Below are 104502 nucleotides of genomic sequence, written 5' to 3'. Positions count from 1 at the left end.
AACTTCTCGTCCTATCCCACAAAAAAAAAAGTCCGAAACTTTCATTTCGGACTTTCTGTGCGGGTAATAGGACTTCCCGATGAGTCGGGATAAACTTCTCGTCCTATCCCACAAAAAAAAAAGTCCGAAACTTTCATTTCGGACTTTCTGTGCGGGTAATAGGACTTCCCGATGAGTCGGGATAAACTTCTCGTCCTATCCCACAAAAAAAAAGTCCGAAACTTTCATTTCGGACTTTCTGTGCGGGTAATAGGACTCGAACCTACACGCCTTGCGGCACCAGATCCTAAGTCTGGCACGTCTACCAATTTCGCCATACCCGCAAAATTCGTGAGTGCAAATATAATCATAACTTCAAACTTTCAAAGGAAAATTATTAAAAAAAATTAAGGCCAATTTTGTACTTTTGAAGCACAACAAATGTAAACCCATGGACAACATCAAAAATTACGTTCAACAAAACAAAGAACGTTTTATAAATGAGTTAATTGAACTCCTGAAAATCCCTTCCGTAAGTGCCGATAGTGCTTATGCCCAAGATGTCATCAACACTGCCGATGCCGTAAAAGCCAGCTTGGAAAAAGCCGGTTGTAACTTTGTAGAAATTTGCGAAACACCGGGTTATCCTATTGTTTTCGGAGAACATATCATCGACAAAAATTTACCAACGGTTTTAGTATACGGACATTATGACGTGCAACCGCCGGATCCAATGGAATTATGGACATCACCACCATTCGAACCGGTAATCAAAACCACCGAAATCCATCCTGAAGGCGCCATTTTCGCCCGTGGTGCTTGTGATGACAAAGGTCAGATGTACATGCACGTGAAAGCTTTTGAATACATGATTCAAAGTAATTCGCTTCCATGCAACGTGAAATTCATGATTGAAGGCGAAGAAGAAGTCGGTTCCAAGAGTTTAGGCTGGTTTGTTGAACAAAACCAAGAAAAACTAAGCTGCGACGTGATTTTAATTTCCGACACCGGAATGATCTCTAACCAACAACCATCAATCACAACAGGTTTGCGTGGGTTAAGTTATGTAGAAGTAGAAGTTACCGGACCAAATCGTGACTTGCACTCAGGATTATATGGCGGCGCAGTAGCCAATCCGATTAACGTCTTGACTAAAATGATTGCTTCATTGCATGACGAAAATAATCATATTACCATTCCTGGTTTCTATGACAAAGTAGAAGAACTTTCCGCTGCCGAAAGAGCTGAAATGGCCAAAGCACCTTTCTCTTTAGACAAATACAAAAACGCCTTAGACATTGCCGATATTTATGGCGAAACGGGTTATGTTACCAATGAAAGAAACTCCATTCGCCCAACTTTAGACGTAAACGGCATTTGGGGCGGATACACCGGCGAAGGTGCTAAAACAGTTATCGCCAGTAAAGCTTACGCTAAAATTTCAATGCGTTTGGTACCGAACCAAGATTGGGAAGAAATCACCGAATTGTTCAAAAACCACTTCGAAAGCATTGCGCCAAAAGCGGTAAAGGTAAAAGTAACACCTCATCACGGCGGACAAGGTTATGTAACGCCAATCGACAGCATTGGTTACAAAGCAGCGAACAAAGCTTACACAGAAACTTTCGGTGTTCAAGCCATTCCGGTGCGTTCCGGCGGTAGTATTCCGATTGTGGCTTTGTTTGAGAAAGAGTTGAAATCAAAAACTATCTTGATGGGATTTGGTTTAGACAGTGATGCCATTCACTCGCCTAACGAGCATTTCGGTGTGTTTAATTACTTGAAAGGCATTGAAACGATCCCGTTGTTTTATAAGTATTTTGTGGAACTTTCTAAATAGTTAACCGCAGATTCGCAGATTATTAATCCGTTTATTCAATTGAGTGAACGGATTTTTTATTTGTTGGGCGTTACCTTGTTGCACAACATTCTACTTTAAAAGAAATCTACAAAGCAACAAGGTCAGGCTTTCCATTACAATCTTTTTCTCTTCAAGAAAAAGGATTTTCATTTCAATCCTTAACGCAAATCGCTCTAAATTAGACCTAAATGTTAAATTTCACTTCTACAGTTGTAGAATTGAATTATTATTCTACATTTGTAGAGTTAATGCTAAAAAACGTAGAACAATGCAGTTGACCAATTCAGAAGAACAAGTAATGGAACATTTGTGGAAACTAGAAAAAGCTTTCATGAAAGATTTACTCGAAGCCTTTCCCGAACCAAAACCGGCAACGACAACAGTAGCCACACTTTTGAAAAGAATGATCGACAAAAATTTTGTCGCCTATAATGAATTCGGAAACTCACGACAATATTATCCGTTAGTCAAAAAATCGGATTATTTCTCCAAACACGTGAACGGATTGATTAAAAACTTCTTTAACGATTCGGCTTCGCAATTTGCTTCGTTCTTTACGACTTCGACTAATTTATCCGAAAAAGAACTGGAAGACTTAAAGAAAATCATCGATGTTGAACTTCAAAAAAAGAAAAAATGACCGACTTCCTAATCCAATCAACCATCAGTTTAGTGATTTTTCTTAGCTTCTATCATTTGGTTTTAGAAAACGAAAAAATGCACCGGTTCAATCGGTTTTACTTGTTGTTTTCGATAGTGATTTCGCTTGCAATTCCGTTTTTAACTTTTGAAATCATCAAAGAAATTCCGGTGGCCGCAATCATGGAACCAACTTATTTGCCTATTCCAATGTCGAATGAAATCATTCCGGTCATTGAGACTATTGATTACACGCCCATTATTGTATGGAGTTTGTACGGAGTGATAACACTTTTATTAAGCATTCGTTTCGGAAAAAATATTTGGAAATTAATTTCAAAATCGAGCACCAATCCAATTGTAAGACACAAAAATGCTAAGTTAGTTTTAATCGATGAAGAAACACTCCCGCATACGTTCTTGAATTATATTTTCATCAATTTTGACGACTACAACCAAAGAAACATTGAAGACGAATTATACACACACGAATTAGTTCACGTAACCCAAAAACACACCTTAGACATCTTATTTATTGAGTTTTTGAAAACCGTTTTTTGGTTCAATCCCTTGTTTTATTGCTACAAAAAAGCCATCCAACTCAACCACGAATTTCTTGCTGATGAAAAAGTAGTCGAATCCTATAATGATGTTCCGTTTTACCAAAGTCTGCTATTGCAAAAAGGAAACGGCAACCCAACGATTTACTTGGCCAGTAATTTGAATTATTTAGTAACCAAAAAACGATTAATTATGATGACCAAAAACACCTCGAAAAGCATAGCCTTTTTGAAGAAAATAGCCATTACGCCAATTCTTGCCGGTTTAATTTACTTTTTCTGTATTGAAATTGTAGCACAGGAAAAGGTAGTAACTAAAACAAATAAAACAGAAAAAAGTATTAGCAGTGAAGATAAAATCAGAGACCGTTACTATTCAAATGTAAGAGTCATTTTGAAAGACTTAAGAAACGGCACAACGATTGACAAAATGTATGAAGAACTCACGCTTGACCAAAAAAGAAGCTATTTGAGTTGGGTTCCGGACATGCTTGTTGAAAAAGAAATTCCCGAACCATTGTTTGAGAAAATGAAAACCAAAAATATGGCAGTTTGGATCAATGGAAAAATAAGCAGTAAAGAAGAAATTCAAAAATACAAACGAACCGATTTTTCGCATTACACTTATAGTTTTGTACATAAAAATGCGAGATCAAAACGTTTCCCACAAGAATATCAATATACTTTGTATACCAAAAAATATTTTGAAGAAAACTTAAAAAATAGCCATTTGCATTTCAGCAATGACACTTTAAAAATGGTCATCTCTGACTACAAAAAAAATAAAGTGGATGAAATCCTAAACAAAGGAAAATCGGATACCATTGTTTGGCATTCCAAAAACAAAGAAGTGTATAATTTATACCTAAAAGACACGGTTAAAAAGAAAGCGGATTTACCCAAAAAACCATTAGAAAAAGTGACTATCAATGGCGAAGTCTATGAAAAAGTTGGCGAGAAATACTTTAACGAAAAAGGGTCATTTGATGCAACCGGAAAAAACAAATTCAAAGACGGCTATATCAAAATAAACAACCAAACTTGTTTCTATGTAACAAATGAAAAAGGAGAAATCAAATATTTTGATCCCACAGGAAACAGAATTGACATTTATGGTATAAGAACAGAAACAAAAGTTAACACCATCACCGAAGTTCCCAAGAAGCAAGAAACTGATGTTTATAATTTATCCGATCTAACCGAAAAACCGGAGTTTGAATTGGGGTTAGAAGCTTTCTATAAATACATCGGCGCCAACTACAAAATTCCGGAAGAAGTAACCAAAAACAAATTGAAAGGAAGAGTTTTTGCCAGTTTCATTGTGGAAAAAGACGGCAGTTTATCCAACATAAAAATCCTTAGAGACATGGGTTACGGCACCGGAGAAGAAGCAGAAAGGGTTTTAAAAGAATCCCCAAAATGGAAACCCGGTAAAGTCGATGGAAATCCCGTAAGAACCATGTACAGCTTACCGATTTCAATAAAATCTGAGTAAATGAATTGGAAGTTTCTATCCTTTTTGATGCTGATGGTATTGTTTAGCAGTTGCAAAATCAATAAAACAATAAACCATGACCGCGTTGGCAAATGGGTTTACAAAGACACCGTAAATGGCATTCTCTACAAGTCTAAAGGAAGATACAAAAAGAGTATAGAAATCAAAACTTGGAAACATTACGAAAACCGTAAATTGGTTAAAACGGAGAAATACATCGATGGTATTTGTCACATCAAAACTTTCGACCACAAAGGCAGGATTACTTCAACCGGTCAATCAATGATGGTAGAAGAACAAGACGGAACACATTGGTACATCATTGGAGAATGGACTTTTTTTGATAAAAACGGTAATGTTATTGGCATCAAAAAATACGAAAAAGGCGAATTAATTTCGGAACAAGCAATGTAAATTATTCTTTTAAAAACTGTTTCGAATAAATGGAATCATTTGTTTTGATTTTCAAATAATAACTTCCCTTTACCAGTTTTGAAACATCAATGATTTGTTTGTTTCCAATTTCTCTTTGAACAATTTGACCTAAGTGGTTATAAATTTCAATTGCGATGATTTCTGTAGTATCGATTGACTCAATGTGCAAAACATTTTTGGTCGGAACCGGATGAATGGTAAATAAATCAACTGCCTCAAAATCATTTTGACCCAAAACGGCAATTACAGAGCTTGCAGTATTGGTAACAATCGGGAAGTTATAATCAAAGAATATACTCGCTTGATTGCTAAACGTCACGCCTTGAATTACGTTTGGCAACAGTTTTATTTTGAAAACTACATAGCCATCATTCGTGGCATCATCAAAAGGCAGATTGATGTTTTCAAAAACAAATTCGACTGTATTGCCAATGATTCTTGTGTAAAAATTATGGCTTCCGGTGATTGGCGCCAAAGATGAAATATCAAATTTGGTTACATCAATAACATCTTTAACTACTATGTTTTGCGCCGGAAATGTTCCTGTGTTTTCAAATCTGATCCTATAAGAAACATAATTTCCAATAAAATCATTACCCAACGATTCTCCTTCCAAACAAATTTTGTCATTTGGGTCAAAAGAATTCACGACAATCTGATTCAATGAATGAGTATTAACAGATGGCATTGCCGCATCGGTTTCGCTTATAAACGTTGTATAATTCAACACATCATCTCCATTTAACGGAGGTATTTCCATCGGACTGTTAAGATTAAAGGTTAGGTTTATCGTTCTGGTTTCAAAGGGCATTAAATTCGAAAATGACCAACTTAAAGTTCCGCCTGAATTGGTTGCAGGACTGATTGATGCGGAAACAAAATCTAGAGTTGTATCAGGAAAATTAAGCAGTATCGTTCCGCTGTCAATAGTGTTTCCGGTATTCTTGTATACTATTTTATAATTTGAATCAAATCCAGGAACCGCCGGACTAAGCGGAATTAAGGTAATATCAAAATCATGTATTGGTACGCCTGCTGACAAACAAAAATTTTGATTAAGCGGACTGCTTTGGGTTGGGAAATTGACACTAACATTGGCTGGCGAAATGGTAAAACCGGAAACATTCTCAATAACTGGTGTTATGGTGTGTGTTCCCTGGCCAACATTAATTGTATAATTTCCGGATGCATCCGAAATTATAGTGCTTGTTTCACTACCATTGGCAATGGTAAACTCTTGAAAAGGAATTGGGAAATCATTGATATCACATCCATTGGCATTAACATCAAATTTTGTTACTCCGCTTACCGTATAATAATTGCCTCCTGGGGTAAATGTGCAATAAGAATTGACCTGAACCTGATTTTGCAACCCCAATTGGTTGATTCTTGACTGAATATTAGCCCTTTCACCTTCGTCCACACAGATAAAGGATAAATTAGGGCAACTCCAAATACTCAAACTTAATGCTGGATTTTGAAAAATAGTTCCTCCTTCGTTACAAGTCACTTCCGTATGATTAAACCCGTTTTTCAAAATAACATATTCCAAATTTGGACTATTAGATATATTAAGATGTCCTTGATCCTCCGGATCACAAGAAGTAGTCATCCTAAAATTTCCTAAATCAAAAAAAGTATTGTTAGAGTTATAATGAATATTTCCGGGCTGCACAAAACCTTCTGAAAACAAAACGCTATCGACAGTATTATTCCCTAAAAAAACATCACACTCATTGTTAAAACTAAAAAGAGAAAGATCTAAAAGTGAAAATTGATTGTTCCTAAAATCGGCACTAAAATATGCATAAGCAGTTCCATTAACTTGAATGGTCGTTAAATTATTATGACTAACACTGAAATACTCAAAATTAGCATTATCAATGACCAAACTCGTAAGTTGATTGTGACTTAAATTAACGGTTTCGAAATATGTGCCCGGCTGAATCGCAAATGAAGTAAGGTGATTATAACTCAAATCCATACCGCCTTCTATAAAGGAATCCCAATTAATACTGACGGAAGTTAAGGCATTATGATTGGCCTGTAAGGATGATAAAGCTGTCGGTGACGCAATAACGAGAGTAGTTAGTAAGTTATTATTACAATTGAAATATTTTAAGGCGGTGAAATGCTCTATTCCTGTTAAATCCGATATATTGGCATTAGACACATCCAGTTGCCACACATTGGCTACTTCACTCACTTCGAGCTCGCCGTCACTATTAGCATCAAGAAAAATTTGATCCATATCATTGGTAACAGCCACGTACGGTTGCATCAATTTGGCTTTAAAATTAGCATCAGGAAAATTAATGATTTGTCCGTTAACAAAGCCACAGATGAGTAAACCAAAGAATAAGTAGAAATATTTCATAACCAATTAATTACTATTTAAAAGTAATCTTTTATTTTAATTTATTGATATAAAACAAAATTTTTACTTCACCATCAAATTGTTCTTAAGTAATAATTAAACTAATTATCAACGCCTTACAATAAACTAAACCTTTTGGCGTTATATTTGTATAATCATCAATCATCAAAATCTTCCGAACCCGTTTCGGAGTAAAATCAATCATCATGTTAAAACGTTTCTTTCTCCTTTGTTCCGGTGTCGATAGTGACATTGTGAACTCTTGTTCCAATGGCGAACAAAACAAATATGCAGGCATTGGCGCCACTGTATTTTTTACCGCAGTTATGGCTTTTATAGCCGGTAGTTATGCCCTTTTTACGGTTTTCGATAACATTTATACTGCAATTTTCTTCGGATTGATTTGGGGATTTTTAATCTTCAATCTCGATAGATTCATCGTTTCTACTATCAAAAAAAGAGATCGTTTTTTGGATGAATTTATTCAAGCTTCACCTCGAATCTTGTTGGCCATTATAATCGCCATCGTGATTTCGAAACCTTTGGAAATCAAAATTTTTGAAAAAGAAATCAATACCGTTTTATTAAAAGAAAAAAATGAAATGGCCATCGCCAATAAAAATCAGGTAACCAATTATTTCAAAGGCGATGTCGATAAAAACAAAGCCGAAATGGAGAGCTTAAAATCATCGATTGCCAAAAAAGAAAAAGAAGTTTCGACCTTATACGATTCTTATATCACCGAAGCCGAAGGTTCAGCCGGAACCAAAAAAATGGGGAAAGGACCAATTTACAAGGAGAAACGCGCCGCTCATGATTTGGCTACGAAACAATTAGATTCCCTAAAAAAATCAAGCGCGACTATCATTGCCGAAAAAGAGGTTCGAAGCAAAACACTACAAGCGGATTTAGACAAAAAAGTTTCAGAATCTCAACCTATCATTGACAGTTTTGATGGTTTGATGGCGCGAATTAACGCTTTAGGAAAGTTACCTTGGTTGCCTTCGTTCTTCATTATGCTGTTATTTTTAGCGATAGAAACTTCTCCTATTTTCGCCAAATTATTATCACCCAAAGGCGAATACGATTTGAAACAAGAAGACCAAGAAATGGGCATCAAAAATGTAATTTCACAAAATCGTTACCAAAGCGAATTACAAAAGAAAACCGACGCGGAGATTTACGATAAGGTTTATGCTGATATCAGAGAAGACAAAGAATTATACAACTACAAGAAAAAAGGCGCCATTGAATTGCTTAAACTACAAGCAGATGGCTTTGTGGATAAGCAGAAGAAGTCGATGTAGCATTAGGCATTAGGCAAAAGTAAAAAGGCAATAGTTAAATAATTACTTAACTATTGCCTTTTAGCTTCGCTCAATTCGGCTTCGCCTCGGGTGCCTTATCGCTATTGCCTTACATTACATATGACTTAGAATTTCTTTCTTCAATGCATCATATTCGCCTTGTAAAATCAATCCGTTGTCTAACAGTTTTTTGTAGTTCTGTAATTTTTCGAACAATTCGTCTTGCGATAATTCGGCCAAACCGGAACGATCATCCGGAAATTGTTTTTCGTCACGATAACCTGAATGTTCTACCGGAATAATTTCAGCATAATTGGTCACTTCTTCCGTAATTACCTCTTCAACAACTTCTGCTTCTGCTATGACTTGTGGTTCTTCAATGACCGCATCGGCTTTTGGTTGTTCCTGAACCGGACTTTCCACTTTGGGATGTTTTAACAAGTCCAATTGCTCTTTAGCAAAAGTGTATAGTTTTCGCGCTTGATTTTTGGGTAAATAATCTACCGTATGCGTTAAATCTGATTTGGTAGAAAACGTAAAATCGGCCCCTAAAATGCCTTCTTTTACAAAACTCGCCCCAATATCATCCCAATCATAATCGATGAATTCCATTGATAAGCCTAAGTTTTTAGGTTTGCAAAGAATAATTCTTTTATTGGTTACCACAATACTATCGGGAAACATATTTACTGCCGGTTTCTTTTGCACCGCAATGTAACCTACTTCTTCATTTGACATCAATAAATTATCCAACTTAGCGGTGATTTTCTCAATCGCTTTTGGATCTTGGTCTTCGTTTAATATCTTTTTTAAATTATCTAACATGGTTTGGTATTTTAAATTGACGCAAAATTTTTAGCAAAAGTAATGCCTAATTCTCATTTTCAAGGATTTCGTTTTGACTTTTTTTAGTCAAACTTTTGAAAACCAATTCATAGGAATGATTAATCAATTCGCACATCATTTTATCCGAAACATCACTATTAAAATCAACCGTATTCCAATGTATTTTGCTCATGTGATAACCCGGATTAATGGCATCGTATTCGGCGCGTAATTCTTCGGCGCGTTCCGGATCGCATTTTAAATTGAGTGAAGGCGTATTTTTTTCCCATTCTTTAAGCGATGTTAGGCAAAACATTTTACCGCCGACTTTAAACACCAAAGTATCTTCATCAAACGGAAAGTGTTCGGTGACGCCTTTTTTGGAAAGACAGAATTCGTAGAGTTGTTGGATGTTCATGTTTAGTTGGGAGTTTGGAGTAATGAGTTTGGAGTTAGATTTTGCTTGAACCGAATTTATCAGGATTGTTCATCATATAATAAATCAGTTTACCTACTTCATTATTTGAAGTAGTTAGTTCTTGATATTCAAATTCTTGTAAATAACCACAAGCTAATGAAAAATCTAACCAGACTTGTGTTTCAGAATTTTCAGCTTCTGCATCAGTGAGTTTACTAAAGAAGTTTTTTGGATAAATTCTTTTTCTATAAGATTCTGCAATGGTGACCGTAACGCTTCGTGAACTTCTCCTTAATTGATCTGTTAAAGAATACTTTTCTTCTTTTGGAAAATGTTTTGAAACTTCAAATATCTTCATAGCTAATTCAAATGATTTCTTATAAGCCAATAAATCTCTATAATCCATAGTAATATTTTAAATCCCTAACTAATAACTCCAAACTACAATCTCCTTACTCCAAACTGTACAAAATCGGTTTAGAAGGAGAAGCGTCATTTTCAAACGAAGCGATTTGAAGATTGAGTATGTAACTTCCGTCCTTAACCTCATCTTCTACATAAATCATTTCGGTAATCGTGCAATGTAAACGTGCATCAGCATTGAGATTATTGACATTTTTTACGTTCCAAAAAGCTTTGTGTGCTAATAATTTGCCTTCATCTTCTTCCCTATCTACACTTGGCAAATCAATCAACAAATGTTGGATGCCGCTTTCGCGAATGAAAATTGCAGCATCTTCAGAAAGATATGGCGGATTGTTATGCGAATAATTTTTATGTTTTTTGTCGGTTTCGTTGGGTAAAGTCCGAATGACAATGGCTTCCGGTGTTTTACCGGCCAATGCGGAAGCTATTTGAAATTTAGTGATAATTAAATCATCGACTATCCTTTCGGGTTCAATCGAAATCAATTCGGCCGTGAAAAAAAACTGTTTCAAACATTGGTTGATGCTGTAAAATTCCTTGGTGATATGGCCAAGACATTCGGTATGCGTTCCGTGTCCGTGCGGATTGAAGAAAATATTATTGAAATTGGTCGAACTGCCTTCGGATACTTTTCCAACCCAATCGCCGAATTTCACGGGTTTGATTTCAGGCTTTTCAATATACCAAGCAATCGGATTAGCATCAGTATTGGATAATGGCAAGGAAATATCAATGGGTATTGATAAGTTGATATGGAAATTATTTATTGTTGCTTTCATGTTATTTAACCGCAAAGAGCGCAAAGAATTACGCGACGTTCGCAAGGGATTAAAGATTATTTACAATTCTTTTTATTCCGTTTTTTATTAATGTTACATTGAAATTGATTAGTAATCCAAGTTTACAATTTGTCAATTTCAAATAGGTCAACAATTGTGCAAAATGAACATCATTCAATGCTTCAACAGATTTAATTTCTACAATCAATTTGTTTTCTACAATTATATCGATTCTGTAACCAACATCAAGTTTTACTTCTTCATAAACAAGTGGAAGGGCTTTCTGTTTCTGTACATCTAAACCTATTTTCTTTAATTCATAAAACAAACACTCTTCATAAGCGCTCTCTAAAAGCCCTGGGCCTAATGTTTGATGAACTTTCAGAGCACAATCAAAAACAACTTTAGACAATTCATTTTCTGTCATAATCTTCTTTGCGCTTTTTGCGTAATTCTTTGCGCTCTTTTCGGTTAAATCATTCCAAATTTAGCAAAAATAAGTCGGACGCAATTCCGTCGCTCAAAAACTTCCCGCTTTTGGTGGTGCGCAAAACATTGTCGTCTATAAAAAGCAAATGGTCTTCAATGTATTTGGCGGATTGTTGGTTTAAATAATCTAAATATTTGGCGCCGAATTCGTTTTCGATTCTGTCCAAAGAAACACCCCAAATGGTGCGCAAACCGGTCATGATGTATTCGTTATACCGATCGGTTTTGGTTAAGGTTTCGGTTTCTGTCGGAAGGATATTTTCGGCTAATGATTTTAGATAAACGGAATTATTGGACACATTCCAGCCTCGTTTTTCACCATCATAACTGTGTGCTGACGGACCGATTCCGATATATTTTTTGCCCAACCAATAACTCGAATTGTTTTTAGAAAAATAGTTTTCTTTTCCAAAATTGGACAATTCATAATGAATGAAACCGTTTTCTTCGAGTTTGTCGACTAAAAGATTGAAATGCTCTTGCGCTAAGTCGTCATCGAGTTGCGGAATGACACCTTGCTTTATAAACTTGTGCAAAGCGGTTTTTGGCTCGACTGTGAGCGCATAACTGGAAATATGCGGAATGTTATAAGACAAAGCCGTTTCGATGTTCTGCAGCCATTTTTCGTTGCTCATATTGGGCATGCCATAAATCAAATCGATGGTAATGTTGTCGAAATACTTGGTGGCGATTTCCAGGCATTTTTGTGCTTCAGCCACATTGTGTGCACGATTCATCAGTTTTAAATCGTCTTCAAAAAAAGATTGGATGCCGATAGACAAACGGTTGATTCGGTTATTGGACAATTCGACAATTCGCTCTTCGGTCAAATCATCGGGATTGGCTTCAACTGTGATTTCGGGATTGCTGATTACGTTGTAATTTCGAAATACTTCCTCAATCAAAAATCTTAAATCTGCTGTCTGCAGTATTGAAGGTGTTCCACCACCAAAGTAAATGGTTTCTATAACCTCATCTTTAAATTCGTCTTTTCGCAAAGCGATTTCTTTGGCCAAAGCCAAAACCATATCGTCTTTTTTCTTTAAGGAAGTCGAAAAATGAAAGTCACAGTAATGACAGGCTTGTTTGCAGAAAGGAATATGGATGTAGATGCCGCTCATTTTAATTTGAAAATTTTTTAATTTGAAAATTTGAAAATGAATAACACCAATTCAAAACCATATTTTCAAATTGACACATCTTCAAATTTTCAAATTATTTAATTCTGTCTTCGTTTTGTTTCACAAAAGCATCCCAACCGGTATAACTTTTACTTCCGGTTACTTTTCCTGAATTGAAAAAATGACAAACCGCTGCCGCTAATCCATCGGTTGAATCGAGATTTTTGGGCAATCCTTTTAACCCTAAAAGTTGTTGGAGCATTTTGGCCACTTGTTCTTTGCTGGCATTTCCGTTTCCGGTGATGGCCATTTTAATTTTTTTAGGTTCGTATTCGGTGATAGGAATTTGACGCGATAAACCGGCCGCCATCGCCACGCCTTGTGCTCTTCCGAGTTTCAACATCGACTGTACATTCTTTCCGAAAAATGGTGCTTCTATCGCAATTTCATCAGGATGATGGGTTTCGATGAGTTCGATGGTGCGTTCGAAAATGACTTTCAACTTGGTATAATGGTCATCATATTTACTCAAAATGAGTTCGTTCAACTGAATGAATTCCATTTTTTTGTTGACTACTTTGATCAATCCAAAACCCATAATGGTGGTTCCCGGGTCAATGCCTAATATGATGCGTTCGTTTGTCAAAAGATTTTTGTTTCAGGTTTCAAGTTTCAAGTTCAAAGTTTTACTTTCTTTGTACTAATGATAACAATTCCTCACAAAGCTAAGCAATTCGTCGTTTTTCTAATCAAACTTTTGATTGTAACTGCTGCTTTTTATTTTATCTATGATCAATTAGCGGAAAATTCCAAATTAGAGTGGAACAAATTCCAAAATTTAGTACTGCATAAAATGTCGGTTTTGAGTATGCTATTCCTATTTTCTTTTAGTGTTGCTAATCGGTATTTAGAAATCCTGAAATGGCAAAACTTGGTTTCTTTTATCAAACCGATTTCTGTTGGCGAATCGACTAAGCAAGTGCTTGGTGCTTTAACCGCTGGCATTTTTACACCGAATAATTTGGGTGAATACGCCGGTAAAGCTTTGTATTTCGACAAAAAGAAAACAAAAAAAATTATTTTTCTGAACTTGATTTGCAACGGCATTCAAATGATCTTGTCGATTGTTTTCGGAACGATTGGGTTGTACGTTTTGGGTTATACGTTCTATGTTTTAGGCATTATCGGAATTGTCATTGTGTTTTTAGGCGTTTCTTTTTTGTCAAAGTCGATAAAAATTAAAGGCTATTCGATTGAAAAAATTTTTGCTAAAATCAATGAAATTCCGAAAACCATTCACCGCAAAAATATAGTCTTGGCTGTTTGTCGCTACTTGGTTTTTTCGCACCAATATTATTTTTTATTTCTGGCATTTGATGTAGATTTACCTTATCTAACGATGATGGCTTCGATTGCGGCGGTTTATTTTTTGGCTTCTTCATTGCCGAGTTTTCAGTTTTTGGACTTTGCCGTAAAAGGAAGTGTCGCGATTTTTTTCTTCGGAAAATTGGGTGTTAACGAATGGATCGTCATTTTTATTTCGACGCTGATGTGGTTTTTGAATGTCGTTTTGCCGGTAGTTATCGGAAGTTATTTTGTTTTAAAATTTAAACCGAAATGGAATTAATTACAATAGTTATTTGCCTGATTTTATTGGTGTATGTCGTACTGATTGTCCAATTGATTTTGGGCTATGACAAAGTAAAATCCTTTAAAAGAACGAGTATTGAACCTAAAACTGCGTTCTCTATTATTGTTCCGTTTCGCAATGAAGAAAAGAATTTACCGAAATTATTGGAATCTTTTTCAAAGCTAAATTACCCATATAAGTTAATCGAAATTGTGATGGTCGATGATTTTTCGACAGACCTTTCGGAGCGTGTTTGTATCAAATGGCGATTAGACCATGAATTTTTAGACACCACACTTTTGGAGAATTTGCGGTTATCGAATTCACCCAAAAAAGACGCTATCGGACGAGCGGTTCCGATTATCAAGCACGATTGGATTATCACTACGGATGCCGATTGTATTGTCCCTCAAAATTGGTTGCTGACTTTAGACGATTACATCCAAAAAAAACAACCCGAAATGATTGTTGGTGCTGTAAAATACAAAACCAAAAACAACTGGTTTCACCAATTCCAGCAATTGGATTTGTTGAGTTTACAAGGCACAACGATTGGTAGTTTTGGGATTGGGAAACCGTTTATGTGTAATGGTGCCAATTTTGCTTACACTAAAAAACTCTTCAAAGAATTGGATGGTTTTAACAGCAATGATACAATGGCAAGTGGCGATGATGTTTTCTTGTTGCAAAAAGCGACCAAAAATCATTTGGACAAGATTCACTACCTAAAAAACACTGAAAGCATCGTTAAAACCAAACCCGAAAACGATTTGTTTGATTTCTTTATGCAACGCGTTCGCTGGGCGAGTAAAACTACCGGCTACCAAAGCGGTTATGCGAAGTTCTTAGCGGTTATCGTGTTATTGATGAATGTGAGTTTGGTTGCCAGTTTTGTATTGTCTGTTATCGGAAAATTTGATTGGAGTATGTTGCTTGGTGTGTTTTCGGCTAAATATTTGGTGGATTACTGGTTGCTTTATAAAACCAACAAATACTTATTGAAAGGGAAATGGATTTTACCTTTATCGACTAGCATTATTTATCCTTTTTACTCGAGTTTGGTTGGCATTTATTCTTTGTTTGGAAGTTTTTCTTGGAAAGGCAGACAGTTTTCTAAATAGCCCGGATGGGAACGGCATCCTTTTGTTTCGTTCTCAAAACGAGACAAAAGATATAGTGGACAGCCGGATTAAGCTCCTAAAATTACTCCTGCTTAATAATGACCGGAAGCACAAACTGAGTTTTGACCGGAATACCTCTTTTGAGTGCCGGATTTACTTTGGGAAAATCAATTAAACGAGCTCGGAGAATGCTGTCGATTTTTATGGTGTCGTAGGCTACGGAATCTTTTGGGAATTCGGGATTGAATTCTAAAGTTGCATTCGGCATAACGGTTACCCTGACTTCTATCGTGTCTAATTTTGGGAATAGGGTTGCCAGAGTGTCAATGGCTAATTTTTGTTCAATGGCGGCGGTTAAAAAGTCGAAAAAGCATTGTTTACGCTGGTTGGAATCGGTTAGTTTTTCACAATCGCCTATGGATGGATATTCATCGACCTCTTTCCAATTGATTTCTTGCAACTGTTTGTCGAGCAATTCTTGTTCGGAAGGCACTTTCTTCTCCAAGTATTGGCAGGAAAAACAAAAAGTTAGTAATAGTAAAGCGAGCGCTTTTTTCATGTAAGGTTTCCATCGGATTAACAATTTCAAAAATAAGAAATTATATTCACGAAGCTAGGGTTTACTTAAAAAAGAAAAGCCTTCTCGAAAGAAGGCTTTGTTATTTGAAATTCTGATTTTATTCGACTATTAATTTTTTAACTACTTTCAAGTTGGTATCGGTGGTTACTTCTAACAAATACATTCCTTTGGAAACGGACGACATATCAAGCGTTTGCGTTGATAAAGAATTCGAAGGTTTTTGAGTGATTATCATTTTACCTAAAACATCGTAAACGGCAATGTTGTTTATCGTTCCATTGTTTTTAACGGTAATGGTCACGATATCTGAAACCGGATTCGGGTAGAAAACGAAGTCTGCATTTTCAAATTCGCCTACACCTAATTGTGCTACAAATTCAGTATTGAAGGTGTTGGTCACAATCGCCGGATTGAAATCGAAGTAAATCGATGCGGTATTCGGAATGATATCGCCTACGGCATAACCAGGCATTGGTTGAACCATGAAAGTGATATAACCTTTTCCAATGTTTGTATCAGCTACTGATGGTGGCAATAGTATATTGTCAAAATACCAATTGATGTTATTGCCAACTCTGTCCATGATATAAGGATGACTGGCGCTGATCATTCTTACGCTATTCACATTCAATTGCGAATTTAATACATCGTTCACTCTGACGTTTATAGCGCTTGCGTTTCCGGTATTTTCAAAACGAATGGTATAAGTTAAGAAATCGTTTGGTGAAAAAGTTGAATGCAAGATTCTTTCACCATGGGCTTCCATTTTGTCATTCGGATCATACGCTCCAATGATGATTTGGGTATTGCTAGCCGAATTATTGGCCGGAACTACATCTCCGGTAAGCGGAACAATTGAGACTGTATTGGTTAATAAACCCCCAATAGTAACCGTTGGAATTGTCGGCACTTGCATAGTCACCGTCATTTCTCTTGATTCGAAAGGCAACAAGTTGGTGAAATTATAAGTGAATCCGTTTGTAATTGCTGTTGTTCCCGATTGTGAGTTTGCAATGATAGCAACTAAAGCATCATGATTGAAAGTTACAGTTCCGGTAGCTATGGCTTGATTACCGTTATTGGTGTAAACAATTTTGTTCATGTAAGTGAAGCCCGGTCTTGGTGCATTTACGGGAACAATTGTTACTGCCAAATCGTTGTAGGTTTGCGTTACCGTGATTGGGAAATTATAGGTTTGCATTCCGGCACCGATAACCACGTTTACATTGCTGTAGGAGGAAGTTGTAATTCCGTACGACGAAGTATAATTTGGATCAATTGCGAAACTCAAATCGTAAGAGTTTGAACCGTTAGTATCATAGATATTATAGATTCCTGTTGGAGAAACAATATTGTGAACGTTTCCGTTATCATTAACTTCATATGTAAATTGTCCTAGAGGAAAGTTTTGTTCCCCATCGTCTTGAGCTCCGTTGTTGTTGGAGTCTAAAAAGGCATTCAATTTTAATCCGGAACAATCAATAGCACCCACAGAATTGCCAAGCTCGGTAATTGTTATTAAACCCGGTTGATTACTGAAATTGGTCACCATCATTAAATAATACTGTCCCGGTTGTGCATTTGGAATGAAAGGATATTCAATAGCCGCTGAAGAATAACTACAACTTACGATATAGTTAGGAGTTATTTGACTACAAGCATTGGACAGTGTAGAAAATGGTCCGTAAACTATATAATCGACATCAGATTGAAATCCGTTTATTGAGGTTTGTGTTATTTGTAAATTAATGGTTCCTGCACTACTAATTGGTAAATAAAACCAAGTTTGATTTGGCGTTGTGCCTAAACATCCGGCTGCTCCGCCTGAAGGTGCATTTATAGTATTTTGAAAAGGAACACCTAAGGAATTACACAAAGAATTAGCACCAATACAAGTAGAAGCTAAATTACAATTGGCATAGGCTTGCAATTGGAAGGTGTAAATATTATCACAATCATTGGGTACAATTTCTCTAACAAAAACATTGGTGATTGGACTCTGAATTCCAATATTTAGGGCTGATGGATTAGTAAATGGCACCACTTGATTTTGGGCATTGGCCAAACTCGGATAATATTCAAAAGTATTGGTGGAATTGATTTGCGCTTGAACTGAAGTCAAATCGAAGGTGACAATACCATCATTATTATCATCACACTGTTGCATGTTAGATAGCAAAAGGACATTGTTTGAAAAACTTTCTACCACCAAAGCAAAACCGAAAATTTGATGCTCAGAAGTACCATTACTTTCTAATCGGGCATAAATTACTTGACCGTTTTGGGCACAAAAGTTTACCGGATTTAAGATAGTTCCAGTGTTACTATCAGCGTTGGCTTGTGATAAATGATAAGAGATAGTGTATTGCGCAGGATTTAAATTGCCAATGATGTAAGCATCATTTATGGTTAAATCAAAACAAGCTTGAGATGTATCACTACAAACTGTTAAGTTGATGGGTTGTCCGGCTTCAGGTGCACAAGGTTCGGTAGTAAAAGCGATCCATTCAGAATTAGCGCTAGTTCCTTCATTGTCACAATTGGCGCTTACTGAAAAAACATAGGTAGAGCCACAAACTAAATCGGTCAAAACAAATGGATTTACTTGGGTAAAAATAGGTGTCGTTGTTTGTCCATTTGTTGAAACCATGATGCTCCATGAAGTTTCCGTTCCATTAGCTGTCCAACCTAAGACTGCTGAAGTGGGTGTACTATTACTTACGGTTAACTGTGTTGGTGCGGGACAGTTTGTGTTTTCACAGTTAATAGTAATCAATTCAATCATTCCTATAGAAAAACATCCGTTTCCGGCAAAACCTGCGCTATAATATACTGGTGGTTGGTTTGGAGCCATAGTCGGACTAAGATAGCAACTTGGATTTGCAATAGCATTCACTCCGGTTTGAGCATCTGCAAGAGTCTGATAATAAGTTACAAAAACAGAAACTTGCCCTTGCACAATTTGTCCTTCAACACTGGTCAAATCCCAACAAGGAAAGCTGGTAATTACGCTGGCACAATTGGTAACGGTTACCGTTGGCGCCGATGGTGCTGAATTAACATTCAGATTATAAGTCAAAATAGTAACTTCATTCGTGGCAACCGTTACGACTCTGACAAAAACAGTTTGTGTAAAAGAATAAATATTGTTGTACGGACTTGTTAAAGCATTAAATCCGGTTGCGGCATCTGTTTGGGTTTCGTGGTGGGTAATCACATAATCTTCAGGATTCAAATTTCCTAAAATTTCAAACGTAATTTCCCCCAGCCAAAATGAAGCATAACCATCATTATTATCATCACAAACGTTGTTGAATTGAGTGGGTTGATTGAAATTTTGAGCTAGTAAAATTGAGGTTGAAAAAAATAAAGCGAGAATGAGTAATAGTTTTTTCATTTCTGTTGTTCTTTTATTGGTTGGTTTAATTGGAGAATAAATATAATTATTTAATCAATTTAAAATTCATTTTGTCATTAATAAAGATATACAAACCTTTTGACAACTCTAAGTCGACAATATTATTCCCGTTGATAATTTTTTGTTTGCCCAGTTTTTGTCCGTGAATCGAATAAACATCAAGTGTCATTTCTTCATTCAAACCTGAAACATAAAATTCATTTGAATTGATTTGGAACACTTTGATTTGGCTTTCACTTATTGCTGAAGTGTCTAAAGTTTCTTCTTGAAAAAGCCATTGATAAAGAGCTGAAAACTCGCCTCTCCAATAAGCTTCTGTGTGTGTTCCGTAACTGTCAAACTTTGTCAAGGTGTTAGAAGATAAAACGCCTTTGGTCACCAAATTGTTTTTAATGGTAGTGGCATCTGTAACCATGGAAGCCGATTCATTTTGGCCACAAACAAAATAAATTCTCAGGCCCGACAAGGCATTTGTAGTTGTCAAAATATAGTTATTCATATTCATCATCGAAAACCAATAGGCCGGACTCAAACTTCCCACTTTTGAAAAATATTGTGGGTATTTGACCGCTCCATAAGTTGAGATTAAAGCGCCCATTGAACTCCCAATTAAAGCATTATATTGTGCTTCGGGTTTGGTTCTGAAATTAGCGTCAACATAAGGTTTTAAAGTTTCCGCTATAAATTGCATGTATTGATCGCCTTCTCCGCCACCATAACTTGGGTTGTTCCATGGAGAATATTCATTCAATCTGAGCGCACCTCCATTTTCTATCCCAACGACTATTGCTCCATAATTCCCTTGTGCGTGAAGTGTATTTAAAGTTTCGTCCACTTGCCATTCACCAGAAAAAGAAGTTGCGTTGTCAAACAAATTTTGCCCGTCTTGCATGTACAAAACCGGATATGTCTTGGTTGTTGTAAAATAATCCGGTGGAAGGTATAACCAAATTTTTCTGTTTCGGTTCAATTGCGGCATAGTAAAGGCATTACTCAAAATCTGAACATTAGCAGCTGCCGTACTTCCGGTTCCGGAACCCGCAATATCTTCCCATGACTGAACGGTTATATTGATGGTTTGCGGTGAACCCGTAAAAGTAAAAGTTCTGTTGGGCAAATAACCGCCTGAAGCATTTCCTTCTACCGTTGGCCAACTGCCGCGAGTGATTTTGTATTCAGCCGTTCCGGTTCCTTCGGGAATAGTAATTAAATAAGCCCCCAATCCATCCGGTTGAAGAATATGAGCTGCGCTTCCGGGATTCCAAGTATTAAAAGTGCCGGCGGCATAAAGTGAAGCATTTGCTGGCGTATTTCCAGGAACAGCCGTTACTCTTATGGTAACTTGAGCGAAACTAAGTGTTTCGAAAAAAAGAAAACTGAATAGTAAAATTCTTTTCATAAAACTTTATTTATAACAAATGTAATAAAATAAAAGTTTTATGAAATATTTTGATTATGAATTGATTATGAAGTTGAATTACTTGGTGATTCTCGATTAAAACATTTAAGAACCTCTATAAAGCAAAAAAGCCATCCCGATTTATCGGGAAAGCTTTTCATTGGTCTAACTACTAAACCTGCTACGAGTTACAAAGTCGTAGCGAAACAACACAACTAATCTTAGATACTTTATTGGAACCTAAACAGATTTTTAAAAAACCTATTTTGGGCAAAAAAGGTTTTCGTTTCCGAAAACCTTTCCCAATTTTAGCGGTCTGGACGGGACTCGAACCCGCGACCCCATGCGTGACAGGCATGTATTCTAACCAACTGAACTACCAAACCATCGCTTAATTGCGGTTGCAAATATACAACTGATTTTGATTTCTGCAACTTTTTTTTACTAAAAAATCAACTCTTTTTTTTATTCCTAACCAAACATTTGTTTTTCAGCTAAGTAAGTCGTTAAAATTTTTTCGAAATTTTCTTCCACAGCCACCGGAACGTACTTAATTTTGTTTTGCGCACAGGTCATCGCAAGCGACTTAAAATAGTCATTTACTTTTTCTTCGTAGGCTTCTTTTACTGTATCGGCAAAAATATTAATGGTTTCACCGGTTTCTAAATCGATGAATTTTCTCGGAGCATTGTCAAAATTGAAGTTGATTTCAGTTTTTTTATCGATGACATGAAATACAACTACCTTGTGTTTGTTGTGTTTCAAATGTTGTAACGCATTAAAAAGGGCTTCATTATTCCCGGTTTGAAACATATCCGTAAATAAGATGATCATTGAACGGCGGTGAATTTTTTCAGCTATTTGATGTAAGAAAGTAACCGTATCGGTGTTTTTAGACTCTTTGGGGTTTTCTAAAAGATTTTCCAACTTGTTTAAAATCATCCGATGGTGGCGATCGCTGCCTTTTTCGGGTGCGTAATATTCATAAACATCTGAATAAACGCTTAAGCCAACAGCATCGCGTTGTTTTTTTAGCAAATTCATTAAAACTGCCGAAGCTAAAACGGAAAAACCAATCTTATTGTGGTAAAAAAGTTCGTCATTTTTCAACTTCGGATAATGCATTGACGAGGAATTATCTATGATTAAATGACAACGAAGGTTGGTTTCTTCTTCGAATTTTTTGGTGTACAAGCGGTCGGTTTTGGCGAATAATTTCCAATCGATGTGTTTAGTACTTTCTCCGGCGTTATAGACTTTATGCTCAGCAAATTCGGCTGAAAATCCGTGAAAAGGCGATTTGTGCATCCCAGAGATAAAGCCTTCAACTACTTGATTGGCCAATAACTCTAAATGCTTAAATCCGGAAACGAGCTCTTTTTGTTCTTCAATCTTCATAATCCAAATATAGCGAAAATTGAAAGAACTAAAAAGGTTAAAAAAAGTTATCCTATAAATTGAAAAACGTGAACTCTAGCCCCGATGGGAGCGAGCTACCGCGTAGCGCGGACAGCGGGACAACATTTCCTAAAACAGCCAATCGTTTGCTTCTAATGATAAAAAAAGGCCTAACTCTCGTTAGACCTTACTTTCTTTTTCATTGTATATTATAATAATGCATCGATTGCATCGGTATAAGTCTTTTTTGGAGCAACGCCTACTTGACGACCTACTACTTCTCCGTTTTGGAAAACCAGCACTGTTGGAATGTTACGAACGCCATATTTGGCGGCGAACTCTTGGTTTGCATCAACGTCTACTTTACCTACTACTGCTTTTCCTTCGTATTCTGAGGATATTTCGTCGATAACCGGGCCAACCATACGACATGGTCCACACCAAGCTGCCCAAAAATCTACTACTACCGGTTTATCTGATTTTAATACTACTTCGTCAAAAGTAGCATCTGTAATTGCTAAAGCCATATTTTATATTTTTAAATTACTTTAATTATTTGACCACAAAATTAGACATTTTATTTGGGTTCTGTATGTTAAAAAAATCAGTTTTGATTATCAAATCATTATCAGAACTGATACTTAATTCAAATTGAATTTCACGCTCATTTTTTCTAACTCCAATAATAATTCGTTGGATATTTTGATTTTCAATCTTCTGCTTGGCATTTCTAAAGTGGTTATCCTTCTTATTTCCTCAGTGATGATTGGTGTTGTTTCGGCTATTCCTTCTTCAATAATTTCATTACTGTCTAGGTTTTCAATATCAATTTCACCATCGGGTTCAGTGATTAAAATCGGCTCTATTGGCTTCACAATTTCTACAGGCTTGGCAACAATCTCCGTTTCAATCACTTCAAAATTTACTGATTTATCCCCTTCATTGGCTTTGAAAATTTCGTTCAATTGTTGGATTAAGTTTTTATGTAAATCGTTAATATCCATTTGGATACTCAATTTTTTTGCAAAATGAGGCAACACGTCCTGCAATTGTTTGACATCCAAAAACTGTATTCTCGGTTCCGATTTTTTTCCGGTTTCTCTGTTCACCCAACCGTCTTTAACGGTGATTTTGAAATACACAAATTGGTTGTTGACCAAGAAATGTCTGAACTTTAAATATTCTTCATCAAAAATCCTGAATTCGTAACTTTCATCATAACCTTCTAAGGTAAACATCGCCCAGTCTTTACCATTTTTGGCAGTTTTATATTGGACATTGGTGACAATTCCGGCGAAGGTTAAATTTTTGCCAATATAATTTCCAAGGCTCTTTAAATACTCTAATTTGCTGTTGCAAAAATACTTCATTTCAAATTTAAAATCGTCCAAAGGATGACCTGAAATGTAAATTCCAACGACTTCTTTTTCTTTAGCCAACTTCTCCATCGTGCTCCAATCTTCGCAGGGCGGAACGGTTGGTTCGGCTATTTGAACATCACTAGCGTCACCAAACAAACTCACTTGTGAAGAGTTTTCATTTTCCTGAAACTTTGCGCCATAGCGAATCGCCTTTTCGTAAAAAGTAATGTTATCGCCATCGGTGTGAAAATATTGCGCTCTGTGAGTATCCGAAAAACAATCGAAACCTCCGGCCAAGGCTAAGTTTTCAAAAGCTTTTTTATTGGCAGCACGTAAATCAATTCTTTTAGCTAAATCAAAAATCGATTTGTAATTTCCATCTTTTCTGTGATTTACGATGGTTTCAACAGCGCCCATTCCAACACCTTTAATGGCGCCCATTCCGAAACGAACCGCATAATTTTCGTTTACCGTAAACTTGTAATAACTCTCATTCACATCCGGTCCTAAAACTTGCAATCCCATACGCTTACATTCTTCCATAAAGAACGAAACCTGTTTGATATCATTCATATTATTGGAAAGCACTGCCGCCATATATTCCGCCGGATAATGTGCTTTTAAATAGGCTGTTTGGTAAGCAATCCAGGCGTAGCAGGTAGAGTGCGATTTATTGAACGCATATTGCGCAAAGGCTTCCCAATCTTTCCAGATTTTCTCTAATTTATCTTCGGCATGACCGTTGCCAACCGCTTGTTCAATGAACTTAGATTTCATTTTATCCAGAACATCTTTTTGCTTTTTCCCCATGGCTTTACGCAGAACGTCGGCATCACCTTTTGAAAAATTGGCCAGTTTTTGTGACAAAAGCATTACTTGCTCTTGGTAAACCGTAATGCCGTAAGTTTCTTTCAGGTATTCTTCATTGGCTTCCAAGTCATAAGTGATGGGTTCTTCTCCATTTTTTCTTCGGACGAAAGACGGAATATATTCCAATGGTCCGGGACGATAAAGCGCATTCATTGCGATTAAATCTCCGAAAACGGTGGGTTTTAAATCCTTTAAATATTTTTGCATTCCGGGCGACTCGTATTGGAAAATCCCGACGGTTTCTCCTCTTTGGAATAACTCGTAAGTCTTGACATCATCAATTGGAAACGCATCCGGATCGAGTTCAACTCCGGTTCTGTATTTGACTAATTTAACCGTATCTTTTATCAACGTTAGGGTTTTCAAACCCAAGAAGTCCATTTTCAACAAACCGGCACTTTCTACCACGGAGTTGTCAAATTGAGTAACATATAACTCAGAATCTTTGGCCGTAGCCACCGGAACGAAATTGGTAATATCGCTTGGCGTAATAATCACACCGCAAGCATGAATTCCGGTATTTCTTAAATTTCCTTCTAATATTTTGGCTTGTTGAATGGTTTCACTTCCTAAATCATTTCCGTTTGCCAATTCTATTAATTCTTTAACTTTATCATACTCTTCCGAACGCAGTGCCGCTTTTAGCTTGTCATTCTCCAAAGAGAAAATCTTGGCTAAATTCATTGTCATCGGAATCAGTTTGGCAATTTTATCCGCTTCGAATAATGGCAAATCCAATACACGAGCAGTATCGCGAACCGAAGATTTTGCAGCCATGGTTCCATAAGTGATAATCTGCGCTACTTGTTTGGAACCGTACTTATTGATTACATAATCCATGACACGACTTCTTCCTTCGTCATCAAAATCGATATCAATATCGGGCATCGACACACGATCCGGATTCAGAAAACGCTCAAAAAGCAAATCGTACAACAACGGATCAATATTGGTAATTCCGAGGCAATAGGCAACTACTGAACCGGCTGCAGAACCACGTCCCGGACCAACGGAAACATCCATTCTTCGGGCAGCGGCAATAAAATCTTGCACTATCAAAAAGTAACCGGGATAACCTGTGTTTTCAATGGTTTTTAATTCGAAATCAAGACGCTCCTGGATTTCCGGTGTAATTTCTCCATAACGCCTTTTGGCACCTTCAAAAGTTAAATGGGCTAAGTATTTATTTTCTCCTCTTTTTCCTCCGTCAGCTTCATCTTCGGGAACTAAAAACTCATCGGGAATGTCAAATTTAGGCAACAAAACCTCTCGAGACAGATCATAAATCTCGATTTTATTTACAATTTCTTCTGTAGTTGTAATCGCTTCCGGTAAATCGTGAAAGAGTTTTTTCATCTCTTCTCCCGATTTGAAATAGTATTCTTTATTATTCAATCCATATCGATAACCGCGACCGCGTCCGATAGGTGTTGATTGTTTTTCACCATCACGTACACACAATAAAATATCGTGAGCGTTAGCATCTTCTTTATTGACATAGAAGACATTATTAGTGGCAACCGTTTTGACTTGGTGCTTCTTTGCCATAGCAATCAGCGATACATTTACCCGATTTTCGTCTTCTTGATTGTGGCGCATTAACTCGATGTAGAAATCATCCCCAAATTCTTGCTTCCACCAAATCAAAGCTTCTTCAGCTTGGTTTTCACCAATATTTAAAACCTTGCTCGGAATTTCTCCATAGAGATTTCCGGATAGCACAATGATATCTTCTTTGTATTTTTGGATGGCTTTACGATCGATTCTTGGCACATAATAAAAGCCTTCTGTATAAGCGATAGAAGATAGTTTGGCCAAATTGTGATAGCCTTTTTTTGTTTTGGCCAAAAAAACGATTTGGTAACCGTTGTCCTTTCTCGACTTATCGGTTAAATCATCACACACATAAAACTCGCAACCTACAATCGGTTTAACAATAGTTTCCGTCGGGGTTTCACCGTTTTCCTCGGCTTGTTTGTTCTTGGCTTGTGCAGATTTATTATGGTATAAAATATCACGGACAAAGTGAAAAGCACCCATCAAATTCGCATGATCGGTCATGGCTACGGCTGGCATTTTATTTTTAACCGCAGCGGCCACTAAATCTTTAACACTTATGGTCGATTGTAATACGGAAAACTGTGTATGGTTGTGTAAATGAACAAAATCGACATCAGCTACATCATGGTGAATTTGCTTCTCTTCATCGTTTGCAACAACAACTTCTTCTTTCTTTTGAAATTGTTTTCGAATTTCCTCGGAAGCTTGTTTCAGATTGATGTGTTTTAACCCTATAAGTTGAATTTCCTTTGGATTATTTTCTCCAAACTCTCTGAAATAATCCGCCGGAACATCGAGTTCTTCTTTGGTAAAAATTTCCCTTCTAATCAATTCTAAAAAACAACGAGTTGTGGCTTCAACGTCGGCAGTAGCATTATGTGCTTCTGCAAACGGAACATTGAAAAGATAACTGTGTAGTTCCGTTAGGGTTGGTAATTTAAACTTTCCGCCACGACCTCCGGGTAATTTTAAAAGTGACGCGGTAACTTCTGTACAAGTATCCAAAACCGGCATGGAAGCCATTGGAGAATTCACTCCCAATCTGTAAAATTCACAGCCCATGATATTGACATCAAAACCAACGTTTTGTCCGACTATGAATTTGGCTTTCGCCAAAGTGGTGTTGAATTTTTCTAAAACTTCTGCTAAAGGTATTCCTTGCGCTTCTGCCAATTCAGTTGAAATTCCATGAATTCGTTCGGCATCATACGGAATATTGAATCCATCGGGTTTGACCAAATAATCCTGATGCTCAATCAAATTTCCCATTGCATCATGTAACTGCCAGGCGATTTGAATACATCTTGGCCAGTTGTCGGTGTCAGAAATAGGCGCACCCCAACGTTTTGGTAATCCGGTGGTTTCGGTATCGAAGATTAAATACATAAGTGACAATTCGAAATTTTAAAATTCTAAATCCAAACAATTTTTAAGTTGATTGGTAAGAATTGGAATAACTTCAAAAATACATTTTCATCTGCAGGAAATCAATTTTAGTTATCAACAAAAAACAAAAAAGCCAACTCGTTTGAGTTGGCTTTTAAATATCTATAAAGTGTATAAACTAGTATCTTCCTCTATTTCCACCACCGCTGTTTCCACCACTGTAGCTTCCGCCACCACGTGAGTTTCCACCGCCGTTATAACCTCCACCACTACCGCCTGAACGGTTGTTGTTAAAAGTTCTTCTTTCGCCTTCCGGTTTTGGTTCAGATTTATTTACTACAATAGTACGACCTTCAACAGTTGCGCCGTTTAATTCCTGAATAGCTTTTTCAGCTTCTGTGTCATTTTCCATTTCCACAAAACCGAAACCTTTACTTCTTCCAGTAAATTTATCAGTAATAATTTTAACGGAATTAACCGTACCATAAACCCCGAAGGATTCTTTTAAATCTGCTTCGTCAATACTAAACGGAAGACTTCCAACAAAAATGTTCATATTTTAATTTTAAAATTCAGCCACAAAGGTAACTTAAATAAAACGTAAACCGCTATAAATTTGGACTTTATTGCAAATAAATAAAAAAGCCATCCGAAGATGGCTTGTATAATTCAAATGAATTGATTCTTAAAGAGATGGGAAAATTGGAATCTTATAGAATTCCCCATATTGGAAATTTAAAATTGGATTGGCAAAAGGACTACTGTTAGTATTCGTTGCGTTAAATTTAAACTTTCCGGAAACCGTCATGTTTTCATTGTCATATTCAGTGATTTGAATTTCACCATTGCTGTTTAGCGTACTTAGAATTCTCAACTGACAATTTACATTTCCCTGCGCAACGGTAACAATATCTCCCGGTAAATAGCCATTCCCTCTAGCTGTTACTCTAACAACAGAAGTGACAGCGCCAGCAGTATTAGCCACTATCGCAACTCTAAGTCCGGATCCTGATCCTCCGGTTGTTTCATGTGAAGAACTACAATTATAACCACCTCCCGATTGAATAGTACAATCCGAAGTGTAACCCGAACCAATATTAACTATTTGCACATTAGAAACCGGCCCAGATACCGGTACAGTAGCATACTCTAGGTCAACATCATTAAAAGTAGAAGAATAAGTAGCTAAGTTATTACTATTGGTTGTGCCTAAAATATAAGTTCCAACATTGGCACTATTGGTATTTAAAGTTATAAGTTCAAATTGCGTGTACGCTTCAATAGAAAGCTGACCGGAACCTGAAAGGTAAGCTCTGGTGTCATTGGCGATCCAAAGCACATCATCTTTCAATCCCTGAAAACCGGGATTATTAAATTTAACATCTTCCTGACATGAGGTCATTGCCATAGCAATAAGAATAAGGGACAAAAATCTTTTCATTTTTTCAATGTATTTCTCCACAAAAATAACTTTTTAATATAAAAATGCTAATTAAATTTTAAAAAAATAACGTTAAAGTTGAAGGAAACAAGAACTTAGCTTTAAAAATATAATCTTCAATTAGTTTGTTTACAAAAAAAAACTATCTTTGCACCCTTAAAATAATCGAGGTCGAGTACCTCAAATTAATCAAAAAGATTATGTCAGTAAAAATTAGATTACAAAGACACGGTAAAAAACAAAAGCCTTTTTACTGGATCGTAGCAGCTGATGCTCGTTCAAAAAGAGATGGTAAATTCTTAGAAAAATTAGGAACTTACAATCCAAACACCAATCCTGCCACTATTGATTTAAACATTGACCAAGCGGTACAATGGTTACACAATGGAGCTCAACCAACTGATACTGCAAGAGCTATCCTTTCTTACAAAGGTGCCTTAATGAAACACCACCTTGATGGCGGCGTTCGTAAAGGAGCTTTAACACAAGAACAAGCTGATGCTAAATTGGCTAAATGGTTAGAAGACAAAGCAGGTAAAGTAACCGCTAAAAAAGAAGGCTTATCAAAAGCACAAGAAGCTGCTAGAGTTAAGGCTTTAAAAGCAGAAAAAGAAGCCAATGACAAACGTGCTGCTGCCGCTGTTGAAGCTGCAAAAGTAGAAGAAGAAGTGGCTGAAGAAGTTGCAGTGGAAGAAACTGTAGCGGAAGAAACTCCTGAAGTTGTAGCTGAAGTTGCAGTAGAGGAAACTCCTGCTGCTGAAGTGGTTGCTGAAGAAACTCCAGCTGTGGAAGAAACTCCTGCTGTAGAAGAAGCTCCAGCTGCTGAAGAAGCTAGCGAAGAAAAAGAAGCTTAATATTACTGGCAATTATGCGTAAAGAAGATTGTTTCTATTTAGGTAAAATTGCCAAAAAGTTTAGTTTCAAAGGGGAAGTTCTTATCTATTTAGATACCGACGAACCCGAATTATATGAAAATATGGAATCAGTATTTGTTGAGTTCAACAAAAATCTGGTTCCATTTTTTATTGAAAACAGTTCGCTCCACAAAAACGATTTTCTTCGCGTGCAATTTGAGGATGTCGACTCCGAAGAAGAAGCTGACAAACTTATTGGTTGCGAAATTTATCTTCCGCTTTCTATGTTGCCCAAATTGGAAGGCAATAAATTCTACTTCCACGAAGTGATTGGTTTTGAAATCGAAGACAAACGTCTGGGTGTTTTTGGCATTATCCAATCTATCAATGACACAACAGCCCAACCCCTTTTTGAAGTATTAAATGGCGAAGTCGAAATGCTGATTCCGATGATTGACCATTTCTTAGTCGAAATTGACCGCAAAAACAAAAAAGTCGTGATGGATTTACCGGAAGGCTTGGTGGAAATGTACCTTTAGATTTCTAGAATCGCTGTGCTTTTAGATTGTTAGAAACGCCTGCGGCTTTGGATTTTTTAGAAGCTAATCCTGCTATCCGCTACAATCTTTTTGTTTTTAAAGAAAAAACAAAAAGGATTTTCACTACTATCAGGGCTAGGGCATTATTTTTCAATCAGCAAAATACAAATCTAAGAGCGAAGCGATTCTAAAAATCCAATAATCTAACATGTCCGCATTCCAATTCAAAAAATTCACAGTAAACCAAGACCGTTGCGCGATGAAAGTTGGCACCGATGGCGTTTTACTTGGTGCGTGGACTCCTATTGATAACCGACCGTTTTCAGTTTTAGACATTGGTGCCGGAACCGGAATTTTGGCTTTAATGCTGGCCCAAAGATGTCATGCCGAACACTCGAGCCTGAAAGGCGAACTGGCGCAGCAAATTGACGCTATCGAAATTGATGAAGATGCTTTTGAACAATGCGTAGAAAACTTTGAAAATTCTCCTTGGTCTGACCGTTTGTATTGTTATCATGCGGGTTTGGACGAATTTATGGAAGAACCCGAAGACGAATACGATTTAATTGTTTCCAATCCGCCGTTTTATAGTGAAGATTACAAAACCGAAAGCGAACAAAGAGATTTGGCTCGTTTTCAAGACGCTTTGCCTTTTGAGGATTTGATTGAAGCGGCTTCGGTCTTACTTTCCGAAAACGGAATCTTCTCTGTGATTATTCCCCATAAAGAAGAAGCCAAATTTATCGGCTTAGCCAAAGAATACAATTTATTTCCTTTCAAAATTACCCGCGTAAAAGGAACACCAACTACCGAAATCAAAAGAAGTTTACTCGCTTTTTCCTTTTCCGAAAAAACAAATTTTCCAATCGATGAGCTTATCATCGAAACCGCACGTCATCAATATACGGAAGACTACATTGCGTTGACTAAAGAATTTTATTTGAAGATGTAATTAATCGGTGAGAAGTAATTCCATATTGACGGAATACCTTTCTTGTTTATGCCAATCACCATCTTTAAAATACCAAGAATCTTGGTATTCATTGATATGATTAATAGCAATTAACGGTTCGTAAAAAAACGCATTGGGATTTATACTGTTCTCTGCATACACTTTGTTTTGTTCCAATAAAGGATGTTGAATGATAATGAAAATCCCGTTGGCCGGAAATTCAATGTTCAACCTATTCAAATCGGCTTCTACGATATGGGTTCCTTTTTTGAGTTTGTAAATAAGGGTTTCGGTATTTACTATTTCACTAGGCTTTCCATCATCACCAACGGAATAAACCAAAACACTTATCAGTCGGTTTTTATTGGTGGCTGTAGCGAAGAATTTCGCTTTACTTAGATATTTCCCTTTGTTGCTGTTGTTGGGAAAATATTTCGCTGTCATGGCTATTTTAGTATCCCATTGCACACCATAATGATTGTCGCCTCTTTTGGCTTTGCCCAATTTTATAGGGTTTTCGAATTTGCGCTTGACCACCTTTACTTCTTCCAAGGAAATCCTGTTTGGTCTAAGAAATATCTCGTCTGTGATTTTTGCAATCGTATCGTGGTAACCAATACAAGTGATTTTGAAATAACTTGTTGTCTCTTTAGCATCGATACTAAAAATACCGGTGGAATCTGCGGTTCGATAAAGGGATTCCGCTTTCCATACATTGGCATATGGTACTGGCATTTTTGACTCTTTATCTTTAACATGTACTTTCGTTTGTGCTTGACACAAAGTACTCATGAAACAAAACAACAACACTATTACTTTTCTCATACAATCAATAAAAGGAACCCGAAGATACCTATTTTAACTTTAACTTTTTGTACTATAATATTTAACAAATTCTTCGGAGTTTACCACAAGCTGTTTGACTAATTTAGTTTCAGAAGTAATTCACACTGATGCTTATGCCAAAAATTACCTGTTTTCTTTTTTTGTTGTTCTCCATTGTTGGCTTTTCGCAAAGTGAAAAACAAATTCACGGCAAAGTTTTATTTGGCCAAACACCGCTTACCACTATTGATGTTGTTAATCTCAATTCGAGAGAAATTACCACAACTGACATGAATGGTCATTTTAGTATTTCCGCTAAAGTCAAGGATACCCTTTTCATTATTTCTAAAGCTTATGCTGACCGAAGAATAGCCTTAACGCAGGAATTATTAAACCAAAACAACCTCATCATTTACTTGGAAAAAAAACCGATTGAACTTGATGATGTAGAAATTACCACAACGCAAAGCGTTAAAATTAAAATCAGCCAAGCCGATATTGACGCTATAAAAATAGCCAAAGATGCCAACAAACTGAAAGTATTAAATGTTAATGACGGTACTATTGAAAACGGCATTGATTTTGTCAGAATGGGCAAAGGTTTACTCAATTTATTTAAGAATAAAGACAAAGAAAAACCCGAAAAGCCATTGCCACCCATTCCTTTTAAAGACTATCTGGCTTTGAATTTTGATCCTATTTTTTATACTGAAAAACTTAAGTTGAAACCTGAAGAAATCGATTTGTTTATTGCCTTTTGCGAAACCGATCCAAAAGCCAAAACCATTTCGGAACGTCAAGATGTTTTAGAAACGCTGGGTTTTCTGCTGGATAAAAATGAAGAGTTTAACAAACTCGAGCGTTAATAGTCAGCAGTTATGAATCTAGCCCGGATAGAAGTGAAAATCCTTTTTGCAAAAAAAGATTGTAACGTATAGCCGGAAAAAGCTCCAAAAATTATAACAATTGTTAATGGCGTTTTTGATTAAGATTATGTAGCTTTGCAAACGTTTTCGTAAACCAAATTAAAGACTATGCGACCAGATTTATTTCAAGCTCCTGATTACTATAATTTAGATGATTTATTAACGGAAGAACACAAATTAGTGCGTGATTCTGCCCGTGCTTGGGTGAAGCGTGAAGTTTCGCCTATCATTGAAGACTATGCACAGCGTGCGGAATTCCCAAAACAAATCATCAAAGGTTTGGGTGAAATTGGTGGCTTTGGCCCATACATTCCAGAAGAATACGGCGGTGCCGGTTTAGACCAAATTTCGTATGGCTTAATCATGCAGGAAATTGAAAGAGGTGACTCGGGTGTACGTTCTACGTCATCGGTACAATCGTCTTTGGTGATGTATCCTATTTGGAAATTCGGAACCGAAGCACAACGTCAAAAATATTTACCCAAATTAGCCACCGGAGAATTCATGGGTTGTTTCGGATTGACCGAGCCTGATCATGGTTCGAATCCAAGCGGCATGACCACCAACTTCAAAGACATGGGCGACCATTATTTGTTGAACGGTGCCAAAATGTGGATTTCAAACGCACCATTTGCAGACGTAGCCGTAGTTTGGGCGAAAAATGAAGAAGGTAGAATCCACGGTTTAATCGTAGAACGCGGGATGGAAGGCTTTACTACTCCGGAAACGCACAACAAATGGTCACTTCGTGCTTCGGCAACGGGCGAATTGATTTTTGACAACGTAAAAGTGCCCAAAGAAAATTTAATGCCCGGTAAATCCGGATTGGGAGCGCCAATGATGTGTTTGGATTCGGCTCGTTACGGAATCGCTTGGGGCGCTATCGGTGCCGCGATGGATTGTTACGACACGGCTTTGCGTTATGCTAAAGAAAGAATACAATTTGACAAACCGATTGCTTCATTCCAATTACAACAAAAGAAATTGGCCGAAATGATTACCGAAATTACCAAAGCACAATTGTTAACTTGGCGTTTAGGAGTTTTGAGAAACGAAGGCAAAGCCACAACGGCTCAAATTTCGATGGCGAAAAGAAATAATGTTGACATGGCGATTAACATTGCCCGTGAAGCCCGTCAAATGTTAGGCGGAATGGGAATCACCGGTGATTATTCCATCATGCGTCACAGTATGAACTTAGAATCCGTGATTACTTATGAAGGCACACACGATATTCACTTGTTGATTACCGGTGCCGATATTACTGGTATTCCAGCTTTTAAATAAGATTAAACAATAAATAAAATTTATACAAAATGCTTCTCTGTTTCGGGAAGCATTTTTACTTTTGTGTTGTATTGAAAACTCAACGGTTTTGCAATACGTAAATACTAAAAAAAGCTATGACCATATCTATCATCAACGAGAAAATCCAACCACAGAAAGACATTTTACTACAACATCCTTTATACGAAAAAGTAAAAACTATTGACGATTTACAAAAATTCCTCGAAAGTCATGTGTATGCCGTTTGGGATTTTATGTCGCTGTTAAAAGCGTTACAAAGCAAATTAACTTGCACAACTACACCTTGGTTTGCCTCGGCTAATCCGGAAACTAGATACTTAATTAACGAGATTGTTTTAGCAGAAGAAAGCGATTTAACTTTAGACGGCAAACGATTAAGTCATTTCGAAATGTATGTTGAAGCCATGCAAAGTTGCGGCGCTTGTACCAAAGAGTTAGAAGTGTTTTTACAAAACGTAATCGATACCAAAAATGTATTTATTGCTATCAAACAAAGTGATTTACATCCTGAAGTAAAAGCCTTTTTAGACTTTACTTTCCGCGTAATTGAAGAAGGTAAAGTGCATAAAATTGCCGCTGCGTTTACGTTTGGCAGAGAAGATTTGATTCCGAACATGTTTACCGAAATCTTAAAAAGTTTCCAACAAAATTTCCCGGATGTCGATTTGGCCAAATTGATTTATTATTTTGAAAGACACATTGAATTAGATGCTGACGAACACGGACCAATGGCGATGCAAATGATTAGCGAACTTTGTCAGGATGACACCCAAAAGTGGAAAGAAGTCGAAGAAGTTTCAATTTTAGCTTTGGAAAAAAGAATCGGACTTTGGAATGCCATCGAAGAAAAAATTGAAGCGAGTTTGGAATTGGCTTAAATCCAAAGCAATTTGCTTGTATTACAATATAATTCATGAGATACATAGCTAAAATACTGTTCTCTTGCTGTTTGGTTTTATCATTTGTCGGATGTAGTTCGGACGTTGATGATGGCAATATAGCACCTGTAAATTATAAATATTTAGCCCTAGGCGACAGTTATACTTTTGGTCAAAACGTTTGTTTCGATTGCAAATTTCCCGAGCAACTTAGAGACAGTATTCTGGAGTATGTCAATTTTAGTGACACTTTTACCATCAAACTTATTGCGCAAACCGGCTGGACAACAACGAATTTAAAATCGGCAATCGCGGCTGAAAACTTAGCTAATGATTACGATTTGGTTACGCTTTTAATTGGGGTAAATAATCAGTATCAAAACAGACCTTTTAGTTTATTTGAACAAGAATTCCCTGAATTGGTTAATACGGCTATTGCTAAAGCCAAAGGCGATAAAAATAATGTAGTAGTAATCTCCATTCCGGATTATGCTTATACGCCTTTTGGACAAGGCACCTTAAATCCTTCTAACATTTCGGCTCAATTAAATGCTTATAATGCGTTCGCTGAAAACTATTGTCTTGCCAATGACATTACTTTTATCAATATTACCGACATCACCAGATTGGGTTTGCAACAGCCTGATTTGGTAGCCAATGACGGTTTGCATCCCTCGACAGTTGCTTATACAAAATTTGTAGAAAGAATTTTGCCTGCAGCGAAGGTAAAATTAGGATTGTAGTTAAGCTTCAGGCGCCAATTCGATTTCCAATCCTTCAAGGTCTTCAGTGATGTGAATTTGACAACCTAAGCGACTGTTGTCTTTGACATTGAAAGCTTCCCAAAGCATGGCTTGTTCATCGTCACTTTTCTCAGGCAATGGAAAATCGTTTAAAACATAGCACTGACAAGAAGCACACATGGCCATACCGCCACAAATCCCAATCGTTCCTTCGGGAGCCAATTCATAAGCACGAACCAATTCCATGATGTTCATGTTCATATCAGTTGGTGCTTGTACTTCGTGACTGATGCCTTCGCGATCAGTTATGGTTATTGTAACATCTTGCGGCATTAATCTTTATTTTTCTTTTTTAATTGTTCAATATCAGCTAAATCTTTTAATCTTCCTGTGGCTTTCTTGTTTTTCATTAAATCTTCAAGATCAATATATGGAACTTTGATTTTTTCTAATTCGAGCCAATTACATTTTTTTACACTTTCTACAAACTGTAAACCTGTAACTTTAGTTAGTATTTCAATTTTTCTTGGCTCAACTCCTATACTCCAAACATCTATTTTTTCGTTTTCAAAATCTTCTATTGAAAATATTGGAGCGCCAAAATCTCTATAAACCTTTTGTAATTTATTATAGTTCTCTGGTGTTTGGTCAACCCATAAATCTAAATCACCTGTACTTCTTCCGTACCCATGAAGAATAACAGCATAACCGCCTACCAGTAGGTAATCTACACTGTATTTGTCTAAAAGTTCTAAAAACTCTAAAAAATCAATATTAAATAAGTTCGGCATGTTTTCTTGAAGAAAAAACTGTTCTATCCACTTTTTTTTCTGGACTCGAATCAAAAATTGAATTAATGATATCACAAACATAATTCAATCTTTCTAATGGGGTTTTATCAATATAAAAAGTTACATGATCATCCGCTTCCTCAAATGAAGATTTTGAGACAACATTCCTATCCATCTTTATATTTTCCATAATCCAAAAGTATTAAAATTAAATTTAAACCGATACGATTTTAAAAACCTTATCAACGTTTGTTATTTAGTCTATCGATTTTACTACAGCTTTCTCAGCCTCTTTTCTTGTCCCATCAAAACCGTCAATACCGGAAACTGTAGTGTATTTTAACACATATTTCTTACCAGGATTTAATCGTTGGTAAACACTTTGGCACATCAATGTCGCTTCGTGGAAGCCACAAAGAATCAACTTCAACTTGCCCGGATAAATATTGACATCGCCTATGGCGTAGATACCTTCGATATTGGTTTGATAATCTAAAGCATTGTTGACTTTAATCGCATTCTTTTCGATTTCTAATCCCCAATTGGCAATAGGACCTAATTTAGGCGTTAATCCGAAAAGCGGAATAAAATAATCGGTTACTACATTCATGCGAGCACCATTGACTTCAATATCTACCGATTCGATTCTTTCAGAACCTTTGAAACCGATGACTTCGCCGGGTGTAATTAATTTTATCTTTCCTGCTGACTTCAATTCCTGTACTTTTTCAACAGAATCTAAAGCACCGCGGAATTCATTTCTTCGGTGTACCAAAGTTACGGAAGCGGCCACATCGGAAAGGAAAATACTCCAATCCAAGGCAGAATCACCGCCACCGGAAATTACTATGTTTTTTCCTCTGTATTTTTCCGGGTCTTTCACGAAATAATCAACGCCTCGGTCTTCTTTTTCGTAAAACTCTATATCTTTCAGTATTGGTTTTCTAGGTTCAAATGTTCCCAATCCACCGGCAATGGCAATGGCTTTGGCCAAATGTTTCGTGCCTTCATTAGTGGTTACGATGAAACTGCCATCTTCCAATTTTTCAATGGTTTCAGCGGTTTCTCCTAAGGTAAATCCGGGTTGGAATTGTTTGATTTGTTCCATTAAATTCGTAACCAAATCACCAGCCAACACTTCCGGATAACCAGGAATATCGTAGATGGGTTTTTTGGGATACAATTCTGCTAATTGACCACCAGGTTGTGGTAAAGCGTCAATAATGTGGCATTTGAGTTTTAATAATCCGGCTTCAAAAACGGCGAACAATCCGGTTGGTCCGGCACCGATTATTAGTATATCTGTTTCAATCATTTTTTGAGGTTCTGAGGTTCTAAGGTTTTAAGGCGCTAAGGTCTTTAAACCGGAACTTATATTTTATGATTTTTGTCATGTTCAGCACAGATGCGTTAGGGATAGCAGTGGAAATCCTTTTTAGGATTGTCAAATCCTGAAAAGATTGCAACGGATAGCCCGACCCTTGGGTAACGCCCAATTAAGCTACGTTCTCTACCGTTTCAATTTGTGGCGCGTATTTTTTAATCGTGGTTTCCACACCGGCTTTCATGGTGCTGATGCTCAAACTACAAGAAGTACAAGCGCCTTGAAGACGTACTTTTACGTGCTTTTCGTCTTCAATGGAAACCAAACTGATATCGCCGCCATCGGAATTCAGAAAAGGTCTGATTTCGTCGAGTGCTTTTTCAATATTTAAAATCAATTCTTCGTTTGTCATAATATTTAATTTGAAAATTTGAGAATTTGGAAATTTGAAAATGATTTTGGCATCTTCAAATCTTCAAATCTTCAAATCAATTTTATTTTTTATTTACTGCCGAACATCCGGCCATGGTTGTTATTTTGATAGCTTCGGTTGGTGGTAAACTTTCATTTCTGTTTACGGTTTCCTGAACCACATTTCTGGTGATTTCTTCAAAAACTTTTTCGATTACCGAAGCGGTTTGCAACGCAGCCGGACGACCGTAATCGCCAGCTTCGCGTATGCTTTGCACCAATGGTACTTCGCCTAAAAATGGTACTTGCAAATCTTCCGCTAGGTTTTTAGCACCTTCTTTTCCGAAGATGTAATATTTGTTGTTTGGCAATTCTTCCGGGGTAAAATAAGCCATGTTTTCGATGATTCCCAATACCGGAACGTTGATGCTGTCAGACAAAAACATCGAAACTCCTTTTTTGGCATCGGCCAAAGCTACGGCTTGTGGCGTACTTACGACAACAGCGCCAGTAATCGGTAACGATTGCATGATAGACAAATGAATATCGCCGGTTCCCGGTGGCAAATCGATTAACATAAAGTCTAATTCGCCCCAAGCTGCATCGAATATCATTTGGTTCAACGCTTTAGAAGCCATTGGCCCACGCCAAATTACGGCCTGACTTGGTGACGTAAAGAATCCGATAGAAAGCAATTTGATTTCGTAGCTTTCGATAGGTTTCATTTTAGATTTGCCGTCTACTTCGATGGAAATTGGTTTTTCGTTTTCTACGTCGAACATAATCGGCATTGATGGTCCGTAAATATCGGCGTCAAGAACTCCGACTTTGAAACCCATTTTGGCTAAAGTCACCGCTAAATTTGCGGTTACGGTAGATTTTCCAACGCCGCCTTTTCCGGAAGCAACGGCAATAATATTACTGATACCCGGAATGGCTTTGCCTTTGATTTCGTTCGGATTTTGTGTTGGAGTTTCTACTTTGATATTAACTTTAACCTCAGCATCCGGAGAAAATTTTTCGTGGATTAATTTTTTGATGTCATCTTCGGCGCGTTTCTTAATGTGCATGGCCGGCGTAGTAATTACTAAATCGACTACGACTTCGTTACCAAAAGTCAGTACGTTTTTTACCGCACCGCTTTCTACCATATTTTTCCCTTCGCCGGCGATAGTAATAGTTTCTAAAGCTGCTAAGATTTCTTTTCTATCTAGTTTCATTCGAATTGTAATTAAGCTTTTCAGTTGTGTTTATTTAAACTGAATTTAGATTGCAAAGATAATACGAAATGTTTGGAAACAATCGTTAAGGGATTGAAAATGTTTATGGAGAAATAGTTGGATTAAGATACTGAATACAGGAAGATTTACAATTATTTGTAAATTTTTCAAAAATTAGGAAATAATTACAAAAACTGCCTACTGCCACTGCCTATTGCTAACTGATCTCAGGTTGCCAAAAATGCTTTTCAAAATCCACAATCTGGTTATCAATCACTTCAATGCCTTCATTTTCGAGTAATTGTTGCATTAAATTGGTGCCTTCAAAATGGTGTTTCCCTGAAAGTACGCCTATTCTATTGACAACTCTGTGCGCCGGAACATCATCTCTGCCGTGGCAAGCATTCATGGCCCAACCTACCATTCTGGCGGAACGCGCCGTACCTAATGCTCGGGCAATAGCGCCATAAGATGTGACTTTTCCTTCGGGAATTTGGCGTGCAATGTTGTAAACTCTTTCGAAAAAATTATCTTCCATATTAGTGATACAACAATTTAATCAACGTAACCACGGCCATAAAAGTCGTTACCGAACCGATAACGATATTGATATTTTGCATTAGAAATTCGGTCTTTTTTTCAATTTTTTTGAAGGCAACGATGTAAAGATAAAAAACGCTAAACGAACCCAGAACTACACCAATTACAAAAGAAGAAACTGGGATTTTATCGAAACTGAAATAACCCGCGGCGGCTAAACCCATACTGGCAAATACGTAGAAAGGAATGGGAAGTAAATTCAGCATTGACAACAACATCCCAAAAAAGAAGCGATTGGATTTTCCTTTGATGGTTTTATGGGTTTTGATTTTTTTGGGTTTTTTGGCAATCCAGAAAAAATAAATACTCAAACCTGAGAAGATAAAGATACCGATTTCTTGTAAAGTCGCAACAATTTCTTGGTGAACACTTATAAACCTAGCAAACATTACGGCAATAAAAGTTTGAAAAAAAACTATGGTAGAAGCTCCGGCTGCAAAGCTAATCGCTTCATTTTTACTCTCTTGCAAACTGATTTTTGCCACTGTCATATTGATTAAACCCGGAAGTATAACCGCCAAAAACGAAATGCAAAAACCCAAAACAAGAGGCAAAATATAAGTCATCTATTTGATTTTGAAACGAATATACGTAATTGCTTTATTGATTTCCAAATATTGTTTTTCGTAAAACGTCTGGATTCCGGTCACTTCCTCAGGTGCACCTTCGTTTTTATAAACATTATGGTTGGCATATAAAACTTCGTGACCTTCGCCGTGTAATAATCCCAAAGTGTAGCCGTGCATAAATTCGCTGTCGGTTTTCAAGTTGACCACGCCATCGGGTTTTAAGATTCTTTTGTATAATTTTAAAAACTCGCTATTGGTCATACGGTGCTTGGTGCGTTTGTATTTGATTTGCGGATCGGGAAACGTGATCCAAATTTCAGAAACTTCATGGGTCGCAAAAATGTCTTCGATTAATTCGATTTGGGTTCGAACAAAAGCCACATTGTGCATGCCGTTCTCTACGGCAGTTTTGGCTCCACGCCAAAATCTTGCTCCTTTGATATCGATTCCAACAAAGTTTTTGTCCGGATATTTTTCGGCTAGACCAACGGAATATTCTCCTTTTCCGCAACCTAACTCGATAATGATTGGATTATCGTTTTTGAAGAAATCACTGTTCCATTTGCCTTTCAACGGAAATTCACCTCCTACTACTTCTTCTCTGGTTGGTTGGAAAACATTTTGAAAAGTTTCGTTTTCCTTAAATCGTTTTAATTTATTCTTACTGCCCACAAACTTTAAATTTTTCGGTAAAATTAAGGAAATTAAAGTCAGTACAAATAAAGTTTTGATAATGTTTAAGTAACCTAATTGTTTACCAAAAATCCTTTCTTTGAAAAACTGATTTATTTTGAAAAAAAGAAAAGTAGAAGTTGTTGTTATTTCCGATGTTCATCTCGGAACTTATGGCTGTCATGCTAAGGAATTATTGGATTATCTATCATCCGTCAAACCCAAAATTCTGATTCTAAATGGCGACATCATCGACATTTGGCAATTCAGAAAATCTTACTTTCCGGCTTCGCATTTGAAGGTGATCAAGAAAATTATTTCGCTAAGTTCCAAAGGCACCAAAATTTATTACCTAACCGGAAACCATGATGAATTCCTTAGAAAATTTACCGATTTGCATCTTGGCAATTTGAGTTTACTCAATAAACTGGTTTTGGATTTAGATGGCAAAAAAGCTTGGTTTTTCCATGGTGATGTTTTTGATGCTTCGATAAATCATGCTAAATGGTTGGCTAAATTGGGCGGTTGGGGTTATGATATGCTGATTGTAATCAATCGTTTTTTGAATTGGATTTTGGCGAAATTCAATAAAGAACCTTATTCGTTATCCAAAAAAATAAAGGACAATGTCAAATCCGCGGTGAAGTTTATCACTAATTTTGAGAATGTTTGTACCGAATTGGCCATAGAAAACCATTATGATTATGTAATTTGCGGTCACATTCACGAACCGAAAATCACTTTAGTAGAAACTGAAAAAGGCAAAACAACCTATCTGAATTCGGGCGATTGGATTGAAAATTTGACCGCTTTGGAATACAATAATAAAAAGTGGAAATTGTATAAACACAATCCGAATGATGCTTTCTTAGAAGAAGAACATCATTTTGAATATGAAGATAAATTGGCGGAACAGTTTATCAGCATTTTGAATAAATAATTAAAAGTATAATGCCAAGAAACATACTCATTGCGCCTTTAAATTGGGGTTTAGGTCACGCCACTCGTTGCATTCCAATCATACGCGAATTGGAACAACATGGCTTTACACCAATTATCGCTTCAGATGGTATCGCCTTGAAAATTTTGCAAAAAGAATTTCCACATTTAGAGTCATTGGCTTTGCCTTCTTACGAAATTGAATACGCTAAAGACGGTGCGGATTTCAAATGGAAACTGATTAAAAACAGTCCGAAAATGATACAGGCAATTTTTGAAGAGAAGAAAGTGGTCAAAGCTTTGGTTAAACAATATGACTTAAAAGGCATTATTTCTGACAACCGATTAGGGGTTTACAGCAAAAAGGTACCGAGTATTTTCATGACACATCAATTGAATGTTTTGTCCGGAAAAACCACTTGGATTTCGAGCAAATTGCATCAATATTTCATGGGTAAATTTACCGAATGTTGGATTCCGGATATGGAAGAACAACCGAATCTAACCGGAAAATTAGGGCATTTAAAAGACAGTGACTTGTCATTGAAATATCTTGGCCCGTTGAGTCGTTTGGAGAAAAAGGAATTGGAGTCTAAATACGAATTAATGGTGATTCTATCCGGTCCGGAACCTCAGCGAACTATGTTGGAGGAAAAACTAACTTTCGAACTTCAAAACTATAAAGGACAAATCATTTTTATCAAAGGAAAAGTTGAAGAGGAACAAAAAATCGACACCATCAAAAACATCACCTATTATAACTTCATGACTTCTTCTGAGATTGAAACTGCTTTTAACGAAAGTGAAATAGTCTTATGTCGTTCGGGTTACACAACTGTAATGGATTTAGCCAAACTCGAAAAGAAAGCCTTTTTTATTCCAACTCCGGGACAATTTGAGCAAGAATATTTGGCCAAAAGATTCAAAAGAAACGGGATTGCACCTTATGCCAGACAAAACGAATTTAGGATAGAAAATTTATTGGAAATTCCGTTATACAAAGGTTTACCGCAACTGAATGAACCGGTTAATTGGAAGCAATTATTTATACTTTTCAAGGGTGAATGAGAATTCAGAACCTTTTCCGAATTCGCTTTCTACATATATTTTTTCGCCATGAGCTTCAATAATATGTTTTACAATTGACAAACCTAAACCGGATCCGCCTTCACTTCTGGCGCCGCTTTTATCGACTCTAAAAAAGCGCTCAAACAAACGCGGAATGTATTGACTTTCAATTCCTTCGCCATTGTCTCTGAAACGGACTATGATTTTATCATTGACTAAATCTTCTATCGTTACCTCTGTCGTTCCGTTTTCTTTACCGTATTTGATGGAGTTCATGACCAAATTGGTCAATACTTGCTGTATTTTTTCTTTATCGGCAAAGACTTTGATAGGTTTATTGTATTTTCGATCGAACATGAGAATGATGTTCTTTTTGTCGGCTTTCATTTCGAGTAAATCAAAGACATTTTGAATTAATTCTACGATGTTGAACTTAGACAATTCGAGGTTCAAATCGCCGGTTTCTAGTTTGGATATCATGTCTAAGTCTTCAACGATGTAGATTAGTCTTTCTACCCCTTTTTCGGCTCTTTCCAGATATTTTTTGCGGATATTTTTATCATTCATGGCGCCATCCAACAATGTAGCCAAATAACCCTGAACCGTAAATAGTGGGGTTTTTAACTCATGAGAAACGTTTCCCAAAAACTCGCGACGGTATTCTTCACGGACTTTAAGTGTCTCGATTTCCATTTTTTTGTCGGTGGCAAACTTTTTCACTTGCTTGGTTAAAGTCGCCATGTCGGTTGTAATGGGTTGATTTCTGAAAGAGGTCGATTCTAAAAGAGAAACATCATCGTAGATTTTTTTTACTCTTCGGTAAATAAAGTGTTCTACGCGGTATTGGATTACGAAGAATGAAAAAGTAAAAATACAAAAACCAAAAACCAAAGAAATTAACCAGTCAAATTTGTGAAAAAAAAACCACAACAATAATCCAAGAAAACCAGTAGCAAAAACCGTAATATAGGAAGATGAAACTACTGCAAAACGGTAGGTTTTCTTGAAATTGACTTTCATTTACACTTCTAATTTGTAACCAACACCTTTGATGGTTTTGAATAATTCTTCGCCTATTTTTTCGCGTAGTTTTCTAATGTGAACATCTATGGTTCTTCCGCCAACAATGACTTCATTGCCCCAAACTTTATCTAAAATTTCTTCGCGTTTGAAAACTTTTCCGGGTTTGGATGCCAAAAGGTAGAACAATTCAAATTCTTTTCTTGGAAGAACAATTTCTTTACCTTCCTTGATGATTTTATATTCTTCTCGATTGATTTCTATACCACCAACGTTAAGGGTTTCGGTATTTTGTTCTTCATTTTTCAATCGGCGCAACAAAGCTTTTACTTTGCTGACCAATAGTTTAGGTTTGATAGGTTTGGTGATATAATCATCGGCACCGGCATCAAAACCGGCCACTTGAGAATAATCTTCGCTTCGAGCGGTTAAAAAAGTAATTATAACATTGCTTAATTCAGGTAGTTTTCGAATGTTTTCACAAGCTTCCATACCGTCCATTTCGGGCATCATCACATCCATAATGATGAGTTGTGGTAATTCTTTTTTAGCTTTGGTAATCGCTTCTTTTCCATTGGTAGCGGTTACGATTTGATATCCTTCTTGGGAAAGATTGTAGCCTACAATTTCCAGGATATCCTGTTCATCATCTACTAATAAAATCTTGATGTCTTTTTTTTTCATGTGGACACGATTGTTTTTTGTCGATGTAAATGTAAAGATAATACAAAATGATTATATACAATATAATTTGAGTTAACCGTAATTTAATCTGTTAACAATTTCGTAATACATAGTCAACACAATGGTAATAATGAAGTAACACGCTCTTTACACTACGGTAGTTTCTTTGCACCAAAATTAAACAAGACAACATGAAACTTAAATTAATTGTTACTTTTTTATTGATCAATGTTATCGGATTAGCCCAAACAAAAGGAACGATCACAGGTACATTAACAGATAAAGATTTAAACAACGAACCTTTGCCTTTTGCTAATGTAATTATAAAAGGAACAGCCATTGGAGTTACTACAGATGAAAACGGAAAATATACAATAGCCGTTGAAGCCGGAACTTATACCATTCAATTTACCTTTGTAGGTTATGAAACTATTGAGGAAAAAATTGAAGTAAAAGCAGGAGAAACACTTACTATTAATAAAGCATTAGGCTCCGGCAGTTATCAATTACAAGATGTTGTGATTCAAAAAACTGTAAGTCGTGAAAAAGAATCTGCTTTGTTATTGGAACAAAAAAACGCAGTCGAAATCAAGCAAAGTATTGGTGCTCAGGAAATGCAAAGAAAAGGAGTGTCAACGGTTGAACAAGGTGTGGCGAAAATCTCCGGTGTTTCTAAAGTAGCAGATAGAGGAATTTTTATACGTGGTTTGGATGATCGCTACAATTATCTTCAAATTAACGGGTTGAATTTTATCCCATCTGATCCAAACTTAAAAACGATACCTCTGAGTTTTATCCCAACAGACATCGTAAGAAATATTGATGTTTTCAAGACTTTTAACTCAAGCTTATACCAAGATTTCGCTGGAGCTTCGTTGAATATTTGGACTAAAGACATCAGTTCTAAACCTTTTACCAAAATAAGTATTACAACGGGTTTAAACACCATAACTAGTTTTAAGGATTTTAAATCAGGAGAAGAAGGCGGTGCTGATTTCTTTGGATACTCAGGTAATAATCGCAGTATTCCGAATGTTTTTGATGAATCAAATCCAATTGGATATGAAGCCAGTTCATCTGAATCAAAAGATTTATTCAATTCTTCTTGGAGTCCTAACAAAACAAAGGCACCATTAAGCATTGGAACAAGTATTACCAATTCTGACTCTTTTGATTTAGAAAATGACAGAAAGATTGGTTACATCTTCAACGTGAATTTCAGCAACAATTATTTATCTCAAACCGGTGAAAGACGTTTTCTAAACTCAAGCGGTGATGCTTTTAAAGATTTTGAAGTGGGCAGTTGGAAATACAACACCCAAAAATCATTCTTGGGAAGTATTCAATTGAAAAAAGCACAAAAGTATAACTTCATGTTCAATTTGATATACTTACAAAATTCTGAAAGTGAGATTGGAGAAATTCAAGGTGAAAATACCGATTTCATAACCATAGACAGGCCTTTCTTTTTGAGAGACACCAAGTATGTAGAAAACACTTCATTTGGTGTTCAACAATTGGGAACGTTATATTTTAAAGATAAAAAACACACTCTTGAATATGGTATTGCGGCTACACTTGGAAAAAACGATACTCCTGACAGAAGAATTTTAATTGCTGAAGGGGTTGGTGAAGATGCCGATTTTGTAACATTTAACGGTGCGAATCCTTTCCGATTTTATTCACTATTAGACAATATCAACATCAATGGTAAAGTAGAATACGAAATTCAATTTGGTGGTGAAGTAGATAACCGAGCTAAAAACATCATCAAGTTTGGATACAATGGAGATTACACAGCTTATGACTTTTTTAACAGAACAATCAGAGTAAATGGTGGTGGTAATCTGACCGATACCAACATGGATACGGAAAACCCTCAAGCGTTTTTTGATGCTAATTTTGACAATGGCAATTTATTTTACGCCAGTACACCAGACCCAACATACAAAGTAAAAGCATTGCAATACATCAATGCCGGTTATGTAAATTATTCCAGAAATTGGGAAAAATTATCAGTTGATTTAGGCCTCAGAGTTGAATACATGTTCAGAGAAACTAAATACCGTTTAGAAACTGATCCTGTTAACAGCAAATTTAGAAAATCAGAATATGATCCTTTTGATTTCAATCCGGTAGTTAATGCTAAATATGAGTTAAACGAAAAAACTAATTTACGTTTTACAGCTTCTAAAACTTCTACGAAACCAAGATTTAGAGAAATTCTTCCATTTCGATACCAAGATGGTGACGGTAGTTTTACACAGGGTAACATTGATATAAAAAATACCATTAATTACAATGCTGATTTGAAATATGAATATTTCCCAAATCAATCGTCATTGTTTGCTGTTGCGCTTTTTGGAAAGTACATTCAAGATCCTATAACCCGATTGTTCATTTCAACTTCTACAGGACCATTGACTTATTTTGCTAACTTCAAGGAAGCTAGTCTTTATGGGATTGAATTAGAAAGCAACTTCGGAATGGATTTAATCTTTGAAGACAGTCCACTTGCGGAAAGATTTTCAATTGGGGTTAACGCCATCTTTATGAAATCAAATGAAAAAGCTCCCGATACCGGATTCGAGTTTATCACATCAAAAAGCAGATCATTACAAGGTGCTTCTGACTTCATTTTGAATACAGATATAGTATATGATTTAATTAAAAACGATAAAGTAGAATCAAAAGTTTCTTTCATCTACAACACATTTAGTGAAAGAATTTATGCCGTTGGGAATTCCTCTGCCGATGATTTTAAAGAACAAACCATAGACATGTTAGACTTTACTTGGAGAAATACTTTTGCTAAAAAATACCAATTAAACTTTACAGCAAAAAATTTATTAAATTCTAATATTTCGGTTACTCAAGATCCAACACAGCCCATTGCAAATCCGAGTCAGTTTAGCAACATTCACAGAAGACTTAATCAAGGTATAACACTTGGTTTAGAGTTTTCGTATACCTTCTAAATATTTAAATTTTTGTTAGTTAGTTAAGAAAGAGAGAGACAACATGTTCTCTCTTTTTTATTGATAACATTTAGTTTACAAATACTTCATTAACACGTAACTGTTATATAACTTTTGATTAACCTCTTTTGGAAATGCTAAAATTACTTTTGTCAAAACAATATAACAATTAAATAATGAAAACAAATTTCTTAAAAATCGCTGCTTTAGTAGTATTATGTTTTACTATCGGATGTTCCTCTGATGATTCTGATGGGCCAACAATTCCTAATTTAGAAGGTTCTGTTCTTCAAGGCAACATTACAACTGACTTAAACGTTCCTGCAGGAAATTATAACTTAAAAGGCGTTGTTGTAGTAAAATCTGGAGCAACTTTAACCATTGAAGCAGGAACAACTTTTACTGTTTCTACTGCTGATCAAGCTACCGGAACAAATTATTTGCAAGTTGAACAAGGAGCAAAATTAATTGCTAATGGAACTTCAACTTCTCCAATTGTATTTACTGCTCAATCAAACCAAATTGGAGCTTGGGGAGGAATTATTTTGAACGGAAAAGCAAGAATTAACGTTGCCGGCGGGACTGAAATCGCTGAAGCTGGTGGCTTAATTTATGGTGGAACTGATGATGCAGACAGCTCTGGTTCATTGAAATATGTTAGAGTTGAATATGCTGGTGCTGCTATTACAGGTGGAACTGCAGAATACAATGCTTTTTCATTCTTTGGTGTTGGTTCAGGAACAGTTTTAGAAAACCTACAAGCTTACAAAGGAGCTGATGATGCTTTTGAATTTTTCGGTGGATCAGTTAATGGAACAAATTTAGCGGCTTTCGGTTGTGAGGATGACAATATCGACTGGGACAGAGGTTACAGAGGAACACTAAGCAACATTTGGATTATCCAACCAGCTAATGGAGATTTTGGTTTTGAATGTTCAAATTTACCGGTTGAATTTAACAGTTCTCCAAGAGCAAACCCAACGGTATCTAATGTAACTATTGTTGGCTCAGGGAATGTCACTAAAGCTGCTTTCAACTTTAAAGAAGGAACGGCTGGTATTATCTCTAACGTAAAAGTAACAAATGTTGGATATGGCGTAGATTTAAGAAACCAATTAGGGCAATTCCAAGATGGTTCATTAAAAATAAACAATGCAAGTATTACTTACCTTACAGCTTTAACTAGAAACGGTATTTCTGGTGACACCACCAATATTGATTCTATGGTAACTGTTAATGCTGGTGCTGTTGGTGCAAACCAAGCGCCTTTCACAAGCGGAAGTTGGTTGAGAAACTTATAAAAATAAAAGATTATTGATAAAAACTCCTTCCTAAAACGAAGGAGTTTTTTTTGGTACAATATTTGAAATAATTTTTATATCTTTGTAATAACCAAATTAGAGTCATGAAAAGAAACTACTTTTTAACCGCTTCCTTCTTCTTATTGTTTTCGCTGGTGTCAATGGCACAAGACGTAAAGCAACAAGGCGAAACGCTTGGCTTCTACCCAAATCCTGTTAGTAACGGAAAAATCTACATCACTTCAAAAACATCACTTGACAAAGAGATACTTATCTTTGATGTCTTAGGAAAAAAAGTGTTACAGACTACCATTTCTTCTAAAGAATTAAACATTACCTCTATTCCTCCCGGAGTTTATATTATCAAAATTACCGAAGGAGAAACCACTACCACTAGAAAACTAATTGTCAGATAGTTAATCTTTGGTCTTTTTAACTTTTATTTAATCATTTTTTTACAATCTTATTTTTGGCTAACAAATATTGTCATTATATTTGTAAGCTAATTAAATTTAAAAAAATGAAAAAAATCTACTCTTTATTACTTTTGGTAATGACTTCTGTTTCTTTCGGACAGACGTTTTACACTGAAAACATGGGAACCACAGCCAGCGGAAACCCGTTAATTACTGCTTATACTGGATTTCAAGCTACGTCACCAATTGTCTACACAGGAACAGGCGACATGAGAACAACAACTCCGTCAACAGGTTATGTTGGTGCTTCAGGAAGTGTAAATGTTTTTTTATCAAACACTACTACAGCTGAGTTTTTTCAAATAGATGGTATAAACTCATCAGCTTACAGTTCGGCTAACTTGCAATTGAAATTTGGTTATTTAGCGAACAGTGTTGCCAATGCCGGTTTAATTGTTGAAGTTAGTACTGATGCTACTAACTGGACTCCTTTGACCTATACTACTAATACCAACACAAGTTGGAACTTAGTAACTATTGGCGGAGGTGTAATTCCATCATCTACTACTTTAAGCATAAGATTTACACAGCCAAATTTAGCTGCACAAATCAGAATTGATGATGTGAGTTTGAGCAATGTTAATGCTTCTTGTACTTTAGCTTTGGGAATCCCAACAACGGCTTGTGATGCTTCTACTTTAAACTTAGATACTTATACAGCAACTATCTCTTACACCGGTGGTGGTTCAGGAAGTTATACCATAACGCCTTCTTCAGGTACTGTTGGCGGAGACAATCCTGGTAGTGTGGCTGCCGGAAACATTGTTATTTCTGGAGTTACAGAAAACACAGCACTTACAGTTACTATCACAAGCGGATCTTGTTCTTACGAATCAAACGTTGCTTCGCCAGAATGTAAACCGGTAAACACATTACCATACTTAGAGTCTTTCCCTTATACTGTTGGCGGATCTTTAAATGCTGAACAAAAATGGTCTATCGTTAATACAGGAGATAACATTACTATTGCGGCAGGAAGTTTAGCTTATCCTGGAATTACTGCTTCAGGAAATTCTATCACCTTCGTTGGAACCGGAGCCGAATCAAGAAGTTTATTTACAAGTACTAACACCGGATATATTTATGCTTCATTTATAGTAACAGCCAGTGATTTATCAAATGTTACTACAGACTTAGCCAACACTTACTTTGCTTTGTTTACAGATGCAAACGGAGGTTCTACTAATGCTAGAGTATGGATTAGAAAAAATGGAACACAATACCAATACGGTTTAGGTTCTACTGCAGCTCCAAGCGACTGGGATCCGACTTTATACAATGCCGGAGACGTTCAATACGTTGTATTAAGCTATGATTTCACAGGAAATACTTTGTCTTTATTTGTTAACCCGACTATCGGTGGTAGTGCTGCACCAACAGTAAGCGTTACTCCTGCCTCAGCTTTTGCTAATTTAGGTGGATTCATGTTCAGACAAGATACTGCGACAAATACACCAACTATCATCGCCGATGAGTTGAGAATTGATACAACGCCTAACTTTACTTTAGGAACAAGACAAAATGAAATTTCAGGTTTAAAAGTATACCCTAACCCGGTTTCTAACGGAACTTTATTTATCGAAACTGCTGCTAACGCTGAAAAAACAGTTACTGTTTATGACATCTTAGGCAAACAAGTTTTAAATACAATTACTTCTAATAATGCAATCAACGTAAGCAACCTTAGAGGTGGCGTTTATGTAGTTAAAATTACTGAAGAAGGTAAAACGGCTACCAGAAAATTAGTAATCAACTAATTGCTAATCGCGATATCAAAAAGCCCTTTCGTAAGTTAGGGCTTTTTTATTTTCCTTACTTTTGCCACTCGAGACCTTTAGGTCAAACTGTACGAAGTAAAAAATTTATCCCTTGATTGATCCACAAGACCTATTCACGATTTCTTCCCAAAAGCAATTTGAAAAAATAGCGCTAAAGGTTTTTCGTTACCAATACGAAAACAACTTGGTCTATCGTGAATTCTGTGATTTTCTAAATACTGATGTCCAAAAAGTAAAATCATTACCCCAAATTCCGTTTCTCCCGATTCAGTTTTTTAAAAGTCATAATGTCATCTCTAATACTAATGAAATTCAAGAAACCTTCACCAGCAGCGGAACCACCGGAATGATTACAAGCCAACATTTGGTCACTGATATTTCACTTTACGAACAAAGTTACCGCCTAGCTTTCTCCGAATTCTATGGCAATATCGAAGACTACGCCGTTTTAGCCTTACTTCCATCCTATTTGGAACGCAGCGGTTCGTCATTAATTTATATGGTGAAAGATTTAATCGAATTGTCTAACAATGAGCACAGCGGGTTTTATCTACACAATTATGAAGAGTTAATTTCAAAATTGATAGAACTCGATAATTCAGGGCAAAATGTAATCCTGATTGGCGTAACTTATGCTTTATTGGATTTAATTGAGCAACAAAATTTCCAACTCAAAAACACCATCATCATGGAAACCGGCGGCATGAAAGGCAAACGCAAAGAAATCATCCGAGAAGAATTGCATGAAATACTGTGTAAAGGTTTCGGTGTTCCAAGCATTCATTCAGAATATGGAATGACCGAATTATTGTCTCAAGCGTATTCTCTAGGCAACGGTATTTTCGAATGTCCGGCTTGGATGCAAATTCTGATTCGCGACACTGAAGATGCTTTGACGTATGTAGATTACGGGAAAACCGGCGGTGTAAACGTCATTGACTTAGCCAATATCAATTCCTGCTCGTTTATCGCTACGCAAGATCTGGGTAAAAAATACACCAACAATTCCTTTGAAGTATTAGGTCGTTTTGACAATTCTGATATTCGCGGTTGTAACTTAATGGTTTTATAATAAAATCCATTTTCTTGCGTTTATATAAAAAAATTAGCCTTGAAATACCTAATCCTTTTACTTTTCTCTATTACCGTTTTTGCCCAATCAAAACCAATTGCAATAAAAATCGATTCTGTTGCAACATCTATCACCGAGGAAGGCAGAAGGAAATTCAACATCTACTACCAAATCACCAATACAAGTAACAAAAACATTTCTTTTGTTCTAAACCTAAAAAATATTATCCCAATAGGCTCCGGTTCTTTGAGGCCAATACCTTACTATAAACTCTATGAAAACGAAACGGCTATTGATGTCAGCAGTATCTTTACCGGAGAAAAACAAATGCTTTATTTTAAAGATGAAGCAGAAATGTACCGATACACCGATTCCATTACAGCTCTTATAAAAAACAAGACTCCCGAACAAAGACAATCAGAGAAAAAAGAAGACTTCCTGAACAACATCCAAAAAATGTCTCCTAAAGAAGTCAAAAACCTTGAAGCCATAATCGTTTGGGACAAAAATCGTTACCACCGCAATGGAGATATTGAGTATTATTTGGAGGAAAAAGAAAAACATTATCTCGAACTCCACATCAACTTAATGGCGGAAGAACTGCTCTTCAATTTTTCAGAAGAAGAAAAAAAAGAGCTGCTAAAAGATAAATCACTCACCAAAGGCTGGTTTACATCCAACAAAGTCGAAATCGATTTAAGCGAATAAAAAAAAGGAACCGAGTGGGTTCCTTTTCAATTTATATAACTTTAATCAAGTAGTAATTCTTCTTTCCCTTTTGCAACATCAAAAACTGATTGTTAATCAAATCCTTTTCAGTTACTAAGTAATCCGCTGCTACTTTTTCTTTGTTCAGCGAAATCGAGTTCTGTTGCAACTCTCTTCGCGCATCACTATTCGAAGCCAAAAATCCTGTCTTAGCCGAAAGCGCCGCAATCATATCCAAACCATTTTCTAAATCAGCCTTCACAACTTCCGCTTGCGGAACGCCTTCAAAAACCTCCAAGAAAGTCTTGGTGTCTAGTTGCTTCAAATCATCCATAGTCGGACTAAAAAATGCGCCCGAAGCAAAAACCGCTTTTTCAAACGCTTCTTTTCCGTGTACAAACGTCGTTACTTCTTCTGCCAAACGTTTCTGTAACAAACGCAAATGAGGCGCTGTTTGATGCTCAGCAATCAAAGTATCAATCGTTTCTTTCTCTAAAAAAGTAAAAATCTTAATGTATTTCTCGGCATCAACATCAGTAGTATTCAACCAAAACTGGTAAAACTTGTAAACCGAAGTCTTATCAGCAGTCAGCCAAACGTTTCCACCTTCAGACTTTCCGAACTTAGAACCATCAGCCTTAGTAATTAACGGACAAGTCATCGCAAAAGCTTTCGCACCTTCGCCGTTCATTCTGCGAACCAGTTCTGTTCCCGTAGTGATATTTCCCCATTGGTCGCTTCCACCCATTTGCAACAAACAATTATGGGTTTTATACAAATGATGAAAATCGTATCCTTGAATCAATTGGTAAGTAAACTCCGTGAAACTCATGCCTTCGCCTTCAGCGCTCAAACGTTTCTTCACCGAATCTTTCGCCATCATATAGTTCACGGTAATTCTTTTACCCACATCACGCGCAAAATTGATAAACGAAAAGTCCTTCATCCAATCGTAGTTGTTCACCAAAATCGGTGCATTAGCCGCTGTCGAATTAAAGTCTAAAAAACGAGACAAAACCGCTTTGATTCCCGCCACATTTTTTTCCAAAGTAACTTCATCCAACAAGTTTCGCTCATCCGATTTCCCTGAAGGATCACCAATCATACCAGTCGCGCCGCCAACTAAAGCAATCGGTTTGTGCCCAAATTTCTCCAAGTGAACCAACAAAATAATCGGCACCAAACTCCCAATATGCAACGAATCACTCGTTGGGTCAAACCCAATATAAGTCGTGGTCATTTCCTTTAAAAGTTGCTCTTCAGTTCCGGGCATCATATCGTGAACCAAGCCACGCCATTGCAATTCTGCTACTAAATTCTTCATCTTACAATTATTCTAATGAGCGCAAAGATAAGTTAATTACCCAATTTGAAAATTTGAAAATTTGAAAATTTTAAGGAGCACTACTTTTTCTTTTTTTTAGAACTCTTGCTCCCGCTTTCCGCGCTACACGGTAGCTAGCTCCAATCGGGGCTATTATTCAGGTTATGCTATTCTTAGTCAAAATATTTCATAATTCGTAATTCATAATTCGTAATTTTACCAAATGATATTAGTCACAGGCGGAACAGGTTTAGTCGGAGCCCATTTGCTACTACATTTGGCAGAAAATGAAGTAGGCATACGCGCCATTTATCGCAGTCAAAAAGGCCTCAAAAAAACAGAATCGCTTTTCCAACTTTACCAAAAAGATTCCCTATTCGCCAAAATAGAATGGATTGAAGCAGATATCATCGACATTCCGTCTTTGGAAATCGCCTTTCAAAACATAGCGTACGTTTACCATTGCGCCGGCTTAATTTCCTATGACCCAAAGGATGAAGACCAACTGCGAAAAGTAAACATCGAAGGCACAGCCAATATTGTGAATTTCTGTTTGGCTTACGACATCAAAAAACTTTGTCATGTGAGTTCAATTGCCGCTTTGGGCGACTTAAAACCGCACGAAAAAGAAATCACAGAAACAACCGAATGGAATCCGGAGGCCTTGCACAGCGATTATGCCATCTCAAAATATGGTGCCGAAATGGAAATTTGGCGCGGTCAACAAGAAGGTTTAAATGTTGTAATTGTCAATCCGGGAGTAATTTTTGGTGCCGGCTTTTGGCATCAAGGCAGTGGTATTTTCTTTTCAGCTATTAAAAAAGGCTTTCCATTTTACGCCAATGGTTCAACCGGCTATGTCGGCGTTACCGATGTGGTTAAAATTATGGTTCAATTGATGAAAAGTGACATTGTCGGTGAACGCTTTTCTGTCATAGCGGAAAACCTGACTTTCAAAGAAGTAATTTTCAATATTGCTGAAAAATTAAACGTCAAAAAACCAAAAACAGAAGCCAAACCTTGGATGCTCGCCTTGGCCTGGCGATTGGATTGGTTTTCAGCCACTTTCTTCAAAACTAAAAGAAGCCTAACAAAATATGGCGCCAATTCCTTACTCACTTCCGAATTCATTTCGAATGAGAAAATAAAAAATGCTTTGAATTTTGAGTTCCAAAGCATTAAATCAGTTATTCAAGAAGCGGTTGATTTAGATAAAAGATGATTATTGCACTTGAGGTACATCAGGATTTATCGGCGTATTTCCTTCAATTGGATTACCACCGGCTTTTTTGGTCTGCTCTTCTAATCTGCTTTTGACTTCTTCAAACATTTTTTTGTATTCTTCAACATCAGCAGCATAATATTTGTTGCTTTGAGCAAACTGAATACTGTCGATTTTATATTTTTTATACAAATACGCATTCGCATTTTTGTTGCTGATTCCGCCATTAATATTTTGAGACTTGATAGCTTCTAACAATGAGATGTCATACAAAATGTCAATCATCTTGTCCTTCGCAATCAAGTTTTTAGGCTTCTCAACAGCATCATTACAACTGAATAACAGCAACAATAAACCAACTAAAATGCTTTTTTTCATTTTTATCTTTTTATCTGTCAAACAATAATCGTTTTCCAACCGGTTTTTCAATCACTTTAAAGTTCTTATAAACCAATTCTCCATTGACAAAAGTATGGGTAATTCTCGATTTAAAATTATAGCCTTCAAAAGGCGACCAACCACATTTGGCCAAAATATTTTCTTTTTTCACGTTCCATGGTAAACCGGTATTGACAATCACTAAGTCAGCATAATAGCCTTCTTTAATAAAACCTCGTTTTTCAATTTTGAAAATCTTTGCCGGATTGTGACACATTTTCTCTACAATTTTCTCAATCGAAATTTTGCCTTGATGAGCCGCTTCAAACATGGCTACTACAGCGTGTTGCACTAATGGTCCGCCGGATGGTGCTTTCAAATAAGACTGCTTTTTCTCTTCTAAAGTATGTGGCGCATGATCAGTGGCAATGACGTCAATTCTGTCATCCAACAACGCTTTCCACAATGCCTCTCGGTCATCAGCCGTTTTTACCGCCGGATTCCATTTGATTAAATTGCCTTTGGTTTTATAATCCGCATCCGAAAACCACAAATGGTGAATACAAACTTCAGCTGTGATTTGTTTTTCTTCTAACGGAATTTTGTTGGTAAACAAATCCATTTCTTTAGCCGTTGACAAATGAAAAACGTGCAATCTCGCACCGGTTTTCTTGGCCAATTCAATCGCTTTAGAAGACGACAAATAACAAGCTTCTTCGCTTCGGATTAAATGGTGAAATTCGACCGGAATATCTTCTCCGAATTGCAATTTGTATCGTTCTAAATTGGCTTTAATTGTCGCTTCATCTTCACAATGCACTGCAATCAGCATTTTGGTAGACGAAAATATTTTCTCTAATGTTTCTTGATTATCGACCAACATGTTTCCGGTTGACGAACCCAGAAATAATTTGATTCCGGCCACATTTTTCGGATTGGTTTTTAAAACCTCTTCCAAATTATCATTGGTTCCGCCCATCATAAACGAATAATTCGCATAGGAAGTTTTAGCGGCAATTTGGTATTTATCTTCCAAAAGTTCTTGGGTAACCGCATTCGGAACCGTATTGGGTTGTTCAATGAAGGATGTGATTCCGCCGGCAACCGCAGCTCTACTTTCTGAAGCGATATCGCCTTTGTGTGTTAATCCGGGTTCGCGAAAATGCACTTGGTCATCAATGGCACCGGGAATTAGATAACTTCCTTCGGCATCGATGATTTTACAACTGGCAGATTTTGGACTGATGCTATCGGCTATTTCGACAATAAATTCGTTTTCAATCAAAACATCGCCTTCAAAAACCTTTCCTTCATTTACTATTTTGGCATTCTTAATTAAAACGGTATTCATTTTTGGTACTTTATAATCGGTTTAAAAACTTCCTAAATCTCAGCGAAATTACGCCGAAGATGGCCTCTTTGATAATGGCGCCACTCATTTTAGATTGCCCTTTGGTTCTATCGGTAAAGATAACCGGGACTTCTTGTATGTTGAAATTTTTGGCAAAAGCTCGGTATTTCATTTCTATTTGGAACGCATAACCAATAAACTTGATGGCATCCAAATTTATTTTTTCTAACACTTCTCTTCGGTAACAAATAAATCCGGCGGTCGCATCCATAATTTTCATTCCGGTTATCATTCGGACATAAACTGAAGCAAAATAAGACAACAACACTCTGCTCAACGGCCAATTCACCACATTTACTCCGGTAACATAACGCGACCCAATAGCTAAATCAGCACCGTTATGACAAGCATCGTACAATTTTTCTAAATCATTCGGATTGTGTGAAAAATCAGCGTCCATTTCGAAAATGTACTTATAGTCATTTTTCAAAGCCCATTTGAAACCGTGAACATAAGCTGTTCCCAATCCTGATTTTTTCTTCCTTAAAGCTAAAAATAATTGGTCGCTAAACTCCTTTTGCAACTCCATTACCTTATCTGCTGTTTTGTCGGGAGAATTATCATCAACGATTAGAACGTGAAATGGTTTAGGTAAAGCAAAAACGGCTCGAATAATACTTTCGATGTTTTCAATTTCGTTATAGGTTGGAATAATTACAATGCCGTCGCTCATAAAGATGTAGTCATACTTCGTTGCAAAAATAAACTTTTTATTAGCGCAGAATCTTAATAATTATATAATAATTTAACAAATAAAAAATTAGTAATTTTGTCGGGATTATGATAGAAAATGTTTTAGTGCCGAGAGTTTTAGAAGCGAAAGATTGGGCAACCTATCTTTTTATATTTTCGTTTGCTTTGATTGCCATTACCCGAACTGCATTTGAAACCAGATTCAATGATTTCCTAAGGATTTTAGTTTCGGATAAATACATTAAGGTTTACAAAGACACTTCTCATTTAATGAGCGGATTTACCATACTTTTATTCATCGTTCAAATTATTTCCTTTTCGTTTTTTATTCAAATTGCTCTTAGTCATTTTGGCTATGTTTCTAAAACCGATTGGATTCTTTTTATTAGGATATTTACTTTCTTTGGTGTTTTTGTGCTTTCAAAATTCTTAGTTGAAAAGATAATCGCTACTACATTCAATATAGAAGAATTCACAGAACAACTCAATTTACAAAAAGTAAGCTATCGAACTTTTATAGGATTGCTCTTATTACCGGTAAACATTTACCTGTTCTATAACAATACTTCATCAAATGTTTTGATTTTTTGCGTTATTGGTGTGATTTTAATAATAAACTTGTATTCTTATTTGGTTTCATTGAAGATTTATCAAAACTTAATCATCAGCAAGTTGTTTTATTTTATTTTGTATCTTTGCGCACTCGAAATAGCACCGTACTATTTTATATATTATTTGATTACAAAAAATTAGCACATTAAGAATGTCAAATTTGAAAGTGAAAACAATTTTGGTGTCACAACCAGAACCAAAGGTAGAGAATTCTCCTTATTTTGAACTACAACAAAAGCACAAGGTAAAAGTTGATTTCCGCTCGTTTATTCATGTTGAAGGAGTTAGTGCTAAAGACGTTAGGGCTCAAAAAATTGACCTCAATAACTATTCTGCAATAATTTTAACCAGTAGAAATTCAGTAGATCACTTCTTTAGAGTGGCCGAAGAAATGCGTTATAAAGTTCCGGAAGATTTAAAATATTTTTGCCAATCGGAAGCGATTGCTTTTTACCTACAGAAATATGTGGTGTACAGAAAGCGTAAAATATATGTGGGTCAAAAAGACTTTGTTGATTTATCGCCATTAATCAAAAAGTACAAAGAAGAAAAGTTCTTGTTGCCTGCTTCAGACCAATTGAATTTTGACGTGCCACAAACCCTAAACAATTTAAAGGTTGATTGGACACAAGCCACTTTCTACAAAACAGTAATGAGTGATTTGTCTGATTTGGCCGATGTTTATTATGACGTTTTGGCTTTCTTCAGTCCAACCGGAATCAAATCTCTATTCAAAAACTTTCCTGACTTCCAACAAAACAATACCCGTATTGCCGTTTTTGGAAGTACTACCCAAAAAGAAGCTTTAGAACACGGACTGCGAATTGATATCTTAGCACCAACACCGGAAACTCCGTCGATGACTATGGCTTTAGAAAAATATATTGCTGACGCCAATAAAGGAAAATAAAAAGCATACCCGATAAAATCAAAAAAGCCATTCTTTCGAATGGCTTTTTCTTTGGTTAGGTTGTTTGTTATACCTGCGGCCCGGCTTTTACTAAGCTTTGCCCTTGCTCATTATCGGTATATTGAGCGAAATTTTTAATGAATCTTGAGGCCAAATCGGTTGCCTTAGCATTCCAATCTGAAACATCAGTATACGTATCTCTAGGATCTAAAATCGCAGGATTGACATCGTGTAAAGAAGTTGGCACTTCCAAATTGAAAACCGGAATTGTTTTAGTTTCCGCTTTTTCAATTGAACCATCTAAAATAGCATCAATAATCGCACGAGTATCTTTGATGGAAATTCGTTTTCCTGTTCCGTTCCAGCCGGTATTTACCATGTAAGCAGTAGCATTGTTTTCTTCCATTTTCTTAACCAATTCTGCTCCGTATTTTGTTGGATGCAAAGTCAAAAAAGCTTTACCAAAACAGGCTGAAAATGTTGGTTCCGGTTGCGTCACGCCTCTTTCTGTTCCCGCTAATTTAGCCGTAAAACCTGAAAGGAAATAGTATTGTGTTTGTTCCGGAGTTAATTTAGAAACCGGCGGCATAACACCGAAAGCATCTGCTGTTAAGAAGATTACTTTAGTCGCATGACCTGCTTTAGAAACGGGTTTTACAATATTGTGAATATGATGAATAGGATAAGAGACACGTGTATTTTGTGTAACCGAACCATCTTTAAAATCGATAGTTCCATCAGCATCTACCGTAACATTCTCTAATAAGGCATCACGTTTAATCGCACCATAAATATCCGGTTCGTTTTCTTTGCTTAAATCAATCGTTTTAGCATAACAACCGCCTTCAAAATTGAAAACACCTTCATTGTCCCAACCGTGTTCATCGTCACCGATTAATTCGCGTTTTGGATCTGTAGATAAAGTTGTTTTTCCGGTTCCCGATAATCCGAAGAAAACGGCAACATCGCCATCTTTTCCTTTGTTGGCCGAACAGTGCATAGACGCAATTCCTTGTAATGGCAAATAGTAATTCATCATCGCGAACATGCCTTTTTTCATTTCGCCACCATACCAAGTACCGCCTATAAGTTGCATTTTTTCGGTTAAATTGAAAGCCACGTAAACTTCTGAATTCAATCCGTGGGCTGCGTAATCTTTGAATGACGTTTTAGAACCATTCATCACGATAAAATCAGGCTCGCCGAAATTGGCCAATTCTTCTTCCGTCGGACGGATAAACATATTGGTTACAAAATGCGCTTGCCAAGCCACTTCCATGATGAAGCGTACTTTTAATCTCGTATTTTCATTGGCACCGCAAAAAGCATCTACCACATATAATTTTTTCCCTGAAAGTTGGTCAACTGTAGTGTCTTTTAAAGCTTCCCAAGTGTTTTGATTGATCGGTTTATTGTCGTTTACCGCTTTGTCTGAAGTCCACCAAATCGTATTTTCGGTGATATTGTCTTTAACTATGTATTTGTCTTTTGGAGACCTTCCGGTAAAAACACCGGTCATAACATTTACGGCTCCAAGTTCTGTAAGTTGCCCTTTTTCGTAACCTTCTAAGTTTGGATTTAACTCGTCATTGTATAATTTTTCAAAGGAAGGATTGTGGATAATTTCTTGAACGTTTTTGATTCCGTATTGTTCTAACGAAATCGATTTCGTAATTTGAGCGTAGTTCTCCATAAAATTTAGTTTGTGTTGTATTATGAATCAGACGACAAAGGTAAAAATTAAATTATAGAAACTATTTTTTTTATTAAAATATTATCTTTTATCTTTTAGTATGTGCCACAATAAAACTGCCCAGCCCAATATTAACAAGGTTCCGCCGATAGGTGTTATGATTCCCAATGGTTTAAAATCAATTCCACTGATGGTTTTGGTAGCCAATAAATAAATCGAACCCGAGAAGAAAATTACGCCAAAAAGAACCAATTGAAAGATGGTTTTTTTGCCTTTTTCAGTCACCAAAGTTGTCAACCCAACAAACAACAAAAATAGCGCATGATACAGCTGATATTTGACACCGGTTTCAAAAGTAACTAGCTCATCAACCGTCAACTGTTTTTTTAAAGCATGAGCACCAAACGCCCCTAAAATAATTGCTGTCATTCCCATTACAACAGCAACACTTGTGATTTTTCTTTCCATTGGTTTTGATTTGAATACTAATTGGCAAATTTATCCGTTATCTTCTTAGAAATAAAGAAATTTCACTTTTCTTTTGTCACGAAGTTTCGGGATTACCTTTTTTAAAATTTTATATTTGCATCTTATTTTTTTAACATGAAGAAATTACTTTATATAGTTACTGCCATTTTTGTTTTAAGCTTTGCCCACGCCATTTATGGTCAAACCATCAAATCAGGTGAAAAACTGGTTTTTGCAGGCTCTTATAATATGAGCGGTTTAATGACACAATTGGCTCAGGTAACCATGAGTACCGAGACTGTTACTACGACTAAAAATTCCTATTTGCATTTAAACTGTGAGTTGTCAACCTACAGTAAATGGGATTCATTTTTTAAGATTCGAGACATTTACGAATCTTACGTCAATCCGGCGAATTTAAAACCAAGCTTGTACAAAAGAAGCATAGACGAAGGCGGTTATACCAAAAAAGAAAAATATGCTTTCAAAGGCAATACGGTAAACAGCACAGTTAAAAAAAGAAACAAGCCCGAAACACAAAAAACCTTTATCATTGGTGGTTCAACGCAAGATGTGATTTCGCTTTTGTATAAAGTCAGAACGATGGATTTCAGCAAATTCAAAATAGGACAAACCCAATCATTGATGATTGTTTTCGACGAAAAACAAATTCCGGTCACTTTAAAATATATGGGTAAAGAAACCGTTAACGCCGGGAATTTAGGCAAAAAAGAGTGTTACAAACTCTCTATTGGCGCCAAAACTGATGCCTTACGCGGCAAAGACAAAAACTTAATTTGGCTAACCGCCGATGAGAAAAAAGTACCGGCCTTATTGAAATTCAGTATTCCTGTCGGCACCGGACAATTGGTTTTAACTTCCGCTACGGGAATTTAATTATCGTAATCATGAGAAAACTGTTTATAATTTTAGCGTGTGTTTTTGGAGTAATTGGAATCGCTTTTACAATCTTACCTATGGATACGCTTGCTTTTCTTCCTATAGGTTTAGCCTTAATTTTTGGCTTACTGACTTTGAAAAAATCTGAAGAAAGCCAAAAAAAATTTCCAAAAATTATACTGACGATTGCTGCATTTTGTTCCATAGTGGTTCTCGGCAAAACTTTACTAATAAAAGATGAAGTAGCAACCGACACCCAATTCGAACAACAAAAAACAGCAACCAAACAAGAAGCCCAAAAAGAACTCGAAGAATTAGAAGGTTTAGAATAAATTAAAAGCTCATCCGAAACGATGGGCTTTTTTATTTCAAATTCATACCTTTGTGAATAACAAACAAACGCATGAAACCGCAGATTCATGAACACCAAAAAAACAATTTTTAACCGTGAGTAGAAACATACTAATCATAGGCGCCGGTCGCTCGGCATCGTCCCTAATAAAATATCTTTTAAGAAAATCTCCTCAAGAAAACTTAAATGTAACACTCGCTGATTTGTCTATAGAATTAGCCCGAAGAAAAACATACAATCACCCGAATGCCACGCCAATTGCCTTAGACATCAACAACGTAGAACAACGCCGAACCGAAATTCAAAAAGCCGACATTGTAATTTCAATGCTACCGGCACACATGCATATCGAAGTAGCGAAAGACTGCGTAACCTTCCAAAAAAATATGGTGACCGCTTCTTACATTTCAGAAGAAATGCAAAGTTTGGATGAGGCCGTAAAAGCCAATAACTTAATTTTTATGAATGAAGTTGGGCTCGATCCCGGAATCGACCACATGAGCGCCATGAAAGTCATAGACGAAATCAAAGCCAAAGGCGGAAAAATGATTTTATTCGAATCCTTCTGTGGCGGTTTAGTCGCTCCCGAAAGTGATACCAATTTGTGGAATTACAAATTCACTTGGGCACCAAGAAACGTAGTGTTAGCCGGTCAAGGCGGCGCAGCAAAGTTCATCCAAGAAGGCAAATACAAATATATCCCGTACCACAAATTGTTCCGCAGAACCGAATTCTTTCATGTAGAAGGTTACGGAAAATTCGAAGGCTATGCCAATCGAGATTCCCTAAAATACAGAAGCATTTACGGACTTGATGACATCTTAACTTTATACCGAGGCACCATCCGGAGAGTTGGTTTTTCCAAAGCTTGGAATATGTTTGTCCAACTCGGAATGACCGATGATGCTTATGTAATGGAAAATTCGGAAACCATGAGTTACCGCGATTTTATCAATTCGTTTTTACCATTTCACGCCTCTGACTCAGTCGAATTAAAAACCCGAATGGCGCTTGGTATCGAACAAGACGACATCATGTGGGACAAACTAATGGAACTCGATATTTTTAATCCAAAGAAAATTGTTGGCCTCAAAAATGCGACTCCGGCCCAAATTTTAGAACGCATCTTAAACGACAGTTGGACATTACAACCCGAAGACAAAGACATGATTGTGATGTACCACAAATTTGGGTATGAATTGGATGGCGAACGCAAGCAAATCGACTCCAAAATGGTTTGCATAGGCGATGACCAAATTTATACTGCCATGGCCAAAACTGTAGGCTTACCGGTTGCTATGGCGACTTTACAAATCCTAAACGGCAACATCAAAACGCCGGGCGTACAATTGCCCATAAAAAAAGAAGTGTACGAACCAATTTTGAAAGAGCTGGCGGTTCATGGCATCGTTTTCCACGAAACTGAAATGCCTTATGTAGGTTACAATCCGGATAAGTTATTGGGAAATTAAAAAAAAATCACCGCAGATTCGCAGATTATATTTTTATTTTTTAATCTGCGAATTTGCGGTAAACTTAAAACAATAGTTTTGGTTGAAAATTTAAGGTAAATAACTATTTTTACTTTAAATATATTAACCATGAAGATAAATCAACTACAAATAGAAATTGATGATTTGATATTAAGAGGAGCAAGTCCGGTGGACTTGAGGTATACAAGCTTTAGCTTGTTTTATTAGTTCTAAAAACACAAATTCCATGAAAATAAATCAACTACAAATAGAAATAGACGGCATCGATAAAGAAATCCTCCGCGACTTAATGGAAGATGCCCGAAAACCCATTTTACAAATTGCCAACAAAATCGGAATTTCCGGCGCGGCGATTCACCAACGCTTGCGCAAACTCGAAGATGCGGGCGTGATTTCGGGATCTAAATTTATTATAGACAACAAAGTTTTGGGTTATAAAACTATGGCATTTATCGGGATTTATTTAGATAAAGCTTCGAGTAATTCGGATGCGGTTCGGGAACTCAAAAAAATCCCGGAAGTATTGGAATGTCATTACACTACCGGAAACTGGTCTATCTTAATCAAAATGATTTGCCGCGATAACGAACATTTGATGCAACTGCTCAACAAAAAAGTGCAACCCATTGAAGGCGTTTCCAGAACGGAAACCTTTATTTCTTTAGAACAGCAAATTGAACGACAGATTCAGTTGTAGTTAGGCGTTTGCAAAAACTCAAATGGATTGTTCCTTAGCCCCGACAGTAGTGGCGCCGTGCAGAACGGATGGCGGGAAATGCCATTCCAAAAATGCCCAAGCCATTCGCTCCTCATAAAAAACCCGCTACTTTCGCAGCGGGTTGTTTTTTTATAATTAAACCTTGATATGTCCCCAATTTTCACCGCTTTTGATGCGATACACCTGCATTTCGCTGATGCCAAATTGCTTGGCTAGCATTTTGATGCGGTTCTTTTGATTGGGATTATTCAGTAACTTTTTTAGATGAATCACTTTGGTCGTTGTTAATTTTCTCCCATCGGATTTGAGGTTGTGTTCCAAGAGTTTCTGCATTGATTTGATGACATGCGGACTTTTCTTCCGGTGTTCCATCATTTCCTCATGGGTAGCCCATTTTAGATTATTGACAGAATCATTATCGCGCACATAGTCTAAATGCAACACGTGTTGTTGGTCTTCTGATGTTTTCGGAATAAATAATTCGGCGACTAACTTGTAAATAAAAAATCCTTTTAACACCTTTTTTCCATCTACTCTTTTAACGTAGCGAAACATGGTGTAACCGTCGGCTTTCGATCCTTTCAAAACATTGCCGTCGCGAAAATCATTTGTAAAACTAATCAGCCTGCCTCTGTTGGAAACGGCGTATCTGAATTTCAATACATCGGGTATTTCGATTTCTCGAAAAACTTCATTTGGGTATAGTCTAAGCATTGTAGTGGTATTTGCTTCTCAAACTTAATAAAAAATATTTTGCTATTACTCAAATTAAGCAATAAACACCATATTTTTCAAGGGATGAGAGAAAGGTATTATAAAAAATCCGCTACTCTCGTAACGGATTTTGTTTTTAGTCTCTTGAACCGAACACTTGCAACGCCCAATACAACAGCGAGGCTAAAGCACCAATCGCTGCAACTACATAAGTTCGGGCCGCCCATTTTAAGGCATCTTCGGCACCGGCGTATTCTTGTTGGCCCAACATGTTTTTGTTTTTCAGCCAAGCCAAAGCTCGGTTACTGGCGTCGTATTCTACCGGCAAAGTGATAAAACTAAAAGCGGTAGCAATGGCCATTAAGACCAAACCAAGTACGGCTATGTAAAACCCGAAACCTAGTCCGGCTGCAGCGCCAAGAATTAAACCTCCGAAGATTAAATATTGGGATAACGTTGAGGAAACATTTACAATCGGTACTAACTGCGAACGCAATTGCAACATACTGTAAGCGGTTGCGTGTTGCACGGCGTGACCGCATTCGTGTGCAGCAACGGCAGCGGCAGCAGCGTTTCTTTGGTTGTAAACGGCTTCACTAAGATTGACCGTTTTGTCGGTCGGATTGTAATGATCCGTTAATTGACCGGGAGTTGAGATGACTTTTACATCATAAATTCCGTGGTCTTGTAGCATTTGGGTAGCAATTTCAGCACCGCTCATGCCGTTGCGCAAATTAATTTTGGAATATTCTGCGAATTTGCTCTTGAGTTTGGAGCTTACGGCAAAACTGACTAGGGCAATCAAGCCGATTAAAATATAATATCCTATCATGATTTCTAAATTTTAGTTTCTACAAGGTCATCAAATTGTACGCCAAAGGAAAATCAATGACAGCTTGTCATTTATTTGCAAATGGTTATGAAAGCAATGAGTTCGGCGCCTTCGTAATAGGTAAAGGAAACGCTGATAATTTCGTAACCGGCATTGGCTTTTTCATTAAGAAAGTGTTCTACTTTTTCGGTTAGTCTTTCTTTCATGCTGGCAAAGCCTGCCTTTTCAACAATGGTGTGGATTTCGTGTTTTTTCATGATTTTGGTTTTTGCAGTTATACGGCGATGTTGACTTTTGGTTACAAAAAAACCCAAACTGTAAAAAAGTTTGGGTTTCTTTTATTTTATTCGTCGGTTCGAAAGTTATCCTACTAAGTTAATCACTTTTCCGGGAACGATAATGACTTTATTGGGTGTTCTTCCTTCTAATTGTTTGATGGTTCTTTCATCTGCCATTACGATTTCCTGTATTTGTGGCACAGTTAAATCCAAAGGCAATTTGATGGTGAAACGCATTTTTCCGTTAAAAGAAACCGGGTATTCTTTTTCCGATTCTACCAAGTATTTCTCGTTCACGATTGGGAAATCTACCGTTGCGATTGATCCTTCGTGTCCTAATTGGCTCCATAATTCCTCAGCAATATGCGGTGCATAAGGCGAAATGACGATAGCTAATGGTTCTAAAATCGCTCTGTGGTGGCATTTTAGTTGCGCCAATTCGTTTACACAAATCATAAACTGCGACACTGAAGTATTAAAGGAGAAGTTCTCGATATCTTCCGTTACTTTCTTGATGGTTTTGTGGAGCGATTTGTACATTTCCGGTGTTGGTTCGTCGTTAGTGACAGTCAAACCGGTGTTTTCATCAAAGTACAAACGCCATAGTTTTTTTAAGAAACCGGAAACTCCGGTAATTCCGGCTGTATTCCAAGGTTTGGCTTGTTCTAGCGGCCCAAGGAACATTTCGTATAAACGCAACGTATCAGCGCCGTAATCGTTGCAAATATCATCCGGGTTTACGACGTTGATAAAAGATTTCGACATTTTTTCGACTTCCCTACCAGTTTTGTATATATCTCCTTTATCATTTACAATTGAATCAAATTGTTCTTGATAATTTTTTAATTCTGTAATAGAAATTTCATCGGAAAGATTAACCAAATTAACCGGAACTCTTATATGTGCTAGAGTTGTTGAATAAGCTAATCCACTTGCTATTTGAGATGCTTTTTTATATTTTGGGTAATTATTTTCTAACCAAATATTGATTTCTGAATAATCATTTTCTTTAGCGATAACATCATATTCCTCTTTCGTTAAAAGATAGAAAAATGGTCTATCAACGGGTTGTGCTATTTTGTTAGAGTTTAGAGTGCTTGCATCATTCTTAAAAGAAAAACTAATCCAAACACCATAAATATATGCACTCATCCCCAAAATCATTCCCTGATTAATCAGTTTTTTGAACGGTTCTTCTGTTGGGGCGAAACCTTTGTCTTTTAGGAATTTGTTCCAAAAACGCGAGTACAACAAATGGCCGGTGGCGTGCTCACTTCCGCCTATGTATAAATCAACGTTTTCCCAGTATTCCAAAGCGTCTTGGCTGGCAAATTCAGTGTCATTGTGGGCATCCATATAACGCATCCAATACCATGAACTGCCTGCCCAACCCGGCATGGTGTTGAGTTCTAGAGGAAATACTGTTTTGTCATCAATCAACTGGTTACTGACCACTGAACACTGAACACTGTCCCAAGCCCAATGAGTTGCATTGCCTAATGGCGGTTGCCCGTCTTCAGTAGGTAAATATTTTTCTACTTCCGGCAACACGATAGGCAAGTATTTTGCATCAATCATTTGCGGTAAGCCGTTTACATAATACACCGGGAATGGTTCGCCCCAATATCTTTGGCGAGAGAACACGGCATCGCGCAAACGGTAATTGGTTTTGCCTTTTCCTTGTCCGATGGCTTCTAATTCTTCGATGACTTTTTTCGTGCCGGCTTTGTAATCCAAACCGTTTAGGAAATCGGAGTTGACTAATTCAAAACCATCTTTGGAAGCAAAAGCTTCTTGTGAAATATCTTGGTTGAAAATGTTTTTAATTTCAGGCATGCCTTTTTGACCTTTGAAGAAATTGGCAAACGCATAATCTCTTTCGTCGCCACAAGGCACGGCCATTACGGCACCGGTTCCGTAGCCTGCCAACACATAATCGCCAATCCAAACCGGAATCGGTTCTTTGGTGAATGGATGTTCAGCATATGCACCTGTGAATACTCCGGAAATGGTTTTGACATCGGCCATTCTTTCTCTTTCGGAACGTTTGGCAGTGGCTTCTACATAAGCTTCGACAGCTGCTTTTTGTTCGGGTGTTGTGATTTGGGAAACCAATTCGTGTTCCGGTGCTAAGGTCATGAAAGTTACTCCGAAGATGGTATCAGGTCTGGTCGTAAATACTGAAATTACGAATTGCGAATTAGGAATTACGAAGTCTACGCTTGCTCCGACAGATTTTCCAATCCAGTTGCGTTGTGATTCTTTAATCGATTCGCTCCAATCAATGGTTTCCAGTCCTTGTAATAATCTTTCGGCATAAGCGGAAATGCGCATCGACCATTGGGTCATTTTTTTGCGGATGACCGGATGACCGCCGCGTTCGGAAACACCGTTTACGATTTCATCATTGGCGAGAACAGTTCCTAAAGCCGGACACCAGTTAACTTCGGTCTCAGCCAAGTAAGTTAATCGGTATTGGAGTAATATTTTTTGTTGTTCTTCATTTGAAAAGCTTTTCCATTCTGCCGCTGAAAAAACAGGAATATTATCGTCACAAACCGCCTCTACAGTTGTATTTCCTTGATTTTCAAAAATTTCTGTCAATGCAGAAATATCATATGCTTTTCCATGTTTAGTACAATACCAAGAATTATACAATTGGATAAAAATCCATTGGGTGTATTTATAATAATCTGGATCTGAGGTACGCACTTCTCGACTCCAATCGAATGAAAAACCGATTTTGTCTAATTGCTCACGGTAACGGGCAATGTTTTCACGTGTGGTTTTCTCCGGATGTTGACCGGTTTGGATAGCATATTGTTCTGCCGGAAGTCCAAAAGAATCATAGCCTTGCGGATGCAATACATTGAACCCTTTATGACGTTTGAAACGCGCCACGATATCGGAAGCGATATAACCCAGCGGATGCCCAACGTGCAAACCGGCTCCGGATGGATAAGGAAACATGTCGAGGACGTAATACTTGGGTTTATCGGAATTGTTACTAGCAGCAAACGTTTGGTTTTGTGCCCAATACTGTTGCCATTTGGCTTCGATTTTTTCGTGGAAGTATTTCATTCGTCTTTTATATTGTTTTTTATTGGTCTCATGCTGTCGCTCTTCGAGCTCGAGTCATCTTTAAAGTTGCTAAGTCGCTGAGTGACTGAGTTGCTGAGTTTTTTATTGCGTTTAATTTTTTAGCCCCGATTGTAGCAAGTATACTTTTTTAAAATAAGGCGTCTCGACTACGCTCGACGTGACAAAAAAGATACTGCGGAAAGCGGGAAAATGGTTGGCTGAAACCGCCCGAACCAATCGCTTCCCAAACTAAATTTGGGACAAGCCTAAAAATTTTTAAGCGACAAATTTACATTTAATATAATTAAGTTAAAAGTTTGTACGTTAAACAATTTTCTTTACTATTTTTACGGCTAAAATTACTGTTTATGTCAGATTCATTTGAAAAGTTTCAGAAACGCAGGGTGATTACCTCCTATTTTTCGGTAGTGTTGAGTATCTTTTTGGTGTTGTTTTTACTAGGAACTTTGGGGCTTTTTGTTATCAATTCCAAGCGTTTATCTGACAATTTCAAGGAAGAAATTGCGATGACGGTTTTCTTCAAAAACGAAGCTAATGACTCGGTGATGAAAGCTTTTACTGAAGAAATGAAAATGGCGAAATTTGCCAAATCTTTTGAATATGTTTCCAAAGAACAAGCGGCAATGCAACACAAAAAAGTAATTGGCGAAGATTTTATGCAGTTTTTGGGTGTGAATCCGTTGCAGAATTCGTTTGACATTCATCTGAAAGCCGATTTTGTAAACAATGTGGAAATCGCCAAAATTGAAAGCCGTTTGCGTAAAAATGAAATGGTAGCCGATATTGTTTACGACAAGCAATTGGTGACTTTGGTCAACGATAATATCAAAAATATCAGTATGTGGATTTTGATTGTAACAGGCGTCTTTGCGTTTGTCTCGGTGTTGTTGATTAACAGTTCGTTACGACTATCGATTTATGCTAACCGATTTATTATTAAAACGATGCAAATGGTTGGCGCGACCAAATCCTTTATTAGAAAACCATTTATCAAAACTAGCGTGATTCTTGGCTTTATTGGCGCTGTTCTGGCGATTTTGGCTTTGATTGGTTTGTTAGTTTATATCCAATTTAACTTCCCGAATTTAGGCATTATGGAAGACCAATTGTCGATTGGCATAGTGTTGTTGGGCGTTTTGCTCATGGGCATAGTGATTACTTGGATTAGTACTTATTTTGCAACGCAACGCTTTTTGAATTTAAGAACAGACGATTTGTATTAAAGAATAGACAATAGACGGATAGATAATAGACATAAAAAAGACCCTTATGAAAAACAACGAGCAACAGCCGGATTTTCTTTTTGAAAAAGTAAACTACAAAATATTATTAATTGGCATGGCCGTGATTGCCCTTGGATTTATTCTGATGAGCGGTGGCGGAAGCGACGACCCAAAAGTTTGGAACGATGCCGTGTTCAATTTTCAAAGAATTCGCTTAGCACCAACGGTTGTTTTGATTGGTTTCGGGATTACGATTTATTCGATATTTAAGAAAAGTAAATAACTTCTCGGATTGTTGGATTATTAGATTTTTGGATAATTGGCCCTTTACAATCAACCAAAGCAAAAATCTAACAATCTAATAATCTAATCATCTAACAATCTAACCAATGGATTACATTCAAGCGATACTTATCGCCATTGTGGAAGGCTTAACCGAATACTTGCCGGTTTCTTCGACAGCTCACATGATTTTTACCAGCTCATTTTTTGGCATTCAGGAAGATGATTTTGTTAAATTGTTTCAGGTTTCTATACAATTTGGGGCGATTTTGGCCGTAGTGGTTTTGTATTGGAGAAAGTTTTTTGACTTCCGCAAAATCAACTTTTATGTTAAATTGGCTTGTGCAGTTATCCCGGCTTTGGTTTTGGGAAAATTATTTGATGATAAAATTGACGCCGTGCTTGGCAATCCGATTCCCATTGCGATTGTCCTAATTATCGGTGGAATCGTTTTGCTTTTCATAGATGGTCGTTTTCATACTCCAACAGTGGCCAATGAGGAAGACATTACCATCAAGAAAGCAGTAACCATAGGTTTTTGGCAATGTTTGGCCATGATGCCCGGCACAAGTCGTTCAGCAGCTTCCATCATTGGCGGTATGCAACAAGGATTGACCAGAGAAACGGCGGCGGAATTCTCTTTCTTTTTAGCGGTTCCTACGATGTTGGCGGTTACAACTTATTCTTTGTTTCTAAAAACTTATGAAACGTCTCAATTGAAAGGATATGAATTGCTAACGCAATCTCCGGATAACTTGAAAATGTTTTTGGTTGGGAATATTGTGGCTTTTGTTGTAGCTATAATTGCGATTAAATTCTTTATCGGAATCATCAAAAAATACGGTTTCAAACCTTGGGGTTATTACCGAATTGTAGCAGGCGTAATTTTGCTGGCTTATTTCTCTTTAAACAAATAGACATTGAAAACGGCTGAAGATTTTTTAGAAGGTCAAATACTTTTGATTGACAAACCTTTGACTTGGTCTTCGTTTCAAGCGGTGAACAAATTGAAATACATTCTCAAAAGAAAATACAATCTTCCTAAGAAATTTAAAATTGGTCATGCCGGAACTTTAGATCCGCTGGCAACCGGTTTATTAATTGTTTGCACCGGAAAGTTTACCAAAAAAATTACTGAGATTCAAGGGCAAGCCAAAGAATATACCGGAACGATAACTGTTGGCGCGACTACGCCTTCTTATGATTTGGAAACCGAAGTCGATGCAACTTTTCCAACCGAACATATAACCGCTGGATTAATCCAGACGGCAATTCAACAATTCATTGGAGAAATCGATCAAAAACCACCAGTGTTTTCGGCCATCAAAAAAGATGGTATTCGTTTATATGAACACGCTCGTGCCGGTGAAGAAGTTGAAATTCAAGCCCGAAAAACCACCATACATGAATTTGAAATCACCCGAATCGCTTTGCCTGAAATTGATTTCAGAGTAATTTGCAGTAAAGGCACTTACATTCGTTCTTTAGCTTATGACTTTGGAAAAGCCTTGAATTCAGGCGGTTATTTATCCGTTTTACGCCGAACTAAAATTGGCGATTATAATGTGATAAATGGTGTTAGTCCTGCGGAATTTGAACAGCAGTTAACTCAAGAGTAGTCATTAAATCCATAACTTCTTTTTGAGTCGATAATCCTTTATCATGTAAATACCACAATTGCAAATTGGTTTTCGCGGTTTCATCTACTACGCCGTGTTCAGCTTTGTAATCTAAAATCAATTGTTTAGCACCTTGCGGTCTTGGTCCGAAATCGCCTAAAACTTCTAAAGTGTTTTTGTCCAGAATAAGCAGCTTTGGAATGCTTCTCGCGCCATTGGTTAGAAACAAATTCATCAAATCATTGTTATCATCACGAAGCACAATTTTGAAATCGATTCTTGGGGAAAGTTCCGCCATTTTGTGGAAAATTGGAACGAGTTGCGCTGCATCGCCACACCAACCTTCGGAAATTACCAGCCAAAGGTATTCTCCTTTTAATGCTTTTAATTTTTCCGTGAACTCATCAGTAATTTTGATGGTTTTCTCTAAACGGTTCATACGCGTTTCATTCAGTTCAGAATAATGCGTTAACGCTTCTGATTGTTCGTTTCCGGTTGACTTTCCTTCTTTTAAAAGTGATGAAACTATATTTCTGTATTCTGTGTAAGTATAACTTTTAACCAAACTGGCTTGGATAATGGCTTCCATAAAAATTGTATTTGATGCCGCAAAGCTACAAAACCAAAGAGGATAAAAAAGTGATAAATGTTACCAAACATTATTTTTAACGAATACGATACAAAAACAGAATATGTTTATATTTGCATCACTTTTGATATTAAGAGGAGAATGTCCGTTGGACATTCGGTTTTTATAATCGAAGTTTCATTTTTTAAAACACACTAAAACATTATAATGAAATACAAAAGGATTCTTCTAAAACTAAGTGGTGAAGCGCTGATGGGCGACCGACAATATGGAATTGACCCAAAACGCTTAGCTGAATATGCCGATGAAATTAAAGAAATACATTCTAAAGGCGTAGAGATTGCCATCGTTATTGGTGGTGGAAATATTTTTAGAGGAGTTGCCGGAGCCAGTAATGGCATGGACAGAGTACAAGGCGATTATATGGGTATGTTGGCTACCGTGATTAACGGAATGGCTTTGCAAGGCGCCCTAGAAGACAAAGGCATGCTAACCCGTTTGCAAACCGCTTTGAAAATTGAAGCCATCGCTGAACCTTATATCAAAAGAAGAGCCGTTCGTCACCTTGAAAAAGGCAGAATTGTAATCTTTGGTGCCGGAACCGGAAATCCGTATTTCACTACTGATACTGCTGCCGTTTTACGCGGTGTGGAAGTCCATGCTGATGTGATTTTAAAAGGAACTCGCGTTGATGGAATTTATGATGCTGATCCTGAAAAAAATGCCAATGCTGTGAAGTTTGAAAGCATCACTTTTGATGACGTCATCAAAAAAGGATTGAACGTAATGGATTCAACCGCTTTTACTTTGAGTCAAGAAAACGAATTGCCAATTGTGGTATTTGATATGAATAAAAAAGGAAATCTATTAAAAATTTGCCAAGGCGAAAATATAGGAACTGTAGTAAAAATATAGTTAGCAGTCGCAGTTTACAGTCGCAGTAATCTGTGCTGAAAACTGAGACTGAGACTGACCCGAAGCGTAGCCGAACTGTATGGAGCGCAGCGGAATAAAAACTTTTTAAAAAAAATGGAAGAAATTGAATTTATTTTAGACAGCACGAAAGAATCAATGGAAGGTTCTATTGCGCATTTAGAAAAAGAATTTTTAAACATCCGTGCCGGAAAAGCTACGCCTCAAATGTTAGGTGGTGTTTTTGTAGATTATTACGGTTCGCAAACGCCGCTATCTCAAGTGGCTAACATCAATGTTCCTGATGCCAGAACGATTACGGTTACACCTTGGGAAAAAAACATGTTGCATCCTATTGAAAAAGCCATCATGGTTGCCAATCTTGGGTTTAACCCAATGAACAATGGTGATAACATCATCATCAGCGTTCCGGCTTTGACCGAAGAAAGAAGACGCGACTTGGTAAAACAAGCCAAAGCAGAAGCAGAAGATGCCAAAATCGGAATCAGAAATGCGCGTAAGGATGCCAATACTGACATCAAAAAATTAGAAAAAGAAGGTGCTTCGGAAGATATTTGTAAAACCGCTGAAGATGATGTTCAAAAACTAACCGATGCCTATATCCGAAAAATTGACGAACATTTGGCTGTCAAAGAAGCCGAAATCATGAAAGTGTAACTTTTGTTAATTCGATATTAAAATCCGTCTCGTACGGATTTTTTTATTCCTATTTTTGTAGGCAATTCGAGCCAATCCGTTTCAAATGAAGCCACTGCTAATTATATTTTTATTCTTCACCTTGTCGCTTCAGGCTCAATTTCAAGTCAATGGTATTGTCAAAGATGCTGAAACTAAAAAAGCACTGCCTTTTGCTACAATTTCTACAGAAAACGGAAAAGCAACCTTATCTGATGTCGATGGAAAATTCAGTCTGACATTGTCTTTTCAGCCCGAAATTATAAAAGTTTCCTATGTAGGTTATACAACCCAAACAATTTCCATTTTCGAAAACAAAACCTTTTTCTCTATTTCACTTTTACCCGAAATTGACACGCTTAAGGAAGTGGTATTGTCGAATGAAAATCCGGCCAATACTATTATCAAGCAAGTCATCCGACGAAGAGATGCCAACAATCCGGAGAAAAAGCTCAAAACTTTTCAATACAAAACCTATAATAAATTATTAGTAAGCGCCAATCCTGATTCGATTTCGGGTAAAATTGACACGCTTTTTGTTGATGTGGTTACTAAAGATAAAATTGCTAAAATAGATTCAGCTGAGTACAAGTTCAAAAAAATAATCGACAAGCAACATTTATTTCTGACCGAAAAAGTATCTCAGTTTCAATTTGAAAAACCCATTCTCAAAGAAACAATCATTGGTACCAAAATGGCCGGTTTTAAAGAACCGATATATGAATTGTTAGGCTTTAGTTTGCAATCTTCTTCAGTGTATGACGACAAATATGAACTCTTTGAAACCAAATACATCAGCCCAATTTCAAACAAAGCACTCAAAGAATACCGTTACAAAATTTTGGACACCACACACATCAGTAATCGTGAAGTGATTGTCATTTATTTCAAAAATAAAATCACCCGAAAAGGTTTGGAAGGTTTGCTGTATGTAGACAAAGAAAACTTAGCCATTGCCAAAGCCGTGATGCGCATTCGCAGTGTTTTGAATATTACCGGCCAACATGAATTTGACTTTTTACCCGAAGAAAATCTTTGGTTTCCAATGCATAAAAATTTTAAAATCGTTAAAGGAAAAAGCAAAGAACCTACGGCTATTTTGAATGGCCGAATTGAATTTGCCGCAGAAAATGACGAATCCGATTCGAAAAAGAATGTCTCCGATTTCACTTATCTTACTTCGGAAATGGAAGTGTACGATTTGAAAATCAATAACGATTTAAAAATCAGAAAATCTAGTATCGCGATTGAGGTCAAACCCAACGCTAACAATAGAGATGACGTTTTTTGGAATGAAAACCGGAAAGACAGTTTGGACCTTCGGAGTCAACGGACTTATGTAGTTTTAGACAGCGTAGTGACCAAAGAAAAGATTGAAAAGAAAATCAAATTCGGTCGAAAAATTATCAATGGTTATCTTCCTTTTGGTCCGTTTGACTTTGACTTACGCTATTTGTTAAGTTACAACAATTATGAAGGTTTTCGTTTGGGAATTGGCGGGGTAACCAACGAACAATTCTCCAGAAGATTTCGTTTAGAAGGTTATAGCGCTTATGGCTTAAAAGATGAAGACACTAAATACCATTTAGGCGGCGCGATTCGCGTGGGGAACTTTTCTAACTCATGGATTGGTGGTACATTTACCGATGATGTGCGTGAGATTGCGAGTACTAATTTTGCCATTGACAAACGGGTTTTCAAGTTGTATGATCCTCGTCCGATCAATATTAGTACGTTTTACAACCACCAAACTTGGCGTGCTTATATCCAAACTAAAATCATCCCGAAAACCGAAAGCATCTGGCAAATCACCCAAAGCGACATTACGCCTTTGTTCGACTATACTTTTATTTACGAAGACAAAATATACCGCAGATTCACCATGACTTCGGCGATGGTTTCGATACAATGGAATCCGTTTAGCGATTATATGCAAACGCCGAATGGCAAAATTGAGTTTGAAAAACGTTACCCGAAATTCACCTTTCAATTCACTAAATCGCTGTCAAACTTTTTCAATAACGACTTTGAATTTAGTAAAATTGACGCCCGAATTGACTATGAAAAAAAATACCTCAACGGACAAAAATCGGCTGTTTTAGTCCAAGGAGGTTATGTTTTTGGTTCCTTACCCTTAACCCATTTGTACAATACTTCGCCGAATAATTTGACCAAAGACAATTTGTTGCAAAGAATCACCATTGCCGGAAAAAACAGTTTTGAAACGATGTATTTCAATGAGTTTTTCTCGAGCGAATTTGTAATGCTGCAGTTCAAACACGGCTTCAAACGCGTAGAATTGTTCAAAAAAGTAAAACCTTCTTTGGTTTTGGTCACGCGAATGGCTTGGGGAAATATGAAAAATCCGGAAAATCACATCGGTATCGAATACAAAACGTTAAACGAAGGGTTCTTTGAATCAGGCATCGAGTTGAACCAAATTTACAAAGGCTTCGGACTGACCGGATTTTACCGTTACGGACCAAACCAATTGAGCCGATTGGAAGACAATATTGCGATTAAGTTGAGCTTTGTGTTGGATTTAGGGTTTTAATTACGGCTTAATAATCAACACCGAAGGAATATCCTGTAACCACGAAACTTCTTCTTCTACTAATTTTTTCCAAGTTTCCAGGCTGAAAATCAACAAATCCTGTTCTGCTAAAAATGGCTTCGTCACTTGTTTAGGTTGGAATACCTCAAATTTATCGCCGTGTTTTTGTTCTAAAGCTTCTAGGGAATTTTGAATAAGGAAATTGTTTTTGGTATGATCATTATTGTCTAAAATAGTAACTTGAGCATTATTATTCTGCATCAATCTTTGCACATAATCTACCAGAAAAACATCACCTACGCTGTAAATCCCAACAAAAACTTTATCGACTTGCTGTAAATCTTTATCGATTAAAATACCCAGAGGTGTTTTGGTTTTAGAAATAATTAAACGCGTTCTTTCATCAAAAGGTGAATTTTCAAACAAGCCTTCTTTTCCGGTGAATTTATCTAATAATCGGTCCGGATTAATGATTCGAGAAGTAAATCCAAGTACTTTCCCTAAAATGGTGCCTTCAAAAATCGACTTTCCTAAACCTACTAAAACCAAATCATATTTCCCTTCTAAAGCCACATCGGCTATATCTGTTTCAATATCTCCGGTGGCTTTGAAAATGGTCGTGATTTCTTGGTTGAGCTTTTTAGACTCTTTTACAATGGGTTCGAAGGTTTCTTTTTCATATTCTTCAATGTTAAACGCGTGCATTTCATCACTCATGGTTAAGTGCATGGCCGTAACGTTTGCAGCTTCCGGTTGGCCTTTTACCAAACTGTTGGCTAGTCTTAAAAGTGATTTCCCTTTTTCGTTGTTGCCAAAAGAAATCAGAATTTTAAACTTCGAATTCTTTTTCACTTCTGACGGAATTATGATGTCTTTTGTTTTGAAAAGATAATTGATAATATCCAGTGCCGGTCCGGTCATAAAAGTGGTCACCAAAGCCATAATTACCATCATCGTAAACACTTTTGGCGAAAGCACGCCCAATTCGTAACCAATATTCAACACCACTAATTCCATCAAACCTCGAGTGTTCATCAAAGCACCGATGGTTAAACTATCGCGCCAACTTTGACCGACAAATCTGGCAGCCAAAGCGCTTCCAAAGAATTTTCCAACCACGGCAACCGCTATAATACAACCCGTAACTTTCCATAAATAAGGTTCATTAATCAGCCCGATTTCCGTACGCAAACCGGTAAAAACAAAGAACAACGGCAAGAGTAAAATTACCGCAACATCTTCTACTTTTTCGATAAAAACATTTCTGAATCTGGAAATATCCGGCATAATCGCACCCATCATAAAGGCTCCGAACAAAGCATGAATCCCAATTACTTCAGTCACATAAGCCGAAACAATCAAGGTCAGCAGAAAAATAGCTACAACCGATTTTTTGATGTTGTCTTTTTTAGCGTATAAATCACCAACGCGTTTCAAGAAAGGTTTCACCACGAAAAGCATCGCCAAAACATAAAGCAAGGCCAATGCGATTATGTAGAGCGAACTCACAAAACTTCCGGCTTTTACGATAGCAATAACCACTGCTAAAATACACCAAGCAGTGATATCATCGGCAGCAGCACAAGTGATGACAATAGTTCCTAATCGGGTTTTGTGAATGCCTCGCTCTTGTACAATTCGGGCCAAAACAGGAAAAGCCGTAATACTCATGGCAATTCCCATGAACAAACTGAAAGCCAAAAATTCAACACCGGCCGGCGCAAATTGGTGGTAAATAAAATAAGACAATCCAATTCCCAACGCAAACGGAATCACAATACTGGCATGACTAATTACCACGGCGTCATTGGCTTTGTTTTTTAGGACTTTCAAATCCAATTCCATCCCAATTACAAACATGAAAAGGATTAAACCTACTTGACTCAGCATTTGCAAATTTCCAAGCGAAGCTACCGGAAAAAGCGCTTCTTTCATCTCCGGAAAATAGAGCCCGAATAAAGATGGTCCGAGTGCAATTCCGGCAATGATTTCACCAATAACGGAAGGCTGACCAATCTTTCTGAAAATCCAGCCAAAAATTCTGGCGACTAAAACAATGGTGATGATTTGGAAAAGCAACAAAGCTAAAGGATGTTGCAAATTGTGAAATAGAGAAGATAAAAACTGAATCCACTGACTGTCGGTCGAAGAAGGCGAAATGATATTTCTGCCTATTTCCAACAATTTTCCTTGCTCAATAATCCAATACATTAAGTAGCCAAAACCACCGGTTACCAATAAATAAAATAAAGTGTTCTTTAGATTTCTCATTCCAAAAAGTTGTGCTTATGCTTACAAAGATGCTAAAAAGTCATCAATTTTTTTCATTTTTTTCAGCTAATAACAATTATTTAAAATGTATTCCTAAATCGACATTAAATTAGAGAAATCTTTGCCTCAATCAGCCTAAAAATTTTACGGTTTTAATTACCTTTGCAACCGTTTTAAAATTGGCATGAAAAAGAAAATAACAGTTGGATTTTGGGAATTTATCGCAGGTATTGTACTTCGAAACAGAATTGCGATAATAAGTGGCATCGGTCTTTTTACGCTCTTTTTAGCCTTGCAATGGAAAAACATCCATTTCACTTACACGGAAGCCAACTTATTACCCGATGATCACATTGTCAACCAAGAATACAATACTTTTCTTAAAGAATTTGGCGAAGAAGGAAATGTAATGGTTATTGGTTCTAACGATCCGAGATTATTTACCCCGAAAATTTTCAAAGAATGGACTAAATTAACCGATGAACTCAAAAATCAACCCGAAATCGAGTTGGTTGTTTCCATTGATAACATTAAAAAAATTCAGAAAAACGACAGTACGGAAACCTTTGAAATCAAACCCTTCATCAATTCGAATAAAACCGCTGATGCTAACTATTTAAAGGAAATCAGGACTGAACTCTTTTCAAAAACTCCATTTTACGAAGGATTATTATACAATAAAAACAACACCATTCGCTCGGTGATTTACATGGACAAGAAAATTGTCAATACACCCAAACGAAAAGATTTTATAGTCCAAAATTTTATTCCGAAAATTGAAGCTTTTGAAAAGTCAACCGGTATTGATTTAAAAGTTTCGGGTATGCCATACATCAGAACTTTGAACGCCAAAAGCATTTTGGGAGAAATCAGCTTGTTTATTGGCGCAGCACTTTTCATCACTTCGCTGATCTTTTTCTTGTTTTTCCGTTCGCATCGCGCTACTTTGATTTCGGTACTGATTGTTATTATCGGGGTCATGTGGACTTTTGGTTTTATCGGCTTATTCAATTTTGAAATTACGATACTTACCGGATTGATTCCTTCTTTGGTGATTGTTATTGGTATTCCCAACTGTATTTTCCTCACCAACAAATACCAACAAGAATTTCAAAATCACGGTAACAAAGCCCGCGCATTGCAAAGGGTAATTACCCGAGTTGGAACTGCAACTTTGATGACGAACCTTACTACTGCGGCCGGATTTGCGACTTTTATGATTACCAATAGTGAGCTGCTCAAAGAATTTGGTTTGATTGCCGCCATTAACATTGTAGCATTGTTCTTTTTGTGTTTGATCATCATCCCTATTTACTACAGCTATCAGCCGGTTCCAAAAGCCAAACACCTAGAACATTTAAACCGTGATTACACTCAGAAATTTATTAATTGGATTGAAAAAACAGTAAAATACAACCGTCGTTATGTTTATACTGTAGCGATTTTGCTTTTTTTCTGCAGCATTTTTGGAGCCTTGCAAATTAAAACTTCAGGTAGTTTAACTGAAGACATGCCTAAAAATACCGATTTTTTTAGAGACATCACTTTTTTTGAAAAAGAGTTTGACGGCGTGATGCCTTTGGAGATTACCATTGACACCAAACGAAAAAAAGGCGTAATGAAATTGTCCACGCTAAGACGAATGGACGAACTTCAACAAACTATTGAAAGCATTCCCGAACTTTCGAAACCAATTTCTATGGTGAATTTGGTCAAGTATTCCAAACAAGCTTTTTATAACGGAAACCCGGAATATTATGCTTTGCCAACTTCACAAGAACAAGCTTTTATTTTAACCTATGCTAAAAATTCGACTAAAAACTCAGATGCCGATTTGATGAAAAGTTACGTCAGCAAAGATGGTCAAGTAGCTCGAATTACCACTTTCATGAAAGACATTGGCACCGGAAACATGGAAAAAGTGGAAAACAAATTGTTAGACAAAATCAAAACTATTTTCCCGGAAGAGCAATACAAAGTGACCTTAACCGGAAAAGCATTGGTCTTTGAAAAAGGAACGAAATACTTGCTTGACAACTTAGTTACTTCATTGCTGTTCGCTGTTTTATTGATTTCGTTATTGATGATTTTCATGTTCCGATCTTTCAAAATGGTAGTAGTTTCTCTGATTCCTAACTTATTGCCTCTGATTATCACAGCAGGTTTAATGGGTTATTTTGGCATTCCGTTGAAACCGTCAACTATCTTGATTTTCAGCATCGCCTTTGGACTTTCGGTTGATGACACCATTCATTTTTTGGCACAATACCGACAAGAATTGGGCAAGCACAATTGGAAAATTAAAAAATCGGTTTTCGCCACTATCAAAGAATCCGGTGTTAGTATGTTTTATACTTCAGTTGTATTATTCTCCGGATTTTCTATTTTTCTGCTCTCTAGTTTTGGCGGAACTGTAGCACTTGGTGGATTAATTGCCATAACTTTGCTTTTTGGTATGTTATCTAATTTAATGTTACTACCTTGTTTGGTCTTAACCTTAAATAAATCGTTAGCTAACGAACAAGAGTTTATAGAGCCTAAAATTGATGTTTTAGAACAAAAAGACGACGACGAAACAACTGAAATGGAAAAGAACAATAAATAATTTATATTTGCGTTTAGATTATAAAATCTAAATATTTAAAATTTAATCTCTGATATTTAAATGAAACATTCAAAAGTTAAAGACCTACTAGGTAGCGAGAAAACGAACTATGAAGTAACCGTAAAAGGCTGGGTAAGAACTTTTAGAAATAATCAATTTATCGCATTGAACGACGGTTCAACCATTCATAACTTACAGTGTGTTGTCGATTTCGAAAACACACCGGAAGAAACTTTGAAAAGAATCAACACCGGAACGGCAGTGGCTTTGACTGGGAAATTGGTAGAAAGCCAAGGCGCGGGACAGAAATACGAAATTCAAGTGGCTCAATTGGAAATCTTAGGCGATTGTGATGCGGAAAAATTCCCAATGCAACCTAAGAAACACTCTTTGGAATTCCTGAGAGAGAATGCCCATTTACGTGTGCGTACCAATGCTTTCGGGGCCATTATGCGAGTGCGTTCGGTATTAGCGCATGCGGTTCATACTTATTTTCAAGAAAGAGGATTTGTTTATGTGAACACGCCTGTAATTACAGGAGCTGATGCAGAAGGTGCAGGCGAAATGTTCCAAGTGACTTCTTTGCCGCTCGACAGTTTGCCAAGAACAGAAGACGGACAAATTGATTACAAAAAAGATTTCTTCGGAAAACATACTAACCTTACCGTTTCCGGACAATTAGAAGGCGAAACTTTTGCGATGGCTTTAGGTCAGATTTATACTTTCGGGCCAACTTTCCGTGCGGAAAATTCGAATACTTCGCGTCACTTGGCGGAGTTTTGGATGATTGAGCCTGAAGTAGCTTTCAATGATTTGGTTGACAATATGGATTTGGCGGAAGATTTCATCAAGTTTGTAATTAAATATGCTGTAGAAAGATGTGCCGATGATTTGAAATTCTTAGAAGGCCGATTACTAGACGAAGAAAAACAAAAACCACAAGCGGAAAGAAGCGAAATGGCTTTGTTAGAAAAATTAAACTTTGTATTGAATAATGATTTCAAACGCGTTTCCTATACAGAAGCGATTGACATTTTAAGAGATTCAACGCCGAATAAAAAGAAGAAATTCCAATACCTTATAGAAGAATGGGGTGCCGATTTACAATCTGAACATGAACGTTTCTTAGTAGAAAAACACTTTAAATGTCCGGTGATTTTATTCGATTATCCGGCAAAAATCAAAGCGTTTTACATGCGTCTGAATGACAATACCGAACCCGGAAAAGAAACCGTTCGCGCCATGGATATTTTATTCCCTGGAATCGGTGAAATCGTTGGCGGTTCGCAAAGAGAAGAGCGTTATGATGTTTTGGTCGAAAAAATGAAAGCCATTGGCATCGATGAAGAAGAATTATGGTGGTATTTAGACACGCGTCGATTTGGTTCGGCTGTGCATTCAGGCTTCGGATTAGGTTTTGAAAGATTGGTGCTTTTCGTAACGGGAATGACTAATATCAGAGATGTAATTCCTTTTCCGAGAACGCCACAAAATGCAGAGTTCTAAATGAGTTTCAAGTTTCAAGTTCAAAGTTTCAGGTTACAAACTTGAAACCTAAAACCTGAAACAAAAACAACAAAATAAATTATGTTAAAACAATTCCTAAATCTAAAACTCTCCCAAAAATTATCTCCACAGCAAATCCAGCTGATGAAGTTAATTCAATTGCCTACGCAAGCTTTTGAACAAAGGCTCAAAGAGGAATTGGTCGAAAATCCGGCTTTGGAAAGCGGCAAAGACGAGGAGGAATTGTATGAGAAAGATGAGTTTGACAACAATGATGAATACGATGATTATGAAGGAAGCGAGAACATTGAAGCAGACGAAATCAACATCGACGAATATTTAAGCAACGACGAAACACCGGATTATAAATTACAATCCAACAATTACAGCGATGATGACGATGACCGCGAAATGCCTTTTGCTGCGCCGGTGAGTTTTCATCAAGATTTAATCAATCAGTTAAATACTTTTATCTTAACGGATGAACAACGAGAAATTGCCGAGTTCTTGGTGGGAAGCATCGATGACGACGGTTATTTGCGCAGAAGCATTCCGGATATGGTTGATGATATGGCATTCACCCAAGGGATTTATACTGAGGAGAAAGTCGTTGAAAAAATACTCCATATCATTCACGAATTGGAACCATCGGGTGTTGGTGCTCGTGATTTACAAGAATGTTTATTGTTGCAATTAAAACACAAAACACCTACGGAATATGTAGAATTGGCCATTGATATACTCGAAAACCAATTTGACGCCTTTACTAAAAAACACTACGAAAAGTTACTTCAGAAATACGAGATTACCCAAGAACGGTTGAAAAAAGCCATTGAGGAAATCGAAAAACTCAACCCAAAACCGGGTGGTTCTTTTGACAGTAGCAGTCGGGTTGTTGAGCAAATTGTGCCCGATTTTGCCATTCGTATTGTAGACGGCGAATTGGAACTGACCTTAAACGGCAGAAATGCGCCAACGTTGCACGTTTCCAAAGATTATCAGGAAATGTTGCAGACCTATAAAGATTCTCGTGACAAATCGCATTCACAGAAAGATGCGGTGCAATTTATCAAACAGAAATTGGATTCGGCCAAATGGTTTATCGATGCGATTCGCCAACGCCAAGAAACGCTTTTTGTGACGATGAATGCCATTATGCATTTCCAACAAGAATACTTCTTAGACGGTGAAGAAACCAAATTGAAACCGATGATTTTGAAAGATATCGCCGATATGGTTGGGTTAGATATTTCTACCGTTTCTCGTGTGGCGAACAGCAAATATGTTGACACGCCTTATGGAACGAAATTAATTAAAGAATTCTTTTCGGAAGCGATGAAAAATGACCAAGGTGAAGATGTTTCTACGCTTGAAATCAAAAAAATTCTAAAAACTATAATCGAAGAAGAAGACAAATCTAAACCACTTCCGGATGATCAATTGGCTGAAATTCTCAAAGAAAAAGGCTATCCGATTGCCCGAAGAACCATTGCGAAATACCGAGAATTGTTGGATATTCCTGTGGCTAGGATGAGGAAGAAGATTTAATACTTATCATTTGGTTTGTATCCAATTTCTTTTCTCGGAACTGCATTTTCTTTCTTGTCAATTAACTCGTCTAAATAATTAAAAACGAGTTCTATATTTTTATTATGATTGGTAAGTTTCTTTTTAATTTCTTCAATTTCTAACTTCAGACTTAAAGAATCGGTTAACACTTCTCTGATTTTAGTAAATACCCGAATAATTTGAATATTTACTTTTATGGCTGTTGGGCTATTTAAAACACTTGATAACATGGCTACCCCTTGTTCAGTAAAAGCCATTGGTCGATATTTAGAATGGTTTCCCCTTTTTAAGGTGCCAAATTGGCTCCTTAAAATCTCGTGCTCTTTTTGAGTTAACTCAAACATAAAATCTTCAGGAAATCTTTCAATATTCCTGCGGACTTGCCTTTTCAGTTGCTTTGTTTCTACATTATAAAGTGCAGCTAAATCTTTGTCTAACATCACTTTTTGTTGTCTTATTACATAAATTTTACTGCTTATAATTTCATCAGTTACAATGATATCTTCTTTCATGCTTTCAAACTTAAATCTTTATCAAATATAGTTAAATTCTTTCAAAAAATTTCTTCTTCAATTCCTATATTTGCCTTAGCAACAAAATCACTTTGAAAAAAATCCTGCCCTTTTTTTCGTATGCCTTCCATCCCATTTTTATTCCTTTATTAGGAACTGTTTTTTTTGTGCTACTCGATGCTCGTTACTTTACGCTGGCGCAATATCTGATTTTATTTTTGCAGATTGTTATCATCACTTTTTTGTTGCCAATGGCTTTTTTCTATTTACTGAGAACCTTTGGAAAGATCGATAATATTATGCTCTCTGATATTTCACATCGCAAAATTCCTTTGCTTCTGCATATCGTCTTGCTTTCTATATTGATCCAAAAAAGCATTACCGTAGACCGTTTTCCTTCTTTATACTTTTTCTTTTTGGGCGGAATTATGAGTGCTATCTTTGCTTTTCTGTTACTTTACGCCAAAATAAAAGCCAGCATTCACATGATTGGCATTAGCGCTTTGACCATTTTTATTATTGGCTTAAGCCTGAAAAATGAGATAAATACAATAAATTTAGTGGCCTTTTTTATTATTCTAAACGGATTGGTAGCTTCCTCAAGATTAGTGATGAAAGCGCACACCAATAAAGAATTGCTGATAGGATTTTTGTGTGGCGTCTTACCACAAATAGGTTTGCTTTACGTTTGGCTATAGAATGTAAAACATCAAACCAAAGTTGGCCGAGTTCATATCAATAGACTGACCTTCGATTTTAGCCGAGGACTTAAACAAGGGATTCAAACCGTAATAAGCATAAAGATTCCATGTATTCCAACCGGTTGTCAAATAAATACCGTAATGAAAATCGTTTAAATCCTTAAGGTTAGTTTGTCCAACATTGCCTTGGGAAGATTCTAATTTGTATTGGTCATGAAAAAGATAACTCAACTTAATTCCTAAATGAACTCGCCAAAACTTATGACTATCGGGCGTTGAATTCCTCCATCTGAATTCGATAGGTAAATCAACGTAATGCAAAGACAATTTGTTTTTAGAAAAAGTGATATTATCGGTATTTAAAATCTGGTAAGTGGTTTCATTGTTGACATCAATAATCCCCATATTTTGATTAAAAATAGACAACGAATAACCCAAACCAACTGCCAAAGAAACAGTTCTCTTTTCATTCAAAGGCATGTCTCTTAAAAAACCCAAAGCAATTCCCGTAGAAAACTTGTTTTGTTTTAAACCATCGGGACGTTTTAGTAACGTATTGTAGGTGACATTAAGGTAAAACTGGTCTTCGCGATAAAGCGAATCCGGCGCATCAAAGTCTTTTTCAACGTCTTGAGCGAAAGAGCTCAACGTGATAAAAAAAAATGAAATAATGAGTTTGATTCGCATGTTTATTGGACTTAATCCGATAGCGAATGTACATTATTTCGTTTGATTATACAATTATTTACCTTAAAACGGGATTTTCGTTTTTTATCCAAGGATTACCTGCGGTGAGCCCTTTTGGGGAATCTTGGTCGATAAAAACCTTGCCTTTTTTAAAGGCTGTTTTCTTTTGTATGAAAAAAAATTAGAAAGTGAACTTATAACAGGATTACCTGCGGTGTTCCCTTTGAGGAATCTTGGTCGATAGAAACCTTGCCTTTTTCAAAGGCTGTTTTCTTTTGTATGAAAAAAAATTAGAAAGTGAACTTATATTGGGATTACCTAAGGTGAGCCCTTTTGGGGAATCTTGGACGATAAAAACCTTGCCTTTTTCAAAGGCTGTATTCTTTTGTATGAAAAAAATTAGAAAGTGAACTTATATTGGGATTACCTAAGGTGAGCCCTTTTGGGGAATCTTGGACGATAGAAACCTTGCCTTTTTCAAAGGCTGTTTTCTTTTTTTGAAAAAAATTAGAAAGTGAACTTTCTATTTTTTTCAGAAAAAGAAAACCGAAGCAAACGCTTCGGTTTTTATCGCAGAGAGGATGGGATTCGAACCCACGATGCAGTTGCCCACATACAAACTTTCCAGGCTTGCTCCTTCAACCACTCGGACACCTCTCTTTTTTGGAGTTGCAAAGAACAACAAATTTTTTCAGTAAAAAAAGTTAGTTTGGGAATTTATTACTGCATTTCGCCACGCAAAGAAGTCTCAAAAATGGTTTTGAAAACAGTTGGCGCCACATTTTGTCCAAGCAGATACATTAATTTGGTAATCGCGGCTTCTGTCGTGATGTCTTTACCTGAAATTACGCCTATTTTCTTGAGCTGTGTACTCGTTTCATATTGACCCATATTCACACTTCCTCCTGAACATTGGGTTACATTCACAACGTGCAAACCGCTTTTGATGGCTTTCTTTAAAATTTGGATGAACCATTCTTCGGTTGGTGCGTTACCTGAACCGTAAGTTTCTAAAACTATTCCTTTTAGGTTTGGAATGGCCACAATAGCCGATAAAACCGATTCACTGATTCCGGGAAACATTTTTACAATAACCACATTGTCATCAAGTTCTTTATGAACAGATAATTTTTTGGCCGTTTGTTTTTGTAAAACTGCATTCGGATTAATATTTAAATGCACACCGGATTCGGCTAAAGGCGGATAATTGGGCGATGTGAAAGCGTTAAAATGTTCCGCGTTGATTTTGGTAGTGCGATTACCACGGTATAATTTGTATTCAAAATAAAGACCAACTTCTTGAATAACAGATTTTCCTTTTTGTTGTAAAGAGGCTATTTGTATGGCAGTAATTAAATTCTCTTTAGCATCCGTTCTCAAATCTCCTATAGGCAATTGTGAACCGGTAAAAACAACCGGCTTGCTCAGATTCTCCAACATAAAACTTAAAGCGGAAGCGGTATACGACATAGTATCCGAACCGTGAAGCACCACAAAACCATCAAAAGCATGGTAATTTTCTTCGATAATTGAGGCAATCTTGACCCACTTTTGAGGATTCATATTTGAAGAATCAATGGGTTTATCGAAAGAAACCGTTTCGATATTGCACTCCAATTGTTTCAATTCCGGGATTTTTTGCAACAACTTTTTAAAGTTAAAAGCTTTTAACGCGCCGGTTTCAAAATCTTTCATCATACCAATGGTTCCACCGGTATAAATAAGCAATATATTGGGTTTAGATTGCATTCTGATATTTGGATTTATTCACCACCGGATTGGCATACATCGCCAAGAAACTTTCCAACATTTGCGGATTATTTTCGTCGATTTTCATCTCCAATCTTCTTTCAAAAAGTGACTTCTCATTTTCAGTGTAAAAGGCAGCGTATTGGTCTGTTTTGTGCAACAAATCGTAAGCGATATAATTCGTCGGCCACAACATATAACTCTGCAAAATTGAATCGTCTATGGTTTGAGCCAAAGCTTGAATTTGCTTGTTGTTGTTGTCGAATTCAGAGGCTATTGCATCCAATTCGCTATCCAAAACATCTCCAATATGAATATGAATGCGTTTCTTTTGGCCTATGATGCCGCTTAAAAGTGTAACGAAATCTTCGTTTTTTTCTTTGATATAAATTTCGTTTTTGGCTTCCGCGATTAATTGTGGCATTTTCAACGCATCCGTAGGATCATATTCATAAGAAATAGAAACCGGTACGATTTTTAACTTTTTGAAATAATCCATCAAATTTTTTTCATCCGAACCCATTCCGAGCATTTTCAATACGCCTGAATGTGTGGCATCGTTACCGTCTTTGGTTCTACCTTCGCGTTGAGCGATCCAAACCGAACGATTTTCGCGCAACAATAATTGACCTATGTATTCCGACATTAACTTAGAACTTTCCAAAAGTTCTCTTGGTGGTAAACCTCTTTGGACCAAAAAGTTTCTGTTGAGTTTGGATAACGTTTTTAAAAACGATTTTTGCACCAAATTATCGCCAATCGCCGAAGCCGTCATAACCAAACCATGGTCAAATAATGCGACATTCAACAAAGAAGTATCTAAAATAATATCGCGATGATTGGAAATAAAAAGATAAGATGTATTCTTTTCAAGCTTTTCAAAACCTGAGGTTGTAAGTCCTTCTGAGCTTTTTTTAAGCACTTTTTGTACCGCTTGGTAAATAAAATTGCATTGGAAATCGCGAATAGAATGCGTTTTTTTGAGTTGGCTTTTCCAAACTTCTTCGTCCACATCCGGAAACGTGAAACCCATTAAAGCCTTCATCATCGGATGATTGACTGCAGATTGAATGGCCTCATTCACTTCAGTATCATAAAACGGACGAATGGAATCGAATTTCTGCATTAATCTTTCAATTTTGATGAACAAAAGAACAAAAAAAAAGTCAATTTATCACGTTTTCTTCGTTAAATCCCAAAAATGGTTTTTGAATTTTCGGTAGTAATTCGGGCGATTTCTTCTAGTGGAACTTGGTATATCTGGGCTAATTTTTCGGCTACCAATTTAGTGTAGCTACTTTCATTTCGCTTGCCACGGAAAGGCACCGGCGCCAAATAAGGTGAATCGGTTTCGAGTACAATGTGTTGCAAATCAATTTCGTGCAAAAATTGGTCAATCTTTCCGTTTTTAAAAGTCGCCACGCCGCCAATTCCAAGCTTCATATTCAAGTCGATTGCCCTTTTGGCTTGACCGAAATCACCGGTAAAACAATGAAATATTCCGAATAAATCGGTTGCCTTTTCACCGTCTAAAACTTCAAAAACTTCATCAAACGCATCGCGACAGTGAATATTGATGGCTAAATTATGTTTTTTTGCCAATTGTATTTGGCGTTGGAAAGCTTCTTGCTGAATGGTCAAAGTAGTTTTGTCCCAATACAAATCGATTCCTATTTCACCAACGGTATAAAAAATCCGCTTTGACAATTCCTTTTCCACATGTTCCAATTCCTCCAAATACGTTTCAGGTTTTACATAACACGGATGCAAACCCATCATCAGAAATACATTGTCGGGAAATTGGGTTTCCAAATCATACATTTTTTGGGTATACGTCGAATCAATAGAAGGCACAAAAAAGCGAGAAACACCTGCATCGATGGCTCTCAGAATCATTTCTGTTCTGTCATTTTGGAATTCTTCGGAATAAAGATGCGTATGTGTATCGGTTAAAATCATTAGTAAAAGTGGCTGAGTTTCTGAGTGGCTAAGTTACTAAGTTTATATAGATTTTTGAATTACATTTGAGAACCAATTCAACGCTATGAAAAATCTGCAGGATTTACTAAAAAAAGAAAAGTACAAGAAAATCAACTTTAAAGTTTCGAAAACACAACATTTGTTAATTAAAGCAACAATCAACGGTATTTCGGGGAATTTTATATTGGATACCGGTGCTTCAAATAGTTGTGTTGGTTTTGAGGGTATTGAAAAATTTAGCTTAAAAGCCCGAAAATCCAAAACCAAAGCATCGGGCGCAGGCGGAACTGGTATGATGACTCAGATTGCTAAAAATAACTTTTTAAAGATCGGCCGTTGGAAAACCTCAGAACTTCATTTAGTCATTTTTGACATGACTCATGTAAACCAAGCCCTGCAACAATACAAAGCTAAACCCGTTGACGGAATTATTGGTGCCGATGTTTTATTGGAAGGAAAGGCGATTATTGATTATTATAACCATTGCCTTTACCTGAAATAAAGTGCTTTTTCATAGAATAGTACGCCAAAATTGTACTAATCAACATCAAGAAACTTCCCAAAATAAAAGGCGCGCCCGGCAATTTGAATGGCGCTTCATCATGGGTGAAAAAGTAAAACGTGTTGGTCATCATTAACGGGCCGATAATCGCCGAGGCACTCATCAAACTCGCCAAAGTGCCCTGAATTTCTCCTTGTTCATTAGCCGGAACTTTACCCGAAACTTCTGATTGCAAAGCCGGACCGGCAATTCCGCCGAGACAATACGGAATCAAAAAAACGAACATCATCCAACTTTCAGTAGCGAAAGCGAAAAGTAACATTCCGATGGTATATAAAGACAACCCAACATAAATACTTTTTTGATTTCCCAATCTCGGACTGGTCCAACGAATTAATCCGCCTTGTACGATTCCAACTAACAATCCTACGGCTCCAAGCGAAAGACCAACCATTTTTTCATCCCAATTGAAGCGATACATGGTGAAGAAACTCCAATTGCTGTGAACGGCATGTGAACCAACATACAAAAGAAAAATGGCTATAACCAGTCCGATAATAGACGGATATTTTCTCAAGTTGATTAAAGCATTTATAGGATTAGCACGCTTCCATTCAAATTCACGGCGGTTCTTTTTGGCCAAAGATTCTGGCAGAATAAAATAGCCGTATAAGAAGTTCAACATACACAAAACAGCGGCGGCATAAAATGGCACTCTCGAACCAAATTGTCCTAACAAGCCACCAATCACCGGACCAATAATAAAGCCTAAACCAAAAGCAGCACCTATCATTCCGAAGTTTTTAGCACGGTTCTCTGGCGTACTGACATCGGCTATATAAGCGGAAGCTGTGGTAATACTGGCGCCGGTCAATCCGGCAATAATCCTTCCAACAAAAAGCCAAGTTATCGTTGGTGCAAAAGCCAACAACAAATAATCCATGGAAAAGGCAAAAAGTGAGATTAAAATAATAGGTCTTCTCCCAAATTTATCACTCAGATTCCCAATCAAAGGCGCGCAAACAAACTGCGTTATCGCATAGGCAAAAGTCAGCCAACCACCGTATTTTGCTGCTTCACTGATATCAGCCTGAATGAGTTCGGAAATTAATTTGGGTATTACCGGTATGATAATTCCCCAACCAGTAATATCAATCAGCATCGTGATGAAAATAAATCCTATCGCAGCTTCTTTTTTGTTTTGCTTCATAGATTAGTTTTTGGGCGTTACCCTTCGGGTCGGGCTTTCCGCAGTACACGGTACTTGCTCCAATCCCTAACGCAGTATGCAAATAAACAAAAAATCCTGCTCAGAAAACCAAGCGGGATTTAATATACAGGTTCGCCTCATCAAAAGAAGGTAAAAACTCTATAGTTCAAAGGTCTTTTCAGCCAATGAAAAAAAGCAAAACCCGACATTTTCAGTCGGGCTGCTAACCACAATTATTATAAATACTCAACAAGTCTTATGATTTTTTCAACTGAAATCATCATTAGTCCTAGTAAAACTGGTTGTTTCTTTTACGCTGTAGACTACTTTTCCAGTTTCAACCAAAAATAGTCATTCCATCCTTCAATTAAACGGGTTGGATCGGTATTCTTAGTTCGGTCTTGCTCCGGAATTAAAACTATTTTTTTATCCTTAACTGTGAATTTGTAAAGTCTTGGATTGGCTTCTCCTTCAATGGTCAATTCAATTCTGTAAGCACCATCGGTTAAATCGGCAAATTTAATTTCACCCGGTTTGTTTACTAATTTGAACGCACACTGCGTTTCATTCCATTTGGCTTGTTCTACTTGTGCTGTATTTGGGCCGTTACCGTAATGTTGCGCATACAATTTGTTGTCTTTGAACATATTCACCGACCATTTTACGCTCTTGTTTGTCTTTCTGCTGTTTGATGGATTCGGCATAAATTCTTCGTGGGTGATATAAAACCCGAAAAGAAGATTTCCGCTATCGGCATGATTCAAATAGGCGAAGTTATTCCATGGACCACGAACCACATACATTTCATTCATTGCCGCATACGGATCATTATTAGTCAATTTCACCAATTCAAAATCAAACGAATAAAACATTTTGTCTCCGGCATAAAAATCCAATCTGTAATTGCCCGGTCCCCAATCTGTAATAAATGATTCCGAATGGCCTACCCATTCGCCATCACGTTGGTAGCGACTAGTTGGTTCATTGAATTTTGTTTTCTTTCCGTCATCAAAAACTTGGTTTCCCGAATATTCAAAGTAGTTCATGTATTGGTTGTCTTTGAACACCTTGATTCTTAAATATTCCGACTGATCTGAAGAGGCATTAACGGTTCTTCCGTCAACTGTTTTATTGGGAATAAAAGTGGCTGTATAACTATTAATTAATCCCGGACTAGAACCTGTTCCGTAAAGTAATGAGTTAAACGTTACCGCCGGTGTTTGTTTGAACGTGGTCCAATCCAATTTAAAACCTGTAGGGAAACCTCCGCCGCCTTTTTTCTTTTTACCTCCTTTGGTTTCACTGGCTTTTTCAACCACTTCCGATGCCTGACTGGCTGTGTTTTTTGCTTTGTTTAATTTGTTTAATAATTGAGCATTAGTAGTTCCAAAAGAAAACAATACTAATCCTAAAAGGATAACATTTTTTTTCATCTTATTTAATTTCCAAAAATTTTAATTTTGAGTTGATTTAAGTCCAAAACTATTGGAAATGAACTGCCGAAACAATATATGTATCGGACTATTTATAAATAATCAGTCGATTAAATCAGTGCTATTTTATTGATTTTAAAACACTTAATTTGTATTTTCTAACTTTTCGATATAATAATTCGGAGAGAGTCCGGTTTGCTTTTTAAAAACGCGAACCAGTGTATTAGCATCTTTATAACCCACTTCTTCGGCTATGGCCTGCAAGGTATATTTTCGAAAATGTGGTGTGTCAACTAACTTTTGGAGAACATAATGGATGCGCAATTCTTGGGTATATTCCGAAAAAGATTTTTGCATCACTTGATTGAAGTATTGCGACAAATAGGCCGTATTGGTATTTAATTTTTTAGCCACATAAGCCAATTTGAAATTCGGGTCTAAAAAAGCTTCTTTCTGCTCTAATTTTTTTAACCCTAACGATATTTTTTCGATAAGTTCCTCATCAATTGTTTGCTTGGGTTGTGCTTCAGTGGTATTGATTCGTATTTTATTAATACTGGAGGTTTTGTATTCTTTTAGGTCTTGAATGATTTTTTTAAATCGATAATGCTTTTCTTTCTGATTCTTATGATAATAATAAAAACTGAAAACAACTATTCCTAAAACAATCAAAATACCGAAAAGAGACATTTTAAAATAATTCTTGGCCGCAATGATTTTATTGGATTCCTCTTTAATGATATTTAAATCATAGTTGTGGAGAAAATTTAGAGATTTATTTTTAATGCTTTCAATAGACTGAATTAAGGCTAAACTTTTTTGGGCGTAGCGATAAGCATTCTTGCTGTCTTTTTTTTCATTATAACATTGTGTCATAATGTTATAGGCCATTAACAAGTTTTCTTTAGAAACTTTAGTCAAGGGATAACTTTTTATGTATTTTTTACTGTAGAAAAAGGCAGAATCCACTTGCTTTGTATGATAAAAACAGTCGGCCATTCCTAAATCAAATACCTGCACTGTTCTTAAATTATCTTGAAGAACCGGATACTTTTTCCCTTTTCTGTATAAAGACAATGATTTGTGATAATCTCCTGCCAAAGCTGCACTCTTAGCTTCCCGCATGTACAACAATACTTTGGTATAGTCAGGGTAAAAATTATCTTCTAGCAACATTCTAGCTGCTGCATTGAAGTAATAATTAGCGGAATCTAAATAAACTGCTTTTTTTGATTGGAGGTAATACTGTTGGTAGGCTTCGCCTATGAAATTGTACTTGTCTGCAAACAATTTTTTATTCATTACCTTTTTCTCACCAACTCCCAACTTTAGGTGCGGCGAGGTCTTTAATTCTCGCTTTAACATTGCAATCCCGGTAACATAATCACCCATGGCCACTTTTATTAAGCCATATTGTTCGTTAAAAGGAGTATTAGGTAAACGTTTTTTATATTTATCCAAATAAAAAAGAGCCAAGTCGTATTCTCCTAAATTTTTATGGATATAGAAAAGTTTGTTAACACACATCGCCAATAAATCCTGATATACTTTGCTTGACGTGGCATTATCTTTTTTTTCAATATTTTCAATAAGTGCTAGGAGAAGTTGCTTGGAATGAATAAACTCAGATTTATTGTAGAAATAATTGGCCACATAATAGTTGCCAAAAAAACGGAATAACTCTTTATCCGAATTACTGATTTCCAAAGCTTCAGCATAAGCTTGCTCCGGATTGGCAATAAGATGCTCTTGTATGCTTCGGGTTTTTTTGATTTCGAGCTCACTTAACTCCTGAGAAAATACCGAAGAAAAGGACAATAATATTATAAAATGACAGATAATTTTAGACATGGGGAAAACTGAAAAATACTGCTGATAAACTTTAAGGCGCTAAAATAAATAATAACCTATAGCTTTTATTCTTGAAGGTTATTTTTTTTAAATTTAACTAATCCTTTGGGCTAAAAAAATCCCGTCTCGTTTAAAACAAGACGGGATTTACATATATAGGCGCCTCATCCGAGGCAGGTAGAAACCCTAAAGCTCTAAAGCTTTCTTAGGGTTGTTATTCATCAAAATTTCTACCGGATTTTCCAACGCTTCTTTTACCGCTACTAAGAATCCAACCGACTCGCGTCCGTCAATGATTCTGTGGTCATACGATAAGGCTACGTACATTACCGGAGCAATTACGATTTGTCCGTTTCTTACGATAGCTCTTTCCACTACGTTGTGCATTCCTAAAATTCCTGATTGTGGCGGGTTGATGATTGGTGTGCTCAACATACTTCCGAAAACTCCACCGTTAGAAATGGTAAAGGTTCCGCCGGTCATTTCATCTACCGTGATTTGTCCGTCACGAGCGCGTAATGCTAATCTTTTGATTTCTGCTTCTACGCCTCTGAAAGATAGTGTTTCTGCATTTCTCATTACCGGAACCATCAAACCTTTTGGTCCTGAAACGGCAACAGAGATATCACAGAAGTCATAAGAAATCTTCTCTTGACCGTCGATCATTGAGTTTACATCCGGATATAATTGTAAAGCGCGAGTTACGGCTTTAGTAAAGAAAGACATAAAGCCTAATCCTAACCCGTGTTTGGCTTTGAATTCTTCTTTGTATTGATCACGCAACGCGTAAATATTGGTCATGTCAACCTCGTTGAAAGTAGTCAACATAGCGGTTTCGTTTTTGGCAGACACTAATCTTTCCGCTACTTTACGACGCAACATCGACAATTTTGTTCTTTCAGATCCACGACTTCCACCGGTTGGTGTTCCCATAGAAGGCACAGCATTTACCGCATCTTCTTTAGTGATTCTGCCGTCTTTTCCGGTTCCAACGATGTCAGATGGTTGGATGTTTTTTTCGTCTAATATTTTTCTTGCTGCAGGTGATGGTGTTTGCGCTGCGTATGTTGTAGCGGCTACCGGAGCAACTTTTACTTCTTCTTTTTTAGGAGCTTCAGCTTTTGGTACTTCAACAGCGGCTGGCTTAGCTTCTGCTGCAGGAGCAGAACCGCTTGGTTTTGCTGCATCAGTGTCGATTAAACAAACTACAGCGCCAACGGCTACTGCGTCACCTTCTTCGGCTTTTAGCGTGATAATTCCGCTGGCTTCTGCCGGTAACTCTAGGGTTGCTTTATCTGAATCAACCTCAGCAATGGCTTGGTCTTTTTCAACGTAATCGCCGTCTTTTACCAACCACGTGGCTATTTCTACTTCTTTAATCGATTCTCCCGGTGATGGGACTTTCATTTCTAAAATCATGGTTTATAATTTTATGTGTTGTTCTTGTTTTGTTTTTATTTTCTAGCCCCGATTGTAGTGGAAATCCTCGAAGAGATTGCAACGGAAAGCGGGAAATAGCTCCTAACAATTATCTGAATAAATTCTTGTCAAATACCATTCTGATGGCATCGGCATGACGTCTTCTATCTCTTGTGTGACTTCCGGCGGCCGGAGCGGCATAAGCTTTTAACGAAGCCAAACGCCATGGCACTAAGTCGAAATTCATTAGCATATAGCTGTAAGCTCCCATGTTTTTTGGTTCTTCTTGAGCCCAAACGAAATCGTCGGCATTCGGATAACTTGCAATCACCGCTTTCAATTGCTCAACCGGTAACGGGAACAACTGCTCGATGCGTACCAAAGCTACGTCATTTCTGTTTAAATTTTCTCTTTCAGCTAAAATATCGTAATAGAACTTTCCGGTACAGAACACTAGTGTTTTTACTTTTTTCTTATCGATTGAAGCATCATCGATTACTTCTTGGAATTGACCGTTGTACAATTCTTCACGAGTGGAAACGCACAATGGGTGACGCAACAAACTTTTTGGCGAGAATACCACCAAAGGTTTGCGGAATTTAGTCTTCATTTGGCGACGCAACAAGTGGAAGAAATTCGCCGGAGTCGTACAATCGGCTACGAACATATTGTGTCTGGCACACAACTGTAAATAACGCTCCATACGTGCTGACGAGTGCTCAGCACCTTGTCCTTCGTATCCGTGAGGCAACAATAATACGATTCCGTTTTGGTTGTTCCATTTGTCTTCTCCACAGGAAATGTACTGGTCGATCATGATTTGCGCACCGTTTGAGAAATCTCCGAACTGGGCTTCCCAAATGGTTAAGGCGTTTGGATTGGCTAAGGCATAACCGTAATCAAACCCTAAAACGCCATATTCTGAAAGGAAAGAATTGAATACATTGAACTTTCCTTTTTTATCTTTTACTGCATTCAACAGAATTACTTCTTCTTCACTATCTTCTACTTTTACTACGGCATGACGGTGCGAGAAGGTTCCTCTTTCAACGTCTTGTCCGGAGATACGAACATCGTAGCCTTCGGTTAATAACGAACCGTAAGCCAATGTTTCTGCCGTTCCCCAATCGATAGTATTGTTGTCATACATCGTTTTTCTATCGGTCACGATTTTGGAAATCTTGCTGATGAATTTTTTGTCCGATGGTAAAGTCGAAATGGTTTCCAAGATGGCATTCAATTTCTTTTGGTCGAATTTGGTGTCTACTTTTTTCAACATTTCGTCATCTGAAACCTGCACAAAACCTTCCCATTCGTCTTGCATAAAAGGTTTGATGATGGTCAAATCTTTTTTACGAGAAGCTTGAAGATTTTCATCTAGCTTGGCTTTGTAATCGTTCTCTATTTTGGTAACATAAGCGGCGTCAACAATTCCGGCTGTGATTAATTTCTCTGAGTAAATGTCTCTCGGGTTTTTGTGACGGGCAATCAATTTGTATAATAATGGTTGGGTAAAACGAGGTTCATCGCCTTCGTTGTGACCATATTTTCTGTAGCCCAATAAATCGATGAAAACATCTCTACCAAATTCCATTCTGAAATCCAAGGCAAATAGCATGGCATGAACAACCGCTTCTGCATTATCCGAATTTACGTGAAGGATTGGCGATAAAGTTACTTTAGCCACATCGGTACAATAGGTTGACGAACGCGCATCTAAATAATTGGTCGTAAATCCGACTTGATTATTAATCACAATATGAATGGTTCCTCCGGTTTTGTAACCGTCTAATTGCGCCATTTGCACAATTTCGTAAACGATTCCTTGTCCGGCCACCGCTGCATCACCGTGAACAGCGATTGGCAATACTTTGGAGAAATCATCCGGGAAATATTTATCTTGTTTAGCACGAGTAATTCCTTCAATCACGGCACCAACGGTTTCCAAGTGAGATGGATTCGGAGCCAAATTGATATTGATTTTTTTACCCGATTGGGTTTTTCTTTCCGAGGTTAATCCTAAGTGGTACTTTACATCACCGTCGAAATATTCTTTATCGTAATCTTTTCCGTCAAATTCGGAGAAAATATCTTGTGTTGCTTTGCCGAAGATATTGGCTAGTGTATTCAAACGACCTCTGTGCGCCATTCCCATGACGAAATGCTCTACGCCTTTTTCGGCGGCTGTTTCAATCAACGCATCTAGCGCCGGAATGATACTTTCACCACCTTCCAAAGAGAAACGTTTTTGCCCAACATATTTGGTGTGCAAAAAGTTTTCGAAAGAAACCGCTTCGTTGAGTTTTCCTAAAATGTGTTTCTTTTGCTCGGCATTAAAATCAGGCTGGTTGTCGTTTTTATTTAATCTTTCTTGAACCCAATTGACAAAAATCGGATTTTCCATGTGCATGTATTCGATACCAATGTGTTGGCAATACATACGCTGTAAAACAGCAAGAATCTCTTTTAAGGTTGATGGTTGTTTTCCTAAAATTTTGGCAGCATCAAAAACCGTCTCTAAATCGGCTGAAGACAAACCGAAATTTTGCAAGTCTAAATTCGGCTCATAAACTCTTCTGTCTCTAACCGGATTGGTTTGGGTAAATAAGTGACCTCGGGTTCTGTAGCCATCGATTAATCTTAATACGTTAAATTCTTTTTGCAATTTATCGGAAACGATACTACAATCTTGATTACCGGTAAATGCTCCGGCTATTTGTGCTACAGCATTTTCCTCATTATAGGTCGTCATTCCAAAGTCGAAACCTTGTAAAAAGGCTCTCCAACTTGGTTCTACGCTATCGGGATTTTGAAGGTATTGTTCGTATAAATCGGCAAAAAATTCGGTGTGTGCTGCGTTTAAAAAGGAAAACCTATCCATGATTTTATCAGTAAATAATCTTAGTGTTAGAAAATCAGTTGCAAAAGTATGACATTTGTGATAATCTTTCAATGTTTTTAGTACATTTATAACGCTATTTTAACTCGCTACTTTAGATGAAAAAGAATACGATTCAAAATTCGATGCGATTTTTACTTTTACTTGCCTTTTTAGGAATTTCGCAAACTGTTTTATCGCAAGAAAATACATTACCTAAAGCCAAAACTAGTGGTTTTTGGGACCATGTGCAATTTGGCGGCGGATTTGGTTTGGCCATCGGGAACGGCTTTACTGACATAACAATTGCTCCGAGTGCGATTTACAACTTCAATGAGTTTTTTGCCTTAGGAACAGGATTGCAATACAGCCGATTGAAACAAAAGAATTTTTACTCTTCTAATGTAGTTGGCGGAAGTGTGATTGGTTTATTTAATCCGCTGGAGGAAATTCAACTTTCCTTAGAAGTAGAGCAAGTACATGTGAGCACCACTTATACTGATTTGTACGACAACGTAAAAAGAAGTTTTTGGAACACCGGTTTGTATGTTGGCGGTGGTTATCGTGCCGATAATGTTACAATTGGCGCCCGATTCAATTTGCTTTTTGACAAAGACAAAGATTTGTATGGCGATGCGTTTATGCCGTTTATCAGAGTATATTTTTAAGTTATGAAAAAGCTATTTTGTTTATCGTTTTTGCTTTTAAGTTTTATTGGGTTTTCTCAGAATACTGTTTCTTTAGTTTTGGGTAAAACTAATGGTTCATTTTCTTCTAGTATGCCAAGTTTTAACCTGAAAGACATTTCTTTTAGCTTGAATCTATCGGACAAAAAAAGTTATGCCGATAAGTATTGGCTAACCGTTTACAATCCGATGACGCAAATGAATGACCATTATGTCAATGTCAGTGACCGATATCATTTGAGTAATCACAAGTCGTTTCCCATTAATAATTTCGATGGAACGAGAATAGATTCCTTTAATCCAAATGGTGCTTGTGATTTTGGTAGTGGAATTGTCAGCGGTCTTTTAAATATGATTATTGACAAGTTTTAATACTTGTTCCGAAACCAAACCTTCATCCATTCTCTTTTCAACACCAAAAAAGCGATTTGCTCAGCAAGTTCGACTGTATCACTACCGTCTAATTGTTTGATGTTTTCTTCAGGTACGTCAATGATATAGAGTAAATTGAGCAGTTCTGCGTATTTGTATTGAATTAATCGATAGATTTTTTCGTGGATTTGCACTTTCAACTCGTATGGCGAAGTACTTTGCGGAAAATCAATTGGTTCGTTGGCAAAATTGAAATCCTTGTTGAGTTGCTCAATGAGTTTGGCGTACAAGTTTTCTTTCTCGGCTTCCGAAAGTAAATTATCTGTATTACTAGGCGAAACGAAATTAGACATTTCTACTCATTAGTTTATCTCCAAAAGCTCTCAAAACAAACTTTTTATCTTCGCTGATATTCATTTGTTCCAAGGTTTCAAACGCCTTTAAAGTATAGTCTTGAATCGCACTTTGCGTTGCATCACTAGCTCCGGTTTGGTTGAAAATTTGTTTTACCGAGTTGATTTTATCGGTATTGTCACTAGGCTGAATAGAGAACAAATGCAACAACTGTTCTTTTTCTTCCGGTTTTGAATATTCTAGAGCTTTTAGGTATAAATAGGTTTTTTTATTCTCGATGATATCGCCACCAACTTGCTTTCCAAAAGTTTCCGGATTACCAAAGGCATCTAAATAATCGTCTTGTAATTGGAAGGCAATGCCTAAATTCAATCCGAAATCGTAAATCGCATTCGCATTTTCATCTGAAGTTTCGGCTACAATAGCGCCCATTTTCATCGCGGCGCCAACCAAAACAGCAGTTTTATATTCAATCATTTTCAGGTATTCCGGAATCGTCACATCGTCTCGGGTTTCAAAATCGACATCATATTGTTGTCCTTCACAAACTTCTAAAGCGGTTTTACTGAATAATTTGGCCAATTCTCTAAAGACATTGGGTTCATAATTTTCAAAAAACTGGTACGCTAAAATCAGCATCGCATCGCCGGAAAGAATGCCGGTATTCAAATTCCACTTTTCATGTACGGTTTCGTTTCCTCTTCGCAACGGCGCATCGTCCATAATATCATCATGAATTAGCGAGAAATTGTGAAAAACCTCCACAGCAGTAGCGGCTTGAATGGCTTTTTGGCAATCGGTATCAAAAACTTCAGCAGCCATTAGCGTTAAAATCGGACGCAATCTTTTGCCACCTAAAGAGAGAATATAACGAATCGGTTCATATAAATTATTCGGCTCTTTTTCGAGAGTTAATGTGTCAAAATGAGTCGTAATTATGTTTTGGTAATCGGAAATGGCGCGCATGAAAAATATTTTCGGCTAATTTAGGTTATTCTCACCGCTTTACAAAAACGTCCTATTTTCTTCCAATGTTAAATTTACGTTAATACTTAGGAAACTATTTTAGTGTTAAAAGTTTCCATTATACATTTGCGACATAATTTTAACATTCTCATGAAAGATAAAATCATCAAAAAAGCGACGGATATGTTTTTGAAACTGGGTTTCAAGAGCGTTACTATGGATGATATTGCTTGCGAAATGTGTATTTCTAAAAAAACGATTTACAAGTATTTCAGCAATAAAGAAAAGCTAATTGAAGAAGGTACCGAGGTAGTGCATCAAAAAATTCACACTATGATGGATGAAGTGATGGCTCAAAACCACAATGCCATTGCCGAAAATTTTCAAATGAGAGAAATGTTCAAACAGATGTTTCAATCTTTTGATCAATCTCCGGCCTATCAACTCAAAAAGCATTATCCTGAAATTTACGAAAAAATGATGGCTAATGAAATTGAGGATTGCAGTCATATGTTCCGTCAGAATATTGTCAAAGGAATTGCCGAAGGTTTATATCGCAAGGAAACCGATATTGAATCGGCTGTGAAATTTTATTACACGCTCATCTTTTCCATCAACGAAAATACGATGTTGGAAAAAGATGCCTACGAACTCGAAGCCAAAGCGCTCGAATACCATACCCGAGCTATTGCTACCGCCGAAGGAATTATTGAACTCGAAAAACATTTAAAAACCAATATATAATCATCAATCTATGAAACACAA

97 protein-coding genes and 3 tRNA genes (1 of these 100 running past the window's edge) are annotated in these 104502 nt (G+C 37.0%); 45 read left to right on the top strand and 55 right to left on the bottom strand.

What is annotated here, in order from left to right; all coding sequences use genetic code 11:
• Positions 1 to 241: 241 nt before the first annotated feature.
• Positions 242 to 323 (bottom strand) — tRNA-Leu (locus ACK4R1_RS03615).
• Positions 324 to 430: 107 nt separating this feature from the next.
• Between ACK4R1_RS03615 and ACK4R1_RS03610 the strand changes: the two genes are divergently transcribed.
• The 4 genes from ACK4R1_RS03610 (at position 431) to ACK4R1_RS03595 (ending at position 4948) form a co-directional block, all read left to right on the top strand.
• A complete protein-coding gene (locus ACK4R1_RS03610) occupies positions 431 to 1819 on the top strand; it encodes a dipeptidase (protein WP_409683752.1) in 1389 nt (462 codons plus the stop codon).
• A 289-nt stretch (positions 1820 to 2108) separates the two neighbouring features.
• Complete coding sequence (locus ACK4R1_RS03605) at positions 2109 to 2480, top strand: BlaI/MecI/CopY family transcriptional regulator (RefSeq protein ID WP_409683749.1); 372 nt, start codon at positions 2109 to 2111, stop codon at positions 2478 to 2480.
• On the top strand, positions 2477 to 4534 hold the full coding sequence (locus ACK4R1_RS03600) for an energy transducer TonB (protein ID WP_409683746.1): 2058 nt from the start codon (positions 2477 to 2479) through the stop codon (positions 4532 to 4534). The genes ACK4R1_RS03605 and ACK4R1_RS03600 overlap by 4 nt, the downstream gene beginning before the upstream one ends.
• Entirely contained in the window at positions 4535 to 4948 is a 414-nt protein-coding gene (locus tag ACK4R1_RS03595; RefSeq protein ID WP_409683743.1) for a hypothetical protein, read from the top strand.
• Position 4949: 1 nt separating this feature from the next.
• Here ACK4R1_RS03595 and ACK4R1_RS03590 read toward each other — a convergent pair whose 3' ends face one another.
• The gene (locus ACK4R1_RS03590; protein ID WP_409683740.1) at positions 4950 to 7346 is read right to left on the bottom strand and encodes a T9SS type A sorting domain-containing protein; all 2397 of its coding nucleotides are present in this window, start codon (positions 7344 to 7346) and stop codon (positions 4950 to 4952) included.
• A 206-nt stretch (positions 7347 to 7552) separates the two neighbouring features.
• On the opposite strand from ACK4R1_RS03590, the gene ACK4R1_RS03585 reads away from it, so the two are divergent.
• Positions 7553 to 8653, top strand: a complete 1101-nt coding sequence (locus ACK4R1_RS03585; RefSeq protein ID WP_409683737.1) for a DUF4407 domain-containing protein — start codon at positions 7553 to 7555, stop codon at positions 8651 to 8653.
• A gap of 114 nt (positions 8654 to 8767) precedes the next feature.
• Here ACK4R1_RS03585 and ACK4R1_RS03580 read toward each other — a convergent pair whose 3' ends face one another.
• The 7 genes from ACK4R1_RS03580 to ruvC form a co-directional block, all read right to left on the bottom strand.
• Positions 8768 to 9478 carry a PH domain-containing protein gene (locus ACK4R1_RS03580; protein ID WP_409683734.1) on the bottom strand — a complete coding sequence of 237 codons (711 nt, stop codon included), beginning with the start codon at positions 9476 to 9478 and terminating at the stop codon, positions 8768 to 8770.
• 46 nt (positions 9479 to 9524) lie between these two features.
• A complete protein-coding gene (locus ACK4R1_RS03575) occupies positions 9525 to 9896 on the bottom strand; it encodes an MmcQ/YjbR family DNA-binding protein (RefSeq protein ID WP_409683731.1) in 372 nt (123 codons plus the stop codon).
• A gap of 34 nt (positions 9897 to 9930) precedes the next feature.
• Positions 9931 to 10302 carry a four helix bundle protein gene (locus ACK4R1_RS03570; protein ID WP_409683728.1) on the bottom strand — a complete coding sequence of 124 codons (372 nt, stop codon included), beginning with the start codon at positions 10300 to 10302 and terminating at the stop codon, positions 9931 to 9933.
• A gap of 46 nt (positions 10303 to 10348) precedes the next feature.
• Complete coding sequence (locus tag ACK4R1_RS03565) at positions 10349 to 11101, bottom strand: cyclase family protein (RefSeq protein ID WP_409683725.1); 753 nt, start codon at positions 11099 to 11101, stop codon at positions 10349 to 10351.
• A gap of 49 nt (positions 11102 to 11150) precedes the next feature.
• Positions 11151 to 11528 (bottom strand): GxxExxY protein, encoded by a 378-nt coding sequence (locus ACK4R1_RS03560; RefSeq protein WP_409683722.1) that lies wholly within the window; start codon positions 11526 to 11528, stop codon positions 11151 to 11153.
• Positions 11529 to 11577: 49 nt separating this feature from the next.
• Positions 11578 to 12711: a radical SAM family heme chaperone HemW gene (gene hemW / locus ACK4R1_RS03555; RefSeq protein WP_409683719.1), complete on the bottom strand. Its 1134-nt coding sequence runs from the start codon at positions 12709 to 12711 to the stop codon at positions 11578 to 11580.
• A gap of 94 nt (positions 12712 to 12805) precedes the next feature.
• Positions 12806 to 13357, bottom strand: a complete 552-nt coding sequence (ruvC, locus tag ACK4R1_RS03550; RefSeq protein ID WP_409683716.1) for a crossover junction endodeoxyribonuclease RuvC — start codon at positions 13355 to 13357, stop codon at positions 12806 to 12808.
• A gap of 57 nt (positions 13358 to 13414) precedes the next feature.
• Between ruvC and ACK4R1_RS03545 the strand changes: the two genes are divergently transcribed.
• Both ACK4R1_RS03545 and ACK4R1_RS03540 read left to right on the top strand, forming a co-directional pair.
• Positions 13415 to 14338: a hypothetical protein gene (locus tag ACK4R1_RS03545; RefSeq protein WP_409683713.1), complete on the top strand. Its 924-nt coding sequence runs from the start codon at positions 13415 to 13417 to the stop codon at positions 14336 to 14338.
• A complete protein-coding gene (locus ACK4R1_RS03540; protein ID WP_409683711.1) occupies positions 14329 to 15462 on the top strand; it encodes a glycosyltransferase family 2 protein in 1134 nt (377 codons plus the stop codon). The genes ACK4R1_RS03545 and ACK4R1_RS03540 overlap by 10 nt, the downstream gene beginning before the upstream one ends.
• A gap of 82 nt (positions 15463 to 15544) precedes the next feature.
• On the opposite strand, the gene ACK4R1_RS03535 is transcribed toward ACK4R1_RS03540, so the two are convergent.
• From ACK4R1_RS03535 to ACK4R1_RS03495, 9 genes are all read right to left on the bottom strand, one after another.
• On the bottom strand, positions 15545 to 16021 hold the full coding sequence (locus ACK4R1_RS03535) for a hypothetical protein (protein WP_409683708.1): 477 nt from the start codon (positions 16019 to 16021) through the stop codon (positions 15545 to 15547).
• Between the two features lie 118 nt (positions 16022 to 16139).
• Positions 16140 to 19439, bottom strand: coding sequence for a T9SS type A sorting domain-containing protein (locus ACK4R1_RS03530; RefSeq protein WP_409683705.1), 3300 nt, complete (start codon positions 19437 to 19439; stop codon positions 16140 to 16142).
• 46 nt (positions 19440 to 19485) lie between these two features.
• A complete protein-coding gene (locus ACK4R1_RS03525; protein WP_409683702.1) occupies positions 19486 to 20859 on the bottom strand; it encodes an alpha/beta hydrolase-fold protein in 1374 nt (457 codons plus the stop codon).
• 312 nt (positions 20860 to 21171) lie between these two features.
• Positions 21172 to 21245, bottom strand: a tRNA-Asp gene (locus ACK4R1_RS03520).
• Positions 21246 to 21330: 85 nt separating this feature from the next.
• Positions 21331 to 22257 carry a DUF58 domain-containing protein gene (locus tag ACK4R1_RS03515; RefSeq protein ID WP_409683699.1) on the bottom strand — a complete coding sequence of 309 codons (927 nt, stop codon included), beginning with the start codon at positions 22255 to 22257 and terminating at the stop codon, positions 21331 to 21333.
• 209 nt (positions 22258 to 22466) lie between these two features.
• Positions 22467 to 22784 carry a thioredoxin gene (trxA, locus tag ACK4R1_RS03510; protein WP_121312549.1) on the bottom strand — a complete coding sequence of 106 codons (318 nt, stop codon included), beginning with the start codon at positions 22782 to 22784 and terminating at the stop codon, positions 22467 to 22469.
• Between the two features lie 114 nt (positions 22785 to 22898).
• A complete protein-coding gene (dnaE, locus tag ACK4R1_RS03505) occupies positions 22899 to 27434 on the bottom strand; it encodes a DNA polymerase III subunit alpha (protein WP_409683696.1) in 4536 nt (1511 codons plus the stop codon).
• Positions 27435 to 27612: 178 nt separating this feature from the next.
• Entirely contained in the window at positions 27613 to 27990 is a 378-nt protein-coding gene (locus tag ACK4R1_RS03500; protein ID WP_121312547.1) for an RNA recognition motif domain-containing protein, read from the bottom strand.
• Positions 27991 to 28119: 129 nt separating this feature from the next.
• Positions 28120 to 28875, bottom strand: a complete 756-nt coding sequence (locus tag ACK4R1_RS03495; protein ID WP_409683692.1) for a DUF6252 family protein — start codon at positions 28873 to 28875, stop codon at positions 28120 to 28122.
• Positions 28876 to 29075: 200 nt separating this feature from the next.
• Here ACK4R1_RS03495 and ACK4R1_RS03490 point away from each other — a divergent pair, with 200 nt between their 5' ends.
• The 3 genes from ACK4R1_RS03490 to ACK4R1_RS03480 all read left to right on the top strand — a co-directional run bounded on the left by ACK4R1_RS03490 (position 29076) and on the right by ACK4R1_RS03480 (position 31220).
• The gene (locus tag ACK4R1_RS03490) at positions 29076 to 29729 is read left to right on the top strand and encodes a 30S ribosomal protein S16 (RefSeq protein ID WP_409683689.1); all 654 of its coding nucleotides are present in this window, start codon (positions 29076 to 29078) and stop codon (positions 29727 to 29729) included.
• A gap of 14 nt (positions 29730 to 29743) precedes the next feature.
• Positions 29744 to 30268, top strand: coding sequence for a ribosome maturation factor RimM (rimM, locus tag ACK4R1_RS03485; RefSeq protein WP_409683686.1), 525 nt, complete (start codon positions 29744 to 29746; stop codon positions 30266 to 30268).
• Positions 30269 to 30476: 208 nt separating this feature from the next.
• Positions 30477 to 31220: a tRNA1(Val) (adenine(37)-N6)-methyltransferase gene (locus ACK4R1_RS03480; protein WP_409683683.1), complete on the top strand. Its 744-nt coding sequence runs from the start codon at positions 30477 to 30479 to the stop codon at positions 31218 to 31220.
• Here the strand turns inward: ACK4R1_RS03480 and ACK4R1_RS03475 are convergent, their stop codons facing one another.
• On the bottom strand, positions 31221 to 32045 hold the full coding sequence (locus tag ACK4R1_RS03475; RefSeq protein WP_409683680.1) for a hypothetical protein: 825 nt from the start codon (positions 32043 to 32045) through the stop codon (positions 31221 to 31223).
• A gap of 134 nt (positions 32046 to 32179) precedes the next feature.
• Between ACK4R1_RS03475 and ACK4R1_RS03470 the strand changes: the two genes are divergently transcribed.
• The 4 genes from ACK4R1_RS03470 to ACK4R1_RS03455 all read left to right on the top strand — a co-directional run bounded on the left by ACK4R1_RS03470 (position 32180) and on the right by ACK4R1_RS03455 (position 35900).
• Entirely contained in the window at positions 32180 to 32911 is a 732-nt protein-coding gene (locus ACK4R1_RS03470) for a hypothetical protein (RefSeq protein WP_409683678.1), read from the top strand.
• 168 nt (positions 32912 to 33079) lie between these two features.
• Complete coding sequence (locus tag ACK4R1_RS03465; protein WP_409683675.1) at positions 33080 to 34258, top strand: acyl-CoA dehydrogenase family protein; 1179 nt, start codon at positions 33080 to 33082, stop codon at positions 34256 to 34258.
• Between the two features lie 116 nt (positions 34259 to 34374).
• Complete coding sequence (locus tag ACK4R1_RS03460) at positions 34375 to 35157, top strand: DUF3050 domain-containing protein (RefSeq protein ID WP_409683672.1); 783 nt, start codon at positions 34375 to 34377, stop codon at positions 35155 to 35157.
• 35 nt (positions 35158 to 35192) lie between these two features.
• Positions 35193 to 35900, top strand: a complete 708-nt coding sequence (locus tag ACK4R1_RS03455; protein ID WP_409683669.1) for an SGNH/GDSL hydrolase family protein — start codon at positions 35193 to 35195, stop codon at positions 35898 to 35900.
• Here the strand turns inward: ACK4R1_RS03455 and ACK4R1_RS03450 are convergent, their stop codons facing one another.
• The 9 genes from ACK4R1_RS03450 to trmB form a co-directional block, all read right to left on the bottom strand.
• Positions 35901 to 36233 carry a ferredoxin gene (locus ACK4R1_RS03450; protein ID WP_409683666.1) on the bottom strand — a complete coding sequence of 111 codons (333 nt, stop codon included), beginning with the start codon at positions 36231 to 36233 and terminating at the stop codon, positions 35901 to 35903.
• A complete protein-coding gene (locus ACK4R1_RS03445) occupies positions 36233 to 36691 on the bottom strand; it encodes a DUF6036 family nucleotidyltransferase (RefSeq protein WP_409683663.1) in 459 nt (152 codons plus the stop codon). The genes ACK4R1_RS03450 and ACK4R1_RS03445 overlap by 1 nt, the downstream gene beginning before the upstream one ends.
• Entirely contained in the window at positions 36675 to 36881 is a 207-nt protein-coding gene (locus tag ACK4R1_RS03440; RefSeq protein WP_409683660.1) for a hypothetical protein, read from the bottom strand. Before ACK4R1_RS03440 ends, ACK4R1_RS03445 begins: the two co-directional genes overlap by 17 nt.
• A gap of 66 nt (positions 36882 to 36947) precedes the next feature.
• Positions 36948 to 38006, bottom strand: a complete 1059-nt coding sequence (locus tag ACK4R1_RS03435; protein ID WP_409683657.1) for an NAD(P)/FAD-dependent oxidoreductase — start codon at positions 38004 to 38006, stop codon at positions 36948 to 36950.
• Positions 38007 to 38187: 181 nt separating this feature from the next.
• Positions 38188 to 38427 carry a NifU family protein gene (locus ACK4R1_RS03430; protein ID WP_409683654.1) on the bottom strand — a complete coding sequence of 80 codons (240 nt, stop codon included), beginning with the start codon at positions 38425 to 38427 and terminating at the stop codon, positions 38188 to 38190.
• 82 nt (positions 38428 to 38509) lie between these two features.
• Positions 38510 to 39646, bottom strand: a complete 1137-nt coding sequence (locus tag ACK4R1_RS03425) for a P-loop NTPase (RefSeq protein ID WP_409683651.1) — start codon at positions 39644 to 39646, stop codon at positions 38510 to 38512.
• A gap of 217 nt (positions 39647 to 39863) precedes the next feature.
• The gene (locus ACK4R1_RS03420; protein WP_409683648.1) at positions 39864 to 40184 is read right to left on the bottom strand and encodes an MGMT family protein; all 321 of its coding nucleotides are present in this window, start codon (positions 40182 to 40184) and stop codon (positions 39864 to 39866) included.
• Between the two features lies 1 nt (position 40185).
• Positions 40186 to 40812: a lysine transporter LysE gene (locus ACK4R1_RS03415; RefSeq protein ID WP_409683646.1), complete on the bottom strand. Its 627-nt coding sequence runs from the start codon at positions 40810 to 40812 to the stop codon at positions 40186 to 40188.
• Entirely contained in the window at positions 40813 to 41487 is a 675-nt protein-coding gene (gene trmB / locus ACK4R1_RS03410) for a tRNA (guanosine(46)-N7)-methyltransferase TrmB (RefSeq protein ID WP_409683643.1), read from the bottom strand. It abuts the gene before it with no gap.
• Positions 41488 to 41605: 118 nt separating this feature from the next.
• Between trmB and ACK4R1_RS03405 the strand changes: the two genes are divergently transcribed.
• On the top strand, positions 41606 to 42427 hold the full coding sequence (locus ACK4R1_RS03405; protein WP_409683640.1) for a UDP-2,3-diacylglucosamine diphosphatase: 822 nt from the start codon (positions 41606 to 41608) through the stop codon (positions 42425 to 42427).
• 11 nt (positions 42428 to 42438) lie between these two features.
• Positions 42439 to 43494 (top strand): glycosyltransferase, encoded by a 1056-nt coding sequence (locus ACK4R1_RS03400; protein ID WP_409683638.1) that lies wholly within the window; start codon positions 42439 to 42441, stop codon positions 43492 to 43494.
• On the opposite strand, the gene ACK4R1_RS03395 is transcribed toward ACK4R1_RS03400, so the two are convergent.
• Entirely contained in the window at positions 43468 to 44514 is a 1047-nt protein-coding gene (locus ACK4R1_RS03395) for a sensor histidine kinase (RefSeq protein WP_409683636.1), read from the bottom strand. The genes ACK4R1_RS03400 and ACK4R1_RS03395 overlap by 27 nt on opposite strands.
• Positions 44515 to 45198 carry a response regulator transcription factor gene (locus tag ACK4R1_RS03390; protein WP_409683633.1) on the bottom strand — a complete coding sequence of 228 codons (684 nt, stop codon included), beginning with the start codon at positions 45196 to 45198 and terminating at the stop codon, positions 44515 to 44517. It lies immediately after the preceding gene.
• A gap of 191 nt (positions 45199 to 45389) precedes the next feature.
• On the opposite strand from ACK4R1_RS03390, the gene ACK4R1_RS03385 reads away from it, so the two are divergent.
• From ACK4R1_RS03385 to ACK4R1_RS03360, 6 genes are all read left to right on the top strand, one after another.
• Positions 45390 to 48176, top strand: coding sequence for a TonB-dependent receptor (locus tag ACK4R1_RS03385; protein WP_409683630.1), 2787 nt, complete (start codon positions 45390 to 45392; stop codon positions 48174 to 48176).
• A 176-nt stretch (positions 48177 to 48352) separates the two neighbouring features.
• Positions 48353 to 49477, top strand: a complete 1125-nt coding sequence (locus ACK4R1_RS03380; protein WP_409683627.1) for a hypothetical protein — start codon at positions 48353 to 48355, stop codon at positions 49475 to 49477.
• A 104-nt stretch (positions 49478 to 49581) separates the two neighbouring features.
• Positions 49582 to 49893: a T9SS type A sorting domain-containing protein gene (locus ACK4R1_RS03375; RefSeq protein ID WP_409683624.1), complete on the top strand. Its 312-nt coding sequence runs from the start codon at positions 49582 to 49584 to the stop codon at positions 49891 to 49893.
• Positions 49894 to 49997: 104 nt separating this feature from the next.
• Positions 49998 to 51710 (top strand): T9SS type A sorting domain-containing protein, encoded by a 1713-nt coding sequence (locus ACK4R1_RS03370; RefSeq protein WP_409683621.1) that lies wholly within the window; start codon positions 49998 to 50000, stop codon positions 51708 to 51710.
• A 112-nt stretch (positions 51711 to 51822) separates the two neighbouring features.
• Complete coding sequence (locus tag ACK4R1_RS03365) at positions 51823 to 52803, top strand: acyl transferase (RefSeq protein ID WP_409683618.1); 981 nt, start codon at positions 51823 to 51825, stop codon at positions 52801 to 52803.
• Between the two features lie 39 nt (positions 52804 to 52842).
• Entirely contained in the window at positions 52843 to 53511 is a 669-nt protein-coding gene (locus ACK4R1_RS03360; protein ID WP_409683615.1) for a hypothetical protein, read from the top strand.
• Positions 53512 to 53542: 31 nt separating this feature from the next.
• Here ACK4R1_RS03360 and tyrS read toward each other — a convergent pair whose 3' ends face one another.
• Positions 53543 to 54835 (bottom strand): tyrosine--tRNA ligase, encoded by a 1293-nt coding sequence (gene tyrS / locus ACK4R1_RS03355; RefSeq protein WP_409683612.1) that lies wholly within the window; start codon positions 54833 to 54835, stop codon positions 53543 to 53545.
• Between the two features lie 223 nt (positions 54836 to 55058).
• Between tyrS and ACK4R1_RS03350 the strand changes: the two genes are divergently transcribed.
• Entirely contained in the window at positions 55059 to 56057 is a 999-nt protein-coding gene (locus ACK4R1_RS03350) for an NAD-dependent epimerase/dehydratase family protein (RefSeq protein WP_409683610.1), read from the top strand.
• Here the strand turns inward: ACK4R1_RS03350 and ACK4R1_RS03345 are convergent, their stop codons facing one another.
• From ACK4R1_RS03345 to ACK4R1_RS03335, 3 genes are read right to left on the bottom strand one after another with little or no spacing between them, the layout of a single operon-like run.
• A complete protein-coding gene (locus ACK4R1_RS03345) occupies positions 56058 to 56435 on the bottom strand; it encodes a DUF4296 domain-containing protein (protein WP_409683607.1) in 378 nt (125 codons plus the stop codon).
• 10 nt (positions 56436 to 56445) lie between these two features.
• On the bottom strand, positions 56446 to 57786 hold the full coding sequence (locus ACK4R1_RS03340) for a dihydroorotase (RefSeq protein WP_409683604.1): 1341 nt from the start codon (positions 57784 to 57786) through the stop codon (positions 56446 to 56448).
• A gap of 10 nt (positions 57787 to 57796) precedes the next feature.
• Positions 57797 to 58519, bottom strand: coding sequence for a polyprenol monophosphomannose synthase (locus tag ACK4R1_RS03335; protein WP_409683601.1), 723 nt, complete (start codon positions 58517 to 58519; stop codon positions 57797 to 57799).
• Between the two features lie 107 nt (positions 58520 to 58626).
• Between ACK4R1_RS03335 and ACK4R1_RS03330 the strand changes: the two genes are divergently transcribed.
• Positions 58627 to 59292, top strand: coding sequence for a DUF4271 domain-containing protein (locus ACK4R1_RS03330; protein WP_409683598.1), 666 nt, complete (start codon positions 58627 to 58629; stop codon positions 59290 to 59292).
• A gap of 19 nt (positions 59293 to 59311) precedes the next feature.
• On the top strand, positions 59312 to 60061 hold the full coding sequence (locus ACK4R1_RS03325; protein ID WP_409684056.1) for a uroporphyrinogen-III synthase: 750 nt from the start codon (positions 59312 to 59314) through the stop codon (positions 60059 to 60061).
• A gap of 67 nt (positions 60062 to 60128) precedes the next feature.
• Here ACK4R1_RS03325 and pckA read toward each other — a convergent pair whose 3' ends face one another.
• Both pckA and ACK4R1_RS03315 read right to left on the bottom strand, forming a co-directional pair.
• A complete protein-coding gene (pckA, locus tag ACK4R1_RS03320) occupies positions 60129 to 61754 on the bottom strand; it encodes a phosphoenolpyruvate carboxykinase (ATP) (RefSeq protein ID WP_409683595.1) in 1626 nt (541 codons plus the stop codon).
• 81 nt (positions 61755 to 61835) lie between these two features.
• Positions 61836 to 62222 (bottom strand): DUF423 domain-containing protein, encoded by a 387-nt coding sequence (locus ACK4R1_RS03315; protein WP_409683592.1) that lies wholly within the window; start codon positions 62220 to 62222, stop codon positions 61836 to 61838.
• 135 nt (positions 62223 to 62357) lie between these two features.
• Between ACK4R1_RS03315 and ACK4R1_RS03310 the strand changes: the two genes are divergently transcribed.
• From ACK4R1_RS03310 to ACK4R1_RS03295, 4 genes are all read left to right on the top strand, one after another.
• A complete protein-coding gene (locus tag ACK4R1_RS03310) occupies positions 62358 to 63119 on the top strand; it encodes a DUF3108 domain-containing protein (RefSeq protein ID WP_409683589.1) in 762 nt (253 codons plus the stop codon).
• A gap of 11 nt (positions 63120 to 63130) precedes the next feature.
• Positions 63131 to 63454, top strand: a complete 324-nt coding sequence (locus ACK4R1_RS03305; RefSeq protein WP_409683588.1) for a hypothetical protein — start codon at positions 63131 to 63133, stop codon at positions 63452 to 63454.
• A gap of 115 nt (positions 63455 to 63569) precedes the next feature.
• Entirely contained in the window at positions 63570 to 64946 is a 1377-nt protein-coding gene (locus ACK4R1_RS03300; protein ID WP_409683586.1) for a saccharopine dehydrogenase family protein, read from the top strand.
• 247 nt (positions 64947 to 65193) lie between these two features.
• Positions 65194 to 65664 (top strand): Lrp/AsnC family transcriptional regulator, encoded by a 471-nt coding sequence (locus ACK4R1_RS03295; protein ID WP_409683584.1) that lies wholly within the window; start codon positions 65194 to 65196, stop codon positions 65662 to 65664.
• Positions 65665 to 65820: 156 nt separating this feature from the next.
• Here ACK4R1_RS03295 and ACK4R1_RS03290 read toward each other — a convergent pair whose 3' ends face one another.
• The 4 genes from ACK4R1_RS03290 to ACK4R1_RS03275 form a co-directional block, all read right to left on the bottom strand.
• Positions 65821 to 66399: a hypothetical protein gene (locus ACK4R1_RS03290; RefSeq protein ID WP_409683582.1), complete on the bottom strand. Its 579-nt coding sequence runs from the start codon at positions 66397 to 66399 to the stop codon at positions 65821 to 65823.
• A gap of 136 nt (positions 66400 to 66535) precedes the next feature.
• Positions 66536 to 67231 carry a zinc metallopeptidase gene (locus tag ACK4R1_RS03285; protein ID WP_409683580.1) on the bottom strand — a complete coding sequence of 232 codons (696 nt, stop codon included), beginning with the start codon at positions 67229 to 67231 and terminating at the stop codon, positions 66536 to 66538.
• Positions 67232 to 67302: 71 nt separating this feature from the next.
• Positions 67303 to 67488, bottom strand: a complete 186-nt coding sequence (locus ACK4R1_RS03280) for a hypothetical protein (RefSeq protein WP_409683577.1) — start codon at positions 67486 to 67488, stop codon at positions 67303 to 67305.
• Between the two features lie 105 nt (positions 67489 to 67593).
• Complete coding sequence (locus ACK4R1_RS03275) at positions 67594 to 70590, bottom strand: leucine--tRNA ligase (RefSeq protein ID WP_409683575.1); 2997 nt, start codon at positions 70588 to 70590, stop codon at positions 67594 to 67596.
• Positions 70591 to 70958: 368 nt separating this feature from the next.
• Here ACK4R1_RS03275 and ACK4R1_RS03270 point away from each other — a divergent pair, with 368 nt between their 5' ends.
• The 4 genes from ACK4R1_RS03270 to truB all read left to right on the top strand — a co-directional run bounded on the left by ACK4R1_RS03270 (position 70959) and on the right by truB (position 73735).
• Positions 70959 to 71834: a cell division protein FtsX gene (locus ACK4R1_RS03270; protein WP_409683572.1), complete on the top strand. Its 876-nt coding sequence runs from the start codon at positions 70959 to 70961 to the stop codon at positions 71832 to 71834.
• Positions 71835 to 71880: 46 nt separating this feature from the next.
• Positions 71881 to 72117, top strand: a complete 237-nt coding sequence (locus ACK4R1_RS03265; protein ID WP_409683569.1) for a DUF3098 domain-containing protein — start codon at positions 71881 to 71883, stop codon at positions 72115 to 72117.
• 106 nt (positions 72118 to 72223) lie between these two features.
• Entirely contained in the window at positions 72224 to 73033 is an 810-nt protein-coding gene (locus ACK4R1_RS03260; RefSeq protein WP_409683566.1) for an undecaprenyl-diphosphate phosphatase, read from the top strand.
• Between the two features lie 3 nt (positions 73034 to 73036).
• Positions 73037 to 73735 carry a tRNA pseudouridine(55) synthase TruB gene (gene truB / locus ACK4R1_RS03255; RefSeq protein ID WP_409683563.1) on the top strand — a complete coding sequence of 233 codons (699 nt, stop codon included), beginning with the start codon at positions 73037 to 73039 and terminating at the stop codon, positions 73733 to 73735.
• Here the strand turns inward: truB and ACK4R1_RS03250 are convergent.
• The gene (locus ACK4R1_RS03250) at positions 73695 to 74324 is read right to left on the bottom strand and encodes a thioredoxin family protein (protein ID WP_409683561.1); all 630 of its coding nucleotides are present in this window, start codon (positions 74322 to 74324) and stop codon (positions 73695 to 73697) included. The genes truB and ACK4R1_RS03250 overlap by 41 nt on opposite strands.
• Positions 74325 to 74531: 207 nt before the next feature.
• On the opposite strand from ACK4R1_RS03250, the gene pyrH reads away from it, so the two are divergent.
• The 3 genes from pyrH (at position 74532) to ACK4R1_RS03235 (ending at position 78486) form a co-directional block, all read left to right on the top strand.
• Positions 74532 to 75239 (top strand): UMP kinase, encoded by a 708-nt coding sequence (pyrH, locus tag ACK4R1_RS03245; protein WP_409683558.1) that lies wholly within the window; start codon positions 74532 to 74534, stop codon positions 75237 to 75239.
• Between the two features lie 114 nt (positions 75240 to 75353).
• Positions 75354 to 75914, top strand: coding sequence for a ribosome recycling factor (frr, locus tag ACK4R1_RS03240; protein WP_409683556.1), 561 nt, complete (start codon positions 75354 to 75356; stop codon positions 75912 to 75914).
• Positions 75915 to 75999: 85 nt separating this feature from the next.
• Positions 76000 to 78486, top strand: a complete 2487-nt coding sequence (locus ACK4R1_RS03235; protein WP_409683554.1) for a DUF5686 family protein — start codon at positions 76000 to 76002, stop codon at positions 78484 to 78486.
• On the opposite strand, the gene ACK4R1_RS03230 is transcribed toward ACK4R1_RS03235, so the two are convergent.
• Entirely contained in the window at positions 78487 to 80757 is a 2271-nt protein-coding gene (locus ACK4R1_RS03230) for a cation:proton antiporter (RefSeq protein ID WP_409683551.1), read from the bottom strand.
• A 184-nt stretch (positions 80758 to 80941) separates the two neighbouring features.
• Between ACK4R1_RS03230 and ACK4R1_RS03225 the strand changes: the two genes are divergently transcribed.
• The 3 genes from ACK4R1_RS03225 (at position 80942) to rpoN (ending at position 86416) form a co-directional block, all read left to right on the top strand.
• The gene (locus ACK4R1_RS03225; RefSeq protein ID WP_409683548.1) at positions 80942 to 83362 is read left to right on the top strand and encodes an efflux RND transporter permease subunit; all 2421 of its coding nucleotides are present in this window, start codon (positions 80942 to 80944) and stop codon (positions 83360 to 83362) included.
• Positions 83363 to 83422: 60 nt separating this feature from the next.
• On the top strand, positions 83423 to 84868 hold the full coding sequence (asnS, locus tag ACK4R1_RS03220; protein ID WP_409683545.1) for an asparagine--tRNA ligase: 1446 nt from the start codon (positions 83423 to 83425) through the stop codon (positions 84866 to 84868).
• An 81-nt stretch (positions 84869 to 84949) separates the two neighbouring features.
• The gene (rpoN, locus tag ACK4R1_RS03215) at positions 84950 to 86416 is read left to right on the top strand and encodes an RNA polymerase factor sigma-54 (protein WP_409683542.1); all 1467 of its coding nucleotides are present in this window, start codon (positions 84950 to 84952) and stop codon (positions 86414 to 86416) included.
• Here rpoN and ACK4R1_RS03210 read toward each other — a convergent pair.
• The gene (locus ACK4R1_RS03210) at positions 86413 to 86949 is read right to left on the bottom strand and encodes an ORF6N domain-containing protein (protein WP_409683540.1); all 537 of its coding nucleotides are present in this window, start codon (positions 86947 to 86949) and stop codon (positions 86413 to 86415) included. The genes rpoN and ACK4R1_RS03210 overlap by 4 nt on opposite strands.
• Before the next feature lie 92 nt (positions 86950 to 87041).
• On the opposite strand from ACK4R1_RS03210, the gene ACK4R1_RS03205 reads away from it, so the two are divergent.
• Positions 87042 to 87647 carry a hypothetical protein gene (locus ACK4R1_RS03205; RefSeq protein ID WP_409683538.1) on the top strand — a complete coding sequence of 202 codons (606 nt, stop codon included), beginning with the start codon at positions 87042 to 87044 and terminating at the stop codon, positions 87645 to 87647.
• On the opposite strand, the gene ACK4R1_RS03200 is transcribed toward ACK4R1_RS03205, so the two are convergent.
• The 5 genes from ACK4R1_RS03200 to ACK4R1_RS03180 all read right to left on the bottom strand — a co-directional run bounded on the left by ACK4R1_RS03200 (position 87642) and on the right by ACK4R1_RS03180 (position 92045).
• Positions 87642 to 88337 carry a porin family protein gene (locus ACK4R1_RS03200; protein ID WP_409683535.1) on the bottom strand — a complete coding sequence of 232 codons (696 nt, stop codon included), beginning with the start codon at positions 88335 to 88337 and terminating at the stop codon, positions 87642 to 87644. The genes ACK4R1_RS03205 and ACK4R1_RS03200 overlap by 6 nt on opposite strands.
• Positions 88338 to 88910: 573 nt before the next feature.
• Positions 88911 to 88997 (bottom strand) — tRNA-Ser (locus tag ACK4R1_RS03195).
• Positions 88998 to 89057: 60 nt separating this feature from the next.
• Positions 89058 to 90086: an asparaginase gene (locus ACK4R1_RS03190; protein WP_409683533.1), complete on the bottom strand. Its 1029-nt coding sequence runs from the start codon at positions 90084 to 90086 to the stop codon at positions 89058 to 89060.
• Positions 90076 to 91212, bottom strand: a complete 1137-nt coding sequence (locus tag ACK4R1_RS03185) for a 1-acyl-sn-glycerol-3-phosphate acyltransferase (RefSeq protein ID WP_409683530.1) — start codon at positions 91210 to 91212, stop codon at positions 90076 to 90078. The genes ACK4R1_RS03190 and ACK4R1_RS03185 overlap by 11 nt, the downstream gene beginning before the upstream one ends.
• A gap of 62 nt (positions 91213 to 91274) precedes the next feature.
• Positions 91275 to 92045, bottom strand: a complete 771-nt coding sequence (locus ACK4R1_RS03180; protein ID WP_409683527.1) for a TatD family hydrolase — start codon at positions 92043 to 92045, stop codon at positions 91275 to 91277.
• An 85-nt stretch (positions 92046 to 92130) separates the two neighbouring features.
• On the opposite strand from ACK4R1_RS03180, the gene ACK4R1_RS03175 reads away from it, so the two are divergent.
• Positions 92131 to 92568 (top strand): retropepsin-like aspartic protease, encoded by a 438-nt coding sequence (locus ACK4R1_RS03175; protein ID WP_409683524.1) that lies wholly within the window; start codon positions 92131 to 92133, stop codon positions 92566 to 92568.
• On the opposite strand, the gene ACK4R1_RS03170 is transcribed toward ACK4R1_RS03175, so the two are convergent.
• The 5 genes from ACK4R1_RS03170 to ACK4R1_RS03150 all read right to left on the bottom strand — a co-directional run bounded on the left by ACK4R1_RS03170 (position 92531) and on the right by ACK4R1_RS03150 (position 101362).
• The gene (locus tag ACK4R1_RS03170; protein ID WP_409683522.1) at positions 92531 to 93778 is read right to left on the bottom strand and encodes a TCR/Tet family MFS transporter; all 1248 of its coding nucleotides are present in this window, start codon (positions 93776 to 93778) and stop codon (positions 92531 to 92533) included. The genes ACK4R1_RS03175 and ACK4R1_RS03170 overlap by 38 nt on opposite strands.
• 323 nt (positions 93779 to 94101) lie before the next feature.
• On the bottom strand, positions 94102 to 95211 hold the full coding sequence (locus tag ACK4R1_RS03165) for a hypothetical protein (protein ID WP_409683519.1): 1110 nt from the start codon (positions 95209 to 95211) through the stop codon (positions 94102 to 94104).
• A gap of 144 nt (positions 95212 to 95355) precedes the next feature.
• Entirely contained in the window at positions 95356 to 97062 is a 1707-nt protein-coding gene (locus ACK4R1_RS03160; protein WP_409683517.1) for a helix-turn-helix domain-containing protein, read from the bottom strand.
• A gap of 186 nt (positions 97063 to 97248) precedes the next feature.
• Positions 97249 to 98481 (bottom strand): 2-oxoglutarate dehydrogenase complex dihydrolipoyllysine-residue succinyltransferase, encoded by a 1233-nt coding sequence (gene odhB / locus ACK4R1_RS03155; protein ID WP_409683514.1) that lies wholly within the window; start codon positions 98479 to 98481, stop codon positions 97249 to 97251.
• A gap of 109 nt (positions 98482 to 98590) precedes the next feature.
• On the bottom strand, positions 98591 to 101362 hold the full coding sequence (locus tag ACK4R1_RS03150; RefSeq protein ID WP_409684055.1) for a 2-oxoglutarate dehydrogenase E1 component: 2772 nt from the start codon (positions 101360 to 101362) through the stop codon (positions 98591 to 98593).
• Positions 101363 to 101478: 116 nt separating this feature from the next.
• Between ACK4R1_RS03150 and ACK4R1_RS03145 the strand changes: the two genes are divergently transcribed.
• A complete protein-coding gene (locus tag ACK4R1_RS03145) occupies positions 101479 to 102027 on the top strand; it encodes a hypothetical protein (RefSeq protein ID WP_409683512.1) in 549 nt (182 codons plus the stop codon).
• 3 nt (positions 102028 to 102030) lie between these two features.
• Positions 102031 to 102417 carry a hypothetical protein gene (locus ACK4R1_RS03140; protein WP_409683509.1) on the top strand — a complete coding sequence of 129 codons (387 nt, stop codon included), beginning with the start codon at positions 102031 to 102033 and terminating at the stop codon, positions 102415 to 102417.
• Here the strand turns inward: ACK4R1_RS03140 and ACK4R1_RS03135 are convergent.
• Positions 102414 to 102770 carry a hypothetical protein gene (locus ACK4R1_RS03135; protein WP_409683507.1) on the bottom strand — a complete coding sequence of 119 codons (357 nt, stop codon included), beginning with the start codon at positions 102768 to 102770 and terminating at the stop codon, positions 102414 to 102416. The two genes, ACK4R1_RS03140 and ACK4R1_RS03135, sit on opposite strands and share 4 nt — an antisense overlap.
• The gene (locus ACK4R1_RS03130; RefSeq protein ID WP_409683504.1) at positions 102763 to 103737 is read right to left on the bottom strand and encodes a polyprenyl synthetase family protein; all 975 of its coding nucleotides are present in this window, start codon (positions 103735 to 103737) and stop codon (positions 102763 to 102765) included. The genes ACK4R1_RS03135 and ACK4R1_RS03130 overlap by 8 nt, the downstream gene beginning before the upstream one ends.
• Before the next feature lie 150 nt (positions 103738 to 103887).
• Here ACK4R1_RS03130 and ACK4R1_RS03125 point away from each other — a divergent pair, with 150 nt between their 5' ends.
• Together ACK4R1_RS03125 and ACK4R1_RS03120 are read left to right on the top strand one after the other, a co-directional pair.
• Positions 103888 to 104481 carry a TetR/AcrR family transcriptional regulator gene (locus ACK4R1_RS03125; protein ID WP_409683501.1) on the top strand — a complete coding sequence of 198 codons (594 nt, stop codon included), beginning with the start codon at positions 103888 to 103890 and terminating at the stop codon, positions 104479 to 104481.
• A 10-nt stretch (positions 104482 to 104491) separates the two neighbouring features.
• Positions 104492 to 104502, top strand: the beginning of a protein-coding gene (locus ACK4R1_RS03120) for a TolC family protein (protein ID WP_409683499.1). 1333 nt of this gene lie beyond the right edge of the window; only the first 11 of its 1344 coding nucleotides appear in the window; it begins with the start codon at positions 104492 to 104494; its stop codon lies beyond the right edge, outside the window.

Source organism: Flavobacterium sp. (assembly GCF_046293665.1).
In the GTDB taxonomy this organism is placed as follows: domain Bacteria; phylum Bacteroidota; class Bacteroidia; order Flavobacteriales; family Flavobacteriaceae; genus Flavobacterium.
The sequence above is the reverse complement of the archived record's forward strand: the minus strand, read 5'-3'. Positions and strand labels throughout refer to the sequence as shown.

What these genes read in the sequence shown, in the direction of transcription:
- ACK4R1_RS03235 (WP_409683554.1), top strand. Translation starts at nt 76,000, where the DNA reads ATGAAGCCACTGCTAATTATATTTTTATTCTTCACCTTGTCGCTTCAG.
- ACK4R1_RS03250 (WP_409683561.1), bottom strand. Translation starts at nt 74,324, where the DNA reads ATGGAAGCCATTATCCAAGCCAGTTTGGTTAAAAGTTATACTTACACA.
- ACK4R1_RS03435 (WP_409683657.1), bottom strand. Translation starts at nt 38,006, where the DNA reads ATGATTGAAACAGATATACTAATAATCGGTGCCGGACCAACCGGATTG.
- ACK4R1_RS03390 (WP_409683633.1), bottom strand. Translation starts at nt 45,198, where the DNA reads ATGAAAAAAAAAGACATCAAGATTTTATTAGTAGATGATGAACAGGAT.
- ACK4R1_RS03455 (WP_409683669.1), top strand. Translation starts at nt 35,193, where the DNA reads ATGAGATACATAGCTAAAATACTGTTCTCTTGCTGTTTGGTTTTATCA.
- ACK4R1_RS03345 (WP_409683607.1), bottom strand. Translation starts at nt 56,435, where the DNA reads ATGAAAAAAAGCATTTTAGTTGGTTTATTGTTGCTGTTATTCAGTTGT.
- ACK4R1_RS03600 (WP_409683746.1), top strand. Translation starts at nt 2,477, where the DNA reads ATGACCGACTTCCTAATCCAATCAACCATCAGTTTAGTGATTTTTCTT.
- ACK4R1_RS03400 (WP_409683638.1), top strand. Translation starts at nt 42,439, where the DNA reads ATGCCAAGAAACATACTCATTGCGCCTTTAAATTGGGGTTTAGGTCAC.
- ACK4R1_RS03125 (WP_409683501.1), top strand. Translation starts at nt 103,888, where the DNA reads ATGAAAGATAAAATCATCAAAAAAGCGACGGATATGTTTTTGAAACTG.
- ACK4R1_RS03585 (WP_409683737.1), top strand. Translation starts at nt 7,553, where the DNA reads ATGTTAAAACGTTTCTTTCTCCTTTGTTCCGGTGTCGATAGTGACATT.
- ACK4R1_RS03560 (WP_409683722.1), bottom strand. Translation starts at nt 11,528, where the DNA reads ATGACAGAAAATGAATTGTCTAAAGTTGTTTTTGATTGTGCTCTGAAA.
- ACK4R1_RS03145 (WP_409683512.1), top strand. Translation starts at nt 101,479, where the DNA reads ATGAAAAAGAATACGATTCAAAATTCGATGCGATTTTTACTTTTACTT.
- ACK4R1_RS03175 (WP_409683524.1), top strand. Translation starts at nt 92,131, where the DNA reads ATGAAAAATCTGCAGGATTTACTAAAAAAAGAAAAGTACAAGAAAATC.
- ACK4R1_RS03335 (WP_409683601.1), bottom strand. Translation starts at nt 58,519, where the DNA reads ATGAGCGACGGCATTGTAATTATTCCAACCTATAACGAAATTGAAAAC.
- ACK4R1_RS03305 (WP_409683588.1), top strand. Translation starts at nt 63,131, where the DNA reads ATGAGAAAACTGTTTATAATTTTAGCGTGTGTTTTTGGAGTAATTGGA.
- ACK4R1_RS03315 (WP_409683592.1), bottom strand. Translation starts at nt 62,222, where the DNA reads ATGGAAAGAAAAATCACAAGTGTTGCTGTTGTAATGGGAATGACAGCA.
- ACK4R1_RS03225 (WP_409683548.1), top strand. Translation starts at nt 80,942, where the DNA reads ATGAAAAAGAAAATAACAGTTGGATTTTGGGAATTTATCGCAGGTATT.
- ACK4R1_RS03595 (WP_409683743.1), top strand. Translation starts at nt 4,535, where the DNA reads ATGAATTGGAAGTTTCTATCCTTTTTGATGCTGATGGTATTGTTTAGC.
- ACK4R1_RS03200 (WP_409683535.1), bottom strand. Translation starts at nt 88,337, where the DNA reads ATGCGAATCAAACTCATTATTTCATTTTTTTTTATCACGTTGAGCTCT.
- ACK4R1_RS03265 (WP_409683569.1), top strand. Translation starts at nt 71,881, where the DNA reads ATGAAAAACAACGAGCAACAGCCGGATTTTCTTTTTGAAAAAGTAAAC.
- ACK4R1_RS03310 (WP_409683589.1), top strand. Translation starts at nt 62,358, where the DNA reads ATGAAGAAATTACTTTATATAGTTACTGCCATTTTTGTTTTAAGCTTT.
- rpoN (WP_409683542.1), top strand. Translation starts at nt 84,950, where the DNA reads ATGTTAAAACAATTCCTAAATCTAAAACTCTCCCAAAAATTATCTCCA.
- ACK4R1_RS03545 (WP_409683713.1), top strand. Translation starts at nt 13,415, where the DNA reads ATGATAACAATTCCTCACAAAGCTAAGCAATTCGTCGTTTTTCTAATC.
- ACK4R1_RS03135 (WP_409683507.1), bottom strand. Translation starts at nt 102,770, where the DNA reads ATGTCTAATTTCGTTTCGCCTAGTAATACAGATAATTTACTTTCGGAA.
- ACK4R1_RS03270 (WP_409683572.1), top strand. Translation starts at nt 70,959, where the DNA reads ATGTCAGATTCATTTGAAAAGTTTCAGAAACGCAGGGTGATTACCTCC.
- ACK4R1_RS03230 (WP_409683551.1), bottom strand. Translation starts at nt 80,757, where the DNA reads ATGAGAAATCTAAAGAACACTTTATTTTATTTATTGGTAACCGGTGGT.
- ACK4R1_RS03340 (WP_409683604.1), bottom strand. Translation starts at nt 57,786, where the DNA reads ATGAATACCGTTTTAATTAAGAATGCCAAAATAGTAAATGAAGGAAAG.
- ACK4R1_RS03330 (WP_409683598.1), top strand. Translation starts at nt 58,627, where the DNA reads ATGATAGAAAATGTTTTAGTGCCGAGAGTTTTAGAAGCGAAAGATTGG.
- ACK4R1_RS03190 (WP_409683533.1), bottom strand. Translation starts at nt 90,086, where the DNA reads ATGCAATCTAAACCCAATATATTGCTTATTTATACCGGTGGAACCATT.
- ACK4R1_RS03575 (WP_409683731.1), bottom strand. Translation starts at nt 9,896, where the DNA reads ATGAACATCCAACAACTCTACGAATTCTGTCTTTCCAAAAAAGGCGTC.
- ACK4R1_RS03285 (WP_409683580.1), bottom strand. Translation starts at nt 67,231, where the DNA reads ATGATAGGATATTATATTTTAATCGGCTTGATTGCCCTAGTCAGTTTT.
- ACK4R1_RS03260 (WP_409683566.1), top strand. Translation starts at nt 72,224, where the DNA reads ATGGATTACATTCAAGCGATACTTATCGCCATTGTGGAAGGCTTAACC.
- ACK4R1_RS03525 (WP_409683702.1), bottom strand. Translation starts at nt 20,859, where the DNA reads ATGAAAAGAATTTTACTATTCAGTTTTCTTTTTTTCGAAACACTTAGT.
- rimM (WP_409683686.1), top strand. Translation starts at nt 29,744, where the DNA reads ATGCGTAAAGAAGATTGTTTCTATTTAGGTAAAATTGCCAAAAAGTTT.
- trxA (WP_121312549.1), bottom strand. Translation starts at nt 22,784, where the DNA reads ATGGCTTTAGCAATTACAGATGCTACTTTTGACGAAGTAGTATTAAAA.
- ACK4R1_RS03395 (WP_409683636.1), bottom strand. Translation starts at nt 44,514, where the DNA reads ATGAAAGTCAATTTCAAGAAAACCTACCGTTTTGCAGTAGTTTCATCT.
- ACK4R1_RS03380 (WP_409683627.1), top strand. Translation starts at nt 48,353, where the DNA reads ATGAAAACAAATTTCTTAAAAATCGCTGCTTTAGTAGTATTATGTTTT.
- ACK4R1_RS03540 (WP_409683711.1), top strand. Translation starts at nt 14,329, where the DNA reads ATGGAATTAATTACAATAGTTATTTGCCTGATTTTATTGGTGTATGTC.
- dnaE (WP_409683696.1), bottom strand. Translation starts at nt 27,434, where the DNA reads ATGTATTTAATCTTCGATACCGAAACCACCGGATTACCAAAACGTTGG.
- ACK4R1_RS03475 (WP_409683680.1), bottom strand. Translation starts at nt 32,045, where the DNA reads ATGAGAAAAGTAATAGTGTTGTTGTTTTGTTTCATGAGTACTTTGTGT.
- ACK4R1_RS03140 (WP_409683509.1), top strand. Translation starts at nt 102,031, where the DNA reads ATGAAAAAGCTATTTTGTTTATCGTTTTTGCTTTTAAGTTTTATTGGG.
- ACK4R1_RS03580 (WP_409683734.1), bottom strand. Translation starts at nt 9,478, where the DNA reads ATGTTAGATAATTTAAAAAAGATATTAAACGAAGACCAAGATCCAAAA.
- ACK4R1_RS03150 (WP_409684055.1), bottom strand. Translation starts at nt 101,362, where the DNA reads ATGGATAGGTTTTCCTTTTTAAACGCAGCACACACCGAATTTTTTGCC.
- hemW (WP_409683719.1), bottom strand. Translation starts at nt 12,711, where the DNA reads ATGAGCGGCATCTACATCCATATTCCTTTCTGCAAACAAGCCTGTCAT.
- ACK4R1_RS03425 (WP_409683651.1), bottom strand. Translation starts at nt 39,646, where the DNA reads ATGAAACTAGATAGAAAAGAAATCTTAGCAGCTTTAGAAACTATTACT.
- ACK4R1_RS03375 (WP_409683624.1), top strand. Translation starts at nt 49,582, where the DNA reads ATGAAAAGAAACTACTTTTTAACCGCTTCCTTCTTCTTATTGTTTTCG.
- ACK4R1_RS03180 (WP_409683527.1), bottom strand. Translation starts at nt 92,045, where the DNA reads ATGATTTTAACCGATACACATACGCATCTTTATTCCGAAGAATTCCAA.
- ACK4R1_RS03605 (WP_409683749.1), top strand. Translation starts at nt 2,109, where the DNA reads ATGCAGTTGACCAATTCAGAAGAACAAGTAATGGAACATTTGTGGAAA.
- ACK4R1_RS03535 (WP_409683708.1), bottom strand. Translation starts at nt 16,021, where the DNA reads ATGAAAAAAGCGCTCGCTTTACTATTACTAACTTTTTGTTTTTCCTGC.
- ACK4R1_RS03470 (WP_409683678.1), top strand. Translation starts at nt 32,180, where the DNA reads ATGCCAAAAATTACCTGTTTTCTTTTTTTGTTGTTCTCCATTGTTGGC.
- ACK4R1_RS03570 (WP_409683728.1), bottom strand. Translation starts at nt 10,302, where the DNA reads ATGGATTATAGAGATTTATTGGCTTATAAGAAATCATTTGAATTAGCT.
- ACK4R1_RS03290 (WP_409683582.1), bottom strand. Translation starts at nt 66,399, where the DNA reads ATGCTTAGACTATACCCAAATGAAGTTTTTCGAGAAATCGAAATACCC.
- ACK4R1_RS03385 (WP_409683630.1), top strand. Translation starts at nt 45,390, where the DNA reads ATGAAACTTAAATTAATTGTTACTTTTTTATTGATCAATGTTATCGGA.
- pckA (WP_409683595.1), bottom strand. Translation starts at nt 61,754, where the DNA reads ATGGAGAACTACGCTCAAATTACGAAATCGATTTCGTTAGAACAATAC.
- ACK4R1_RS03280 (WP_409683577.1), bottom strand. Translation starts at nt 67,488, where the DNA reads ATGAAAAAACACGAAATCCACACCATTGTTGAAAAGGCAGGCTTTGCC.
- ACK4R1_RS03370 (WP_409683621.1), top strand. Translation starts at nt 49,998, where the DNA reads ATGAAAAAAATCTACTCTTTATTACTTTTGGTAATGACTTCTGTTTCT.
- ACK4R1_RS03415 (WP_409683646.1), bottom strand. Translation starts at nt 40,812, where the DNA reads ATGACTTATATTTTGCCTCTTGTTTTGGGTTTTTGCATTTCGTTTTTG.
- ACK4R1_RS03275 (WP_409683575.1), bottom strand. Translation starts at nt 70,590, where the DNA reads ATGAAATACTTCCACGAAAAAATCGAAGCCAAATGGCAACAGTATTGG.
- ACK4R1_RS03495 (WP_409683692.1), bottom strand. Translation starts at nt 28,875, where the DNA reads ATGAAAAGATTTTTGTCCCTTATTCTTATTGCTATGGCAATGACCTCA.
- ACK4R1_RS03450 (WP_409683666.1), bottom strand. Translation starts at nt 36,233, where the DNA reads ATGCCGCAAGATGTTACAATAACCATAACTGATCGCGAAGGCATCAGT.
- ACK4R1_RS03515 (WP_409683699.1), bottom strand. Translation starts at nt 22,257, where the DNA reads ATGAAGATTGAAGAACAAAAAGAGCTCGTTTCCGGATTTAAGCATTTA.
- ACK4R1_RS03295 (WP_409683584.1), top strand. Translation starts at nt 65,194, where the DNA reads ATGAAAATAAATCAACTACAAATAGAAATAGACGGCATCGATAAAGAA.
- ACK4R1_RS03500 (WP_121312547.1), bottom strand. Translation starts at nt 27,990, where the DNA reads ATGAACATTTTTGTTGGAAGTCTTCCGTTTAGTATTGACGAAGCAGAT.
- ACK4R1_RS03565 (WP_409683725.1), bottom strand. Translation starts at nt 11,101, where the DNA reads ATGAAAGCAACAATAAATAATTTCCATATCAACTTATCAATACCCATT.
- ACK4R1_RS03490 (WP_409683689.1), top strand. Translation starts at nt 29,076, where the DNA reads ATGTCAGTAAAAATTAGATTACAAAGACACGGTAAAAAACAAAAGCCT.
- ACK4R1_RS03165 (WP_409683519.1), bottom strand. Translation starts at nt 95,211, where the DNA reads ATGAAAAAAAATGTTATCCTTTTAGGATTAGTATTGTTTTCTTTTGGA.
- pyrH (WP_409683558.1), top strand. Translation starts at nt 74,532, where the DNA reads ATGAAATACAAAAGGATTCTTCTAAAACTAAGTGGTGAAGCGCTGATG.
- frr (WP_409683556.1), top strand. Translation starts at nt 75,354, where the DNA reads ATGGAAGAAATTGAATTTATTTTAGACAGCACGAAAGAATCAATGGAA.
- odhB (WP_409683514.1), bottom strand. Translation starts at nt 98,481, where the DNA reads ATGATTTTAGAAATGAAAGTCCCATCACCGGGAGAATCGATTAAAGAA.
- ACK4R1_RS03170 (WP_409683522.1), bottom strand. Translation starts at nt 93,778, where the DNA reads ATGAAGCAAAACAAAAAAGAAGCTGCGATAGGATTTATTTTCATCACG.
- ACK4R1_RS03420 (WP_409683648.1), bottom strand. Translation starts at nt 40,184, where the DNA reads ATGGAAGATAATTTTTTCGAAAGAGTTTACAACATTGCACGCCAAATT.
- tyrS (WP_409683612.1), bottom strand. Translation starts at nt 54,835, where the DNA reads ATGAAGAATTTAGTAGCAGAATTGCAATGGCGTGGCTTGGTTCACGAT.
- ACK4R1_RS03440 (WP_409683660.1), bottom strand. Translation starts at nt 36,881, where the DNA reads ATGGAAAATATAAAGATGGATAGGAATGTTGTCTCAAAATCTTCATTT.
- ACK4R1_RS03160 (WP_409683517.1), bottom strand. Translation starts at nt 97,062, where the DNA reads ATGTCTAAAATTATCTGTCATTTTATAATATTATTGTCCTTTTCTTCG.
- ACK4R1_RS03530 (WP_409683705.1), bottom strand. Translation starts at nt 19,439, where the DNA reads ATGAAAAAACTATTACTCATTCTCGCTTTATTTTTTTCAACCTCAATT.
- ACK4R1_RS03185 (WP_409683530.1), bottom strand. Translation starts at nt 91,212, where the DNA reads ATGCAGAAATTCGATTCCATTCGTCCGTTTTATGATACTGAAGTGAAT.
- ACK4R1_RS03350 (WP_409683610.1), top strand. Translation starts at nt 55,059, where the DNA reads ATGATATTAGTCACAGGCGGAACAGGTTTAGTCGGAGCCCATTTGCTA.
- ACK4R1_RS03590 (WP_409683740.1), bottom strand. Translation starts at nt 7,346, where the DNA reads ATGAAATATTTCTACTTATTCTTTGGTTTACTCATCTGTGGCTTTGTT.
- ACK4R1_RS03130 (WP_409683504.1), bottom strand. Translation starts at nt 103,737, where the DNA reads ATGCGCGCCATTTCCGATTACCAAAACATAATTACGACTCATTTTGAC.
- ACK4R1_RS03445 (WP_409683663.1), bottom strand. Translation starts at nt 36,691, where the DNA reads ATGCCGAACTTATTTAATATTGATTTTTTAGAGTTTTTAGAACTTTTA.
- ACK4R1_RS03430 (WP_409683654.1), bottom strand. Translation starts at nt 38,427, where the DNA reads ATGACAAACGAAGAATTGATTTTAAATATTGAAAAAGCACTCGACGAA.
- asnS (WP_409683545.1), top strand. Translation starts at nt 83,423, where the DNA reads ATGAAACATTCAAAAGTTAAAGACCTACTAGGTAGCGAGAAAACGAAC.
- ACK4R1_RS03465 (WP_409683675.1), top strand. Translation starts at nt 33,080, where the DNA reads ATGCGACCAGATTTATTTCAAGCTCCTGATTACTATAATTTAGATGAT.
- ACK4R1_RS03610 (WP_409683752.1), top strand. Translation starts at nt 431, where the DNA reads ATGGACAACATCAAAAATTACGTTCAACAAAACAAAGAACGTTTTATA.
- ACK4R1_RS03210 (WP_409683540.1), bottom strand. Translation starts at nt 86,949, where the DNA reads ATGAAAGAAGATATCATTGTAACTGATGAAATTATAAGCAGTAAAATT.
- ACK4R1_RS03480 (WP_409683683.1), top strand. Translation starts at nt 30,477, where the DNA reads ATGTCCGCATTCCAATTCAAAAAATTCACAGTAAACCAAGACCGTTGC.
- ACK4R1_RS03460 (WP_409683672.1), top strand. Translation starts at nt 34,375, where the DNA reads ATGACCATATCTATCATCAACGAGAAAATCCAACCACAGAAAGACATT.